This is a genomic window from Janthinobacterium sp. LM6, from assembly GCF_002002885.1.
In the GTDB taxonomy this organism is placed as follows: Bacteria; Pseudomonadota; Gammaproteobacteria; order Burkholderiales; family Burkholderiaceae_D; genus Janthinobacterium; species Janthinobacterium kumbetense.
Genome location: NZ_CP019510.1, coordinates 5,209,138 through 5,320,758, shown reverse-complemented (window position 1 = coordinate 5,320,758; position 111,621 = coordinate 5,209,138). Strand labels below are relative to the sequence as shown.

The 111,621-nt window shown below is 63.6% G+C and carries 106 protein-coding genes, 2 tRNA genes and 1 pseudogene (2 of these 109 cut by a window edge); 51 read left to right on the top strand and 58 right to left on the bottom strand.

The genetic code is table 11. The features are described 5' to 3' along the window. Positions 1-86, top strand: partial view of a nitroreductase gene (locus BZG29_RS23355; RefSeq protein WP_077407972.1) — the final stretch only. Its footprint begins 634 nt before the window's first position; only the last 86 of its 720 coding nucleotides appear in the window; its start codon lies off the left edge, out of view; the stop codon is at positions 84-86. A 177-nt stretch (positions 87-263) separates the two neighbouring features. Then, complete coding sequence (gene pbpG / locus BZG29_RS23350; RefSeq protein WP_077407970.1) at positions 264-1,337, top strand: D-alanyl-D-alanine endopeptidase; 1,074 nt, start codon at positions 264-266, stop codon at positions 1,335-1,337. 153 nt (positions 1,338-1,490) lie between these two features. Here the strand turns inward: pbpG and BZG29_RS23345 are convergent, their stop codons facing one another. Continuing rightward, positions 1,491-2,270 (bottom strand): IclR family transcriptional regulator, encoded by a 780-nt coding sequence (locus BZG29_RS23345; RefSeq protein ID WP_034747499.1) that lies wholly within the window; start codon positions 2,268-2,270, stop codon positions 1,491-1,493. Positions 2,271-2,421: 151 nt separating this feature from the next. Here BZG29_RS23345 and BZG29_RS23340 point away from each other — a divergent pair, with 151 nt between their 5' ends. The 8 genes from BZG29_RS23340 to BZG29_RS23305 all read left to right on the top strand — a co-directional run bounded on the left by BZG29_RS23340 (position 2,422) and on the right by BZG29_RS23305 (position 9,438). After that, positions 2,422-2,805 carry a diacylglycerol kinase gene (locus BZG29_RS23340; protein ID WP_077407968.1) on the top strand — a complete coding sequence of 128 codons (384 nt, stop codon included), beginning with the start codon at positions 2,422-2,424 and terminating at the stop codon, positions 2,803-2,805. Positions 2,806-3,065: 260 nt separating this feature from the next. Further along, on the top strand, positions 3,066-4,070 hold the full coding sequence (locus tag BZG29_RS23335; RefSeq protein WP_077407966.1) for a sulfate ABC transporter substrate-binding protein: 1,005 nt from the start codon (positions 3,066-3,068) through the stop codon (positions 4,068-4,070). Between the two features lie 53 nt (positions 4,071-4,123). Beyond that, positions 4,124-4,690: an alpha/beta hydrolase gene (locus tag BZG29_RS23330; RefSeq protein ID WP_077409257.1), complete on the top strand. Its 567-nt coding sequence runs from the start codon at positions 4,124-4,126 to the stop codon at positions 4,688-4,690. Between the two features lie 45 nt (positions 4,691-4,735). Continuing rightward, a complete protein-coding gene (locus BZG29_RS23325) occupies positions 4,736-5,374 on the top strand; it encodes a peroxiredoxin (protein ID WP_034785187.1) in 639 nt (212 codons plus the stop codon). 314 nt (positions 5,375-5,688) lie between these two features. Continuing rightward, positions 5,689-6,498 (top strand): sulfate ABC transporter permease subunit CysT, encoded by an 810-nt coding sequence (cysT, locus tag BZG29_RS23320; RefSeq protein ID WP_099408869.1) that lies wholly within the window; start codon positions 5,689-5,691, stop codon positions 6,496-6,498. After that, complete coding sequence (cysW, locus tag BZG29_RS23315; protein ID WP_077409256.1) at positions 6,495-7,421, top strand: sulfate ABC transporter permease subunit CysW; 927 nt, start codon at positions 6,495-6,497, stop codon at positions 7,419-7,421. The genes cysT and cysW overlap by 4 nt, the downstream gene beginning before the upstream one ends. A gap of 1 nt (position 7,422) precedes the next feature. After that, positions 7,423-8,493 carry a sulfate ABC transporter ATP-binding protein gene (locus BZG29_RS23310; protein WP_035821525.1) on the top strand — a complete coding sequence of 357 codons (1,071 nt, stop codon included), beginning with the start codon at positions 7,423-7,425 and terminating at the stop codon, positions 8,491-8,493. Between the two features lie 12 nt (positions 8,494-8,505). Beyond that, positions 8,506-9,438, top strand: coding sequence for a CysB family HTH-type transcriptional regulator (locus tag BZG29_RS23305; RefSeq protein WP_034785189.1), 933 nt, complete (start codon positions 8,506-8,508; stop codon positions 9,436-9,438). Here BZG29_RS23305 and BZG29_RS23300 read toward each other — a convergent pair. Then, the gene (locus BZG29_RS23300) at positions 9,435-9,788 is read right to left on the bottom strand and encodes an MmcQ/YjbR family DNA-binding protein (protein ID WP_077407964.1); all 354 of its coding nucleotides are present in this window, start codon (positions 9,786-9,788) and stop codon (positions 9,435-9,437) included. The two genes, BZG29_RS23305 and BZG29_RS23300, sit on opposite strands and share 4 nt — an antisense overlap. Next, positions 9,785-10,396: a DUF2185 domain-containing protein gene (locus tag BZG29_RS28600; RefSeq protein WP_077407962.1), complete on the bottom strand. Its 612-nt coding sequence runs from the start codon at positions 10,394-10,396 to the stop codon at positions 9,785-9,787. Before BZG29_RS28600 ends, BZG29_RS23300 begins: the two co-directional genes overlap by 4 nt. 354 nt (positions 10,397-10,750) lie before the next feature. On the opposite strand from BZG29_RS28600, the gene BZG29_RS28595 reads away from it, so the two are divergent. Continuing rightward, positions 10,751-11,308: a PEP-CTERM sorting domain-containing protein gene (locus BZG29_RS28595; RefSeq protein WP_077407959.1), complete on the top strand. Its 558-nt coding sequence runs from the start codon at positions 10,751-10,753 to the stop codon at positions 11,306-11,308. 92 nt (positions 11,309-11,400) lie between these two features. On the opposite strand, the gene BZG29_RS23285 is transcribed toward BZG29_RS28595, so the two are convergent. From BZG29_RS23285 to BZG29_RS23275, 3 genes are all read right to left on the bottom strand, one after another. Beyond that, complete coding sequence (locus BZG29_RS23285; RefSeq protein ID WP_077407957.1) at positions 11,401-13,818, bottom strand: TonB-dependent receptor; 2,418 nt, start codon at positions 13,816-13,818, stop codon at positions 11,401-11,403. 296 nt (positions 13,819-14,114) lie between these two features. Beyond that, a complete protein-coding gene (locus tag BZG29_RS23280; protein ID WP_077409255.1) occupies positions 14,115-15,161 on the bottom strand; it encodes an aldo/keto reductase in 1,047 nt (348 codons plus the stop codon). Then, the gene (locus tag BZG29_RS23275) at positions 15,161-16,210 is read right to left on the bottom strand and encodes a quinone-dependent dihydroorotate dehydrogenase (protein ID WP_077407955.1); all 1,050 of its coding nucleotides are present in this window, start codon (positions 16,208-16,210) and stop codon (positions 15,161-15,163) included. Before BZG29_RS23275 ends, BZG29_RS23280 begins: the two co-directional genes overlap by 1 nt. Positions 16,211-16,413: 203 nt before the next feature. Between BZG29_RS23275 and BZG29_RS23270 the strand changes: the two genes are divergently transcribed. Then, the gene (locus BZG29_RS23270) at positions 16,414-19,725 is read left to right on the top strand and encodes a S41 family peptidase (protein WP_077407953.1); all 3,312 of its coding nucleotides are present in this window, start codon (positions 16,414-16,416) and stop codon (positions 19,723-19,725) included. A gap of 75 nt (positions 19,726-19,800) precedes the next feature. Here the strand turns inward: BZG29_RS23270 and BZG29_RS23265 are convergent, their stop codons facing one another. From BZG29_RS23265 to BZG29_RS23255, 3 genes are read right to left on the bottom strand one after another with little or no spacing between them, the layout of a single operon-like run. Continuing rightward, entirely contained in the window at positions 19,801-20,523 is a 723-nt protein-coding gene (locus tag BZG29_RS23265) for an arginyltransferase (protein WP_077407950.1), read from the bottom strand. A gap of 60 nt (positions 20,524-20,583) precedes the next feature. Next, positions 20,584-21,300 (bottom strand): leucyl/phenylalanyl-tRNA--protein transferase, encoded by a 717-nt coding sequence (aat, locus tag BZG29_RS23260; RefSeq protein ID WP_077407948.1) that lies wholly within the window; start codon positions 21,298-21,300, stop codon positions 20,584-20,586. 42 nt (positions 21,301-21,342) lie between these two features. Continuing rightward, positions 21,343-21,921 (bottom strand): NUDIX hydrolase, encoded by a 579-nt coding sequence (locus BZG29_RS23255; RefSeq protein ID WP_034747557.1) that lies wholly within the window; start codon positions 21,919-21,921, stop codon positions 21,343-21,345. Between the two features lie 224 nt (positions 21,922-22,145). Here BZG29_RS23255 and BZG29_RS23250 point away from each other — a divergent pair. After that, positions 22,146-22,222: transfer RNA gene (locus BZG29_RS23250), tRNA-Met, on the top strand. A 162-nt stretch (positions 22,223-22,384) separates the two neighbouring features. Continuing rightward, a tRNA-Met gene (locus BZG29_RS23245) sits at positions 22,385-22,461 on the top strand. Positions 22,462-22,520: 59 nt separating this feature from the next. Here BZG29_RS23245 and BZG29_RS23240 read toward each other — a convergent pair. After that, the gene (locus BZG29_RS23240; RefSeq protein WP_077407946.1) at positions 22,521-23,309 is read right to left on the bottom strand and encodes a helix-turn-helix transcriptional regulator; all 789 of its coding nucleotides are present in this window, start codon (positions 23,307-23,309) and stop codon (positions 22,521-22,523) included. Between the two features lie 110 nt (positions 23,310-23,419). Here BZG29_RS23240 and BZG29_RS23235 point away from each other — a divergent pair, with 110 nt between their 5' ends. After that, the gene (locus tag BZG29_RS23235) at positions 23,420-24,616 is read left to right on the top strand and encodes an MFS transporter (RefSeq protein ID WP_077407944.1); all 1,197 of its coding nucleotides are present in this window, start codon (positions 23,420-23,422) and stop codon (positions 24,614-24,616) included. On the opposite strand, the gene BZG29_RS23230 is transcribed toward BZG29_RS23235, so the two are convergent. Further along, positions 24,613-26,919 (bottom strand): xanthine dehydrogenase family protein molybdopterin-binding subunit, encoded by a 2,307-nt coding sequence (locus tag BZG29_RS23230; protein ID WP_077407942.1) that lies wholly within the window; start codon positions 26,917-26,919, stop codon positions 24,613-24,615. The genes BZG29_RS23235 and BZG29_RS23230 overlap by 4 nt on opposite strands. Beyond that, positions 26,916-27,392 carry a (2Fe-2S)-binding protein gene (locus BZG29_RS23225; protein WP_077407940.1) on the bottom strand — a complete coding sequence of 159 codons (477 nt, stop codon included), beginning with the start codon at positions 27,390-27,392 and terminating at the stop codon, positions 26,916-26,918. The genes BZG29_RS23230 and BZG29_RS23225 overlap by 4 nt, the downstream gene beginning before the upstream one ends. A gap of 152 nt (positions 27,393-27,544) precedes the next feature. On the opposite strand from BZG29_RS23225, the gene mug reads away from it, so the two are divergent. After that, entirely contained in the window at positions 27,545-28,066 is a 522-nt protein-coding gene (gene mug, locus BZG29_RS23220; protein ID WP_077407938.1) for a G/U mismatch-specific DNA glycosylase, read from the top strand. Between the two features lie 43 nt (positions 28,067-28,109). Here the strand turns inward: mug and BZG29_RS23215 are convergent, their stop codons facing one another. The 5 genes from BZG29_RS23215 to BZG29_RS23195 all read right to left on the bottom strand — a co-directional run bounded on the left by BZG29_RS23215 (position 28,110) and on the right by BZG29_RS23195 (position 31,857). Continuing rightward, positions 28,110-28,895, bottom strand: coding sequence for an anti-sigma factor (locus tag BZG29_RS23215; RefSeq protein WP_077407936.1), 786 nt, complete (start codon positions 28,893-28,895; stop codon positions 28,110-28,112). Beyond that, positions 28,892-29,413 carry an RNA polymerase sigma factor gene (locus BZG29_RS23210; protein ID WP_077407934.1) on the bottom strand — a complete coding sequence of 174 codons (522 nt, stop codon included), beginning with the start codon at positions 29,411-29,413 and terminating at the stop codon, positions 28,892-28,894. Before BZG29_RS23210 ends, BZG29_RS23215 begins: the two co-directional genes overlap by 4 nt. A 21-nt stretch (positions 29,414-29,434) precedes the next feature. Continuing rightward, positions 29,435-29,806 carry a hypothetical protein gene (locus tag BZG29_RS23205; protein ID WP_077407932.1) on the bottom strand — a complete coding sequence of 124 codons (372 nt, stop codon included), beginning with the start codon at positions 29,804-29,806 and terminating at the stop codon, positions 29,435-29,437. 57 nt (positions 29,807-29,863) lie between these two features. After that, positions 29,864-30,781: a DNA-3-methyladenine glycosylase 2 gene (locus tag BZG29_RS23200; RefSeq protein WP_077407930.1), complete on the bottom strand. Its 918-nt coding sequence runs from the start codon at positions 30,779-30,781 to the stop codon at positions 29,864-29,866. A gap of 68 nt (positions 30,782-30,849) precedes the next feature. Continuing rightward, entirely contained in the window at positions 30,850-31,857 is a 1,008-nt protein-coding gene (locus tag BZG29_RS23195; RefSeq protein ID WP_077407928.1) for an XdhC family protein, read from the bottom strand. A gap of 100 nt (positions 31,858-31,957) precedes the next feature. Here BZG29_RS23195 and BZG29_RS28260 point away from each other — a divergent pair, with 100 nt between their 5' ends. Next, positions 31,958-32,098, top strand: coding sequence for a hypothetical protein (locus BZG29_RS28260; RefSeq protein ID WP_162835767.1), 141 nt, complete (start codon positions 31,958-31,960; stop codon positions 32,096-32,098). Positions 32,099-32,127: 29 nt separating this feature from the next. Here BZG29_RS28260 and BZG29_RS23190 read toward each other — a convergent pair whose 3' ends face one another. The 14 genes from BZG29_RS23190 to BZG29_RS23125 all read right to left on the bottom strand — a co-directional run bounded on the left by BZG29_RS23190 (position 32,128) and on the right by BZG29_RS23125 (position 49,165). After that, a complete protein-coding gene (locus BZG29_RS23190; RefSeq protein ID WP_077407926.1) occupies positions 32,128-33,231 on the bottom strand; it encodes a M48 family metallopeptidase in 1,104 nt (367 codons plus the stop codon). A gap of 10 nt (positions 33,232-33,241) precedes the next feature. Then, positions 33,242-33,691 (bottom strand): dUTP diphosphatase, encoded by a 450-nt coding sequence (gene dut, locus BZG29_RS23185; RefSeq protein ID WP_070312166.1) that lies wholly within the window; start codon positions 33,689-33,691, stop codon positions 33,242-33,244. Between the two features lie 19 nt (positions 33,692-33,710). Then, a complete protein-coding gene (gene coaBC / locus BZG29_RS23180) occupies positions 33,711-34,931 on the bottom strand; it encodes a bifunctional phosphopantothenoylcysteine decarboxylase/phosphopantothenate--cysteine ligase CoaBC (protein WP_077407924.1) in 1,221 nt (406 codons plus the stop codon). 17 nt (positions 34,932-34,948) lie between these two features. Beyond that, positions 34,949-35,452 carry a signal peptidase II gene (gene lspA, locus BZG29_RS23175; RefSeq protein WP_077407922.1) on the bottom strand — a complete coding sequence of 168 codons (504 nt, stop codon included), beginning with the start codon at positions 35,450-35,452 and terminating at the stop codon, positions 34,949-34,951. A 196-nt stretch (positions 35,453-35,648) separates the two neighbouring features. Then, the gene (ileS, locus tag BZG29_RS23170; protein ID WP_077407921.1) at positions 35,649-38,549 is read right to left on the bottom strand and encodes an isoleucine--tRNA ligase; all 2,901 of its coding nucleotides are present in this window, start codon (positions 38,547-38,549) and stop codon (positions 35,649-35,651) included. Between the two features lie 67 nt (positions 38,550-38,616). Continuing rightward, a complete protein-coding gene (locus tag BZG29_RS23165) occupies positions 38,617-39,588 on the bottom strand; it encodes a bifunctional riboflavin kinase/FAD synthetase (RefSeq protein ID WP_077407919.1) in 972 nt (323 codons plus the stop codon). Positions 39,589-39,830: 242 nt separating this feature from the next. Continuing rightward, positions 39,831-41,042: a hypothetical protein gene (locus BZG29_RS23160; RefSeq protein ID WP_077407917.1), complete on the bottom strand. Its 1,212-nt coding sequence runs from the start codon at positions 41,040-41,042 to the stop codon at positions 39,831-39,833. A gap of 78 nt (positions 41,043-41,120) precedes the next feature. Then, a complete protein-coding gene (locus BZG29_RS23155) occupies positions 41,121-41,552 on the bottom strand; it encodes a biopolymer transporter ExbD (RefSeq protein ID WP_170840419.1) in 432 nt (143 codons plus the stop codon). Positions 41,553-41,656: 104 nt separating this feature from the next. Further along, positions 41,657-42,085: a biopolymer transporter ExbD gene (locus tag BZG29_RS23150; protein ID WP_077407915.1), complete on the bottom strand. Its 429-nt coding sequence runs from the start codon at positions 42,083-42,085 to the stop codon at positions 41,657-41,659. Positions 42,086-42,088: 3 nt separating this feature from the next. Then, on the bottom strand, positions 42,089-43,018 hold the full coding sequence (locus BZG29_RS23145) for a MotA/TolQ/ExbB proton channel family protein (RefSeq protein ID WP_230539716.1): 930 nt from the start codon (positions 43,016-43,018) through the stop codon (positions 42,089-42,091). 86 nt (positions 43,019-43,104) lie between these two features. Then, the gene (locus tag BZG29_RS23140) at positions 43,105-43,761 is read right to left on the bottom strand and encodes an energy transducer TonB (RefSeq protein WP_077407913.1); all 657 of its coding nucleotides are present in this window, start codon (positions 43,759-43,761) and stop codon (positions 43,105-43,107) included. 539 nt (positions 43,762-44,300) lie between these two features. Further along, positions 44,301-45,902: a SpoVR family protein gene (locus BZG29_RS23135; RefSeq protein WP_077409254.1), complete on the bottom strand. Its 1,602-nt coding sequence runs from the start codon at positions 45,900-45,902 to the stop codon at positions 44,301-44,303. Beyond that, complete coding sequence (locus BZG29_RS23130) at positions 45,902-47,170, bottom strand: YeaH/YhbH family protein (protein WP_077407911.1); 1,269 nt, start codon at positions 47,168-47,170, stop codon at positions 45,902-45,904. Before BZG29_RS23130 ends, BZG29_RS23135 begins: the two co-directional genes overlap by 1 nt. Positions 47,171-47,242: 72 nt before the next feature. Further along, positions 47,243-49,165: a PrkA family serine protein kinase gene (locus BZG29_RS23125; RefSeq protein ID WP_034785249.1), complete on the bottom strand. Its 1,923-nt coding sequence runs from the start codon at positions 49,163-49,165 to the stop codon at positions 47,243-47,245. Between the two features lie 578 nt (positions 49,166-49,743). On the opposite strand from BZG29_RS23125, the gene BZG29_RS23120 reads away from it, so the two are divergent. Next, positions 49,744-50,775 (top strand): adenosine deaminase, encoded by a 1,032-nt coding sequence (locus BZG29_RS23120; protein ID WP_077407909.1) that lies wholly within the window; start codon positions 49,744-49,746, stop codon positions 50,773-50,775. A gap of 23 nt (positions 50,776-50,798) precedes the next feature. Further along, positions 50,799-53,330, top strand: a complete 2,532-nt coding sequence (locus BZG29_RS23115) for an FtsX-like permease family protein (protein ID WP_077407906.1) — start codon at positions 50,799-50,801, stop codon at positions 53,328-53,330. Positions 53,331-53,333: 3 nt separating this feature from the next. On the opposite strand, the gene BZG29_RS23110 is transcribed toward BZG29_RS23115, so the two are convergent. Next, positions 53,334-54,341: a response regulator gene (locus tag BZG29_RS23110; protein WP_077407904.1), complete on the bottom strand. Its 1,008-nt coding sequence runs from the start codon at positions 54,339-54,341 to the stop codon at positions 53,334-53,336. A gap of 3 nt (positions 54,342-54,344) precedes the next feature. Next, the gene (locus BZG29_RS23105; protein ID WP_253192683.1) at positions 54,345-55,571 is read right to left on the bottom strand and encodes a HAMP domain-containing sensor histidine kinase; all 1,227 of its coding nucleotides are present in this window, start codon (positions 55,569-55,571) and stop codon (positions 54,345-54,347) included. 224 nt (positions 55,572-55,795) lie between these two features. On the opposite strand from BZG29_RS23105, the gene cqsA reads away from it, so the two are divergent. Continuing rightward, positions 55,796-57,043 carry an alpha-hydroxyketone-type quorum-sensing autoinducer synthase gene (gene cqsA / locus BZG29_RS23100; protein WP_077407900.1) on the top strand — a complete coding sequence of 416 codons (1,248 nt, stop codon included), beginning with the start codon at positions 55,796-55,798 and terminating at the stop codon, positions 57,041-57,043. Between the two features lie 4 nt (positions 57,044-57,047). On the opposite strand, the gene BZG29_RS23095 is transcribed toward cqsA, so the two are convergent. From BZG29_RS23095 to BZG29_RS23085, 3 genes are read right to left on the bottom strand one after another with little or no spacing between them, the layout of a single operon-like run. Next, positions 57,048-57,497 carry a MarR family transcriptional regulator gene (locus tag BZG29_RS23095; protein ID WP_077409253.1) on the bottom strand — a complete coding sequence of 150 codons (450 nt, stop codon included), beginning with the start codon at positions 57,495-57,497 and terminating at the stop codon, positions 57,048-57,050. A gap of 57 nt (positions 57,498-57,554) precedes the next feature. Then, positions 57,555-57,902 (bottom strand): GIY-YIG nuclease family protein, encoded by a 348-nt coding sequence (locus BZG29_RS23090; protein ID WP_150131032.1) that lies wholly within the window; start codon positions 57,900-57,902, stop codon positions 57,555-57,557. Positions 57,903-57,914: 12 nt separating this feature from the next. Then, positions 57,915-59,183: an MFS transporter gene (locus tag BZG29_RS23085; protein WP_077407896.1), complete on the bottom strand. Its 1,269-nt coding sequence runs from the start codon at positions 59,181-59,183 to the stop codon at positions 57,915-57,917. Between the two features lie 132 nt (positions 59,184-59,315). On the opposite strand from BZG29_RS23085, the gene BZG29_RS23080 reads away from it, so the two are divergent. Continuing rightward, on the top strand, positions 59,316-59,711 hold the full coding sequence (locus BZG29_RS23080) for a group II truncated hemoglobin (RefSeq protein WP_034785429.1): 396 nt from the start codon (positions 59,316-59,318) through the stop codon (positions 59,709-59,711). A 5-nt stretch (positions 59,712-59,716) separates the two neighbouring features. Further along, positions 59,717-61,102, top strand: coding sequence for a DNA recombination protein RmuC (gene rmuC / locus BZG29_RS23075; RefSeq protein ID WP_077407894.1), 1,386 nt, complete (start codon positions 59,717-59,719; stop codon positions 61,100-61,102). A 12-nt stretch (positions 61,103-61,114) separates the two neighbouring features. Here the strand turns inward: rmuC and BZG29_RS23070 are convergent, their stop codons facing one another. The 6 genes from BZG29_RS23070 to BZG29_RS23045 all read right to left on the bottom strand — a co-directional run bounded on the left by BZG29_RS23070 (position 61,115) and on the right by BZG29_RS23045 (position 70,770). Continuing rightward, complete coding sequence (locus BZG29_RS23070; protein WP_171985092.1) at positions 61,115-62,014, bottom strand: MHFG family PEP-CTERM protein; 900 nt, start codon at positions 62,012-62,014, stop codon at positions 61,115-61,117. A 289-nt stretch (positions 62,015-62,303) separates the two neighbouring features. Further along, positions 62,304-63,092: a hypothetical protein gene (locus tag BZG29_RS23065; protein WP_150131030.1), complete on the bottom strand. Its 789-nt coding sequence runs from the start codon at positions 63,090-63,092 to the stop codon at positions 62,304-62,306. Then, entirely contained in the window at positions 63,092-64,951 is a 1,860-nt protein-coding gene (glp, locus tag BZG29_RS23060) for a gephyrin-like molybdotransferase Glp (RefSeq protein WP_253192682.1), read from the bottom strand. Before glp ends, BZG29_RS23065 begins: the two co-directional genes overlap by 1 nt. Before the next feature lie 62 nt (positions 64,952-65,013). Next, a complete protein-coding gene (gene moaA, locus BZG29_RS23055) occupies positions 65,014-66,135 on the bottom strand; it encodes a GTP 3',8-cyclase MoaA (protein WP_077407886.1) in 1,122 nt (373 codons plus the stop codon). Positions 66,136-66,164: 29 nt separating this feature from the next. Further along, the gene (gene chrA, locus BZG29_RS23050) at positions 66,165-67,502 is read right to left on the bottom strand and encodes a chromate efflux transporter (protein ID WP_077407883.1); all 1,338 of its coding nucleotides are present in this window, start codon (positions 67,500-67,502) and stop codon (positions 66,165-66,167) included. Between the two features lie 88 nt (positions 67,503-67,590). Continuing rightward, entirely contained in the window at positions 67,591-70,770 is a 3,180-nt protein-coding gene (locus BZG29_RS23045; RefSeq protein ID WP_077407881.1) for an Rne/Rng family ribonuclease, read from the bottom strand. A 686-nt stretch (positions 70,771-71,456) separates the two neighbouring features. Here BZG29_RS23045 and BZG29_RS23035 point away from each other — a divergent pair. The 4 genes from BZG29_RS23035 to BZG29_RS23020 all read left to right on the top strand — a co-directional run bounded on the left by BZG29_RS23035 (position 71,457) and on the right by BZG29_RS23020 (position 74,615). Then, entirely contained in the window at positions 71,457-72,452 is a 996-nt protein-coding gene (locus BZG29_RS23035) for an RluA family pseudouridine synthase (protein WP_077407877.1), read from the top strand. Positions 72,453-72,540: 88 nt separating this feature from the next. Next, positions 72,541-73,200, top strand: a complete 660-nt coding sequence (locus tag BZG29_RS23030) for an HAD-IIIA family hydrolase (RefSeq protein WP_035821424.1) — start codon at positions 72,541-72,543, stop codon at positions 73,198-73,200. Further along, complete coding sequence (locus tag BZG29_RS23025) at positions 73,197-73,574, top strand: Rieske 2Fe-2S domain-containing protein (protein WP_099666844.1); 378 nt, start codon at positions 73,197-73,199, stop codon at positions 73,572-73,574. Before BZG29_RS23030 ends, BZG29_RS23025 begins: the two co-directional genes overlap by 4 nt. 39 nt (positions 73,575-73,613) lie before the next feature. Beyond that, a complete protein-coding gene (locus tag BZG29_RS23020) occupies positions 73,614-74,615 on the top strand; it encodes a S49 family peptidase (RefSeq protein ID WP_077407873.1) in 1,002 nt (333 codons plus the stop codon). Between the two features lie 374 nt (positions 74,616-74,989). Here BZG29_RS23020 and BZG29_RS23015 read toward each other — a convergent pair whose 3' ends face one another. Further along, the gene (locus BZG29_RS23015; RefSeq protein ID WP_077407871.1) at positions 74,990-75,367 is read right to left on the bottom strand and encodes a hypothetical protein; all 378 of its coding nucleotides are present in this window, start codon (positions 75,365-75,367) and stop codon (positions 74,990-74,992) included. A gap of 256 nt (positions 75,368-75,623) precedes the next feature. Here BZG29_RS23015 and BZG29_RS23010 point away from each other — a divergent pair, with 256 nt between their 5' ends. The 11 genes from BZG29_RS23010 to BZG29_RS22960 all read left to right on the top strand — a co-directional run bounded on the left by BZG29_RS23010 (position 75,624) and on the right by BZG29_RS22960 (position 87,048). Then, a complete protein-coding gene (locus BZG29_RS23010) occupies positions 75,624-76,334 on the top strand; it encodes a 16S rRNA pseudouridine(516) synthase (RefSeq protein ID WP_077409252.1) in 711 nt (236 codons plus the stop codon). A gap of 86 nt (positions 76,335-76,420) precedes the next feature. After that, on the top strand, positions 76,421-77,419 hold the full coding sequence (locus BZG29_RS23005) for a fumarylacetoacetate hydrolase family protein (protein ID WP_077407869.1): 999 nt from the start codon (positions 76,421-76,423) through the stop codon (positions 77,417-77,419). A 139-nt stretch (positions 77,420-77,558) separates the two neighbouring features. Then, on the top strand, positions 77,559-78,752 hold the full coding sequence (gene flhB / locus BZG29_RS23000) for a flagellar biosynthesis protein FlhB (RefSeq protein ID WP_077407867.1): 1,194 nt from the start codon (positions 77,559-77,561) through the stop codon (positions 78,750-78,752). Continuing rightward, entirely contained in the window at positions 78,749-80,845 is a 2,097-nt protein-coding gene (gene flhA, locus BZG29_RS22995) for a flagellar biosynthesis protein FlhA (protein ID WP_077407865.1), read from the top strand. Before flhB ends, flhA begins: the two co-directional genes overlap by 4 nt. A 359-nt stretch (positions 80,846-81,204) precedes the next feature. After that, the gene (flhF, locus tag BZG29_RS22990) at positions 81,205-82,533 is read left to right on the top strand and encodes a flagellar biosynthesis protein FlhF (RefSeq protein ID WP_077407863.1); all 1,329 of its coding nucleotides are present in this window, start codon (positions 81,205-81,207) and stop codon (positions 82,531-82,533) included. After that, positions 82,526-83,389: an antiactivator of flagellar biosynthesis FleN protein gene (locus BZG29_RS22985; protein WP_077407861.1), complete on the top strand. Its 864-nt coding sequence runs from the start codon at positions 82,526-82,528 to the stop codon at positions 83,387-83,389. Before flhF ends, BZG29_RS22985 begins: the two co-directional genes overlap by 8 nt. 45 nt (positions 83,390-83,434) lie before the next feature. Then, positions 83,435-84,166: an RNA polymerase sigma factor FliA gene (locus BZG29_RS22980; RefSeq protein WP_077407859.1), complete on the top strand. Its 732-nt coding sequence runs from the start codon at positions 83,435-83,437 to the stop codon at positions 84,164-84,166. Further along, positions 84,148-84,894 carry a flagellar motor protein gene (locus tag BZG29_RS22975; protein WP_077407857.1) on the top strand — a complete coding sequence of 249 codons (747 nt, stop codon included), beginning with the start codon at positions 84,148-84,150 and terminating at the stop codon, positions 84,892-84,894. Before BZG29_RS22980 ends, BZG29_RS22975 begins: the two co-directional genes overlap by 19 nt. Positions 84,895-84,910: 16 nt before the next feature. Beyond that, a complete protein-coding gene (motD, locus tag BZG29_RS22970; RefSeq protein ID WP_077409251.1) occupies positions 84,911-85,693 on the top strand; it encodes a flagellar motor protein MotD in 783 nt (260 codons plus the stop codon). Positions 85,694-85,757: 64 nt separating this feature from the next. Then, positions 85,758-86,120 carry a translation initiation factor Sui1 gene (locus BZG29_RS22965; protein WP_077407855.1) on the top strand — a complete coding sequence of 121 codons (363 nt, stop codon included), beginning with the start codon at positions 85,758-85,760 and terminating at the stop codon, positions 86,118-86,120. Between the two features lie 43 nt (positions 86,121-86,163). Beyond that, positions 86,164-87,048 carry a hypothetical protein gene (locus BZG29_RS22960; protein WP_077407853.1) on the top strand — a complete coding sequence of 295 codons (885 nt, stop codon included), beginning with the start codon at positions 86,164-86,166 and terminating at the stop codon, positions 87,046-87,048. A gap of 51 nt (positions 87,049-87,099) precedes the next feature. Here the strand turns inward: BZG29_RS22960 and BZG29_RS22955 are convergent, their stop codons facing one another. From BZG29_RS22955 to flgA, 3 genes are all read right to left on the bottom strand, one after another. Next, on the bottom strand, positions 87,100-87,567 hold the full coding sequence (locus BZG29_RS22955) for a flagella synthesis protein FlgN (RefSeq protein ID WP_077407851.1): 468 nt from the start codon (positions 87,565-87,567) through the stop codon (positions 87,100-87,102). Positions 87,568-87,575: 8 nt separating this feature from the next. Continuing rightward, positions 87,576-87,884, bottom strand: coding sequence for a flagellar biosynthesis anti-sigma factor FlgM (flgM, locus tag BZG29_RS22950; RefSeq protein ID WP_034787161.1), 309 nt, complete (start codon positions 87,882-87,884; stop codon positions 87,576-87,578). A gap of 111 nt (positions 87,885-87,995) precedes the next feature. Beyond that, entirely contained in the window at positions 87,996-88,691 is a 696-nt protein-coding gene (flgA, locus tag BZG29_RS22945) for a flagellar basal body P-ring formation chaperone FlgA (protein ID WP_077407849.1), read from the bottom strand. Between the two features lie 191 nt (positions 88,692-88,882). Here flgA and flgB point away from each other — a divergent pair, with 191 nt between their 5' ends. The 13 genes from flgB to BZG29_RS22880 all read left to right on the top strand — a co-directional run bounded on the left by flgB (position 88,883) and on the right by BZG29_RS22880 (position 101,766). Further along, complete coding sequence (gene flgB, locus BZG29_RS22940) at positions 88,883-89,335, top strand: flagellar basal body rod protein FlgB (RefSeq protein ID WP_077407847.1); 453 nt, start codon at positions 88,883-88,885, stop codon at positions 89,333-89,335. Between the two features lie 2 nt (positions 89,336-89,337). Then, entirely contained in the window at positions 89,338-89,739 is a 402-nt protein-coding gene (gene flgC / locus BZG29_RS22935; RefSeq protein ID WP_071075845.1) for a flagellar basal body rod protein FlgC, read from the top strand. A gap of 15 nt (positions 89,740-89,754) precedes the next feature. Next, positions 89,755-90,450, top strand: a complete 696-nt coding sequence (locus BZG29_RS22930) for a flagellar hook assembly protein FlgD (protein ID WP_077407845.1) — start codon at positions 89,755-89,757, stop codon at positions 90,448-90,450. 53 nt (positions 90,451-90,503) lie between these two features. Continuing rightward, positions 90,504-92,051 (top strand): flagellar hook protein FlgE, encoded by a 1,548-nt coding sequence (locus tag BZG29_RS22925; RefSeq protein WP_077407843.1) that lies wholly within the window; start codon positions 90,504-90,506, stop codon positions 92,049-92,051. Positions 92,052-92,146: 95 nt separating this feature from the next. Beyond that, a complete protein-coding gene (locus BZG29_RS22920; protein WP_077407841.1) occupies positions 92,147-92,890 on the top strand; it encodes a flagellar basal body rod protein FlgF in 744 nt (247 codons plus the stop codon). 72 nt (positions 92,891-92,962) lie between these two features. Continuing rightward, positions 92,963-93,745, top strand: coding sequence for a flagellar basal-body rod protein FlgG (gene flgG / locus BZG29_RS22915; RefSeq protein ID WP_034754070.1), 783 nt, complete (start codon positions 92,963-92,965; stop codon positions 93,743-93,745). Positions 93,746-93,795: 50 nt separating this feature from the next. Then, positions 93,796-94,446, top strand: coding sequence for a flagellar basal body L-ring protein FlgH (locus BZG29_RS22910; RefSeq protein ID WP_077407839.1), 651 nt, complete (start codon positions 93,796-93,798; stop codon positions 94,444-94,446). Between the two features lie 2 nt (positions 94,447-94,448). Beyond that, entirely contained in the window at positions 94,449-95,564 is a 1,116-nt protein-coding gene (locus BZG29_RS22905) for a flagellar basal body P-ring protein FlgI (RefSeq protein ID WP_077407837.1), read from the top strand. A 10-nt stretch (positions 95,565-95,574) separates the two neighbouring features. Further along, a complete protein-coding gene (flgJ, locus tag BZG29_RS22900; protein ID WP_077407835.1) occupies positions 95,575-96,501 on the top strand; it encodes a flagellar assembly peptidoglycan hydrolase FlgJ in 927 nt (308 codons plus the stop codon). Positions 96,502-96,589: 88 nt separating this feature from the next. Beyond that, complete coding sequence (gene flgK, locus BZG29_RS22895; RefSeq protein WP_077407833.1) at positions 96,590-98,557, top strand: flagellar hook-associated protein FlgK; 1,968 nt, start codon at positions 96,590-96,592, stop codon at positions 98,555-98,557. A gap of 51 nt (positions 98,558-98,608) precedes the next feature. Next, a complete protein-coding gene (flgL, locus tag BZG29_RS22890; RefSeq protein ID WP_171985091.1) occupies positions 98,609-99,850 on the top strand; it encodes a flagellar hook-associated protein FlgL in 1,242 nt (413 codons plus the stop codon). 164 nt (positions 99,851-100,014) lie between these two features. Beyond that, positions 100,015-100,458, top strand: a complete 444-nt coding sequence (locus tag BZG29_RS22885) for a MarR family transcriptional regulator (RefSeq protein WP_077409249.1) — start codon at positions 100,015-100,017, stop codon at positions 100,456-100,458. Positions 100,459-100,506: 48 nt separating this feature from the next. Next, complete coding sequence (locus tag BZG29_RS22880; protein WP_077407831.1) at positions 100,507-101,766, top strand: MFS transporter; 1,260 nt, start codon at positions 100,507-100,509, stop codon at positions 101,764-101,766. Between the two features lie 9 nt (positions 101,767-101,775). Here the strand turns inward: BZG29_RS22880 and BZG29_RS22875 are convergent, their stop codons facing one another. Beyond that, positions 101,776-102,672 carry a LysR family transcriptional regulator ArgP gene (locus BZG29_RS22875; RefSeq protein WP_077407829.1) on the bottom strand — a complete coding sequence of 299 codons (897 nt, stop codon included), beginning with the start codon at positions 102,670-102,672 and terminating at the stop codon, positions 101,776-101,778. Between the two features lie 73 nt (positions 102,673-102,745). Between BZG29_RS22875 and BZG29_RS22870 the strand changes: the two are divergent. Next, a pseudogene (locus tag BZG29_RS22870) lies at positions 102,746-103,400 on the top strand (LysE/ArgO family amino acid transporter). On the opposite strand, the gene fliR reads toward BZG29_RS22870, so the two are convergent. The 11 genes from fliR to BZG29_RS22815 all read right to left on the bottom strand — a co-directional run. Continuing rightward, positions 103,401-104,267 (bottom strand): flagellar biosynthetic protein FliR, encoded by an 867-nt coding sequence (fliR, locus tag BZG29_RS22865; RefSeq protein WP_077407827.1) that lies wholly within the window; start codon positions 104,265-104,267, stop codon positions 103,401-103,403. A 22-nt stretch (positions 104,268-104,289) separates the two neighbouring features. Further along, positions 104,290-104,559: a flagellar biosynthesis protein FliQ gene (fliQ, locus tag BZG29_RS22860; protein WP_035821365.1), complete on the bottom strand. Its 270-nt coding sequence runs from the start codon at positions 104,557-104,559 to the stop codon at positions 104,290-104,292. 10 nt (positions 104,560-104,569) lie between these two features. Next, positions 104,570-105,253 carry a flagellar type III secretion system pore protein FliP gene (gene fliP / locus BZG29_RS22855; protein WP_253192912.1) on the bottom strand — a complete coding sequence of 228 codons (684 nt, stop codon included), beginning with the start codon at positions 105,251-105,253 and terminating at the stop codon, positions 104,570-104,572. 82 nt (positions 105,254-105,335) lie between these two features. Continuing rightward, on the bottom strand, positions 105,336-105,935 hold the full coding sequence (gene fliO / locus BZG29_RS22850) for a flagellar biosynthetic protein FliO (protein ID WP_077407823.1): 600 nt from the start codon (positions 105,933-105,935) through the stop codon (positions 105,336-105,338). After that, positions 105,932-106,366, bottom strand: coding sequence for a flagellar motor switch protein FliN (gene fliN / locus BZG29_RS22845; RefSeq protein WP_034754038.1), 435 nt, complete (start codon positions 106,364-106,366; stop codon positions 105,932-105,934). Before fliN ends, fliO begins: the two co-directional genes overlap by 4 nt. Before the next feature lie 48 nt (positions 106,367-106,414). Continuing rightward, a complete protein-coding gene (gene fliM, locus BZG29_RS22840) occupies positions 106,415-107,401 on the bottom strand; it encodes a flagellar motor switch protein FliM (protein ID WP_034754035.1) in 987 nt (328 codons plus the stop codon). A gap of 6 nt (positions 107,402-107,407) precedes the next feature. After that, a complete protein-coding gene (gene fliL, locus BZG29_RS22835; RefSeq protein ID WP_035821361.1) occupies positions 107,408-107,920 on the bottom strand; it encodes a flagellar basal body-associated protein FliL in 513 nt (170 codons plus the stop codon). A 186-nt stretch (positions 107,921-108,106) separates the two neighbouring features. Next, positions 108,107-109,405, bottom strand: a complete 1,299-nt coding sequence (locus tag BZG29_RS22830) for a flagellar hook-length control protein FliK (RefSeq protein WP_077407819.1) — start codon at positions 109,403-109,405, stop codon at positions 108,107-108,109. A gap of 19 nt (positions 109,406-109,424) precedes the next feature. Continuing rightward, complete coding sequence (fliJ, locus tag BZG29_RS22825) at positions 109,425-109,865, bottom strand: flagellar export protein FliJ (RefSeq protein WP_077407817.1); 441 nt, start codon at positions 109,863-109,865, stop codon at positions 109,425-109,427. A gap of 32 nt (positions 109,866-109,897) precedes the next feature. Then, complete coding sequence (fliI, locus tag BZG29_RS22820; RefSeq protein WP_233516143.1) at positions 109,898-111,214, bottom strand: flagellar protein export ATPase FliI; 1,317 nt, start codon at positions 111,212-111,214, stop codon at positions 109,898-109,900. Between the two features lie 89 nt (positions 111,215-111,303). Then, positions 111,304-111,621, bottom strand: partial view of a flagellar assembly protein FliH gene (locus BZG29_RS22815; RefSeq protein ID WP_077407813.1) — the 3' portion only. The gene runs 384 nt beyond the window's last position; 318 of the gene's 702 nt are visible here — the last part of the coding sequence; its start codon lies beyond the right edge, outside the window — the gene reads right to left on this strand; it ends in the stop codon at positions 111,304-111,306.

Sequence of the window (111,621 nt, the reverse complement as noted above, 5' to 3'; positions counted from 1 at the left end):
GCTATGCCGACCCGGACAAGGTCGAGAACCGCCTGAACACGGAGCGCGAGCCGCTGGCCGGCTTTGTTAAATTCATGGACAAATAGACATTACTGGTGACGGGCGGAGAAAAACAGCCGGCTAAGGATGAGTTTGTTTGCTGATCACCAACGTTTTGTATTTCATTGCTGCAATAAATACTGTCCTAACTGTTAAATAGGCTTGCGATTGCTCTGCATTTCGCTACACTGCAATAAGGCAACAGCTTCACGGGGAATTATCGAATGGCTAAGTTTAAACTTGCGCTGGGTATCCTGGCTTCCCTGCTGTTTGCACTGGCGCCGGCTGCGGCCGTGCACGCCAAGGAAGCGAACGGCAAATCCTCAGCCTCGAAGAAACACAACACCAAGAAAATCAAAGTCGTGCTGCGCAAGGGCGCGACGGCCGCGCCGCGCGAAAAGACCGTGCGCCGGGTCGTCATGGTGCGCGGCAAACGCAAGGTCATCTATCAAAAAGTCAGCAGCGTGGCCGTGCCCATGGCCGCCCCGATGCCCACCATGGGCGACCTGGCCGGCCTGAACCTGACACGCGATCCGCTCGACCTGAAGTCCAGCGTGGCGCTGGTGCTGGACCAGGCGAATGCGGAAGTGTTGTTTGAAAAGAATTCCAATGTTGCCTTGCCCATCGCCTCCATCACCAAGATGATGACGGGCCTGGTGGTGGTCGAAGCGCGCCAGGACATGGATGAAGTGCTGACGATCACGGACGAGGACGTCGACCGCGCCAAGTTCAGCAGCTCGCGCCTGAAAGTGGGCTCGCAATTGACGCGCGCCAATATGCTGCACATCGCCCTGATGAGCTCGGAAAACCGCGCCGCCTCGGCACTGGGCCGCAATTATCCGGGCGGTTTGCCGGCGTTTGTCGACGCCATGAACAGCAAGGCGCGCCAGCTGGGCATGATGGATACGCATTACGTCGATTCCAGCGGCTTGTCGAAAATGAACGTGGCCAGCGCGCGCGACCTGGGCAAGCTGGCCATGGCCGCTTTCCGCCATCCGCTGCTGCGCGAATACTCGACGGACCCGAAAGCCATCGTCGAAGCCAGCGGCCAGCCCATGCAGTTTGGCAATACGAATCACCTGGTGGCCAATCCGGGCTGGGAAATCGGCTTGCAAAAGACGGGCTTCATCAATGAGGCGGGACGGTGTCTGATGATGCAGGCCGTCATCGAAGGACGGGCCGTGATCATGGTCTTCCTCGATTCCAAGGGGAAACAGTCGCGTACGGCCGATGCGGGACGCATGCGCAAGTGGCTGGAAGCACTCAAGCCTGCCAACATGAGCTTGCCCGGCGGTTAATGCAGAGGGTTATCGTTACGACGCCTGACAAAACCGTAGCGAGCGGTAGTGATTTGTGGCTAAGAAGCGCCCCCGTACTCTGTACGGGGGCGCCGAGCCGGTGAGCATCGCAGGCCGCAAAGCGCGCCGCGTAGTAGGTTTGGTCAGGCGTTCTCAGTCTTGGGGAATGAATCCCAGGGTCACGGAAATCTGGTTCGCCGTTTCCACCAGGTCCACCAGCCACTCATCCTGCAGGCGGTCGGCCGGGGCCGAGATCGACAGGCCGGCGATCAGCTTGCCTGTATCGTCGCGGATGCCGGCGGCCATGCAGCGCACGCCCAGCTCCAGCTCTTCATTGTCGCGCGCATAGCCGCGTTCGCGCACCAGGCTCAGCTCGCGCTCGAGTTTTTGCAGATCCGTGATGGAATTCTTGTTGTGCCCGGCCAGGCCCGTGCGCGTGGCGTAGGCGCGGATGGCTTTCGGCTCGTCCACGGAGAGGAACAGCTTGCCCGTCGAGGTCAGGTGCAGCGGACCGCGGCCGCCGATGGCGCGCACCACCTGCATGCCCGAGCGCTCGGAAAAGGCGCGGTCGATGTAGACGATCTCGTCGCCCTGGCGCACGGACAGGTTGATGGTTTGCTGGGTTTTCTTGTGCAGCTGGCGCATGAAGTCCAGCGCCGCTTCGCGCACGCTGAGGCGGCTTTTCACCACATTGCCCAGTTCCAGCAGGCGCATGCCCAGCCGGTACGTGCCCGGTTCGATGCGGTCGACGAAGCGCGTCAGCACCATGTCGTTGAGGATGCGGTGCGCCGTCGAGGGGTGCAAGCCGGAAACCTTGGATAATTCCTTCAGGCTGACCGGGTCGGAATATTTGGCCAGGGCATCGAGCAGGGCGACCATGCGTTCGATCACCTGGATCGTCGTCTTCGGGGCAGCGACCGGTTCAATTTTCATGATGGATTTGGTGCAATGCAGTATTCATGCTTCTTTATACCATGATGTGAAAAAATAGTGAAATGTTCCGAGATATTCAGCGAATAAATGGTCACACTGCTATGTCGCCCCCATAATGTGCCCACTGCACTTGCTTTACATATGGAAAACTATGCAACCTGTAAACGAATTCAAAAGTAAAAGCGGCTTGAAACGGATTTTTTCCGCTTTTTTCTACTCGCTCGATGGCTTGAAAGCGGCCTGGCGCCATGAACACGCGTTCCGCCAGGAACTCGGTTTGTTCGTCGTCGGCACCGTGATCGCCTTGTTGCTGCGCATCTCCGCCTTTGAAAAACTGGTGCTGATCGGCGTGCTGCTGCTGGTGCTGATCGTCGAACTGATCAATTCCGCAATCGAAGCCGTGGTCGACCGCATCTCGCTGGACCGCCATCCGCTGTCGAAAAACGCCAAGGATTTCGGCAGCGCGGCCGTGCTGCTGACCTGCATCCTGGCCTTCGCTACCTGGGCTGTTGTCCTGTTCAACCGTTTTTATTGAACACCTGTCAAAACCTACTGCGCGTCGGTATAGGCAGCCTGTGATGCTCACTGTGCGCTCGCACAGTTGCGCTTCTCGACCGCCTCTCCCTTCCGCTCGCTACGGTTTTGTCAGGTGTCCTTGGTCTTAACCGCTAAATCCCCGTTGCGCGCCGTCCATATGCGAAAAATGTATATCAAACGGCGAAACGCTTCGTTCTCTTTGCGGCCATAGCGCCGTAATCTGGTGGCTCTGAAAGTTCAACCACACGGGGATCTTAGATGCTGTCGAAAAAAATCATCACTGCCGCCGCCATCAGCGCGTTTGCCCTTCTGCAAACGGCGCAGGCTGCCGATATCACCCTGCTCAACGTGTCATACGACCCGACGCGCGAGCTGTACCAGGATGTGAATACGGCGTTTGCCAAGGAGTGGAAAGGCAAGACGGGCGACAACGTCAAGATCAAGCAATCGCACGGCGGTTCCGGCAAGCAGGCGCGCGCCGTCATCGACGGCCTGGAAGCGGACGTGGTGACGTTGGCCCTGGCCTACGACATCGACGCGCTGGCCGAGCACAAGCTGCTGGCCGCCGACTGGCAAAAGCGTTTGGCGCACAACAGCTCGCCTTACACCTCGACTATCGTGTTCCTGGTGCGCAAGGGCAACCCGAAAGGCATCAAGGATTGGAACGACCTGATCAAGCCGGGCGTGTCCGTCATCACGCCGAACCCGAAAACCTCGGGCGGCGCCCGCTGGAACCATCTGGCCGCGTGGGGATACGCGCTGCGCCAGCCGGGCGGCAGCGAAGCGAAGGCCAAGGATTTCCTCGGCAAACTGTATAAAAACGTGCCCGTGCTCGATTCCGGCGCGCGCGGCGCCACCACCACATTCGTCGAACGGGGCATCGGCGACGTGCTGATCGCCTGGGAAAACGAGGCTTACCTGGCCGTCAAGGAACTGGGTCCGACCAAGTTCGACATCATCACGCCATCCGTCAGCATCCTGGCCGAGCCGCCCGTCGCCGTCGTCGACAAGTTTGCCGACAAGCACGGTACGCGCAAGGTAGCCGAGGCTTACCTGAACTACCTGTACACGGACGAAGCGCAAGACATCATCGCCAAGAACTACTACCGTCCGGCAACGGACAAGGCGGCGAAGAAATACGCGTCCCAATTTGCCAAGGTCAACCTGTTCACCATCGAGCAAGTGGCGGGCGGCTGGACGGCGGCACAGAAGGCGCACTTTGCCGACGGCGGCATCTTCGACCAGATCTATCAGCCGAAGTAATCTTCACCGGCAGGCGGCAACGCTTGCCGGAATCGATCACGCAAGGACACATCATGGCGCTGCGCAGCTTTTCCGATTACCGGGTACTGATCGTGCCGGGCTTGCATAACAGCGGTCCCGAGCATTGGCAGAGCCGCTGGCAGCGCCTGTATCCGCAATTCGAGCGGGTCGAGCAGGATGACTGGAACGCTCCCGACCTGGCCGCCTGGTCGGCGCGCCTGGACCAGGTACGGCGGCAGGATGCGCGCCCGACCCTGATCGTCGCCCACAGCTTCGGCTGCCTGACGACGGCGCACAGCCTGGCCCGCGACCCGCAGGGCGTGGCCGGCGTGCTGCTGGTGGGGCCGGCCGATCCCGACAAGTTTGGCGTGGCCAAGGCCTTGCCGCAAAAGCGGCTGCCTTGCCCCGGCATCCTGATCGCCAGCCAGACGGACCCGTGGATGACGGCCGAACACGCGGCGCAGTGGGCACGGCGCTGGAATTGCAAGTATATTGATGGCGGTGCGCTGGGCCATATCAACGCCGAGTCGCGCCTTGGTGACTGGGTCTACGGCCAGGCGCAACTGCAAACACTGTTTGATCTGGCGCAAAGCGACAAACGCCACCGTCAGGCAGCCTGATTCGACGCACATCCCATTGCCACACAACCTCTCAAGGAGATCACGATGACTTTACGCCTGGGCGATGTCGCCCCTGATTTTGAACAAGACAGCTCGATCGGCCCCCTCAAGTTCCACGAGTGGGCGGGCAATTCCTGGGTGGTGCTGTTTTCCCACCCGGCCGACTTTACCCCCGTGTGCACGACGGAACTGGGCCTGACGGCCAAGCTCAAGCCGGAATTCGACAAGCGCAACGTGAAGGCCATCGCCCTGTCCGTGGACGCTGCCGAGTCGCACAAGAGCTGGATCAAGGATATCGAAGAGACGCAAAACACGGTGGTGGGCTTCCCCATCATTGCCGACGTCGACAAGAAAGTGTCGGTGCTGTACGACATGATCCACCCGGAACAGTCCGTCACGGCCACCGTGCGCTCCGTCTTCATCGTCGACCCGAACAAGAAAGTCCGGCTGATCCTCACGTATCCGCTGAGCACGGGCCGCAACTTCAATGAAATCCTGCGCGTCATCGATGCCCTGCAGTTGACGGATGGCTACACGGTCGCCACGCCCGGCAACTGGAAAGATGGCGACGACGTCATCATTCCGCTGACCGTGCAAGACCCGGACGTGATCAAGCAGAAATATCCGAAGGGCTTTACGGCCGCCAAGCCGTACTTGCGCCTCACGCCGCAGCCGAACAAATAAGAGCATCGTAAGAACGGGGTCAGACCCTATGGGTCTGACCCCAGCCGTCAAGGTGTTGGGTTAAGTGTGTGCCCACCCCAACCCTACCCCAAGAGCCGGGGTCGGACCCGCAGGGTCCGACCCCTTTTTTTCGCCCATAGATTCTGCTGGCAAGTATGCAAAATCCATCTAAGCAAATGAGAAATGGTTAGTTCTTTTTATAACGAATGCATGTGATTATTGCACTCTATAACTCAAAAATGTAATAAGAAGGAGTTTCTATGTCTGCAGCATCAGCAGCACCGCTCAAGGCGCGCGGAGCGCCGTTTCGGGTCATGCCGGGGTTTAAGCTGTCACTGGGCTTCACGCTCTTTTACCTGGCCTTGATCGTTCTCATTCCGCTGTCGTCGGTGTTCCTGAAGACTTTCACCATGACATGGGACGCCTTCTTCAGCGCCGTCACGTCCGACCGGGTGATGGCGTCGTACCGCCTGACGTTTGGCGCTTCCCTGATCGCCGCCCTGTTGAACGTGGTGTTCGGCGGCATCCTGGCCTGGGTGCTGGTGCGCTATAAATTCCCCGGCAAGCGCATCATCGACGCGCTGGTCGACTTGCCGTTCGCCTTGCCGACGGCCGTGGCCGGCATCACCCTGACGGCTTTGTATTCGTCGAACGGCTGGTTCGGCCAGTTCATCGAAGGCGTGCTCGGCATCAAGGTGGCGTTCACGCCGCTGGGCGTCGTGGTGGCGCTGACCTTCATCGGCTTGCCCTTCGTCGTGCGCACCGTGCAGCCGGTGCTGGAAGACGCGGAAAAGGAACTGGAAGAAGCGGCCGCCAGCCTGGGTGCCAATTCATTGCAAACGTTTATCCGCGTCATCTTCCCCACGATCTTGCCTTCCTTGCTGACGGGCTTTGCGCTGGCCTTCGCCCGCGCCACGGGCGAGTACGGTTCCGTGATCTTTATCGCCGGCAACATGCCGATGGTGTCGGAAATCACGCCGCTGTTCATTATTACCAAATTGGAACAATACGATTACGCAGGCGCCACGGCCATCGCCGTGGTGATGCTGGTGGTGTCTTTCCTGCTGTTGTTGACGATTAACCTGCTGCAAGCATGGACGCGCGGAAAGGCGAAGAAATCATGAGTACGAATACGACTACCGTCGCTGGCGTGGACAATGCACGCCCGGCAGTGCGCCGCTTCGAGCCGAATGTCGGCCCCGTCGTGCTGGAACCGTTGTGGGTGCGCACGGTCCTGATCACCGTCGCCTTGCTGTTCCTGACGGCTTTCCTGATCGTGCCCCTGGTGGCCGTGTTCGCGGAAGCGTTCAAGAAGGGTTGGGAAGCGTATATCGCCGCCATCATCGATCCGGACGCGATTTCCGCCATTAAATTGACCCTGATCACGGCCGCCATCGCCGTGCCGCTGAACCTGGTGTTCGGCGTGGCCGCTTCCTGGTGCATCGCCAAGTTCGAATTCCGCGGCAAGAGCATCTTGCTGACCCTGATCGACTTGCCGTTTTCCGTCTCGCCCGTGATTTCCGGCCTGATCTATGTGCTGATGTTTGGCGCCCAGGGCTGGTTCGGCCCGTGGCTGCAGGCGCACGACATCAAGATTTTGTTCGCCGTGCCCGGCATCGTGCTGGCCACCATCTTCATCACTTTCCCGTTCGTGGCGCGTGAATTGATCCCGCTGATGCAGTCGCAGGGCAGCGAAGAGGAAGAGGCCGCCATCGTGCTGGGCGCCTCGGGCTGGAATACCTTCCGCCGCGTGACTTTGCCAAATATCAAGTGGGGTCTGCTGTATGGCGTGATCCTGTGTAACGCCCGCGCCATGGGCGAGTTCGGCGCCGTGTCCGTCGTGTCTGGCCATATCCGCGGCGAAACCAACACCATGCCGCTGCAGGTGGAGATTCTGTACAACGAGTACAACTTCGCCGCCGCGTTTGCCGTCGCCTCCCTGCTGGCCCTGCTGGCGCTGGTGACACTGGCCTTGAAAGCTTTCATTGAGTGGCGTTTGAACGAGAGCAACGCCGACGATTCCGCCTTACGTTCCACGGAGCACTGATATGACCATCGCAGTTAAAAACATCAATAAACGCTTCGGCGATTTCGTCGCCCTCGACAATATCTCGCTGGACTTTCCCGCCGGCGAATTGACGGCCCTGCTGGGCCCGTCGGGTTGCGGTAAAACAACCTTGCTGCGCATTATTGCTGGCCTGGAACATCCTGACAGCGGCCAGGTGCTGCTGGACGCGGAAGACGCGTCGAACCGCCACGTGCGCGAGCGGCAAGTGGGGTTCGTGTTTCAACACTATGCGCTGTTCAAGCACATGACCGTGTTCGAGAACGTGGCGTTTGGCTTGCGCGTGAAGTCGCGCAGCGAGCGCCCGTCGGAAGACCAGATCCGTCGTAAAGTGAAAGATTTGCTGGAGCTGGTGCAGCTCGATTGGCTGGCCGACCGCTATCCGCCGCAGCTGTCGGGCGGACAACGCCAGCGCATCGCCCTGGCGCGCGCGCTGGCCGTCGAGCCGCGCGTGCTGCTGCTCGACGAACCGTTCGGCGCCCTGGATGCCAAGGTGCGCAAGGAATTGCGCCGCTGGCTGCGCCGCCTGCATGATGACTTGCACGTCACCAGTATTTTCGTCACGCATGACCAGGAAGAGGCGCTGGAAGTGGCCGACCAGGTGGTACTGATGAACAAGGGTACGGTCGAGCAACTGGGTTCCCCAGAGCAAGTCTACAACCACCCGGCGTCGCCGTTCGTCTACGGTTTCCTCGGCAACGTCAACCTGTTCCACGGCCGCGTGCACGACGGCGTGATGGCCACGGGCGACGCCAGTTTCGAGGTGCCCGATTACGCGGGCGTGAGCGACAGCAAGGGCACGGCCTATGTGCGTCCGCACGACCTGGAAATCGACCGCTACACGCAGGGTGCGGAAGGCATCGTCGTGAAACTGAGCCGCGCGCATGCCATCGGCCCGCTGGCCCAGCTGGACTTGCAGCGCGTCGATAACAGCGAACTGATCGAAGCGGTGATGTCGAACGAGCGTTTTACCCATCTGCAGCTGAAGGAAGGCGAGACATTAGTTGTCCGTCCGAAACGCCTCCATGTATTTGTTGAACCCACCCGAACTTGATACAGGATAGCCATGAACTTTCAACAATTGCGATCGATCCGCGAAGCGGCCCGCCGCGGCTATAACCTGACGGAAGTGGCGAACGCCCTGTTCACGTCGCAACCGGGCGTGAGCCGGCAAATCCGCGAACTCGAAGACGAGCTGGGCGTGGTGATTTTCGAGCGCAACGGCAAGCGTTTGACGGGCTTGACGGAGCCGGGCAAGGGCATTTTGAAGATCGTCGACCGCCTGCTGATCGAGGCGGAAAACCTGCAGCAGGCCAGCCTCGAATACAGCGGCCAGACCAGCGGAACCTTGTCCGTGGCGGCCACGCACACGCAGGCGCGCTATGCGTTGCCGAAAGTGGTGCAAAGCTTCCGCGCCGCTTTCCCCGAGGTGCGTATTGCGCTACAACAAAGCGCGCCGGAACACATCGCGGAATGGGTGCTGTCCGGCAAGACCGATATCGGCATCGCCACGGAAGGCTTGAGCCAGTTCCCCGACCTGGTGTCGTTCCCGTGCTACCGCTGGAGCCATTTGATCGTCGTGCCCGACGGCCATCCGCTGCTCGAGCACTCGCCCATCCGCCTGGAAGACCTGGCGAAATATCCGCTGATTACCTACGACAAGGGTTTCACGGGACGCGGCCATATCGACGATGCGTTCGCCAAGGCAGGCGTGGCGACCGATATCATCCTGACGGCCATGGATTCCGACGTCATCAAGCAATACGTGGCGCTGGGCCTGGGCGTGGGCATCGTCGCCTCGATGGCCTTCGACCATGGCCGCGACAAGGGGCTGCGGGCCGTGGAAGCGTCGCATCTGTTCGCCACCAACACGACGCGCCTGGCCGTGCGGCGCGGCGCCTACCTGCGCGCCTATGCCTACGAGTTCATCCTGCAGCTGGCGCCGGACTTGACGCGCGAGGACATCGACCGCGCCATGGCGGGCGAGGACGCTCTTTAATCCAGTGCGGCCCGTTGCGCGCGGGTCAGGCTGGCCACCGAGCGCGCGTAGCTATCCTGTACCAGTTCCGCCAGGTACTCGGCCGGGAAGCGCGCCACGTCGATGATGGTCACCCAGTGAAAGCGGCCCATGTAACGGGCCGGTTTCACGCCGGGCATGTCCGTCAGTTCGACAAACCGTTCCGCGCTGACGCGCATGCTGAAGCGCCATTGCTCGGGCATGCTGGTCTTGAAATACGCAAATTTCTTCCCGCTCACTTCATACACGAGGATGTTCGACGGCGCACCGCACAGCACGGCTTGCGCGCCGGGCAGGGCCGCGCAAAAGTCTTTCAGTTCATCAATTGTCATTCGTCAACCGCCATGAATTGTTGCGTGTTATGGTCGAAGGCAAACGCCGACCCGGCAGGTGCGTCGAGCAGCGCAATGAACCGGTCGTCCACGCCGAGCACGGCGCCCAGCGACACGAGGGCCACGTTGGCGCTGTCGTTGATGTAGTCGTCGCTTTCGTCGTTGGCCGTGAAGCGCCAGCCGCTGTCGTCGGCGTTATCCGGTTCCTCGCGGTACAGATAGCCGACGGGCGCGCCGTCTTCCAGCACTTTTTTCGTCACGAAGCACAGGCCCGCATAGCGGTTGACGAGGTTATCGTCATCGTCGTGCTGGGTATTGATGATGTGGCGCGCCTCGAAAGCGACGGGGTCCTGGGCGCGCAAATCGGCGATGTAGCCGGGCATGTTGTCGAGCTTGCCCGTAAAGTGGCCATTTGGCTCGACCGTGTCGACCAGCACCCACATGCGCTCGGCACCCGGCGCCTGCGGATCGTCGCTGTGGAAGGCGAAGATCAGCTTGACTACCTCGCCGGGGCGCACCTGGGCGATGGCCTCGGGCGGCGATTTGTAGAAGGTGTAGGGATGGCGCGCCGCCAGTTCGGCGGCGTCGGCCAGGTGCCAGCTGGGCATGGTGGTCCGTTATCAAGAAGAGTAGCACCCATGGTAGCCGATTGCGTGCCAGGATGACCACGCCTACCTTCCGGCTTGCCGTTGCCGCAGGGCTACACCGCTATCTGGCATGTGCTGATCTACAACAATCCTGTTGCCAGGAGCGGCGCCCGGACATGGCAGGGAGGGCGGCATGCCCCGCGATAGCCGGCACCGGCCATAAATTGATGAGGCCAATTGAAAATGCCAATGGTAAAAATTGTTTCTTTTATTGTATTTCGATTTCCTGAATGATATCTTTTGCTCTGCGATGCGGAAAATGACAGAAAAATAATTAAGATTGTTGTTATTGAAATATTTATATTAGGGGAATATATGAACACGACCAAACGTGCGTTGCTGGGGCTTTGCCTGACCGCTGCGGCTTGCCTGGCGCCATTGGCCCAGGCGGCGAGCTGGGTGGAAATCACCGATCCTGCCATGACGGGCTTCTCGGTGGGCGGCAAGACCGTCACCTATGGCAGCGTGGCAGCGGACTCGGTCTGGGTCTATGACGGCGCCAACCCGCCCGGCGCGCAAAGCGCGGCCGCCATCCAGAGTTTGGTCAGCAGCACGTTTGGCCTGCCGTCCAGCGGTGCCGGCTCCTTGGTCTTTGCCGCCCAGGGCGACTTGGCCAGCAGCAACTCTGGTTCGTTCACCGTCAACGCCAGCTTTGACTACCTGGCCGTGCATTATGGCCGTGGCGAACTGTTGTTCCACTGGGACACGCCGCTGGCCGCCAATACGGTTTTCACCATTGCCAACCTGCCGCGTGGCCTGAGCAATTTCCGCGCGTTCAATTCGGTTTCGGCAGTGCCTGAGCCAGCGACCTACGGCATGCTGATGCTGGGCCTTGGCCTGGTCGGATTTGTCGCGCGCCGCCGCCGCGCCTGAGCCTGCAGCGCCTGCGGGCGCAGGCGCTGACGCATGAAAAAAAAGCCTGGAAACGCGATGCGTTCCAGGCTTTTTGCATGGCAGAGCGCCATTTACCAGCTATAGCCGGCCTTGGCGTAGTAATAGCGGCCGTTGAAGCCGTTCGGCGCGAAGCCGCTGTACGGCTGGGTGCCGCCATTGTTGAGGTTGCCCACGCTGGTGATCTGGTCAGGATAGCGGTTGGTGACGTTGTCGATGCCTGCCACCAGGCGCCAGTTCTTGCCCAGTTTCACGGAACCGGACACGTCCAGCACCCATTGCGGATCGTAGTGCTGGTCTTGCAGGGCATTGTTTTGCGGCACGATGAAACTGCCGTAGCGCGTTACGACGCCGTGCGCATTCCAGAGGCCGAAGCTGTAGTCGGCGGCCAGGCTGAACTTGTCCTTCGGCGAGCCGACAGTGGCGCGCTGGATGGTCTGGCGGTCGATCAGTTTCAGGTTGTTGGCCGTCAGGATGGCCGGATTGTCCGCCAGTTTCTGTACCGAGGTCTTGTTGTGGTTGTAGGCCACGGTCAAGTCCAGGCGGTCCTTCTCCTGCAAGTCGATGCGGTAGGTGCTGACGATGTCCACGCCTTCCGTGCGCGTATCGACGGCGTTGGTGAAATAGCGTCCTGCGCCCACCGGCGTGCCCTGCGCGGCGAGGGTTTTTTTCAACGCATCGCTCAGGAGCAGGTTGGCAGAGAACAGGATGCGGTCATCGATGTCGATGCGGTAGGCGTCCACCGTCGTCGTGAAGTTGCGCGTGGGCTGGAATTGCAGGCCCAGGCTGTAGTTGCGGGCTTTCTCCGCCTTCAGGTCCTGTGCACCGAGGGCGCGTGCCTGCGGCGTGTTGACGGCAAAGGTGCCCGTTTCGATGGCCGTATTCGTGCCATTGATGACCTGGAAGTTGGTGGTGGTGATGGTGTAGTACTGCTGCGCCAGCGATGGAGCGCGGAAGCCGCTCGACACGGTGCCGCGCAGGGACAGGGCGTCCGTGAAGGCATAGCGGGCCGAACCCTTGGCCGAGGTGGTGCTGCCGAAATCGCTGTAGCGCTCATGGCGCAGGGCCACGCCGCCGGACAGTTTTTTCGTCGCTTCCGCTTCCAGGTTGACGTAGATCGATTCATTGTGGCGGCTGTGGCTACCCGCGTTTTCGGGACGGAAGCCGGCAAAACCCTGCGACCCGGTACCGGTATACGATGCTTGCTCGCCAGCGCCGATCGTGTATTTTTCATGGCGCGCTTCGGCGCCCACGGCCACCGTCAGCGGCCCCGTAAAGTAAGGGACGGGGAATTCGCGCGCCGCGTCGAGATTCAGGACGGTCTGCTCATTTTTCAGCGAGCCCACATAGAAGTGCGTGGGGCTGGCGGCAGCCAGGTCGAAATTGACGGTATTGTCGAGATCCAGCTTGAACTTGTTGCTGCCGTAATTCAGGCTGGCATCCCAGCGCCAGCCGGCCGCCTCGCCGCGCAAGCCTGTCACCAGCGACTGGTCGGTCAGGGTGCTGTTCTGGATCGGCAGGAAGCCTTCGGGGAAGATCGACGAGCGCGTGACGTATTGTCCATTTTTGTCCTTTACCAGGCCTGCGCGCCAGGTGGCGCCGGCCGAGGTGTCGCGCTGGCCGTAGCCGCCGAAGGCATACCAGTCGAGGTTGTCGCCGAGATGGTATTCGCTGTTGATGAAGACGGTAGCCGGCTTGCTCTCGGCATCGCCGTAGCGCAGGTTGACCTGGCCATAGCGCGGTTCCAGCGGGTTGCTGAAATCGCGGCCGGCGCGGTTGGTGGGGCCGCGATCGGCCACTTCCGCCGAGACGCGCACCCAGCCGTCCTCGCCCAGGGCGAAGCCGGCCGAACCCTTGATGGATTTTTGCTTGCCGTCGCGTTCCTGCGTCTGGCCATAGCCCACTTCGATGTCGCCGCCGGCCGCGCCTTTTTTCAGGATGATGTTGATCACGCCGGCAATCGCGTCCGAGCCGTACTGGGCCGCCGCGCCATCGCGCAGCACTTCCACGTGGTCGATGGCGGCCAAGGGGATGGCGTTCAGGTCGACAGGCGCCGAGCCGCGGCCCAGGGTGCCGTTGACGTTGACGACGGCCGACGTGTAGCGGCGCTTGCCGTTCACCAGCACCAGGGTCTGGTCGGGCGACAGGCCGCGCAGCTGGGCAGGGCGCACGGCATCGCTGCCATCGGCACCCGTCGGACGGGGGAAGTTCATCGATGGCAGCAGGCGCGCCAGCACGGTGGCCAGTTCGGCCGAGCCCGTGCTTTGCAGGTCGCGCGACGTGAGGATGTCGATCGGCGATTCGGAATCGATGGTGCGGCGGTTCTTGGCGAAGGTGCCGGTGACGACCACCGATTGCAACTCGCCTTCGGCCGGCAGCTCTTGCTGCGCTTGCGCCTGCATGGGCAGGCTGAAACAGGCGATCAGGCTGGCGGCGATAACGGTTTTCACGGGCAGGGCGGGAAGCTGGGAGCGGGCGTTGCTTGAACTCATCGACGATATCTCTTCGGTTGGTGGTTACGCGGACCATGGCGGTCCGACGATGAAATCAGATTAACAGTGGGCACGTGGCGTGCTTACGAATCGTTCTGTCTATCGATATGCAATAAATATCTGAAACACGTCAACATGGCGCGAGTAGCGCATATGGCCTCGTTTCCAGCATACGGCCGGGCAAGGCAAGGCCGCAATGCTGCACAGCAGTAAATTGGCAGCTGTTGTATAAATACGACTATCTGCGAGGAGAGGGGGGAACCTGGCGGCGGCATGCGCCGCCAGACGCAGGGCGTTTACTGCCCCGGATTGGGCACGCTGGCGTGGATGGCGTCGACGGCCGCCACCAGTTCCGGCGACAGGGTGATTTGATGGGCGTCGATATTTTGCTGCAACTGCTCCACGCTGGTGGCGCCGATGATGGTCGAGGCCACGAACCAGCGCGTGTAGCACCAGGCCAGCGCCAGTTGCGCCGGCGTCAAGCCGTGCGCGCGGGCCAGCACCGCATACTGGCCGGCGGCCGCGATGGTAGCGGGGCGCACGTAACGGGGGCTCCAGCCGGCCGGAAAGCGTGTCAGGCGGCCCTTGGCCTGCGGATCGTCGAGGTATTTCGCCGTCAGCTGGCCGAACGCCAGCGGGCTGTAGGCCAGCAAGCTGACATTTTCCCGGTGGCAGGTTTCGTCGAGCAAACTCGTCTCGAAATGGCGCGCCGTCAGGTTGTACAGGTTCTGGATGGAGGCGATGCGCGGCAAGCCCTTCAGTTCCGCCTGCTTGATGTATTCGCACACGCCCCACGACGATTCGTTCGACACGCCGATGTGGCCGATCTTGCCTTCCTCGACCAGCTTGCCCAGCACGGCCAGCGTGTCTTCGATGGCGACGCAGGCGTGCTCCTTGCGCGGGTTGTACACGCTGGCGCCGAAGATGGGCAGGTTGCGGCTGGGCCAGTGCAATTGATACAGGTCAATGTGCTCCGTCTGCAAGCGGCGCAGGCTGTCTTCGACGGCGGCGCGGATGTTGGCCGCGTCGTGGTCCGTCTTGCCCTTGCGTATCCAGTGCATGCGCGAATTCGGCCCTGCCACCTTGCTGGCCAGCACGATGTCGCCGCGCTTGCCGCTTTTCTTCAGCCAGCTGCCGATGTAGCGCTCCGTGCTGCCCTGCGTTTGCGCGCTGGCCATCACCGGGTACATCTCGGCCGTGTCGATGAAGTTGATGCCCCGTTCCAGCGCGTAATCGAGCTGGCTGTGCGCTTCGGCTTCCGAATTCTGCTCGCCGAAGGTCATCGTGCCCAGGCAGATCCGGCTCACTTCCAGGCCGCTGGAACCGAGTCTGACCTTGTCTATCATGCTGGCTGCTTGCCGTGCAGCGCGCGGGCGCAATCCTTGATCAAGGCCGGACCGGCGTAAATCAGGCCGCTGTACAGCTGCACCAGTTGTGCGCCTGCCTCGAACTTGGCTACGGCATCCAGGCCCTGCATGATGCCGCCCACGCCGATGATGGGCAGCGCGTCGCCCAGTTCCGCCTTCAGCAGGCGGATGACATTGTTCGACAGCTCGAACACAGGCGCGCCCGACAGGCCGCCCGCTTCCGCGCCGTGCGGCATGCCTTCGACGGCGCTGCGCGACAGGGTCGTGTTGGTGGCGATGACGCCGTCGATCTGGTGGCGCGTGAGCGACTCGGCGATGCTTTTCACCTGTTCGCCATCCATGTCCGGCGCGATCTTCAGGGCCAGCGGCACGTAGCGCTTGTGCTTGTCGGCCAGGCGCGCCTGCGCTTCCTTGAGCTGCGACAGCAGGGCGTCGAGTTCCGACGCGCCCTGCAGCTGGCGCAAATTCTTGGTGTTCGGCGACGAGATGTTCACCGTCACATAGCTGGCGTAGGGGTAGACTTTTTCCAGGCACAGCAGGTAGTCGTCGGCCGCCCGCTCGATCGGCGTGTCGGCGTTCTTGCCGATGTTCAGGCCCAGCACGCCGGCGCGCTCCTGGTAAAACTTCGACGCCTGCACGTTGGCGACAAACGCGTCCACGCCGCCATTGTTAAAGCCCATGCGGTTGATGATGCCCTGCGCCTGCGGCAGGCGGAACATGCGCGGTTTCGGATTGCCCGCCTGTGCGCGCGGCGTGACGGTACCCACTTCGATGGAGCCAAAACCCAGGTCGGCCAGCACGTCGATGTAGGCGCCATCCTTGTCCAGGCCGGCGGCCAGGCCGACCGGGTTCGGGAAGGTGATGCCCATCACCGTGCGCGGGTCCGCCGCCGGTTTGCCGGCCAGCTTCGTCAGGCCCAGCGCGCTGGCGCGTTTCAGGGCGGGCAGGGTGAAATGGTGGGCCGCTTCGGCATCCATCGAAAACAGCAGGGGGCGGGCGAGGGAGTACAGGAATTTTTCAGACATGGGGCGCTTTGAGTAGGTATGCGGGCTGCCGGGAAGGGCTGGCGGCGCGCGAAATAAGTGGCGTATTTTACCGTGTTCCGCGCGGCTGCCGGGTGTATAGTTCTTGTTGGTCTAATGCAATATTGAATCCTTGATAATTCGCATTCGGCCGTGGACCTTCCTGTTTTTTCTTTGTTCTGTTGACTTCATAAGCGAGACATCGATTGAAAAAGACACGCATCCTGACCGCCATCGCGGCCGCCAGCGCACTGCTGCTGAGCCACCCGGCCCTGGCCCTGCCCAATACGCAAGACACCCGCATGCTGAGCGAACCGGCCGTCTCCAGCCGCCACATCGCCTTCATCTATGCGGGCGACGTATGGCTATCGAACCTCGATGGCGGCGGCGCGCGGCGCCTGACGTCCGACCTGGGCGACAAATCGAACCCCGTGTTTTCGCCCGACGGCAGCCTGATCGCGTACAGCGCCAACATCGACGGCAATGTCGACGTGTATGTGATCGCGGCCGCCGGCGGCGTGCCGCGCCGTCTGACCTTCCACCCGGGTGTTGATCTGGCGCAATCGTTCACCCCCGATGGCCAGTCCGTGATGTTTACCTCGCCCCGCGCCGCCTTCAACAACCGTTTCCAGAAGCTGTTCACGGTGCCGGTGGCGGGCGGCGTGGAAACCCAGCTGGAAATCCCCAACGCCTCGCGTGCCACGTATTCGCCCGATGGCCAGCGCATCGCCTACAACCCGCTGGCGCCCGCTTTTAAACAGTGGAAGCGCTACCGGGGCGGCACCAATTCCTGGCTGTGGCTGTTTTCGTCCAGCGACAAATCGATTGAAAAGATCCCCCAGCCGACCACGCGCTCGAACGACGTCGACCCGATGTGGATCAAGGATACCGTGTACTTCCGCTCGGACCGCAACGGCGAATTCAACCTGTTTGCCTACGACGTCAAGACGAAAGCCGTGCGCCAGTTGACGCAGCACAAGGATTTCCCCGTGCTGAACGCGTCGGCCGCGAACGGCACCATCGTCTACGAGCAGGCCGGTTATCTGCACTCGTTTGACATCGCCAGCGGCCAGGCACAAAAACTGACCATCGGCGTGGCCAGCGACCTGGGGCAGACGCGCCCGCGCTGGGTCAAGAACGCGAAATACATCCGCGATGCGTCGATTTCGCCGTCGGGCGCGCGCATCGCCTTCGAATACCGGGGCGAGATCGTCACCATCCCCGCCGACAAGGGCGACGTGCGCAACCTGACGCAGACGGCCGGCGCCCACGAGCGCACGCCGATCTGGTCGCCAGATGGCCGCTCGGTCGCGTATTTTTCCGACGAATCGGGCGAATACGAGCTGCATGTGCGGGCGCAGGACGGCAAGGGCGCCGTGCGCAAGTTCAAGCTGAATGGCAGCGGCTTCTATGACAATGCCGTCTGGTCGCCCGACAGCAAAAAGATCGCGTTTGCCGACAATGGCTGGAGCATGTATGTGATCGACGTCGGCAACGGCAAGGTGCAAAAGATCGCCACGGAGCCGATGTATGGCGTCGACAAGAGCATGCGCGCCGCGTGGGCGCCCGATTCGCGCTGGCTGGCCTACACGCTCAATTCGCCCACCTACACGCGCAGCGCCTACATCTATTCCGTCGAGCAGAACAAGTCGATGCCCGTGACCGACGGCCTGTCCGACGTGGCCCAGCCCGTGTTCGACAAGAGCGGCAAATACCTGTACTTCTTCGCCTCGACGAATGCCGGTCCCAGCAACAACTGGTTCTCGCAGCAGAACGAAGACAACCTGGTGACGCGCACCGTGTGGATGGCCGTGCTGCGGCGCGACTTGCCGTCGCCCCTGATCAAGGAAAGCGACGAGGAAAAGGCCGCCAGCGCGGAGAGTAAAAAAGACATGGCGAAGGCGGAGCCGGAAGCGAAAAACGAACCGAAGATCGATCCGAAGACGGGCCGCGACGACCCGAAAGTGACGGTGGCCCCCGTGGCGCCGATCAGCATCGATTTCGACGGCATCGCCACGCGCATCGTCGACTTGCCGCTGCCGGCCGCGCAGTTTTCCAGCCTGACGGCCGGCGCGGCCGGGCAGATCTTTTTGCTGCGCGAAAGCGACGGCAAGAAGGCCGTGCAGCGCTTCGACCTGAAGGAGCGCAAGGCGGAAACCGTGGTGGCGGAAGCGGACGACTTCGAAGTGTCGGCCGACGGCAAGAAGCTGCTGTACCGCCAGAAGGACAACTGGGCCATGGGGTCCGCCACGGGCAAGCTGCTGGCGCCGGGCGAGGGCAAGATCAAGGTCGACGCCATCGAAGTGAAGGCCGATCCGCGCGCCGAATGGACGCAGATTTTCAACGAGGTGTGGCGCATCAACCGCGATTACTTTTATGACCCGGGCATGCATAGCGTGGACTGGAAGGCCATGCGCGACAAGTACGCCGTGTTCCTGCCCGAGCTGTCCAGCCGCGCGGACCTGAACCGCCTGATTCAATGGATGTGCAGCGAGCTGGCCGTGGGCCACCACCGGGGCGGCGGCGGCGACGATTTTATCGAGGCGAAGAAGGTGCCGGGGGGCTTGCTGGGCGCCGATTATGAAGTGCGCGACGGCCATTACCGCTTCAAGAAGGTGTATGGCGGCTTGAACTGGAATCCGGCCCTGCGCGCGCCGCTGACGGAGCCGGGCCTGAACGTCAAGGCGGGCGAATACCTGCTGGCCGTCGACAGCCGCCCTTTGCTGCCGCCGACCAACCTGTATAGCGCCTTCGAGAACACGGCCGGCAAGGCCATCGACCTGACCGTGGGGCCATCGGCCGACGGCAAGGGCGCGCGCACGATTACCGTGGTGCCCGTCCCGACCGAGGATGCCTTGCGCAACCGCGACTGGATCGAAGGCAATATGCGCAAGGTCAATGCGGCCACCAATGGCAAGGTGGCGTACGTGTACGTGCCGAATACGGCGGGGCTGGGCCATACCTACTTCAAGCGCTACTTCTTCCCGCAGGCGGACAGGCAGGCCATCATCGTCGACGAGCGTTTCAACGGCGGCGGCAGCGTGGCCGATTACTACATCGAGATCCTGCAGAAGAAGGAAATCGCCTGGTGGACCATGCGCTACGGCGCCGACATGAAGACGCCGTCCGCATCGATCCAGGGGCCGCGCGCCATGCTGATCGACGAGACGGCCGGTTCGGGCGGCGACCTGCTGCCGTGGATGTTCCGCAAGAACAACATGGGCCCGCTGATCGGCAAGGCGACGTGGGGCGGCCTGGTGGGCGTACTGGGCTTCCCCGTGCTGATGGATGGCGGCTTCATCACGGCGCCGAACCTGGCGTTCTGGACGCGCGAAAACGGCTGGGGCGTGGAAAATGAAGGCGTGCCGCCCGATATCGACGTCGAGCAAACGCCGGCCGACGTCATCGCCGGGCGCGATCCGCAGCTGGAAAAGGCGATCGAGGTGATCCAGGCCGAACTGGCGAAGAATCCGCCCGTGCAGCCCAAGCGTCCTGCGTTTCCGGACAAGAGCAAATAAAAACGGAAAGCCCATTGAAAAGACTGGGGTCGGACCCTCAGGGGCCGACCCCGGCCCTTCGCCGTCGGGTTTGATTTACATCACCACCCACTGCCCCTTGATGCGTGCTTCCAGCGGCTTGAAGTTGATCTTATACGCCATCTTCGGGCTTTGCTTTATCCAGTAGCCCAGGTAGATGTAGGGCAGGCCCAGTTCGCGCGCCTGGGCGATTTGCCACAGCACGTTGTAGGTGCCGTACGAGGCGCCCGGCACGTCAGGGTCGAAAAAGGTGTAGACGGACGACAGGCCGTCGGCCAGCACGTCGATGATGCTGACCATGCGCAGGATGCCCTCGGCATCGCGAAACTCCACCAGGCGCGTATTGACCCGGCTTTGCAGCAGGAATTGCGCATACTGGTCGCGGCTGTCCTGGTCCATGCCGCCGCCCGCGTGGCGCGTGCTCTGGTAGCGCAGGTACAGCTCGTAGTGCTCGTCGAGGAAGGACAGGGTGGCCACGCCCGCCTGCAGGTCGGCGTGGCGGCTCCAGGCGCGGCGCTGGTTGCGGTTCGGGGTGAACTCGCCCGTCACGACGCGCACGGGAATGCAGGCCTGGCAGCCGTCGCAATACGGACGGTAAGTAAAAATGCCGCTGCGGCGAAAGCCGTTGCGCACCAGTTCCGAATACACGTCGCTGTTGATCAGGTGCGAGGGAGTGGCCACCTGCGAGCGGGCCTGGCGGTCGTCCAGGTAGCTGCACGGGTAGGGCGCCGTCGTGTAGAACTGCAGGGTGGCAAACGGTAGTTCGTTCAGGTGCGTCATGCTGATCCTGTCTGGTCTGTCCGCGGCAATGGAAGTCTGCGTGGAGATATCATAGCTTTTTTATGCCGGCGGTGCAGCCTGCCAATCCGTGATTTGCGCTGCTTCAATGGCGCTGCGCACATGGGCCAGGAAGCGCGCGCGCGAAATGGGCGCCGCGCCCAGCGACGCCAGGTGCCTTGTTTCTTGCTGGCAGTCAATCATGGTCACGCCGCGCGCCTGCAAGAAGCGCACGAGCTGCGCCAGCGCGATCTTCGAGCCATCCGTCACGCGCGCGAACATCGATTCGCCGTAGAACATGCGCCCGATCGACACGCCATACGCGCCGCCCACCAGTTCCCCGTCCAGCCACAGTTCCGACGAGTGCGCGTAGCCCAGCTTGTGCAAGCCCGTGTAGCCGGCGATGATTTCGTCGGAAATCCACGTGCCCGGGCCATCCTTGCGCGGCGCCGCGCAGGCGCGCATGACGGCGTCGAAATCGCTGTCGAAACGCAGCTGCCAGCGCCCGTCCGTGGCGGCGCTGCGCTCGACCTTGCGGATCGCCTTGGCCAGGCTGTCGGAGACCTTGAAATCGTCCGTCATCAGCACCATGCGCGGATCGGTGCTCCACCACAAAATAGGCTGGCCTTCGGAAAACCAGGGGAAGATGCCGCGCCGGTAGGCGTCGAGCAGGCGCGCGGGCGACAGGTCGGCGCCGGCCGCCAGCAGGCCGGGCGCCTCGTCGGTCAGGGCGCGCGAGACGTCGGGGAACGGGGTGTGGATGTCGAGCCAGGGAATCATGCGGCGTCAAAGGTGGCAGTTGGTGGAGGCTTATTCGGGAGCTTATTCTGCATCCGCGCGCGCCATCGGGCGCGTGATGTCGCCCGTATGCACGCCGTAGCTGCCGCCTTCGCGGATTTTCACGCGGTCGGCAAAGAACAGTTCCAGGGTGGCGCGGATGGTGGGGAAGGCCAGGTCATCCCAGGGAATCTGCGCTTCCGTAAACAGCTGCACGTCCAGGCTTTCGATGCCCGGCGCGAAGTCGAGGTCGCGCAGGCGGGCCAGGTAGAACAGGTGCACCTGGTGCACGCGCTGCACGTTCAGCAGCGAAAACAGGGGCCCCAGTTCGATATTCGCGCCCGCTTCCTCCACCGTTTCGCGCTCGGCCGCATCCGACGTCGTTTCATCGTTTTCCATGAAGCCGGCCGGCAGGGTCCAGTAGCCCAGGCGCGGCTCGATGGCCCGCTTGCACAGCAAGACCTGCAACTGGCCATCCTCTTCCCAGACGGGAATCGAGCCGACCACCATTTTCGGGTTCTGGTAATGGATGGCGTCGCAGTTGGCGCACACATAGCGCGGACGGTTGTCGCCTTCCGGGATGGACAGGCTGACAGGATGGGCGCATTCGGAGCAGAATTTCATGGGCGGGCTTAGGAAAAGAATGATGTCTAGTGTAACGCTTACTGTACACCGCTTACTGTACACCGATTGCGTGCGGCGTGGCGTGACGGGCGGACACAATGCCAACCGGCAATTGGCCAAGCTGCTTGACGTACTTTTGAACGCATTTTTAATAAAATGGCTCTATTGCGGTCTAATTTGAGATAGCTATTGCCTAAGCCACCTGTTTGCCCTTATAATTCTTGTGCGGGGTGGAGCAGTCTGGCAGCTCGTCGGGCTCATAACCCGAAGGTCACAGGTTCAAATCCTGTCCCCGCAACCAATACCGGAAAGCCGCTGATTCTTGCAAAAGATCGGCGGCTTTTTTCATTTCCGCCTGGCGCACCCATCATTTGCCCATCGGCAATCGCCGCGAGGCGGGGCGCGCATGCAATTGTCAAATCTTGCCCTTTACGCCTCGCAACAATCTGGTATATAATTCTGCTGCGGGGTGGAGCAGTCTGGCAGCTCGTCGGGCTCATAACCCGAAGGTCACAGGTTCAAATCCTGTCCCCGCAACCAATTCGAAGCCGCTGATTCCTCGCAAGAGGGTCAGCGGTTTTTTCGTTGTGCGGTAGTGTTTACTCTGGCACCTGGCGCGCATACACCACCAGCCGCAGGTGGCGGTCCGCATCGATGGTCAGCGAGGTGTGCTCATACGCGATGCCTTCGCCGCCGACGTCCAGGCAGCGCACGCCGGCACATGGCGCATGCACGTCGTGGCGGCGCCACCACAGCTTGAATTCGGGCGAGACTTTTTCCAGTTCGTCGACCAGCGCGTGAATGTCCGCTTCCTGCGTGGCGCGCGCATAGTCGCGGCGAAAGCTCGACAGCATCAGCGGCGCCTGCTCTTCCCAGCCGATGAAGCGTGAGCGCAGCAGCGGGTCGGTAAACAAGAGCCACAGCAGATTGCGCCGCGCCGGCACATGCGCGCCGAAGCCGAACAGGGCATCCGCGCCCGCATTGAACGCCAGCACGTCCCAGCGCAGGTTGAGCACATACGCGGGATGCGCCAGCTCGTGCATCAGGTGGCGCACCGGCGGCGGCACCACGCAAAACGTCTTGCCCTCTTCGGCCGGCGGACGCGCATGCGCGAGCAGGAACAGGTGGCGGCGTTCGCCCGCGTCCAGTTTCAGCACTTCGGCCAGCTTGTCGAGAAAGGCGCTGGAGACGCCGATGTCGCGCCCCTGCTCCAGCCAGGTGTACCAGGTCAGTCCCACGCCGGCCAGCGCCGCCACTTCTTCGCGGCGCAAGCCCGGCGTCCTGCGCCGCCCGCCGCCGGGTAAACCCACGTCTTCCGGCGACAGGCGTGCGCGGCGCGCCTGCAGGTAGGCGGCCAGTTCGTGGCGGGTGCGGGCCAAAGTACGCATGGTGCTGCCTTTCCGGTAAGCCTGTTGCCATTAGTAATAGCATAAACAGTTAAATTGTAATTGTTTATATTGTATTCCAGAATGCCGGCTTTCTTCCTGAAGGCTTGCCCATGTCCGACTATTCTTCTCACGCCAGTACTGGCACTTCCGCCGCCGTGCTGCCCGCCACCGTCTACCTGATCGCCGTGGGTGCGTTCGCGCTGGGCATGGCGTCGTATGTAACGGCAGGCCTGATGCCGATGATCGCCGGCGCGTTTTCCGTTTCCCTGGCGATGGCGGCGCAACTGGTGACGGCGTTTACGCTGGCCTATGGCCTCGGCTCGCCGCTGATGGTGGCCTTGCTGCCGGCGCGCGCGCAGCGCTCCGGCCTTTTGCTCGCCCTGGGCGTGTTCGTGCTGGCGAACGGGGCCAGCGCGCTGGCGCCCGGTTTCAGCGGTTTGCTGGCATGGCGCGCCATCGCCGGCATCGGTGCGGGCGTGTACCTGGCGCTGGGCATCGCGGCGGCGGCCGGCGTGTCGGCGCCGCAGCAGCGGGGCAAGGCCATCGGCGCGATCATGGGCGGCATGGCGGGCGGCACGGTGCTGGGCGTGCCCTTGAGTTTGCTGCTGGCGCAGCAGCTGGGCTGGGCCGCGGCCCTGTGGCTGGTGGCGCTTCTCGGTGCGCTGGCGCTGGCGGGCTTGCTGTGGAAGCTGCCCGCGCTGCCTGCCGCACCGGCTATTTCACTGCGCCGCAAGCTGGCCTTGCTGGCCGACGGGCAGGTGCTGGTCATTTTGCTCGTGTCGCTGCTGGCAGCCATCGCCAGCCTGGGCATGTACACCTTCATCGCGCCGCTGCTGGCGTGGTCCGCGCATGGCGCGCCGGTGTCCGCCACGCCCTTCCTGTGGGCCTGGGGCGTGGGCGGCATCGCGGGCAGCGTATTGGTGGGACCATGGGCGGACAAGGTGGCGGCGCCGAAACTGACCTGCTTCATCTTGTTGCTGCTGGCGCTGGCCTTGGGCGCGCTGCCGCTGGCGGCCGGCTGGTCGGCCTGGCTGATGCTGGCGCCTATCGTGCTGTGGGGCGCGGCTGGCTGGGCCTTGCAAGTGCCGCAAAACCAGCAACTGCTGGCCGTGCGTGCGCGCGAGGGCGACGGCAACCTGGCCATCGCCCTCAACGAATCGGCGCTGTACCTGGGCAGCGCCGTCGGCGCCGCCACCGGCGGGCTGCTGCTCCTGCTCGACTGGCCCATGTGGCTGCTGGCGTCCGGCGCCGCCCTGGTCGCCGCCGCCGCGCTGCTGCTGCAGTTGCCCGCCGCGCGGCGCTCCTAGGCTTTTTTCGCCAGCTGCATGCCCACGGGCAGGGCGCGGATGCGCTTGCCCGTGGCGGCGAAGATGGCGTTGCACAGGGCGGGCGCGATGGGCGGCGTGGCCGGCTCGCCCACGCCGCCCAGCTCCATGTCCAGGGTGCCCGGCACCAGGTGCGTGTGGATCACGCGCGGCGCGTCGGCGGCGCGCAGCACGGCGTAGTCGTGGAAATTGCTTTGCTCGACCCGGCCATTCTTAAAGCTGATCTCGCCGCTCATGGCCAGCGACAGGCCCATGATGCAGGCGCCTTCGATCTGCGAGCGCACGCGGTCCGGGTTGATCTGCGGGCCGCAATCCATGGCGATGTCGACCCGCGGCACGATGACTTCGCCGGCCGCATTGATCTCCACTTCGATCACGGCCGCCACATAGGTAACGAAACTGTAGGACACGGCCAGGCCCAGGCCCCGCCCCTTGGGCAGCTTGCGGCCCCAGCCCGCCTTGGCCGTCGCCAGCTCGATCACGTGGCGCATGCGTTTGACATCGACTGGATACTTCGCCGGATCCTCGCCATAGTTCCAGCCATCGGACAGGTCGGCCGGGTTGATCTTGCGCGCGGGGCCCAGCAGCGCCAGCAGGTAGTCGCGGTGGTCCTTCTTTGCCGCGTGGGCCAGTTCGGCCGTGAACGACTGGATGGCGAACGCGTGCGGGATGTTCGACACGGAACGGAACCAGCCGATGCGCGTGTGGGCCGGCACTTCCGGCACCTCGACGCGGATGTTCGCAATGGCGAACGGCACGTTGATGGCCGACATGCCCAGCTCGAACGGCGCCTGCCTGTTCGCGCCGGCGGCAAAGGTCGAGGTGATGGTGGGGGCGGCCGTGCGGTGCAGCCAGGCCGTCGGCATGCCCTTCGTATCGAGCGACGCTTCCAGCCGTTCGACGGACACCGTGTGCAGGTAGTCGTGCTGCAGGTCGTCGTCGCGCGTCCACGTCAGCTTGACGGGCGCGCCATCCATGGCTTTCGACAGCAGCGCCGCCTCGACGGCGAAATCGGGTTTCGATTTGCGCCCGAAGCCGCCTCCGAGCAGGGTCACGTGGACGGTCACGTCGTCATACGCCAGGCCCAGGGCCTTGGCCACGTTGCTGCGCGTCGCCTGCGGCGCCTGCACGCAGGCCCACACTTCGGCCTTGCCGTTGGCGATGCGCACGGTGGCGGCGGGCGGCTCCATGGTGGCGTGGGCCAGGTGGGGCAGATAGTACTCGGCACTGAATTTGCGCGCGGCGGGAGCGGCGGCCAGGGTCGCCACCGTCTTGCCCTGGTCGCGCGCCGGGCTGGCCGGCTGGCGCACGGCCGCTTCCAGCGTCTTGCGGAAGGCTTTCGAATCGTAGGCGCCGTTCGGGCCGTCGTCCCATTCCAGCACCAGCGCTTCGCGGCCCTTGATGGCAGCCCAGGTGTTGCTGGCGATGACGGCCACGCCGCCCAGGGGATTGAACATGGCCGGCGGCGGGCTGCCCGCCAGTTCGACGATGCGCAGCACGCCCGGCACCTTCAGGGCCGCCGTCTTGTCCACGCTTTTCAGCTTGCCGCCGAAGACGGGCGGACGGGCGATGACGGCGTACGCCATGCCGTCGAGGCGCGTGTCGATGCCGAAGTGGGTATTGCCCGTGACGATGTCGTGCAAGTCGATGCCGCGCGTGCTGCTTTGGCCTATATAACGCAGCTCGCCCGCCGTTTTCAGGCTGATGCGCGCGCGCGGCGGCACGGGCAATATGGCCGCTTCTTCGGCCAGCGCGCCGAAGGACAGCGAGCGCCCGCTGGCCGCATGCACGATCGCATGGTTGACGGCTTTCACTTCCGTCACGGGCACGTCCCAGCGCACGGCGGCGGCCGTTTCCAGCATCAGGCGCGCCGTGGCGCCCACGTGGCGCATGGCGCGGAACGAGTGGCGCATGCTGCGCGAACCGTCCGTATCCTGGCTGCCGTAGCGCGCTTCGTCGGCGGGCGCCTGCTGCACGCGTACCTGCGCCCAGTCGGCGCCCAGTTCGTCGGCCGCCACCATGGGCAGGCTGGTGCGGATGCCCTGGCCCATTTCGGAGCGGTGCGCCACGATGGTGACGATGCCATCGGCGCCGATCGACAGGAAGACCAGGGTGTCGTCGACCACGCCGCCAGCCATCTTGTCGCCGCCGTATTTGACGGCATCGGCCGCCATCACGAGGCCGGAAGGGCCGGCTACCAGGGTCAAGCCGGCCAGCGCACCGGCGGCCTTGAGCCAGTTGCGCCGCGCGGGCGAATGTGCGGCGGCAGTGTCATGGATGCTCATTTGGCCGCTCCTTTTGCGTGGATGCTGCTTGCGGCCTGCTTGATGGCCGCGTGGATGCGCGTGTAGGTGCCGCAGCGGCAGATATTGCCGCTCATCGCTTCGCGGATTTGCTGGTCGTTCGGTCTTGGCGTCTTGTGCAGCAGGGCCGTGGCCGACATGATTTGCCCGGCCTGACAGTAACCGCATTGTGGCACGCCGTGTTCCTGCCAGGCTTGTTGCAGCGCAAGGCCGACCTTGTCTTCGCCCACCGCTTCGATGGTGGTGATCTTCTTGCCGGCGGCGGCCGACACGGGCGTCACGCAGGAGCGGATGGCTTCGCCATCGAGGTGCACGGTGCAGGCGCCGCACAGGGCCATGCCGCAGCCGAATTTGGTGCCGGTCATGCCCAGTTCGTCGCGCAAGGCCCACAACAGGGGCGTGTCTTCAGGCAGTGCAAGGTCGTGCTGCTTGCCATTGATGGTCAGGGTCGTCATGTGTATTCCTCGGAGTGGGGATGGTGCGGGACAGCGCGACGGCCATCCGCCAAACGGATTAGCTCATCAGTAGGGGATGGTAGCACCAGCCGCCCTGCGCTGCAGGAGATGGCGCCGGTGGCATACTGCGGCTTCTGATATCGGAGTTTTCCATGACATACCTCACAACGGCGCCGGGCTTGCCCGACATCCTCGCTCCCGGCTTGCAGGTGGTTTTTTGCGGCCTCAATCCCGGCGTGGATGCGGCGGCCGCCGGCCACCATTTTCTCGGCCGCGGCAACCGCTTCTGGCCGGTGCTGCACCTGGCCGGCTTCACGCCGCACCTGGTGGCGCCGCAGGACGATGCCAGCGTGCTCGGTTTCGGGCTGGGCTTGACGGCGGCCGTCGGGCGCCCGACCAGCCGCGCGGACCAGGTGGGGACGGACGAATTTGCGCAAGCGGCGGCGGGCCTGCGGCACAAGCTGGCATGGGCGCAGCCGCAGTGGATCGCCTTCCTGGGCAAGGCCGCCTACGCGGCGATGACGGGAAAACGCCAGCTGGCGTGGGGCGAACAGCCGGAGCGCTTCGGCGGCGCGCGCGTGTGGATCTTGCCCAATCCGAGTGGCCTCAATCGCGGCTATTCGAAGGAACGGCTGGTCGACGCGTATGCGGAACTCAAGCGCGCGCTGGGCTGATGCCGGGCTGGCGTTCAGCGCACTTGCGCATGGATGGAGGGGCTTAGCGCGCCTGCTCCAGCTGCGCGTACACGGCGCCGGCGATCTTGCCCAGTTCCTGTTTGGGCAGGTTCGCCGAGAGGGCATAACCGAGCTGGCCGTCGATCCAGTAAAACACGCTCAGTTCCTTCTCCTGCGTGTAGCGGAAGGCCGTTTCCTGCCTGCCGGCCCGTTCCTTGGCCACGTACAGGGTCAGGCGCTTGCCGCCGCCATCCTCGTACATGAATTGCGCCACGGGGCCGTCGCCATCGCCGGGCAGCAGGCGCCCGCCGATCAGTTGGTAGCCCAGCGGCGATAGCGCGGGCGGCTGCAGTTGCGTGCCCAGGCGTTTCGACAGCCATTGCACCAGGTGCGCCTCCTGTTCCGCGCCCACCTCGACGGGATGGCGCACTTCGGGCGTGTAGACGGCATGGGCGATGGCGGCGCTGCGCGCCAGGGTCAGGGGGCTGGCGCTGGCGCTCGTGCCGTCGCCGCCGCGCAGCAGCCAGCCGCCCGCGCCGCCCGCGATGAGCAGCACGATGGCTGCTGCCGCCTGCATGGCGGGGCGGCGCCAGGCGCCGTTCGCCGCCGCTGGCGATGCCGCCTGCCGCAGGGCCGGCGGCACGGCTTCGTCCAGCACGGGATCGAACAGGGCGCGCAATTGCCGGTTCTGTTCGCGCCACGCATCCACCCTGGCGGCATCCTCGGGATGCGCGCGCAGGTGGGCATCGATGGCCGCGCGCTGCTCCTCGGGCAGGACGCCGTCGGCCAGGGCGTGCAATTGCGCTTCGCTGATGGCTTGCGTTGTCATTTCACGACTTTCAGGGTGGGGGCGCCATGGCTGCCGGCGGGGCGGCCATCGAGCAGTTCGCGCAGCCGCTCGCGCCCGCGCGACAAGCGCGACATGACGGTGCCGACGGGGATGCCCAGCGTAGACGCTACCTGCTCGTACGGCATCTGTTCCAGCGCGACGAGCAGGATGACTTCGCGCTGCCCCAGCGGCAAGCGGGCCAGCGCCGCATCCATTTCGCCGATGGCGATGGCCTGTCCCGGCGCCCGTTCCGGCGCGGGCAGCACGGCGTCGTCGTCGAGCTCCTGCAGCGCCAGGCCGGGGCGGCGCAACTGATCCACGTGCAGGTTATGCATGATGGAAAACAGCCAGGGCCGCATTTCGCCGCCGCGCTGCCACTGGTCGAACTTGCGCCAGGCCCGCTCCACGGTGTCCTGCACCAGGTCGTCCGCGTGCGCGGCGCCTGCCAGCGCGCGCGCATAGCGGCGCAGGCCGGGCAGGCAGGCTTGCAGCTGGCGGCTGTCCTCTTGCGTGGTCATCGTGGCGGCGGGCAGGGCTGCTTACGGCTTGACGACGTGCCACACGTTCTTGAAATTGTCGCCGGCCGCGTCGCCCGGCTTCTTGTCTTCCTTGTACAGGTACAGGGGCTTGCCCTTGTAGGTCAGCTGCATGGCGCCGTTGTCTTCGCGCTTGATGCTGCCGTAGGGGGCGGCGGGCGCCGCTTCGGTGGCGATGACGGCGGGCCAGGCGGCCAGGCAGCCGCCGCTGCAGGCGCTCTTGCCGCTGTCGGCGACATCCTTGTCGAACACGTACACGGTCATGCCGCCGGCGTTGACCAGCATGCCGTTGGCGGGCATGACGTCGGCGGCGAAGGCCAGCGGGGCGGACAAGGCGGTGCAAAGGGCGGTGGCGGCAAAAGTAGTAAAGCGCATGATGGTCTCCTTGAGGTTTTGGGGGCTTGCAAGGGATAGACGCCTGCCGCCCGCCGTTTATTCCCCGGTCGGCAAAATATTTTTTGCCGGCGCGTGCAGGCTGGCCCACAGGTGGGCGGCCGCCATGGTGCGGTGCGGCGCGTACTGGCGCAGCCATTGTTCCGTGCGCGCCATGTCCGGTTTCGTTTCCTCTCCGAGCAGCTTTTGCAGGGCGGCGCGGATGGCCACGTCGCCGTGCAGCGAGCAGTCGGCATAGCCGTAGCCGCGCAGCAGCGCGTAGTTGACGGTCCACGGGCCGATGCCCTTCACGGCCAGCAGCGCCTGCGATATGGCCGCCACGTCGCCGGAAGGGGGCAGCTCCAGCGACAACTCGCCGTCGTCGACGAGGCGCGCCAGGCGCAGCAAGGTTTCCGCCTTGGCGCGCGAGAATTTGCGGCTCGTCAAATCCTCGATTTCCAGCCTGGCCACATCGCGCGCCTCCGGGTAGCACCACAAGCCGCTGGCGTGCCGGCGTCCCGCCTGCACGATGAAGGTACGGCGCAGGGCGATGGCGAACGGCAGGTTGATTTGCTGGCCGATGATGGCCCAGGTCAGCGCCTCGAAGGGGCTGGCCGATTGCACGATGCGCAAGCCCGGATTGACGCCGATCAAAGGCGCCAGCAGCGGGTCGGCGGCGGCCAGTTGCGCGAACGGCTGCGGATCGATGCGCAGGCCGAGGATGTTGAGCAGGGCGCCGTGCAGCGCCGTTTGCACAGCGTCACTGGCGCCGCCGTCGATCTCGGCGCGGCAAATGGCCGCAGCGTCCGTGAAGGCCACGTCCAGCACGACAGGGACGCCGGCAAGCAGGATGCCCTTGCGCAGTCCCGTAGCGGTGACTTGTTCGGCCACGGCTTCCCCGTCGCGGCTGTGGAAGGCGATGACGTCGTCGCGGCGGTAGCCGGCGGGCAGGGGGAGGGTCCAGTGCAGCAGGGTCATGGTGGCCAAAATCAGGGAAGGTAGCAGGGGCGCGCCGCTGGCGCATCTTGTTTCTTGCTTTTCAGGCGTCAGCGCACGCAGAGGTCCGGGTTGGGCGGCGTCAAGGCGGCCGCGTGCTGGATCTGCAGGGCATCGGGCACGCCATTCTTGACGGCCGTCAGTTCGGCCAGGATGGAGATGGCGATTTCGGCCGGCGTCTTGCTGCCGATGTACAGGCCGATGGGGCCGTGCAGCCGCGCCAGCTGCTCCGCGCTGACGTCGAACTGCAGCAGCCGCTCGCGGCGCTTGGCGTTGTTGGCGCGCGAGCCGATGGCGCCGACATAAAAAGCGGGGGATTTGAGCGCTTCCATCAGGGCCAGGTCGTCGAGCTTGGGGTCGTGCGTGAGGGCGACGACGGCGCTGCGGCTGTCGAGCTTGAGTTCCAGCACGAGATCGTCGGGCATGGCGTGCAGCAGGGGCACGCCGGGCACGTTCCAGCCGCCCCGGTATTCCTCGCGCGGGTCGCAGACGATGACGTGGTAATCCATGGCCGTGGCGATTTGCGCCACGAAGCGCGACAGCTGGCTGGCGCCGATGATCAGCAGGCGCCAGCGCGGGCCATGCTGCGTGGTGAGCGCCCCGTCTTCCAGGGCCAGCACGGCGCCCGGCGCGGCGCGCCGCAGGGTGACGGCGCCGGTAGCCAGATCGAGGCGGCGCTCGACCAGTTCATGCGCTTCCAGGCGCGCCAGCAGTTCGGCCACGCGGCTGCCCGCGTGCAGCGGTTCGATCGCCAGTTCGATGGTGCCGCCGCAGGGCAGGCCGAAGCGGTGCGCCTCGTCGGCGCTGATGCCGTAGCTGACGATTTCCGGCTGCGTGCGCACGATGCCGTGCACGCGCACCCTGTCGATCAAATCATCTTCGATGCAGCCGCCGGAAACGGAACCGACCACCGTGCCATCGTCGCAGATGGCCAGCGTGGCGCCCACGGGGCGGGGGCTGGAGCCCCAGGTCTTGATGACGGTGACGAGTTCGCAGCGGCGGCCGGCGGCGAGCCAGGCGGCGCTGGTCTTCAGAACTTCAAGGTCGATGCTGTCCATGGCGCGCGCGAGTTACATGCCGCATGTTTGCGGCAAAGTATGGAAAAGTATTCAAGATTGTGGATATACTACCTGTTCCACCACCCTGCGGAGAATTTTCATGTCAAATGAAGTCAAGACGCAAGAAGAGGGTATTCCCAAGTTCGGCAAGCTGCTCATTGTCCTGTTTCTGGCCGTGGTGTTCTGCGGCGCCCTGACCTGGATCATGGGCACCTACTTCCCGAACTTCCCCGGCGCCTGAGCAAACCTGCTGCATCAGGCGCCGTTGGCTTAAGGCTTGAGCGGTTTCTTCGCCGCCTGCTTGGCGCGCACGTCGATGACGGCGCGGTTGACGGCGGCCATGCGCGAGTTGGTGCCCGGGTGCAGGGCCGTGTAGCCGTTGGCGACCGTCGCCGGCACTTGCGTGGCCAGGCGTTGCCAGAAGCGGGCCGCGTTGTCGACGTTGTAGCCGGCGCGCGCCAGCAGGTAGATGGCCAGGGTATCGGCCTGCACGTCGAGTTCCTGCGGCATTGCCTTGATGCCGGCGGCGCCCGTTAGCATCGATACGTCGGGCTGTACGGCGCCCAGGCTGTCGATGATGCTGCCGGCCGTCCCTGCCGTGCGCTGGCTGCGCGCGTGGTCGAGGATGTTGTGCGCCATTTCGCGGGCGATGACGAAGGCGATGCCTTCGTCGTTTTGCGCCGCATTGACCATGCCGCGCGTGAGCATGATGCGCGCGCCGTCCGAGTAGGCGTTGATATTGTCCGCATTGCCCAGGGCGACGCGGAAGGCGCAGGCGCGCGTGACGGGAATTTTCAGGTCCTGCTGCTGGCCGTCGCGGGCGATGGTCATGTTCAGGCTTGCGCTTTTCGAGGCCAGCGGGCCGACGATGGCGCCAAACGGGCCTTCCGCCTTCGGGCCGGCCGGCAGCGGCTTGCCTTCGGCGGCCAGCAAGCCGTCGCCCTTGCGCAAGCCGGCGCGCGCGGCGCCGCTGCCCGGCAAGACGCCGGAGACTTGCATCTGTTCGCCGTAGCCGAGGGCCGCCTGCGCCGCGTCGGCATAGATGCCGGGGTAGGAATACTTGTTCTGCGCCGTGAAGCCCAGCAAGTTGCGCGCATACGTCTTGCACAGGTCCGCATTGTTGATCAGCAGGGGCGCCGAGACTTTCGACAGGCGGTCCTGCAGCGCCACCATCTTCACCAGTTCCTCCTGCGCCGCCTTTTGCTGCGCCGTCGGCGCGGGCGCATCGGGCGCCGGCACGACGTTGAACGGGCCGCTGACATGCGTCGTTGGCGTGGTGCAGGCGGAGAGCAGGGCTACGCAGGCGAGCAACAGTGGCGAGGCCAGATGGCGCAGCGAAGTTTTGGCTGGGGCGATGTGGCGGAAACCTGGCATAAGACGATCCTTAATGTTTGCCGGTGCTGCCGAAACCGCCAACACCGCGTTCGCTGTCGCCGAATTCCTCGACGACGTTAAAGCCCACTTGCAGCACCGGCACGATAATCAGCTGCGCCAGGCGTTCCATGGGGTTGAGCGTGAAAGCGCTCTGGCCCCGGTTCCAGGTCGATACCATCAGCTGGCCCTGGTAATCGGAGTCGATCAAGCCTACCAGATTCCCCAGGACGATGCCGTTTTTGTGGCCCATGCCGCTGCGCGGCAGGATCATGGCCGCATACGAGGGGTCGCCGATGTGGATGGCCAGGCCCGTGGGAATGAGCACGGTCTGGCCGGCTTCGATGGTGATCGCCTCGTTGATGCAGGCGCGCAGGTCCAGCCCCGCGCTGCCCGGGGTGGCGTAGGCCGGCAGCAGTTCTTGCATGCGGGCGTCGAGGATCTTGATGTCGATATTTTTCATTAATTTAAAACGTAAAGGGTTATTTGAGCAGCGAATTCTTGGCCAGGCGCTTCGAGATTTCCGAAATCAGCTGGCGCGCCAGGTTCAGTTTCGAGGCGCGCGGCAGTACGGTATGGCCTTCCTCGTCGAACAGGATGATGGTGTTGTCGTCCTGGCCGAACGTGTTCTGGCCGATATTGCCGACCAGCAATGGAATGCCTTTTTTCTCGCGCTTGGTCGAGCCGAATTCCACCAGGTTCTCCGATTCGGCGGCAAAGCCGACGCAGTACGGATAGCCGGCCAGGTTGGTGCGCGCCGCCACAGTGGCCAGGATGTCGGGATTTTGCGCGAACTGCAGTTCGGGCACGGAGCCGTCGGCCTGCTTTTTCATCTTTTGTTCGCTGGCGTTGGCCACGCGCCAGTCGGCCACGGCGGCCACGGCGACGAAGACATGCTGGCCGTCGACGTGGGCCAGCACCGCATCGTGCATCTGCTGCGCGCTTTGCACATCGATGCGGCGCACGCCGAAGGGCGCGTCCAGGGCCGTGGGGCCGGAAATGAGCAGCACCTCGGCGCCCGCTTCGCGCGCCGCGCGCGCCACCGCATAGCCCATCTTGCCCGAGGATAGATTGGTGATGCCGCGCACGGGGTCGATGGCTTCAAAAGTAGGACCGGCCGTGACCAGCACGCGCTTGCCCGCCAATACCTTCGGCTGGAAGGCGGCGATCAGCTCCGTCAAGAGCTGTTCCGGTTCCAGCATGCGGCCCAGGCCAACTTCACCGCACGCTTGTTCGCCGGCGGCCGGGCCGAACAGCTTGATGCCGTCGTCGCGCAGCTGCTGCACATTGCGTTGCGTGGCGGGGTTCTGCCACATTTCCACGTTCATGGCCGGCGCCACCAGCAGGGGCAGGTGGGCCGGGCGGGCCAGGCACAGGGTCGACAGCAGGTCGTCGCAGACGCCGTGCGCCAGCTTGCGCAGAAAATCGGCCGAGCACGGCGCAATCAGGATGGCGTCAGCGTGGCGCGTCAAATCGATATGCGCCATGTTGTTGGCTATGCGCGCATCCCACTGGCTCGTGTGCACGGGGTGGCCGGACAGGGCCTGCATCGTGACGGCCGTGATGAAGCGGCTGGCCGCATCCGTCATCACCACCTGCACCGAGGCGCCTGCCTTTGTCAGCGCGCGGCACAGTTCCGCCGCCTTGTAGCAGGCGACACCGCCCGAAAGTCCCAGGACGATTTTTTTGCCGGACAATTCCATGCCGTTCTCCTGCGTGTTTATTTGTTTACCCGGCGCAGTTCATCGATGATGAACAGGGCCGCGCCGATGCAGATGGCGCTGTCGGCGATATTGAAAGCGGGGAAATGGCCCCAGCTTTTCCAGTGGAAGTCGAGGAAATCGACCACGTGGCCGTACATCAGGCGGTCGATGGCGTTGCCCAGCGCGCCGCCGAGGATCAGCGACAGGGCCCAGCAGAACATGCGCTGGCCGGCGTGCTTTTTCAGCAGGTAGATGATGTAGATGGCGGCCGCCAGGGCGATGCCGGTGAAGAAATAGCGCTGCCAGCCGCCCTGGTCGGACAGGAAGCTGAACGCGGCGCCCTTGTTATACGCGAGCACCAGGTTGAAATACGAGGTGATGACCATTTCCTGCGCATAGCGGAAGGTCTTCAGGATCGTGATCTTGGTGATCTGGTCGAACAGGATGACGATGGCGGCAATGCCCAGCCACAGCGTCAGCGGCGATTGCGGTTTCGATGAAAAACGGTTTTTAGTGGCCATATTTTTCCAGGGAAGATAAAGCCGCCGCCTGGCAGCAGGCGGCGGTTGGACTCATAGCATACAACGACGGGCAAAATCGTAGCGAGCGGCAGCGAGGCTCGGCGCCCCCGTTGGCCCGAGACGCGCAGCTGTACTTTAGTACAGCGAGCATCGCAGGCCGCAAATCGCGACGCGCAGTAGATTTTGACGACGTTGTTTAGGCGAAGCGGCGTTTCTCGCCCTTGCCAAACAGGTTGCTGACGCAGCGGCCGCACAGGGTGGCATGCGCGGCGTCTGTGCCCACGTCGCTGCGGTAGTGCCAGCAGCGCTCGCACTTCGGCGCCGTCGACGCGGCCACGACCACTTCCTCGGCCGCTTCGTCGGCCACTTCGGCCACGCTGGCCTGCGAGGTGATGAAGACGAACTTCAAGTCTTCGCCCAGGGTCGTCAACAGCTTGTACTTCATCGGCGCGGCCTTGATCGTCAGCTCCGCCTGCAGCGAGGAACCGATGGCGCCCGAGGTACGCAAGTCTTCCAGCTGCTTGGTCACATCCGTGCGCACGGCGCGCAGGGCCGTGTATTTCTCCAGCAGGTCGGCCGCATCCGCCACTGCCGGCAGCTGCCACCAGGTTTGCGTGAAGATGGTTTCATCGCTGGCGGCATACGCTTCGCTGCCGGCGAAGACGGCCCACGCTTCTTCGGCCGTGAACGACAGGGCCGGGGCCATCAGGCGCAGCAGGCTTTGCGTGATGTGCCACAGGGCCGTCTGCGCCGAACGGCGCGCGTGCGACGTCAGGCCGGAGGTGTACAGGCGGTCCTTCAGGATGTCCAGGTAGAAGCCGCCCAGGTCTTCCGAGCAGTACGTCTGCAGCTTCGAGACCACCGGGTGGAACTCGTAGCGCGCATAGTTGTTTTCGATCTGCGTTTGCAGCGATGCCATGTTGGCCAGCGCATAGCGGTCGATTTCGAACATTTCGGCCACCGGCACGGCGTCCGTGGCCGGATTGAAGTCCGAGGTGTTCGCCAGCAGGAAGCGCAGGGTGTTGCGGATGCGGCGGTACGATTCCGTCACGCGTTTGAGGATCTCGTCGGAGATCGACAGCTCGCCCGTGTAGTCGGTCGAGGCGATCCACAGGCGCAGGATGTCCGCGCCCAGGGTGTCCGAGATCTTTTGCGGCGCCAGCGTGTTCCCCAGCGACTTGGACATCTTCTTGCCTTCGCCGTCGACCGTGAAGCCGTGCGTCAGCAGGGCTTTATATGGCGGACGGCCGTTCAGCATCGACGACACGAGCAGCGACGAGTGGAACCAGCCGCGATGCTGGTCCGAGCCTTCCAGGTACAGGTCGGCCGGGAACTGCAGCTGCGTCGAGTGCGAACCGTGGGCTTGCGGGCCGCCCAGCACCGTCTGGTGCGTGGCGCCGGAATCGAACCACACGTCCAGCGTATCCTTGTTCTTGGCGTAGATGGCCGCTTCGTCGCCGATCAGGTCCTTCAAATCCAGCGCCTGCCATGCCTCGATGCCGCCTTTTTCGATCAGCTTGGCCACTTGCTCCAGCAATTCCGGCGTGCGCGGATGCAGGTCGCCCGTTTCCTTGTGCACGATGAAGGCCATCGGCACGCCCCACTGGCGTTGGCGCGACAGGGTCCAGTCAGGACGGTTGGCGATCATGCCGTGCAGGCGCGCCTGGCCCCAGTCCGGGAAGAACTCGGTGTCGGCGATGCCTTGCAAGGCCGTTTCGCGCAGGGTCGCGCCGCCGTCTTTCGGTGTCACGTCCATGCCGGCAAACCACTGCGACGTGGCGCGGTAGATGATCGGCGTCTTATGACGCCAACAATGCATGTAACTGTGGTCGAACATCTTGACTTCGAACAAGGCTCCCGCTTCTTTCAGGGCATTGCAGATCGGTTTCGACGCTTCCCAGATGGTCATGCCGCCAAACAGGGGCAGGGTGGAGGCGAACTTGCCGTCGCCCATGACGGGCTTGATGATGTCGTCGTCCTTCATGCCGTGCGCCTTGCACGAGATGAAGTCGTCCAGGCCGTAGGCTGGCGCCGAGTGCACCACGCCCGTGCCGCTTTCCGTGGTCACGTATTCGGCCAGGTACAAGGGCGACAGGCGGTCGTAGAAAGCGTCGGCCGCATGCAACGGGTGGCGGAAGCTGATGCCGGCCAGGGCCGCGCCGTCGCAGGTGGCGATGGTCGTGCCATCGAGCTTGAAGCGCGCCAGGCTGGCGACGACTAGGTCTTGCGCCAGGATCAGCAGCAGCGGCTGTCCATCGCGCTCGGCTTTCACCAGCGCGTATTTGACTTCCGGGTGCACGTTCAGCGCCTGGTTCGACGGGATGGTCCACGGCGTGGTGGTCCAGATGACGATGAAACCGTTATCGGTCGGCAGTGCAGGCAGGCCGAAGGCGGCCGCCAGTTTTTCCGGCTCGGCGAACTTGAATCCGACGTCGATGGCGGGATCGCGTTTTTCCGCGTATTCCACTTCCGCCTCGGCCAGCGCCGACTGGCAGTCGAAGCACCAGTTGACGGGCTTCAGGCCGCGGTACACATAGCCTTTTTCCAGCAGCTTGCCCAGCGCGCGCAATTCGTCCGCTTCATTGCCATGCGCCATGGTCAGATACGGGTTGTCCCACTCGCCCAGCACGCCCAGGCGGATAAAGTCTTTCTTCTGGCGCTCGACCTGCACGTTGGCATAGGCGCGGGCCTTTTCCAGCACTTCGGCCGTCGGCAGGTTCTTGCCGTGCAGTTTTTCGATCTGGATCTCGATCGGCATGCCGTGGCAATCCCAGCCCGGCACGTACGGCGCGTCGAAGCCGGCCAGCGAGCGCGACTTGACGACCATGTCTTTCAGGATCTTGTTGACGGCGTGGCCCAGGTGGATGTCGCCATTCGCGTACGGCGGGCCGTCATGCAGGATGAATTTCGGACGGCCGGCGGCAGCCTTGCGCACGCGCTCGTAGATCTTCTTGTCTTGCCATTGCTGTACCCATTGCGGCTCGCGCTTGGCCATGTCGCCGCGCATCGGGAACGGGGTTTCCGTCATGTTGACCGGGTATTTGCTTTCTGGCTTCTTGTTCTGTTTGGGCGTGGCTGGCTTGTTTTGATCGGACATAATCTTCTTTAATGATATTGAATGGTTTGCGGCGGCGGGTGCCGCCAGGCGGCGGAGTTGGCCGGCGTCAAATTCGGTCGGTGGCGGTAATGGCGCCGCTGCGCTGCTCAAAATAGGCGCGCGCCTGGTTCGAGTCGCGCTCGATGGCGGCCGTCAGGGTGGGCAAATCGTCGTACTTTTCTTCGTCGCGCAGCTTTTCCAGGAATTCCACGCGCACCAGCTTGCCGTAGCAGGATTGATTGAAATCAAACAGATGCACTTCCAGCAAGACGCGGCCGCTGTCGTCGACGGTGGGGCGCACGCCGAGGCTGGCCACGGCCGGCAGCGGCTGCGGCGCCAGGCCGTGTACTTGCACGATGAAGACGCCGGACAGGGCGGGACGGTGCGCCACGCGCAGGTTCAGGGTGGGGAAACCGAGGGTGCGGCCCAGTTTCTGGCCGTGGATGACATGGCCGGAAATGGCGTACGGATGGCCCAGCAGCTGCGTCGCCAGCGGGAAATCCCCGGCGGCCAGCGCCAGGCGCACGGCGGACGAGGAGATGCGCGTGCTGCCGTTCATCACGGTAGGCAATGTTTCTACATGGAAACCATATTTGCGGCCCGCTTCCTGCAGCATGGCCACGTCGCCGGCGCGCCGCGCGCCATAGCAAAAGTCGTCGCCGACCATCAGCCATTTCACGTGCAAGCCGTCGACGAGGACTTTTTCCGTGAATTCCTGCGGCGTCAAGGCGGCGAACTGGGCGCTGAAATGCTCGACGACGACACGGTCGATGCCGGCGTCATCCAGCGATTGCAGCTTGTCGCGCAAGTTGGCGATGCGCTGCGGGGCCTTGGACAGGTCGCCCGCGCGCTGCGCGAAGAATTCGCGCGGGTGCGGTTCGAACGTCATCACGGCCGCTTCAATGCCGAGTTCGGTCGCCGCGCCGCGTACGCGCGCCAGCAACGCTTGATGGCCGATGTGGACACCGTCAAAATTGCCGATGGTCAGAGCGCAAGGCGCTCGTGCCTGGGCATTGGGAAGTCCGCGGAATACCTTCATAGGAATCTGATGAAAAACTGTGCCAAAAGGGGGATTATACGGACTGTTTCGGGGATGCACACCCGGCAGGGCGGACGCAGGGCGAATTTCACTGCTGAAATGATAAAAAGCGTTGCCGGCGGGTGTGCTGGCAACGCTTTTCGGGAACTAACGGCTTGACAACATGTTCAGGGCTAGGCGCCGCGTCGAAGACAGTACGAATGTACGGCGAGACGCGGCAACAACGCCCTGGACGTGTTGTCTTATTTATTCATTAAGGTCCAGTAACGGGCCAGGTCCGCAGCGCCATCCGTGCCCTTGACGGCTTTGAGTGCCGTCGTGGCGTTGGACTTCTTGCCGGCGTGGATGTAGGCGATGCCCAGGTGCAGCTTGGCTTCTTCTGCATACTTGGCGGTGCCCAGCTTCACGGCATCGTTCATCAAGCCCAGACCCTTTTCGGCCTGGCCATCGTAGACCAGGGCGAAGCCCAGCTTGCTCAAGCTGTCGGCATCCTTGTTCTTGGCGTATTCCGCTTCCGACTTGGCCGCGTTGGCTTTCAGGTCAGCCTGGGTTTTCAGGGCCAGGTCTTTCAGGCGCTGGTGACGTGGCGCATCGGCGCCGGTACCCAGCACGCCTTTTTTGTAGCCTTGCTCGATGATGGTCAAAGCTTCGCCAGGATTGCCTGCTTGCAGGGCCAGTTGGCTGATTTCCATGTATTCGGAAGGCTTGCTGAACAGGCCGTTGGCCAGGCGCAGGCGCTGGACATCGAGGCCCAGGCGTTGCGAGAAGCCAGGTTTGCCCGACACGCGGTTCAGCAGGTCGGCCCAGTAGCTGGTTTTCGGATAGCTCGATGCCAGTTTTTCCAGGGTGGCAACGTAGCCGCCCTTGTCGTTTTGCTTCAACTGGATGTTGGCCAGCATTTGCAGGCTCGCTTCCGAGTTGCCGCCGCGCGCTTGCAGTTCTTTTGCCGCTTCGGCGTAGTTGCCGCTGACGTAGTAGGTCTGGATCAGCAGTTCGCGCATCTGTGGATCTTCGCGGTCTTTCAGCGAGCGTTTGATCCAGGTGATGGTGTTTGGCCAATCCTTGGCGCGGTAGTACATGCCTGCCAGCGCTTGCGTGAATTTGGGGGCTTCGGCGGCGCTCAGGCGGCCGGAATTGATGACGGCTTCAAAAGCCTTGATGGCGGTGCCGTTGTCGCCAGCGGCGGCGGCAGCCGAGGCGCGCACGCGTTCGATCTGGTAGCTTTCAAAGGCGGTCTTGCCGCCGACGCTGTCAGCTTCGCGCAGCTTGGCCAGTGCTTCCTTGTTCTTGCCGCTGCCAGCGAGTTTTTGCGCTTCTTGCAATGGCTTGCCCACTTCGGCACGCACGGTGTCCGCGGCATATGCCAGCGAGCCCAGGCCGATTACGGGAGTTGCTGCGGTAAAACCGATAGCGGCCATGACGAGGCCGAGATGAGCGAGACGAAACTTGGACATGAGAAAGTCTTTCAGTAAAAAGCGAATAGGCAGGAAGTCCTGCCTATTCGGATGTAAAGATAACCTGATTGCTGCAGCTTACTGGAATTGCTCGTTGCCGACCAGACCGATTTTGGTCACGCCCAGACGCTGCGCCGACGCCATCACACCGGCGACGACTTTGTATTCCACCAGCTTGTTAGGACGCAGATGCACTTCTGGCTGATCTGCTTGCGCAGCAACGTTGCTCAGCTTGGCTTCCAGCGTATTACGATCAGGTACGACCTGATTGTCCCACAAGATAGTGCCATCAAAATCGACATCGATCGTGACGACCACTGGTTCGGTTGTCGGTGGCGGCGGGGTGCCGACCGGCATGTTCAGGTTCACCGAGTGGTTTTGCTTAGGAATCGTGATGATCAACATGATAATCAGCACCAGCATCACGTCGATGAGGGGCGTCATGTTCAGTTCCATCATTGGTTCCGGATCCGCGCCTGCTGCGCTTCCCGAACCGACATTCATACTCATAGTGTTTCCTTTAAGAAGTCCAACGAAGCACCGGGCGAAACTGCCGCCCGGCAAGCTTCCTTCAGTGGCGCCCCATGTTGCCGGGACGCCGCTGTCAGTCGCTATCAGCCCTTGTCAGGTGGTTCGGTGATGAAGCCGACCTTCTGGATCCCGGCACGTTGGGTCGTGTAAATAACCCGGCCGATCGATTCGTAGCGTGTTTCTTGGTCGCCACGAACGTGTACTTCCGGCTGCGGTACTTTCACTGCTTCAACTTTAAGATAATCGAACAATTCGTTCGTGTCTCTCAGTCTGGTCTGGCCCAGGTAAATCTCGCCATCCTTGTTAACAACGATGTTAACGTTTTGCGGCTTGGTTTGAAGGGCTTGGTTGGCCTCGATCGGCAGATCGATTTTCTGCAGCTTGAGGACAACTGGACTGGTGATCAAGAAAATGATCAGCAAAACCAACATGATGTCGACGAGCGGCGTCGTGTTGATTTCTGACATTACTTGATCTTGATCTCCGCTGTCGGAGCCGACGGACATCGACATGACTTATCCGATCTTTTTAGCGCCGGCAGCACGGCCAGCTTCGCTGGTGGACATTACGCCGGAAACCAGAACCGAGTGAACGTCGGCGCTGAACGAGCGGATGTCTTCCATTGCGGTTTTGTTACGACGAACCAACCAGTTGTAACCCAGAACGGCAGGAACAGCGACCAGCAGACCGAAAGCGGTCATGATCAGTGCCTCACCAACTGGACCTGCAACTTTGTCGATCGATGCGTTACCGGTCATGCCGATAGCGGTCAGTGCGTTGTAGATACCCCAAACGGTACCGAACAGACCGATAAACGGTGCGGTCGAACCAACGGTTGCCAGGAACGACAGGCCATCTTGCAGACGCGATTGGACTTTGTCCGAAGCGCGCTGGATCGACATCGTCACCCAGGTCGACAGATCGATTTGTTCCAGCAGGGCGCCGTCATGGTGAGCGGTTGCCTTGGTGCCCGATTCAGCGATGAAGCGGAATGGCGAACCTTCTTCCAGGGTTGCCGAACCAGCAGCGATCGAAGGAGCTTTCCAGAATTTGGCAGCGGCTTCTTTAGCTTGCTTGAAGATCTTCATTTGATCGATCAGCTTGGTGATGATGATGTACCAGGTACCGATCGACATGATGACCATGATGATCAGGGTGGCGCGTGGCACGAAGCCGCCGTCCCACACTGCTTGCAGGCCGAACGGGTTGTGCACTTCTTCGGTTTTGGCTGGAGCGGCTGCATCAGCGGCTGGAGCTGCTGCGTCTGCTGCTGGAGCGGCGGCATCTGCAGCAACTGGTGCTGGTGCAGCGTCTGCCGCAGGAGCCGAAGCGGCAGCCGATGCTGGCGCGTCAGCGAATGCCGGAGCTGCTACCAGAGCGGTAGTAGCGGTAACGGACAACAGAACCGCGGCAAAAAATGCGGACAAACGGGTATTCTTAAACATGCTTCCTCCAAAATTAAAAATAACAGATCGCTGAACGTAATGACAACGAAATCATAGTGTGAGACAGGGGATAACTGTCTCGGGTTTTAATCCAGCGACCAAACGTATTGCATTTGCTGCCAGCCTTGTTCCGGCTTGCCGTCAACTGTTGCCGGCTTAAATGTACAGCGGCTGATACCTTGCACCGCGGCTTTGTCCAGGTCCCTGAAGCCGCTGGACTTCACGATCTTCGAATCAGCGACCTTGCCGTCTACACCGATCAGGAACGACAGTGTCACCACACCGGTTTCCTCGTTACGCTGCGACGACTTTGGATAAGCCGGTTTTTCGCAGACGCTGAAGTCAACCACGGCCGGTGTACGCACCGATTTGGCTGGTCCAGGAGTTGGCGCAGGCTGTGCAGGCGGCGTTGGCGGTGCCAATACATTCGATGCTGGCTTCACGGCAGTCGCATTTGCAATCACGTTCTGCTGTGGTGGCGGCTGCTGCACGTTCACCTCGACTGGCGGAATGAATGGCGGCGGTGGCGCCTTCATTTCTGGCGGCGGTGGTGGCGGTGGAAGATCCTTCGGTGGAGGCGGTTTGACTTCCTCGATAATCTTGGTTTCAACCGGTTCCATCATTTTGGTGACCAACCGCTTGCCCAAGCCCGTCACGATCCCGTAAGCCGCGAGAACGTGCAGCAGGACAACGATAGTGATGCCTGTGTAGTTCTTGGGACTTTTCTCGTTCGAAAAATTCATGCCTGCTTTCTCCAAATACCATCTCTTGTCTTGCAACTGAACCCCAAAATGACGACACAAAGCTCCAGCCGTATCCGGGACGTCGCCGAATTATACATACGAATTCTTTATTTTACACAGATTTTTAACGCCTAAAACCGGTTAAATTTTTGGCGCTTTTGCGCCCTGAAAACGTACTTGCTTATGTCATCTTTGCACGCTTTCGGACATAAAAAAAGGCGGTCTTATCGGTTTTTTACAGCCGTTTTGGGCGACCGCTGCTAAGTTCTCCGATGTGTCGATCTGGCGGAATTATATTTCGTGATATCCAATATGGAAACTGCTAAATTTGGAGAAAAATCTTTCTTTTTGGAAATGTTTTGGCTCGGAACCAGACCACTTAGCCCGTCGCGCGCACCAAACGGGTGCGGAATGCACTTCACCCAGGTCAAAAAAGGCGCTCCTGACAGCCGTTTCGACGCCGCCAGGCCATACGGAATTCCTATATAGGCATAGGAAGCGCTTATATTCTTGCTATTGATTATTATCAACAAATCATTTCATGGCTTGGTGACGGGGTCATCGCGCCGGTTGCGCTTCTCGCGCCGGCAATTCAAGGTGCCCAGCACCGCCCCCTGCGGGTCGACCGTATCGAGGTGCACATCGAAGCCCCACAGCCGTGCCACGTGCTTGAGCACCTCGGCCGCCTGCTGGTTCAGCGGACGGCGCTGGAATTGCGTGTGGCGCAGGGTCAGGGCGCGGTCGTCGCGCGTGTTGACGGACCAGACCTGGATGTTCGGCTCGCGGTTGCCCAGGTTGTACTGTTCCGCCAGTTGCTGGCGCACGTAGCGGTAGCCGGCATCGTCGTGGATGGCGGAAATGGCCAGTTTTTCATTCTTGTCGTCGTCGAGCACGGCAAAGAAATGGAATTCGCGGATCAGCCGCGGCGACAGGTACTGGGCGATGAAGCTTTCATCCTTGAAATTGCGCATGGCGAAGTCCAGGCTCTTGCGCCAGTCGCTGCCGGCCATGTCGGGGAACCAGGCGCGGTCTTCGTCGGTCGGGTGCTCGCAGATGCGGCGGATGTCGCTCATCATGGCAAAACCCAGCGCATACGGATTGATACCGCTGTAATACGGGCTGTCGATGGGCGGCTGGTAGACCACGTTGGTATGGCTTTTGAGAAACTCCATCATGAAGCCGTCGCCCACCACGCCCTCGTCATACAGCTGGTTCAATATCGTGTAGTGCCAGAAGGTGGCCCAGCCTTCGTTCATGACCTGGGTTTGCCGCTGCGGATAGAAATACTGGGAAATCTTGCGCACGATGCGCACCATCTCGCGCTGCCACGGTTCCAGCAGCGGCGCATACTTCTCTATAAAGTACAGCAGGTTTTCCTCGGGTTCGGGCGGAAAGCGGGGCGCGGCCTTGCGCTGGTCGTCCTCTTCCTCGTCATCCTCGCGCCGGGGCAGGGTGCGCCACAGCTGGTTGATCTGCGACTGCACATAGGCTTCGCGCTCTTTCTGGCGCGCATATTCCTTCGCCATCGACAGTTTCGCCGGGCGCTTGTAGCGGTCCACGCCATAGTTCTGGATGGCGTGGCACGAGTCGAGCAGCAATTCCACGGCATCGACGCCGTGGCGCTGTTCGCATTCGGCGATGTAATTCTTGGCAAACACCATATAGTCGATGATGGCGTCCGCATCCGTCCAGGCGCGGAACAGGTAATTGCCCTTGAAGAAGGAGTTGTGGCCGTAGGCCGCATGCGCGATCACCAGCGACTGCATGGTCAGGCTGTTTTCCTCCATTAAATAGGCGATGCACGGATTCGAGTTGATGACGATCTCGTAGGCCAGGCCCATCTGGCCTCGTTTATAACTTTTCTCGGTGGACAGGAAATGCTTGCCGAACGACCAGTGGTTGTACGAGACGGGCATGCCGACGGAGGTGTAGGCATCCATCATCTGTTCGGCCGTAATGATTTCCAGCTGGTTCGGATAGGTGTCGAGGCCGAACTGCTTCGCCACACGGCGGATTTCCTCGTGGATTTGCTCGATCAGTTCAAACGTCCATTCCGATTGCTCGGGCAGGGCGTTCGGGTGGCGCAGGCGCACGAACGGTTCGCCCGGGGTGTTGCTGGCGCGGTCAAAGGCTGCACTCATCATTTCACCTGTTTCTTGAACAGTTCGCGGAAGACCGGATAGATATCGGCCGGCGTGACGATCTTTTGCATGGCGAAATGGGCGTGATGGTCGAGCACGCCCGCATATTGCTCCCACAGGTTTTGCTGCGGGCCGTCCGTGATCTCGACATAGGTGTAGTACTGCACCTTGGGCATGATGGTGTTGATCAGCAATTGCCGGCACAGCACGGAATCGTTGTCCCAGTTGTCGCCGTCGGACGCCTGCGCCACATAGCTGTTCCATTGCCCGGCGCCATAGCGTTCGTCGATGATGGTGTTGAGCAAGTGCAGCGCGGACGAGACGACGGTGCCGCCCGACTCGCGCGAATTGAAGAATTCATGCTCGTCGACTTCGGCCGCCGCCGTATGGTGACGGATGAAGACGACCTCGATCTTGTCGTAGGCGCGCTTGAGGAACAGATATAACAGGATGAAGAAGCGCTTGGCCGTGTCCTTGCGCGATTCGTCCATGGAACCGGACACGTCCATGATGCAGAACATGACGGCTTGCGTCATCGGCTTGGGTACCTTGATGCGGTTGCTGTAGCGCAAGTCGAACGGGTCGATGAAGGGGATGGCCAGCAGGCGCGTGTGCAGGTGGTGGATCAAACGGCGCAGTTCCGTGACGAGCGGGTCGCTGTCGGGCGCGCCTTCGTGCAGCAGTTCGGCCAGGTCTTCCTCGGCCTGCGCCAGCTGCTTGCGGGCGCCGCCGCCGACGGCGATGCGTCGTCCCAGCGCGCCGCGCAGGGAACGCAGCACGTGGATGTTCGATGGCGTGCCCGACATATTGTAGCCGGCGCGCTGGTTCTTGAATTCCGTCGTGGCCGTCAGCTGGGTTTTCACCATGTGCGGCAATTCCAGGTCCTCGAAGAAGTAATTCATGAATTCTTCGCGCGACAATTCGAAGATGAAGTCGTCTTCCGTCGTCTCGTCGCTGTTGCCCGCCTTGCCGCGCCCGGCGCCACCGCCGCCTTTCGGCCGCGCGATCTGGTCGCCTTTCAGGTATTCCTTGTTGCCGGGATTGACCACTTCCCATACGCCGCCATGCGCGTGGCCGAACGACGGTTCGCCCACGTCCTTGACGGGGATGCTGACCTTCTCGCCATTCTCGACGTCCGTGATCGAGCGCCCCTTGATGGCGCGCCCCACGGCATCCTTGATCTGGCCCTTGTAACGCCGCAGGAAACGCTCGCGGTTGACGGCGGATTTATTCTTGCTTTGCAAGCGCCTGTCGATGAGATATGTCAAAGGGTGCCTCCTTGCTTCTCGTCTTGCGCGCCCCGCCAGCCCTCGGGCGGGAGCGCGCCTCCGCTGTCCGCGCTAGGATGACTTGCGCACGCGCAAGTACCATTCGCACAACAGGCGTACCTGCTTGGCCGTATAGCCTTTTTCCACCATGCGGGCCACGAAGTCGGCGTGCTTGTTGGCATCGTCGGCGCTGGCCTTGGCATTGAAGGAAATCACGGGCAGCAATTCCTCCGTATTCGAAAACATTTTCTTTTCAATCACGGTGCGGAACTTTTCATAACTGGTCCAGGCGGGATTCTTGCCGCCGTTCGAGGCCCGCGCGCGCAAGCCGAAGTTCACGATTTCATTGCGGAAATCCTTCGGATTGGAAATACCCGCCGGCTTCTCGATCTTCTCGAGTTCATTGTTCAGCGATTCGCGGTCGAAGCTTTCGCCCGTGTCCGGATCGCGGTATTCCTGGTCCTGTATCCAGAAATCGGCAAACGTCACGTAGCGGTCGAAGATGTTCTGCCCATATTCCGAATAGCTTTCCAGGTAAGCCGTCTGGATCTCCTTGCCGATGAATTCCACGTAGCGCTGCGCCAGGTGCTCTTTTATATAGGAGAAGTAGCGCTGTTCCAGTTCCGGCGCGAACTGCTCGCGCTCGACCTGCTGCTCCAGTACATATAATAAGTGCACGGGATTGGCGGCCACTTCGGAATTGTCAAAGTTGAACACTTTAGACAGGATCTTGAAGGCAAAGCGGGTCGACAGGCCGTTCATGCCTTCGTCCACGCCCGCGTAATCGACGTATTCGTGCATGGACTTGGCTTTCGGGTCCGTGTCCTTGAGGTTTTCGCCATCGTAGACGAGCATCTTCGAGAAGATGCTGGAGTTTTCCGGGTCTTTCAGGCGCGACAGGATGGCGAACTGCGCCATCATGCGCAGGGTGCCGGGCGCGCACGGGGCCTTGACCAGCGAGGAATTGGCCACCAGCTTGTCGTAGATCTTGATTTCGTCGGATACGCGCAGGCAATACGGCACCTTGACTATATAGATACGGTCAAGAAACGCCTCGTTGTTGCGGTTGTTTTTAAACGTCTTCCATTCCGACTCGTTCGAGTGGGCCAGGATGATGCCGTCGAACGGAATCGCGCCGAAGCCTTCCGTGCCCTTGTAATTGCCTTCCTGCGTAGCCGTCAGCAGCGGATGCAGGACCTTGATGGGCGCCTTGAACATTTCCACGAATTCCATCAAGCCCTGGTTGGCCAGGCACAGGCCGCCCGAATAGCTGTAGGCGTCCGGATCGTCCTGCGCATAGTCTTCCAGCTTGCGGATGTCGACCTTGCCCACCAGCGAGGAAATATCCTGGTTGTTCTCGTCGCCCGGCTCCGTTTTCGAGATGGCGATCTGTTTCAGCACGGACGGATAGCGCTTGACGACGCGGAACTGGTTGATATCGCCATTGTATTCATGCAGGCGTTTCACGGCCCACGGGCTGGGGATGTTGCGCAGGTAGCGGCGCGGGATGCCGTAATCCTCTTCCAGGATGGTGCCGTCCTCTTCTTCGTTGAACAGGCCCAGCGGGGACTCGTTGACGGGCGAGCCTTTCAGGCAATAGAAGGGCACGTGTTCCATCAGCGACTTGAGTTTTTCCGCGATGGACGACTTGCCGCCGCCGACGGGCCCCAGCAGATACAGGATCTGCTTGCGCTCTTCCAGGCCTTGCGCCGCGTGGCGGAAATACGAGACGACTTGCTCGATCACCTCCTCGGTGCCGTAGAACTCGCGGAAGGCGGGATAGATCTTGATGATCTTGTTGGCGAAGATGCGCGACAAGCGCGTGTCGTTGCGCGTGTCGACCAGCTGCGGCTCGCCGATGGCGGCCAGCATGCGTTCGGGCGCGCTGGCGTACGTCAGCTTGTCCTTCTTGCACAGGGCCAGATATTCGGTGAGCGACATTTCCTCTTCGCGGGTGCGCTCGTAGCGTGCTGCATAGTTATCAAAAATGGTCATGTCAATGTCCTTTAATGTAAACCCGTACTGCCAGTCACCATGGCCGCCCGCCTGGCACTCGCCTGGGCTTGCCGCTTGAACTTTTCCTGTACCCCGTATCGATTTTTATTGTTGTTTCAAGCCCGGCTGTCTTTGCGAGTCCGGATTGCCCGGACCAAAAAACTGGCGCTTGATGCCGTGTGCTGACGTGGCCAGCCGGCTTTTTTTCACTGTTGATAGCGCTTGCTGCACCTACCATTACCCCATGAAATTTATTATTGCTCTAAAGGATCAGGAAGTCAAAAGATATGTCGGCATATCCTTAATACTTGTTTGTAAATTGTTGATTTAATTGGATAAATCATCAAATTTTCCATCGCCTTCAATGAACCTTTGTATACCTTTTAAATCATCATACGACAATTCGCCAGCGCGTGCCGGAGCCGGCCATGGCGTTGCCGCAGCCTGCGCCATGGCGGCCTGGCGCCGGTGAGGCCGGCCATCTTGCGCTAAGATGCCTGCATGTCTGATGGCCCTGCGCGCCGCGCGTGCGCGTGCGTGAGCCAGCATTTTTTATCGTCGCCCTATAAGGAACACCCATGATGAACCCCCATTTGCGCGCGATCGTCCGCGGCATGCCGAAGGCCGAACTGCATATCCATATCGAAGGCTCGCTGGAGCCAGAACTGATTTTCGCACTGGCAGAGCGCAATGGCGTGCCTCTGGGCTATGAATCGGTGGAACACTTGCGCAGCGCCTATGCTTTTACGGATTTACAGTCTTTTCTCGACATTTATTACGCTGGCGCAAGCGTGCTCTTGAAAGAGCAGGATTTCTATGACATGACGCAAGCCTACCTGCGCCGGGCCGAAGCCGATAATGTGCTGCACACGGAAATCTTCTTCGACCCGCAAACGCACACGGCGCGCGGCGTGCCCATCGCCGACGTGATCAACGGCATCCACCGCGCCTGCCAGGACAGTCCCGTCAGCGCGGCCCTGATCCTGTGCTTCCTGCGCCATTTGAGCGAGAAAGAGGCGTTCGAGACGCTGGAAGACGCCTTGCCGCACCGCGACAAATTCATCGGCATCGGCCTCGATTCCTCGGAAGTGGGCAACCCGCCCGAGAAATTCTCGCGCGTGTTTGCCCGTTGCCGCGAGCTGGGCCTGCACCTGGTGGCCCACGCGGGCGAGGAAGGTCCGCCGGCCTACATCCGCACGGCGCTCGACGACTTAAAAGTCGAACGCATCGACCATGGCGTACGCTGCCTGGAAGACGCGGACCTGACGGCCCGCCTGGCGCGCGAACAGATCGCCCTGACGGTCTGCCCGCTGTCGAACACCAAGCTGCGCGTGTTCGACCAGATGCATGACCATAACCTGGTGCAATTGCTCGACGCGGGCCTGCTCGTGACTGTCAATTCCGACGATCCCGCGTATTTCGGCGGCTACATGAACGACAATTTCGACGCCGTCTTCGACGCGCTGCCGCTGGGCCTGTCCCACGCGCAACGCCTGGCGCGCAACGGTTTCATCGCCGCCTTCCTGCCGCAGGCGCAGAAAGACGCCTTCCTCGCTACCGTCGATGCGTATTTCGCCCGGCACGCCGCCGCCCATGGCGTAACGCAATAAATCTACCTGAAGACCCGCCGCCCATGTTCCGCCTCTCCCTGAAAATGACCGGCCGCGACTGGCGCGCCGGGCAACTGCGTTTCCTGCTCGTCGCGCTGATCGTCGCCGTGGCGGCCCTGTCGGCCGTCGGCTTCTTCGTCGACCGCCTGCGCGCGGGCTTGAACCGCGACGCGCACCAGTTGCTGGGGGCCGACCTGGTCATCAGCGCCGACCAGCCCGTCAATGCGGCCTGGCGCGCGGAGGCGCAGAAGCGCGGCTTCATCCTGGCCGACACGGTGACGTTTCCCAGCATGGCGCAGGCGGGCGAGGGCGAGCAATCGCTGTCGCAACTGGCGTCCATCAAGGCCGTCTCGCCCGGCTACCCGCAGCGGGGCAAGCTGAAAATCACGACCAGGCTCAGCGAGGCGCAGGATGCCGTCGGCCGGCCAACGGACCAGGTGCCGGCGCCCGGCACCCTGTGGGTCGACGCGGCCATCCTGTCCAGCCTGAACGCGAAGCTGGGCGACACGCTGACCCTGGGCGACAAGGCGTTTACCGTCACGCAACTGATCGCCAGCGAGCCGGACCGCGGCGCATCGTTTTTGAACTTCGCCCCCCGCGTGATGCTGCCCTTGAGCGACCTGGCCGCCACGGCGCTGGTGCAGAACGGTTCGCGCGTGTCGTACCGCTTGCTGCTGTCGGCGCCGCCCGCCAAGGCGGGCGAGCTTGCGCAATATCAAGCCTGGCTGGAAAGCCAGATCAAGACGCAGGCAATAAAAGGCGTGCGCATCGAGTCGCTGGAATCGGGCAGCCCGCAGATGCAATCGACGCTGGACCGCGCCGACCGCTTTCTTTCCCTCGTCGGCTTGCTGTCGGCCATGCTGGCGGCCGTCGCCGTGGCCATGGCGGCGCGCCGCTTCATGCTGCGCCACCTCGATGCCTGCGCCATGCTGCGCTGCCTGGGCCTGACGCAAAACCAGGTCACTGCCATGTACGTGATCGAATTTTTATTGGTGGGCCTGGCCGGCAGCGTGGTCGGCGTGGCCGTCGGCTTCGGCGGCCACCTGGTGCTGCTGGAACTGTTGGGCAAGCTGGTGCAGAGCGACTTGCCGCCCGTGTCCCTGCTGCCCGCCCTGCAGGGCGTGGCCACCGGCATGCTGCTCTTGCTGGGCTTTGCCCTGCCGCCGATTTTGCAGTTGCGCAATGTTCCCCACAACCGCGTGATCCGCCGCGAGCAGGAGCCGCCGCAGGCGCTGGCCGTGGCCACCTACGGCCTGGGCATCGCCGCCTTCGTCGTGCTGCTCCTGTGGCAGGCGGGCGACGTGAAACTGGCCTTGCTGACGGCGGCCGGCTTCCTCGGCGGCTTCGCCCTGTTTGCCCTGGCCGGCTGGCTGGGCATCCGCTCGCTGAAAACCCTGCGCGGCGCCTTCAATCACCAGGGCTGGCGCTTTGCCGTCACGTCCCTGCAGCGCCGCCCGGGCGCCACCGTCATCCAGGTGGTGTCGCTGGCCCTGGGCCTGATGGCCTTGCTGCTGCTGACGGTGGTGCGCGGCGACTTGATGGTGGCCTGGCGCAATGCCACGCCGCCGGACGCGCCGAACCGCTTCATGATCAATATCCTGCCGGAACAGAAAGACCCGATCGCCGCGCGCCTGGCGCAAGCCGGCGTGGCCAACGCACCGCTGTATCCGATGATACGCGGGCGCCTGGTGGCCGTGAACGGCAACGCCATCACGGAAACCACCTACGAGGACGACCGCGCCAAGGGTCTGGCCGACCGCGAATTCAACCTGTCGACGATGGCGACCATGCAGGAAGAAAACAAGCTGGTGGCGGGCAAGTGGTTCAGCGACGTGCCGGGCGCGCCGGCTGAAGCGTCGGTGGAAGAGGGCATCGCCAAGACCCTGAAGCTGAAGCTGGGCGACAAGCTGCGCTTCGACATCGCCGGCCAGCCCGTGGAGGCATCGATTACCAGCTTGCGCAAGCTGGAATGGGGCTCGATGCGCGTCAATTTCTTTGTCATCATCAATCCGGCCGCCATGGCCGATACGCCGCAGACGTGGATCACGGCGTTCCACCTGCCGCCCGCGCAGGCGGACCTGGGCAACGCCCTGCTGCGCGACTACCCGAACCTGACGGTGGTCGACGTGGGCGGCGTGCTCAAGCAAATCCAGGGCGTGCTGGACCAGGTGGTGACGGCCGTCGAATTCCTGTTTGCCTTTACCCTGGCCTCGGGCTTGCTGGTGCTGTACGCGGCCTTGATGGGTTCGCAGGACGAGCGCACGCGCGAAGCGGGCCTGCTGCGCGCGCTGGGCGCCACGCGGCGCCAGCTGGCGCAGGCGCAGCTGATCGAGTTTTCCCTCGTCGGCGCGCTGGCCGGCCTGCTGGCGGCCTCGGGCGCGGCGGCCATGGGCTGGGCGCTGGCCACGTACCAGTTCAAGTTCGCCTGGAGCTTCGCGCCCGGCGTGTGGGCCTTTGGTTTGCTGGCCGGCGCCCTGTGCGCGATCGCCGGCGGCTGGCTGGGCTTGCGCAATGTGCTGAAACATCCGCCGCTGCAAACTTTGCGGGAAAGCTAAGTACTAGGCGCCCACGCTGTCGTCCGCCTGCGCGCGTAAAAATTGCGCGTAGGACATGACCGGCTGCCCCAACTGGTGCGGCGGCACGTCGAACAGGGCCCAGAAGTAGGTTTCGCGCCCCAGGCAGATGGTCGGCGCGGCGCAGTAGCGGAACCAGTTTTCGCCGATGTGCGCCGCATACATGCCGTCGCTGTCGGCATCGGAAAAGTACGGGATCACGCGCATTTCCAGCAAGGCCAGCAGCAGGGACTCGGGCGCGTCGCTGTCGCGCGCCATTTCGTACTGCGTGTGCAGGCTGCGTTCCGTCTCGATGATCATCAGGCGGGCCTGGCCGTCGTGCGTGAAAAACAGGATGCCGCAGGGATTCGGAAAAATATAGAACTCGACAAAGCCATGGCGCCGGCACAGCTCGTGCACGACGGCGGCCATGGCTTCGTCTTGCAGGAAACTATAGTCGTGCAGCAATAGCAAGTCGCGCACGGTGTCCGACTGCTGCAGGAAGAATTCGCGTTGCAGGGAAACGATTTCCTGTTCCAGGATGTCGAGCGCATCGTCGTCGCTCTTCTTGATGTAGCGGTCGATCAAGCCCCGGTTGAAGGCCGTCACGGCCACTTTTTCATCGGCCGCGCCCGTAAATAAAATCTTCTTGCACGGCAAGTCCCGCACGGCCTGGCAGAATTCCAGGCCATTCATCTGCGGCATCGAATAATCGACCACTAGCACGGAGGGCACGGCAAAGCGCTGCGCCTGGCCGCTGATGCGCCAGATGCGTTCGAGGTCGAGCGCCACGTTGCGCTGGTCGCGCGGCAGGTTTTGCGTGTCGAAATTGACGTGCAGCGGCGTCTCGCCCGGCTGCGTGCTGTGGCGCAGCCAGTGCAGCGCGCTGCTGGTGTCATGAAAGGTCAGGCGCGCCAGCGCGGGATCGAGCTGGAACGCCAGGCTTTTCAGGAAGGAATCGCTGTCATCGATCAATACGGTCAGGGTCGGATGGGAGTAGACGGGCAGTTGCATGCATCACCTTGCGGGGGAAGAGGGTTGTAAGCGGGCAGGCAGGGGCTGGGGAAATTCCAGGATGAAAATCGCATACGCATGCTCGCGCGACACGCAGCGGATGCGCGCCTGCCAGGCCGTGATGATCTGCCGGCACAGGGCCAGGCCGATGCCGCTGCCGTTATGCACGGGATACGAATAAAAACGCTCGAAGATCAGCGGCAGGCGGTTCTTCGCGATGCCGCAGCCCGTGTCGATGAACAGCAGCCTGGGCACGGGGCGGGCGCCGTCGATGATGATGCGCACGCGGCCCTTGCCGGCCCGCTGGATGGCTTTCAGCGCGTTTCTCAGCAGGTTCAGCAGGATCACCACGCACAGTTCGTCCTGGCCGGCGAACTGGAAGTCGGCGCGCACGTCCACCTTGACGCGGCTGCGCTGGCTGTTGCCGGTGAATGGATAGCGGTTCAGCACGGAGTTCACCATCGCCAGCATCGATAGCGCCTGGCTGGGCTGCAGGTTGCGGTTCACGGCGCTGGCGCTCATCAGGAACAAATCGATCATGTGCTGCATGTGGCGCACTTCGAACTGGATGCGCGACAGGGCTTCCTGCAGCGGCGGCAAGTCGTGCGTCTGGCCGGCCAGCTGCGGCAGCAGCCGGCGCATGCCCCGCACGTTGGCTTCCACGCTCGTCAGCGGCGTGCGCAGCTCGTGCGCCACGGAACCGAGCCCGGCGGACAGGCCGGCCAGCCGTTCCAGTTCCAGCACCTTGCTGCCCACTTTCACCACGGACAGCGCGGCTATGGTGAACCAGTGCACGGGCAGTTGCTGCAGCACTTCACGCTGCAGCAGGAAGCCGCCTTCTCCCTGCAGGATGACGGCGAGGCAGGCGGTGCTGGTGCCGATCAGGTAGGCGCGGCAAGCCAGTTTCGTTTCGAAATGAAACAGCACGACCAGGCCGATCAGCAGCGATTCGCTCCAGATGGACGACGCGTGATTCATCAGAAACATGAAGGTAAAGAAGAAAGGCAGGATGTAGCTGAGCGCGAACAGCAGGTAGCGCGACAGCCAGCGGGCCGAGAAGTGGCGCGCAAACAGGCCGACCGCGCAGATGCCCACGCCCGTCAGGCGCAAGGTCAGGTTTTCATAGGCTTGCGGAAAAAAGTAATGCCACAGCAGGTAGTACAGCGGCATCGCCACCGTGCCCACGGCGGCCAGCATGGCGACCCTGCTGGCCAGGTTTTCATGGGGCATGCGTTCATGCAGCAGCGAATGGAGCAGGCGCCTGCGCCAGTGTGTCCATCGTCCTTGCAATTGCTGCGTCATGACTCTGCCTTGATTCTCTTCAGAACATTATCATCGCGTAAATTTTCCTGGTTGAACGGTTATCTCATCGGACATTGATATACGTCAATGGATGGGTTCGCGAGACGGTCAAGGCTTTAAGCCGCAGCAAACCTTTCCCTAGGAGAAAACTCATGACCATCGCTACCAGCTTGCACGCCCCATCCTTCGTCCGCGCCGAACACTGCTTGCCAGACTACATCGTGCGGCGCATGGATGCGCATCACGTCACGCGCATTGAAAAACTGCTGGGCGGCCAGCATCCCCATGCCTGGCAACCGACACCTGCCCATGCCATTTTCCTGGCCGGCAATGACTACCTGTCCATCGCCGCCGAGCCGGCGCTGGTGGCGGCCCAGGTGGCGTCCCTGCAGGCGAATGCGGGCGGCATGCTGATGTCGGCCGTGTACTTGCAGGAAGGCAGCGAACAGCACAGGCTGGAAAGCCGGCTGGCCCGCTTCATGGGCAGCGAGGATGGCATCCTGGCGCAGTCCGGCATGGCGGCCAACGTCGGGCTGATCCAGTGCATCGCCAGCCCCGGCATTCCCGTCTACCTCGATATGCAGGCCCACGCCTCGCTGTGGGAAGGCGTGCTGTCGGCGCAGGCCCAGGCCGTGCCCTTCCTGCACAACGACATGACGCACTTGCGGCGGCAAGTGGAAAAGCATGGCCGCGGCGTGATCGTCGTCGACGCCTTGTACAGCACCAACGGCAGCCTGGCGCCGCTGCTGGAACTGCTCGATATCGCCGAGCGCAGCGACTGCGTGGTGGTGGTCGACGAGTCGCATTCGCTGGGCACGCACGGCCCGCAGGGCGCGGGCCTGGTGGAAGCGTGGGGCCTGGGCCACCGCGTGCATTTCCGCACGGCGTCGCTGGCCAAGGCCTTTGCGGGCCGGGCCGGTTTCATCAGCTGTTCCAGCCGCTTCAAGGGATATTTCTTGTCCGAATCACGCCCCGCCATCTTCAGTTCCTGTTTGCTGGCGCATGAGCTGGCGTGGCTGGGCGCGGCGCTCGATTTCATCATGGCCGCCGATGGGCGGCGCGCCACCCTGCAGCGGCATACGCTGCAGGTGCGCGAAGGCTTGCGCGAGCTCGGCTACAACGTCAGCGATGGCACGGAGCAGATCGTGGCGCTGGAGGCGGGCGGCGAACCGGCCACCCTGGTTCTGCGCCAGGCGCTGGAACGGCAAGGCATTTACGGCGCCATGTTTTGCGCCCCGGCAACGGCGAAGAACCGTGCCCTCGTGCGCCTGACCCTCAATGCGGGGCTCGACGCGGCGGCCATCGAGCGGGTGCTGGCGGGCTGCGCCGCTATTCGCGCCGAAGCGGGCGTGGAACACTGGCCATCGACGCGGCGCCTGCGCAAGCTGGCGCTGGTGTAGGGCGTCAGCCGGCCAGCCGGCCCAGGAGGGCCGAAAGCGCTCCCAGCTGGTCGGCCGACGCATCCTGCAGCAATTCGCGCCCCACCGCCTGCGCGGTGGCGCTGGCATGTCCCAGCAATTCCTGGCCGGCGGCAGTCAGCACGGCATAGCCGACGCGCGCGTCGCGCGCATCGGCCTGGCGCGCCACCAGGCCGATCTTTTCCAGTGGCATCAGGGAGCGCGTGACGCCGGACGCCGTCAGCGCCAGGCGTTCGGCCAGGTCGATGCGGCGCAGGCGCGCACCGGGCGCGCGCTGCAGCTGGTACAGCAATTGATAGTCGCTGAAGCTCAGGCCATGCAAATTGCCCAGGGCGCTGTCGAAGCGGCGCACGATGAGCGCCTGGGCGCGTGCCAGGCGCAGGAAAAAGTCCAGCGCGCCATCGGCGTCCGGCGACGGGAGAATGTGATCGTTCATGGCTTCCATTTTATCCATTGCGAAATGCTTGAGTGCGCAAGTGTAAAGCAATGCCGCTCAATACAGCGGCTGGCCTTGCTCCAGCCACTGTGCGCGGTGCAAGTCCAGCAGGGCGCCCAGTTCGGCGTCCGCATCGAAGGCGGGGTCGTCGGGGAGCTTGAGCGTATCGATGACGGCGCAGGAAAACGCCGCCGCGCCATCGCGCCGCCAGTCCGCCTGCAGCAGGGCGTTGCGGTGCTTGCCCAGGTTCAGCTCGAAGCGGTGCCGGTTCAGCATGCCGGGCGCGTTGCGGCTGCTGTCGAGCAAGGTGCGCCCGCTGGGCAAGTGCCGCAAGGCGATGATGCCCAGCGGCGGCGGCTGTTGCCGGTAGTGCGCTTTCAATGTTGCCTGTCGTGTCTTGTCCATGTTTTACTGTTCCTATGTCGTTTGCTTAATCGTTTCCGGTCCGGCGATGCGCGGGATGCCGGTAAATAATGCCGCCGCCACGGCGGCCGCCAGCAGCAGGGCGCCGCCGCCGCAGAACAGCTCGCCAACGCTCAGGTGGCGCAGCAGCGCACCCGTGGCCGCCGCCGACAGCGGCGCCAGTCCCAGGAAGATGCCCATGAACAGGGCCATCGCCCGGCCCAGCATGGCGGGCGCCACGCGCCGCTGTATCCACGTAAAGATGGCCACCTGCAAGTAGCCGCCCAGCAACCCTGTCATGGCCAGCAGGGCCGCGCCTTGCCAGGCCGAGCTGATTTGTCCCAGCGCCATCAGCAGCAGGCCCACGACCGCATCGACGAGCAGCAAGGTGGCGCCGAAATGGCGGCGCAGCCAGGCGCCGCCCAGGCTGGACGCCAGCATGCCGGCCAGGGTGCCGGCGCCATGCGCGCCCATCAGCAAACCCAGCGCCGGGGCGCCCTGCAGGCGCTCGCCGGCCAGTACAGGCAAGGCCACTTGCAGCGGCCCCATGACGAAGAACGCCACCACCGCCCAGTACGCATAGCAGCTGCGCAGGGGCAGGTCGCGCCACACCATGGCCAGGCCCGCCGTCATGTCGCGCCACATGCCCTGCGCCGCCGCCGCGGCCAGCGGCCGCAGCTTGACTTGGCGCAAGGTCCAGGCGGAAAACACAAACGTCAGCGCATCGATGGCAAAGGCGGCGGCCAGCGCCGCCATGGAGGTGTGCTGCGCGCCATCGCGGGCGCCGAGCACGAGCGCCGCCAGCAGGGGGCCGGCCAGCAGGGACAGCTGGCGCGCGCCCATCTGCAAGCCATTGGCGTTTTGCAGCGATCGCGGCGGCACGGCTTGCGGCAGGATGGCCGTGCCGGCGGGGATGGCGAAGGCGGAAGCGATGCCCAGCGCCAGCGCGGCCGCATACGCGAGCGCCACGCTGGCCTGGTCCAGCAGCAGCAACCCCGCCAGCGCCAGCAGGATGACGGCATTTGCGTATTTGCTCAGCAGCATCACGCGCCGGGGTGAATAGCGGTCGGCGATGGTGCCGCCCAGCAAAATCAGCACGGCGCGCGGGGCGCCCATCAGGGCCACGGCGATGCCGAGGCTGAGGCTATCGCCCGTCAGGCTCAGCACCAGCCAGGGCAGGGCCAGCATGCTGAACTGGTCGCCCAGCATGGAGACGAGGCCGCCGCCCAGCAGCCAGCGGAAGTTGGTATTGCGTAGCAAAGGGGATTCTGCGGTGGTGGGCATGGTTGAGCTGTCCGTGTTTAAAGATTGCATGGTAGTTGATAAAAGCTTGAGTAGTCAAGTATATTGCTTTTTATGCCGGCAGCGGCAGCCGGCGCCGCGTGGGCCGCCGGCGCTTGCGCTATCATGGCGGCCATGACTGATACCACTGCCCCCACCCTGTACGAGACCATCGGCGGCGCCCCCGTGCTGCGCGAAATGGTCGACCGTTTTTATGACTTGATGGAACTCGAAGCCGAGTTCGCCGGCATCCGCGTCATGCATCCGCCCTCGACGGACGGTTCGCGCGACAAGCTGTATTTCTTCCTGACGGGCTGGATGGGCGGCCCGGACTTGTATATCGAGAAATTCGGCCACCCGCGCCTGCGCGCGCGTCACTTGCCCTACGCCATCGGCACCAGCGAGCGCGACCAGTGGCTGCGCGCCATGGCCTGGGCCATGGAAGACACGGGCATCGAAGAGTCCCTGCGCGTGCGCCTGATGGAATCGTTCTATCAGACGGCCGACTGGATGCGCAACAAACCTGACTGACACCCATGAGCCCAATCGAGTTTTACAGCCTGCTGGGCGCCGCCATCGTCGCCATCGTCCTGTTGCTATTGATCTTGCTGCGCCCCCGTGGCGCGGCCGGCGATGGCGCCACCACCCTGGCCCTGGTGCAGCAGCACCAGCAACAAAGCCTGGAGCGCATCGACCGGGTCGAGCGCGAAGTGCGGCTGCAACTGCAGGCGTCGGCGCAAGCGACGCGGCAAGACCTGGCCGCCAGCCTGGCGCAATTCCAGGCGGCGACCCTGCAGCAGCTCGACAGCCTGCGCACGCAGATGCAGGCGCAGGGAAAAGTCGGGCGCGAGGAACAGGCGCAAAGCCTGGCGCGCTTTGCCGACAGCACCAACCAGACCCTGGCGCAGCTGACGGAATCGAATGCGCAGCGCATGCTGGAAGTGCGCGCCACCCTGGAAAGCAAGATCCGCGACTTGCAGGCCGACAATGGCGCGCGCCTGGAAGAGATGCGCAAGACGGTCGACGAGAAACTGCACGCCACGCTGGAGACGCGCCTGACTGCCTCGTTCCAGCAAGTGTCGGAGCGGCTGGAAAAAGTCCACCAGGGCCTCGGCGAAATGCAGCAGCTGGCGCTGGGCGTGGGCGACCTGAAGCGGGTGCTCACCAACGTCAAGACGCGGGGAACATGGGGCGAAGTGCAGCTGGAAATGCTGCTGGAGCAGGTACTCACTGTCGACCAGTACGCGAAGAACGTGGAAACCGTGGCCGGCAGCGGCGCGCGCGTGGAATTCGCCCTGAAACTGCCGGGCCTGTCCGATGGCGGGCCGCCCGTATGGATGCCGATCGACGCGAAGTTCCCCAAGGAACAGTACGAGCGCCTGGTCGAAGCGGCAGAGCGGGCCGATGCCGACGGCGTGGCCCTGGCCGGACGCGAGCTGGAACGGGCCGTGCGGGGCGAAGCGAAAACCATCGCGGACAAATACCTGGCGCCGCCGCTGACCACCGACTTTGCCATCCTCTTCCTGCCCACGGAAGGCCTGTATGCGGAAGTGTTGCGCCGCCCTGGCCTGGCCGACGAATTGCAGCGCGTGCACCGGGTCAGCATCGCGGGGCCATCCACTTTGACGGCCTTGCTCAACAGCCTGCAAATGGGTTTCCGCACCCTGGCGCTGGAAAAGCGCTCGTCGGAAGTGTGGCAGGTGCTGGGCGCCGTGAAGACGGAATTCGGCAAGTTCGGCGACGTGCTGTCGCAAACCCGGCTGACCCTGGAAAAGGCGGCGAAGAATATCGAAAGCGCGGAAGTGCGCAGCCGGCAAATGGCGCGCAAATTGAAATCCGTGGAAGCCTTGCCGGGCGAGGCGGCCGCCTTGCTGCTGGGTAAGGCGGACGCGGGGCTGTCCGCCGAAGCGGACGGCGAATAGCGCCGCCGGCGTTCAGGCCGCCGCCGCAGGCCGGCGGCGCAGCGTGGCGCAGACCAGCAGCGCCAGTCCCGCCAGCAGCATGGCCCACGTTTGCGGTTCCGGCACGGCGGGCAGGACGGACAGGCCGGTGGGCGGCAGCGACGGCAGCATGACGGTGGGGGTGAACGGCTCGACGATGATGCTGCTGCCGCGCGGTGGCTGGCCACCGCCTATGCCCGACGGCAGCATCGTGTCGCGGCTGCCGCGCACAACATCGAAGCCCGGCAGGGGCAGGCCGGCCACCACGGCCGGCGGCGCCGCGCCCGTGAGCGAACCGCCATGCGCGGCGACGGGATGCTCGATGACGGGCACGCCCGTTGCCGCCGGTGCGGCCGCTGCCGGCGTTGCACCGCCCGGCGCGGCGCCAACCGGGGCCGCGCCAGCGCCGCGCGGCCCGGCCGCCGCCTGCGTGATGCGGCTGACATTGCGGCACACGGTGGGCACGAGAATGCAGGCGCCCTGCACACAGTACACGAGTCCCCTTTCCTGCATCTGCTCGCTCCAGCCTGCCCGCGTGACATTGCGGCAAACGCGGCCCGGGCCGAAATGCATGTCGCTGATGCGCGCATCGTAATTGCCCTTGCCGCGGATGGCGTCGCGGCTGATCACGACGATTTCATCATACTGGCGCGCGCGCATGCGCGCCTTCAATTGCTCGCGCACCTGCGGCGCGATGTCCGGGTACCTGTCCACGGCGGCCACGACATCGCCCATGAACGGGTCGGCGCCGGGGCGGTTCCAGCTGCAGTTGTCCAGTACGTCGGCCCGAGGGGCTCCTTTGGCATGGGCGGGCGGCGGCGCGAGGGTCAATATGCCAAGCAGGCAAGCCGCTCCCAGCATGCTGGCGCCCGCGTTCCAAGAGCGGTGTCTCATTATTAGTTTCCTCATGAAAACAATATCAAAATTGAACTTTTCGTATAAGTTTGGATGTTATCACCGAAGAAACTTAAATATCAACAAATAAATAAAATAATTACAATTAGTGTTGTGTTTATTTATATGATATTTAAAGAAATAATTAACATTTTTATCTCAATAGTCGAGCAGTTTCCTGGAGGAAAATTGATTGCGAAGGAGCAATGCAAACGGCCCGCGCAAGGCGGGCCGGTCGGGAGGGGGAGCTTGGAGATGCGCCGCCAGCGGGCGGCGCGGCAAGGGATGTTTAGATGCGGCCCGGGCAGGCTTGCGTATCGAGGGCGGGATAGCCGATGGCGGGCAGCTTGTGCAGCCAGGTGCGCATCAAGGTGCGCGCGCCTTGCGCATCGTACTGCCGCCCTTGCTGCAAGTCGGCGGCAAGCGTGTCCAGCTCCGCGCAGATCGATTGCTTGCCGGCCTGGGCCGCCAGCAGGGAGGCCAGCAGTTCCGGCAGCACGGACGCTGCCGGCGCCGCCTGGCGCGTGGCGCGGTAGTGCTGCCAGTAGCGTTCGGCGGCATCGCCATCAAAGCTGGGGACGAAACCGAACGTAGCGTCGTCGTGGTGCAAGCGGTACACGGTGGGAAAGTAATGCGGACCCGTCAGCTCGCCTGGAAACAGGTCGCGCCGCAGGACGTCGATGGCCAGCGATCCGTCGCGCTCCACGCGCACGGCACTGGGCGAGTCGAACTGGTCCACGCTCACCATGGCGGGTGAGTTGCCTTGCATGAAAATGATCTTTTGCGTGTAATGGCGCCCGCCCAGGTGGCCGCACAGGGCGACGAAGCGGTCGTCGAGGACGGTGACGGCCGCGATGGCGCCGCAGCCCGGCTGCAAGGGCGTGTTTTCCTGCCACACGAGCGCCTGGTCGCCGGTGCGCACGAGGCGGATGCGGCCCACGCTGGCGCCATGCAAGTCGCCCGGCGCCGTTTCGATGCGCTCGTCGAAGCGCACGCTGTAGCCATTGGCGAGCACTTCGGCAGCCTGCGCGGCACCCATGCACGGCAGCAAGGCCAGTGCCAGAAGTAGATGTTTCATCAGGTCAATCCATGGAACAGCACGATATCGACCAGGTCGCCGGCCGCCACGTGGCCTTGCGCCTCGTGCAACACGATCATGCAATTGGCTTGCGTCATCGAGCGCAGGATGCCCGAGCCTTGCGCGCCCGTCACGCGCACGTGCTGGCGCCCGTCCGCACCGCGCTCGACGATGCCGCGCTGGTATTCCGTGCGGCCCCGTTTCTTGCGGATCGCCGCTTGCGCCGCCACTTGCAGCAGCGGCAGGGCGGACGTGTCCGCGTCGGCGCCCATCAGGCGCAGCAGGGTCGGGCGGGCGAGGAAATAAAACGCCGCCATCACGGCCACCGGGTTGCCGGGCAGGCCCAGCAGCAAGGCCGATTCGCCCTCGCTGGCAATCCGCCCGAAGGCCATGGGGCGGCCCGGGCGCATGTTGATCTGCCAGAAGGCCACGTCACCGAGGCGCGCCAGGATGTCGCGCGTAAAATCGGCCGCGCCGCTGGAGACGCCGCCCGAGGTGACGATGACGTCGGCCGAGGCGCAGGCGCCGCGCAGGGCCGCTTCCAGCGCTTGCGGATTGTCCTTGACGATGCCCATGTCGAGCACCTCGCAGCCGAGGCGCGTCAGCATGCCCAGCAGGGTGTAGCGGTTGCTGTCGTAGATGCAGCCCGCGTCGAGCGGCTGGCCGAGCGAGCGCAATTCGTCGCCGGTGGAAAAGAAGGCCACGCGCAGGCGGCGGCGCACGGGCACCGTGGCGATGCCCAGCGAGGCCAGCAAACCCAGCTCGGCCGGTCCGAGTATCTTGCCTTGCAGCAAGGCCGGTTTGCCTTGCATCAAGTCTTCGCCCTTGAAGCGGCGGTTGTCGCCGGCGCGGATGCAGTCCGGCGCCAGCGTGATGCTGGTTTCATTGACGTGCAGCACCAGTTCCTGCGGCACCACGCTGTCGCAGCCGTCGGGCATGACGGCGCCCGTCATGATGCGCGCGCATTGGCCGCGCTGCACGGCCACCGTGCCGGGGCGGCCCGCCAGGATGGTGTCGACCACGGCCAGGGTTACGGGGGTGTCGCTGCCAAGGTCAGCGCCAAGGTCGGCCCCGTGAAGCGCGTAGCCATCCATGGCGGAATTGTCGTGCGCGGGCACGCTGATGGGCGAGATGATGTCGGCCGCCAGGATGCGTTCGAACGCTTGCGGCAGCGGCAGTTCCTCGATGTCGGCCACGGGCGCGACGGTGTCGGCCAGGATGGCTTGCGCCATCGGCACGGACAGGCCCTGCGCCTGCAGGGCGGCCAGCTCGTCCGGGGTATTGATGTTGCCGAATGCACTATTGTTTTCGAAGAGCACTTCGGCCAGTTTCAAGGGGCCGTGCCAGGTGCGCATGCGGCGTTCGCCGCCGCGCAGATAGGCGTCGAGCTGGGGCAGGGCGGAGGTTTTTACCAGGCAAAAGACGGGGTGCGGGCGGCGCACGGCCGCTCCCGTCGCCGCATCGATCTCTTCGGTGACGGCGATGGCCAGGTCGGCATTGTCTTGCGTCAAACCGGCGGCCAGGCGCGCCGCCAGGTCGGGCGGCAGCAGGGGCGAGTCGCACGGCACGGTGAGCAGATAGGGCGTGCCGGCGTGCCGCATGCCGCTGTGTAAGCCGGCCAGCGGACCCAGCTGGCCTGGCAGCACGTCGGGCCAGACGGGCAGGCCGAAGCGCGCGTAGTCGCCCGCATCCGCGTGGACGCTGAGGGCCAGCTGGCCCACTTGCGGCGCCAGGCGCTGGGCCACGTGGCGCGCCAGGGGCTGGCCATGCAGGGGCAGCATGCCCTTGTCGCGCTGGCCCATGCGCGTGCCGAGGCCGCCGGCCAGGATCAGGCCGGTAATGTCGTGTTTGTTGATCATGTCAGGTAGAAAAATGGGTGCATGCGCCATGGTAGCAGCGGCGGGCCTGCGCCGCGCCCGATTCAGCCGCCGATGTACGACATTTCCACTTTCTTTTTACCGTGCTCAAGCGCGCCGCCCGTCAAATCCGTCTGGCTGGTGCGCAATTGCGAATAGCGGTCGCCGCGGCCGCGCCACAGTTGCGCCACGGCCGAGGAGATTTCCGCATCGCTGCGGCCGCCGCGCAGCAGGCTGCGCAAGTCGTGGCCGCTGCTGGCGAACAGACACGTGTACAGCTTGCCCTCGGTCGAGAGGCGGGCGCGGCTGCAGTCGGCGCAGAACGCTTGCGTGACGCTGGAAATGAGGCCGATCTCGCCGCTGCCATCGGCATAGCGCCAGCGCGCCGCCGTCTCGCCCGCGTAGTTCGGGTCGATGGGCAGCAAGGGCATGTGCGCGGCGATGCACCGCACGACCTCGGCGGACGGGATGACTTCCTGCAAGTTCCAGCCGTTCGAGGCGCCCACGTCCATGTATTCGATGAAGCGCAGGATGTAGGGGGTGCCCTTGAAGTGGCGCGCCATGGGCACGATTTCCTGCTCATTCATACCGGCCTTGACGACCATATTGATCTTGATCGGGCCCAGGCCCGCCGCGTGCGCCGCATCGATGCCTTGCAGCACGTCGGCGACGGCGAAATCGACGTCGTTCATGCGCTTGAAGGTGGCGTCGTCGAGCGAGTCGAGCGAGACGGTGACGCGGTTCAGGCCCGCATCCTTGAGCGCTTGCGCCTTTCTGGCGAGCAAGGAACCATTGGTCGTCAGGGTCAGGTCCAGCGGCTGGCCCGACGGCGTGCGCAGTTCGGCCAGCATGGCGATGAGCTTTTCGATATTCTTGCGCAGCAGCGGTTCGCCGCCCGTCAGGCGGATCTTTTCCACCCCGTGCGCGACGAACAGGCGCGCGATGCGCGTGATTTCCTCGAACGACAGCAAATCCGTGTGCGGCAGGTACACGTGGTTCTTGTCGAATACATCCTTGGGCATGCAATACACGCAACGGAAATTGCAGCGGTCGGTAATCGAGATGCGCAGGTCATGCAGGGGCCGGCCCAGGCTGTCGGCCACGCTGCCGCTGGGGCTTTCCAGCCGCGCGGGGATCGCCGGTGCCCCATTGCGGGCTTCGGCGAGGTAGATAATCTTGTCAGCCATGAAAGGTGATACCACTTACGTTGAGTCGTTCAAGGCAGATACGATAGCACGAGGCCGAAGATGGCACAGGCGAGCAGCAATTTGATGGTGCCCACTTGAAACTTGAGCAGCGCCACGCCGGCCGCCAGCGCGATGGCAATCGCCAGCCAGTCCCAGTGGGGCAGCGGGTTTTCTTGCCAGAAGACATGGCGGCCAAAGAACAGGGCCAGGCTGGCGATGACGCCCACCACGGCAGCCGAGATAGCCGTCAGGGGCGCGCTCAGGCGCAGATTGCCGCGCGACGCTTCCACCAGCGGCGCGCCGGCCAGGATGAAGATGAACGAGGGCAGGAAGGTAAACCAGCTGGCGACGAGCGCGCCGCACACGCCCGCCAGCCACAGGTTGTCGCCCAGCACGGCGTGGCTCCAGCCGCCGACAAAACCGATGAAGGCGACGATCATGATCAGGGGACCGGGCGTCGTTTCGCCCAGGGCCAGTCCATCCATCATTTGCGCGCTGGTGATCCAGTGGTAGTGCTCGGCGGCGCCCTGCACCAGGTAGGGCAGCACGGCATACGCGCCGCCGAACGTCAGCAGGGCTGCCTTGCTGAAAAACACGCCCATCTGCGCCAGCGGCTGGTCCGCGCCGCCCGCCAGCGCCAGGCCCAGCCAGGCGAGGAAAGCCAGGGCCAGGCCCACGGCGGCCGTGCCAAGCAGGCGCGGCCAGCTAAAGCGCGCGTGCTTCGGCGTGGGCGTGTCGTCATCGATCAGGGCGGCGCCGTAGCGGGCCGCGCCGCCATGTTGCGTGCCGCCGGCCTGGAAATGGGCCGGCAGCCAGCGCCCGCCTGCCATGCCCAGCAGGGCGGCAGCGAGCACGATCAAGGGAAATGGCAGCCGTAGCGCGGCGATGGCGACAAATGCGCCCGCCGCGATGGCGATCAGGGCGGGGCTGCGCAGGGTGCGCCGGCCCAGGCGCCAGGCGGCCGCCAGCACGATGGCGACGACGGCCGGCTTGACGCCGTACAGGACGCCGGCGATGGCGGCCACGTTGCCATACGCCATGTACAGCCAGGACAGGACGATCAGCAGCAGCAGCGAAGGCAGCAAAAACAGCAGGCCCGCCACCAGGGCGCCGCGCGTGCGGTGCATCAGCCAGCCGATGTAGATGGCCAGCTGGGTCGCTTCCGGCCCCGGCAGCAGCATGCAGTAATTGAGGGCGTGCAGGAAACGCTGTTCGGAAATCCAGCGCCGCTTTTCCACCAGTTCCGCATGCATCATGGCGATTTGCCCGGCCGGGCCGCCAAAGCTGACGCAACCGAGTTTGAGCCAGTACCAGAAGGCGCTGCGCAGGCTGACGGGGGCGGGAAGTTGGTTGGCGTTGTCGTGCATGGCGGCTGGCTGGCAAGGGTGGGGACGTAAAAAAGGGGAAGCCTGAGCTTCCCCTTTCATCATCGGCGGCTGGGCGAACCCGGCACGCTTATGGACGTTGCGTGTTGACCTGGATCAACGGCTCATCCGACTGCGGCGGCAATGGCTTGCGTTCGCGCGGCTTGCGGACCGGAGCGACTGCCTTGGCGGCCGCTTCCTGCGCCAGGCGCAGTTTTTCCGGATCGGTGGCAGCCAGGGTCAGGCCGGCCGAGCCGAGCACCGCGTTCAAGTCCAGCGGCGCGGCCACTGGTGCTGGAGCGGGAGCGACGACAGGCGCTGGGGCAGGAGCAGGAGCAGGAGCAGCGACAGGGGCTGGCGCCGGTGCGGCAGCCACGGCAGCGGCTTCCACGACGGCTGGTGCTGCCTCAGCTGCTGGTGCTGGTGCTTCCTCGATCACGGCGATGGCTTCCACCAGCGGGGCGGCTTCCACCACCGGTGCGGCTTCCACGACGGCAACAGGCACGGCTTCGACGATGATTTCCGCTGGAGCTGGAACTGGAGCTGGAACTGCTGCTTCAGGCGTGGCTTTCTCGGCAAAGCTGTACTCGGCAGCAGGTACTGGTTCGGCAGCGGCTGGTTCAGCTTGCGCTGCAGCAACGACGGCCTCGACAGGGGCTGGCGGCACGATCGCTTCAGCAGCTGGCGCGGCTTCAGCGGCAGGAGCGGCTTCTTCGGCCTTGGCCACTTCCAGCACTTCGACTACCTCGACCACTTCCACGGCGGCAGCTTCCACCGGCGCAGCGACGGCGACGACAGCGGCGGCAGCCACAACGGCGACTGGTGCGCCATCAGCGGCAGCTTCCGGCGCCGGAGCAACCGTAAAGCTGATCACTGGCGCATCCTGGCCTTCGTTTTCGCCGTTTGCCGATTCGATCAGCTCGCCCGTTTCGCGGTCGCGGCGGTTGCGGTTGCGGCCGCCACGACGACGGCGGCGGCGCGGTTCTTCGCCTTCCACGTCGTTTTCCGTCTCTTCGCCTTCAGGACCGGCATTCGCCGGTGCTTTCAGCAGGTTGGCCGGTGCGGCGTCGGATTCAGGGCCGTTGGACGGCACGACGACGTTCACTGCGCTGGCGGTGGCGCCAACCAGTGCCAGCTCTTCAGCTTTCACTTCAGCAACAACAGCCTTGTCGGCGCGCGGTTCGCGGCCTTCGCGTGGCTGGCGTGGCGGACGCTCGGCGCGTTCCGGACGCTCGGCGCGCTCAGGACGTTCCGCGCGTTCAGGACGTTCGCCCCGTTCGCGTGGCGCTGCCGTTGCATCGCCGCCTTCGCGCGCTTCACGCGGTTCGCGTGGCGGACGCGGCGGACGTGGCGGACGGGCTGCTTTTTCCAGTGCTTCCGCTTCTTTCGCGGCATCGTCCAGGGCTGGGCGGCCCTGGCCTGGTTCGCGCTCTTCGCGGCCAGGCTTGCCGTTGCGGCCACGGCCACGCGGGCCACGGCTGTTGCGGTCGCCGCGGTCGGCGCCGGCCGGCTTGGCCGGGGCGACAGGGGCGGGCGCCGGTGCCACCGGTGCCGGGGCGCCGGTGAAGAAGCTGATGATCTTGGCGATCAGGCCTTGCGGCGCGGCAGGCGCGGCCACCGGAGCCGGTTTCGCTTCGACGGGCTTGCGCTCGACCAGCGGTGCCGGCTGGTCAGGGGTGATCGTCTTGACGACGGCTTCCTGGCGCGGCTTGGCTTCTTCCTTCTGGCGCTTGCTGTAAGCCATGTCGGTTTCAGCGCTTTCAGCCAGGTTGTAGCTGGCCTGGCTGTCTTCCAGACGCGGATCGTCGTGCTTGATGCGTTCCAGCTTGTAGTGCGGCGTTTCCAGATGCTTGTTCGGGATCAGGATCACGGCGATGCGGTGGCGGTTCTCGATTTTGAGTACTTCGCCGCGCTTTTCGTTCAGCAGGAAGGCGCCCACGTCCACGGGCACTTGCACGTGGATGGTGGCCGAGTTTTCCTTCATCGCTTCTTCCTGGATGATGCGCAGCACCTGCAGGGCGGACGATTCCGTGTCGCGGATGTGGCCGGTGCCGGAGCAGCGCGGGCACGTCACGTGCGAGCCTTCGGACAGCGAAGGGCGCAGGCGCTGGCGCGACAGTTCCATCAGGCCGAAGCGGGAAATCTTGCCCATTTGTACACGGGCACGGTCATGGTGCAGCGCATCTTTCAGGCGCTGTTCCACTTCGCGCTGATTCTTTGCCACTTCCATGTCGATGAAGTCGATGACGATCAGGCCGCCCAGGTCGCGCAAGCGCAGCTGGCGGGCCACTTCTTCGGCCGCTTCGCAGTTGGTGTTGAAGGCGGTCGTCTCGATGTCCGAGCCGCGCGTGGCGCGGGCCGAGTTGACGTCAACGGAGACCAGCGCTTCGGTATGGTCGATCACGATGGCGCCGCCCGATGGCAACGGCACGGTGCGGCTGTACGCCGTTTCGATCTGGTGTTCGATCTGGAAGCGCGAGAACAGCGGCACGTCGTCGCTGTAGCGTTTTACGCGGTGCACCATGTCGGGCATCACGTGGCTCATGAACTGGTGCGCCTGGTCGTAGATCTCGTCGGTGTCGATCAGGATCTCGCCGATGTCGGGCTGGAAGTAGTCGCGGATGGCGCGGATGACGAGCGACGATTCCTGGTAGATCAGGAAAGCGCCGTTGGCCGACTTGCCGGCGCCTTCGATGGCGCGCCACAGTTGCATCAGGTAATTCAAGTCCCACTGCAGTTCATCGACGTTGCGGCCGATGCCGGCGGTGCGGGCAATGACGGACATGCCAGCTGGCAAGTCCAGTTTATCCATGGTTTCGCGCAATTCCTGGCGCTCTTCACCTTCCACGCGGCGCGATACGCCACCGCCACGCGGGTTGTTCGGCATCAATACCAGGTAACGGCCGGCCAGCGAGACGAACGAGGTCAGGGCGGCGCCCTTGTTGCCGCGCTCTTCTTTTTCCACCTGGACCATGATTTCCTGGCCTTCGCGCAGCGCTTCCTTGACGGAAGCGTTACGCACGTCGACGCCTTCGCGGAAATACGTGCGGGCAACTTCCTTGAAAGGCAGGAAGCCGTGGCGGTCTTCGCCATAGCTGACGAAGCACGCTTCGAGCGATGGCTCGATGCGCGTGATCACGCCCTTGTAGATGTTGGATTTGCGCTGTTCGCGCCCGGCTGTCTCGATATCGATGTCGATCAGTTTTTGTCCGTCGACAATCGCTACGCGCAGTTCTTCTTGCTGCGTGGCATTAAACAACATGCGTTTCATTTTTATAACTCCGCGACCCGTAGGCCATCTCAAAGCCGCTTCCGGGGAAGCGGCGAAGTACAGGGATATATGCGAGAACGGGAGTGCTGGCGGGGGAAATGCCTAGGCGTGCGGAGCAACAACGCGTACGAGGTATACGTTACGGCCGCAACAGGCGCGGTGAGGTCGATCGTCATGCCGAGTGCACAGGACACCTGCAACTCATCTGAAGCAGCCCGGATGTCGGGGGCAGAGAATGCAAGTGGTCAGCAAATTCAGAGCCAAATCGTAAGCCGGCTCATTACAGGGATCGCGATGGCGAGGCTTGGCCTCAGCCTATTCATCGACAACCCTCAGTATTGTGGCCGCATACGGGGTTTGGCGAAAACGGCAAGCGTTATCAACTTCATCAACCCGCGAGCCCGACTCGATAAGTCGCGCTAACGGGTACTTATCCTTATAATCCAATACACTCACTTCAGCATCTCCACGCGTTATCCGATTACAACTACGGTGCAACCTTGATTCGCGCAGGGATGGTGCATATACATTTTTTTCCACCGAATTTGCAATTTGGCGAGGCCGGTGGAGACGCCCCTGTGTAAAATGTGCTTTTATTCTTACACTCGCAGCAGCCAGGGCCGCAGCAAAAACAATTATATATTCAAAATGAAGGACTTAGAGAGATTTCTGGGAAGACATAGTAAATGAAGAGTCAAAATGATGTTGTTCCCCCTTCAACACCCCCGGTTCAGCCGCAAGCCCAATTCGTAACGATCGCCGAGGAAGAAGCAGGCCAGCGCATCGACAACTACTTATTAAGAGTGTGCAAGGGAGTGCCTAAAAGCCACATCTACCGGATCTTGCGATCGGGAGAAGTGCGGGTTAATAAAGGCCGTATCGATCAGCTGTACCGTCTCGCCGCCGGCGACGTGGTGCGCATTCCACCCGTGCGCGTGGCCGAAAAGGCCGCCACGGGCGCGCCGGCCGCCGAATTCAAGATTATCTTCGAAGATGCGCAGCTGCTCGTCATCGACAAGCCGGCCGGCGTGGCCGTGCATGGCGGCTCGGGCGTGTCGTTCGGCGTGATCGAGCAATTGCGCGCTTCGCGCCCCGACGCCAAGTTTCTGGAACTGGTGCACCGCCTGGACCGCGACACGTCCGGCTTGTTGTTGCTGGCAAAGAAACGTTCCGCGTTGACGAATCTGCATGAACAGATGCGCGACGGCGTCACGGACAAGCGTTACCTGGTGCTGGTGGCGGGCGACTGGAAGAATGCGCGCCAGCATATCAAGTTGCCGTTGCACAAATATACAACGGCCGAAGGCGAGCGCCGGGTGGCCGTGCAGGCCGATGGCCTGGCGTCGCACACGGTGTTTTCACTGTTGCATAAATATCACAACTTCGCCTTGCTGGAAGCGGAATTGAAGACGGGACGCACGCACCAGATCCGCGTGCACCTGTCGTCGTCCGGTTTCCCCATCGCCGGCGACGATAAATATGGCGACTTTGCCCTCAACCGTGCCCTGTTGAAAGCCGACAGCACGCGCGGCGCCCTGAAACGCATGTTCCTGCACGCGCACCAGATCACGTTCACGCATCCGGAAACGGGCAAGACGATGACCCTGAATGCGCCGCTGGCTGCCGAATGCGAGCGTTTCTTGGTAAGCTTGGGCAAACCATTGGCCGTTGCCGCACGCTAAATATCCACCGTGCGCGCGACACTACCCACAAGGTAGTCAGTCGCCAGCATTCATTCTCAAGGAGCCGGCGGCTATGCCGTCGGGAAACATGGCAAGAAAGCAATTTGATCTGATCGTCTTCGATTGGGACGGTACCCTGATAGACAGTACCTCGACCATTGTCAAGTGCATCCAGGCGTCGGCCAAAGACCTGGGCTTGCCAATTCCCACCGAGTTGCTCGCTTCGCACGTGATCGGCCTGGGCTTGCAGGAAGCCATGCAGCTGGTGATGCCCGACGTGGAGCCGAAATACCATGCGCGCATGGCGGAACGCTACCGTTATCACTACCTGTCGCGCGACCATGAGCTGGCCTTGTTTCCTGGCGTCTACGAGATGCTGCAGGAACTGTCGCAGCAAGCGTATTTCCTCGCCGTCGCCACGGGCAAGAGCCGCGTCGGCCTGAACCGCTCCTTGAATGCCGTCAAGCTGCTGTCCCTGTTCGATGCGACGCGTTGCGCCGATGAAACCTTTTCCAAGCCCCATCCGGCCATGCTGCAGGAACTGACGCGCGAACTGGGGCAGGATATGCGCCGTACCGTGATGATCGGCGACACCAGTCATGATTTGTTGATGGCAAGCAATGCAGGCGCGGCCGGTATTGCCGTAGAGTATGGAGCGCATCCGGTGGCACAGTTGCAAGCTTGTAATCCCCTGTATTCGGCCGCCACGGTGGCCGAGCTGCATCAATGGCTGAGCGAGCACGCATGATGAACGATGTTGTCGACGTTTTCATTTGCGCCGCCGACGCCGTGGCCGATGGCGGCAAGGGCGTGCGCTTTCCCGTCTCGGCGGGCGGAGAAACCACCACGGGCTTTGTCGTGCGCCATGGCGGCAAGGCGTATGGCTACCTGAACCGCTGCGCCCACGTGCCGATCGAACTGGACTGGGCGGAGGGCGAGTTTTTCGAGTCCAGCGGCTTGTACCTGATGTGTTCGACGCATGGCGCCATCTATGTGCCGGAAAGCGGCTACTGTGCAGGCGGCCCCTGCAAGGGCGGGCGCTTGCGCCCGATCGCCGTGGCCGAACGCGACGGCCAGCTGTACTGGCAACCCGACGAGTATGTCCAGCCGCTGCCGGCCTGAGGCCGGCGCAGGCCTTCTGTAATTTACGCAAAGTGAACCATGAGCGATAACACGAATGACAAGCTGGACAGTAGCGCGCCAGCCGCCGGCCACGCCGCCCCTGCGGGACACTGGGAGCGCGAGGTGCTGGAAAAGCTGGTATTTGCCACTTTGCAAGAGCAACGCGCGCACCGCCGCTGGAGCATCTTTTTCAAGGTCTTCGGCTTGCTGATCGTGCTGTTCGCCCTGTGGGTGTTTTATGACTACAACACGGCCGACGACAGCGAAACCCTGGGCCGCCACACGGCCCTGATCGACATCAGCGGCGCCATCGAGTCCGAAGGCAGCGGCTCGGCCGCCGTCGTCATTCCCGCGCTGGACAAGGCGTTTTCCGATAGCGGCTCCGTGGCCGTGGTGCTGCATATTAATAGTCCGGGCGGCAGTCCCGTGCAGGCCGGCATGATCGTCGACGAGATGCAGCGCTTGCGCAAGGGCTATCCGGACAAGCCTTTATATGTGGTGGTCGATGAAATGTGCGCTTCGGGCGGCTATTACATCGCCGCCGCCGCCGACCGCATCTACGTCAACAAGGCCAGCGTGGTCGGTTCCATCGGCGTGCTGATGGATGGCTTCGGCTTCACGGGCGTGATGGAAAAGGTCGGCGTCGAGCGCCGCCTGCTGACGGCGGGCGAGAACAAGGGCTTCATGGACCCGTTCAGCCCCCTGACGGAAAAACACAAGGCGTATGCGCAAGGCATGCTCAATGAAATCCACCAGCAATTCATCGACGTGGTGCGCGCGGGACGGGGCAAGCGCCTGAAGGAAACGGCCGATACCTTCTCCGGCCTGTACTGGACGGGCGCGAAAGCCGTGGAAATGGGCCTGGCCGACGATTTCGGCACGGTCGACAGCGTGGCGCGCGACGTCGTCAAGGCGGAAGACATCGTCGACTACACGCAGCATGAAGGCTTGCCGGAACGGGTGCTGAAGAAGTTTGGCGCCGCCATGGGCGCGGGCGCCATGAAGGCGGCCGTGCAGCAGTCGCAACCGGCGTTGCGTTGAGGACATCACTCTTGGCAGGCAGGCAAGCCAGTCGAGAATGATTTTCAATAAGGTGGTAAATCGGCTTGAAAATGGGGCTGCTTGGGCTATAGTGAAAGCGTAGTTCTTTTCAAGGAGGGGCGATATATCAACTATGTTGTCAGTACTAACTTGATTGGCAGGTCTTGGAACTACTCGCCGCATCGCAGATGTGGTTTTGAGTGAATTTACATTCCTCACTAAAGTCCCGATGGGGCTTGGGAACGGCGGCGCAATGCCGCCGTTTCCTTTTGTGCGTCGTTCATGCTCGATGGTCCGGTGTCGCCGGATGGGGTTGGGCGTGCTGGCAAGGCAGGCATGCGAGGGCGTGGCATGGCTGGTCGGATGGGCCGCGCTCAGACGGCGCAGCCGTTGCAGTGCGCGGGCAGGGGAACGGCGCTGGTTTCCCGGGCTGCCGTTGCGCCGGCGCCAACGTTGATGCCGATGTCGGACGGTATGTCCGCCAGGGCGGGCGCGGTCACGTTGTCGGCCTGCGCATCCGCGTGCGCAAAACCGCCCAGTTCCAGCCAGCACATGAAATGGCATTGCGCCTCGGCATGCCAGCGCGTCTGGCTTGCCGGCGATGGCGGCGCGTCCGCATCCTGCGGCGCAGGGGCGGTGCTCCAGCGCGCCACGCCGAGTCTGACCTTATGCATGGCCGCCTGTTCTGCGGCGATGTGCAGGCGCATGTCGGCGATGCTGCCTTGTAAGGCGATGGTATCGGTATGTTCCATACGATGTCCTTGTCAGTCGTTGCCTGGTTATTATTCCTAAAGCTCGTTAGGCGGATTCCTAACGAAGTTTCAGTCTATCAACGCGATATTCCGAGCGCTTGATATTTCTCAAAGGAATCAACCATTTCTCGCCAAATCTCACCTTGTTCTTTTTGGTATTTCTGCGTGCGCCATGGTTTCGTGCCGCCTGGGCCGCCGCGCGGACGCCAGGCGCCGCCGCTTCACGCTGCCAGCCGCTTCTGGTAAAGTCACGCCCATGAGTAAATTATCCCTAGACCGCATCCTGCAATCGCAGGGTTTTGGCACCCGTAAATATTGTCGTTCCCTCATCGAGGATGGCGATGTCGTCATCGATGGCGTCACCCAGACCAATTACCGGACCACCGTCGAGACCGAAGGCCTGGTGCTGCACGTGTTCGAAGAGGAGTGGGTGTACCGCGCGCACCTGTACCTGGCGCTGAACAAGCCCGCCAACTTCGAATGCTCGCGCAAGCCCAGCCATCATCCTGGCGTGCTGACCCTGTTGCCGGAACAATTCACCTGGCGCGAAGTCCAGCCCGTCGGCCGGCTCGACCACGATACGACCGGCATGCTGCTGATGTCCGACGATGGCCCGTTTATCCATGCACAATCGTCGCCGAAGCGCCACGTTCCGAAGATTTACCAGGCCACCACGCAAGAGCCCGTGACGGATGAGCTGGTAGCCCTGCTGCTGGCTGGCGTGCAATTGCACGACGAGCCGGCCCCGCTGGCGGCCCTCGTCTGCGTCAAGCGCGGAGAATTCCAGCTGGAAATCGTGCTGGAACAGGGCAAGTACCACCAGGTCAAGCGCATGCTGGCCGCCGCCGGCAACCATTGCAGCGCGCTGCACCGTTCCGCCATCGGCAGCCTGACCCTGGAATCGCTGGGCATCGCCGAAGGCGAGTGGTGTTATCTGACCCCCGAGCAGATCGCCCTCCTGGCATAACTCCCCCTGAGCGCCGAAGCCGGGTTTTCCCGGCTTTTTGGCGTCTTTAGCCTCCTATTGCCCGCATTTGACGAAGTTTTCCGTACATGAAATTAGCTACACTGAAGGATGGCACGCGCGACGGCCAGCTGGCTGTCGTCTCGCGCGACCTGAAAACGGCCCATCTGGCCGATGGCATCGCCTCGACCCTGCAAAAGGCGCTCGACGACTGGAGTTTTATCGCGCCCCAGCTCGATTTGCTGTACCAGACCATCAATAGCGGCCGCGGCCATCGCGCTTTCGAGTTCGATCCCGCCAACTGCATGGCGCCTTTGCCGCGCAGCAGCTTGCGCGTGGCTGGCGCATCCTACCTGCAGCAGATCGAGCGGGCCTGCAAGGCGGCGGGAACCGAGGCGCCCGCCACTCTGCGCGATGCACCGCGCCTGTACCAGGGCGCCAGCGACGATTTCCTCGGCGCCCAGGACGAGATCGTGCTGGCGCACGAGCAGTGGGGCATCGACTACGAGGCGGGCATCGCCGCCATCACGGATGACGTGGCCATGGGATCGACGCCCGACCAGGCGCACCTGAACATCAAGCTGTTGATGCTGGTCAACGACATCACCTTGCGCAACCTGGCGCCGGACGAGCAGGCCGGCGGCTACGGCTTCCTGCAATCGAAGCCGGCCATGGCGTGCTCTCCTGTCGCCATCACGCCCGACGAGCTGGGGGATGCCTGGCGCGGCGGCAAGGTGCATTACGCGCTGCGCTGCAGCCTGAACGGCAAGTTGACGGGCCAGCCCCACGCGGGCGCCGACATGGCGTTCAATTATCCGCAATTGCTCGCCCATCTGTGCCAGACGCGCAACGCGCGCGCCGGCAGCGTGGTCAGTGCGGGCGGGGTCGCCAACAAGGAAGTCAAGAAGGGATTTTCCAGCATCGTTGAGCGACGTAACCAGGAGATGATTACCGATGGCGTCGCCAGTACGCCGTATTTGCTGTTCGGCGATGTCGTGCGCCTGGAAATGCTGGGCGATGACGGCAAGTCCCTGTTTGGCGCGATTGAACAAACGGTAAAACAGGCCGAAGCGCGCAAGTCCCGCTAAGGTTTCTGGATAGCAAAGGAAAAGCAGGGGATTCGCCCCCCTTTTCCCTTGATGGTGTTGTGATGATTGAACCGATAATGCTCCATGCCCAGTCCGTATTGCGCCTAGCCAGGCTGCAGGACTTCACCGGAGTTGATTGATGTCGGAAGACAGCGACGCAGAAAAGACCGAAGCCGCGTCACCGAAGCGCCTCGAGCAGGCGCGTGAGGAAGGCGACGTTCCGCGATCGCGTGAAGTGGCAACGTTCACTGTGTTGATGGCGTCCGGCTGCTGCCTGTGGTTTGCCGGCGACGCCATCGTGCGGCGCTTGACGGCCGTCATGGTGTCCGGGCTGACGCTGGACCGCGAGCAGATACTCAATCCCGACGCGATGATGTTGCGCATCGGCTACGACGTGGGTTCGGTCTTGCTCACTTGCCTGCCGTACGCGCTGGCCATCATGCTCGTCGCCCTGGCCTCGCCCGTGCTGGTGGGGGGCTGGCTGTTCAGTTCCAAGGCGTTCACCCCCAATTTTGGCAAGCTCAACCCGATTCGCGGCCTGGGCAACATGTTTTCGAAGAATGCGCTGGTGGAATTGCTCAAGGCCATCGCCAAGACCCTCGTCGTCGGCGTCGTCGCCTGGATGGTGATGCAGCATCAAAAGGACGCCGTGCTGGGCTTGTCGGTGGAATCCCTGCGCGCCGGTTCGGCCCATCTGATCAGCCTCTTGATCACGGCCTTCCTGCTGATCGTCGGCGCGCTGGGCCTGATCGCCGCCATCGACGGCCCGTACCAGATGTGGCATTACGCCAACAAGATGAAAATGTCCCTGCAGGAAGTCAAGCAAGAGGCGAAGGAATCGGACGGCAATCCGCAGATCAAGGCGAAGATCCGCCAGATGCAGCATGAAATGTCGCGCCGCCGCATGATGGCCGACGTGCCGACGGCCGACGTGGTGGTGACCAACCCGACCCACTATGCGGTGGCGCTGAAGTACGGCGAAAATTCGCGCGGCGCGCCGCAGGTGGTGGCCAAGGGCATCGACGAGGTGGCGGCGAAGATCCGCGAACTGGCCGGCGAGCACAAGGTCGCCATCCTGGAAGCGCCGGCCCTGGCGCGCGCGCTGTACAAGCATACGGACATCGGCGACGAGATTCCCGAGGCGCTGTACGGCGCCGTGGCCGAAGTGCTGGCCTACGTGTTCCAGCTGCGCAGCTATGGCAAGGGCCAGGGCGAGCGTCCCGACAAGCCGAAGAAACTCGACGTGCCGCCCGAGCTCGACCCGCAGAATCCCGCCTCACAGACACCGCCCGCAGCCGGCGCGGCAGACAAGAATAAAGGAAGTACACCATGAACGGCCTGAGAATGCCAGCCTGGCTCAGCGGAATGGGTGGCAACGCCAGCAAGGGCATTGCCGCGCCTGTCATCATCATCATGCTGCTGGCGATGATGGTGCTGCCGTTGCCGGCCTTCATCCTCGATATCTTCTTCAGTTTTAATATCGCGCTGTCCATCATCGTGCTGCTGACGGCGCTGTACACGGTCAAGCCGCTCGACTTCATGGCGTTCCCGACCATCCTGCTCGTCTCGACCATGCTGCGCCTGTCGCTGAACGTGGCGTCCACGCGCGTGGTGCTGACGGAAGGCCATACGGGCGCCGACGCGGCCGGTAAAGTGATTGAAGCGTTCGGTCACTTCTTGATCGGCGGCAACTACACGGTCGGTATCGTCGTGTTTATCATTTTGACGATCATCAACTTTACCGTCGTGACCAAGGGTGCGGGCCGTATCGCCGAGGTGGGCGCCCGTTTCGCGCTGGACGCCATGCCCGGTAAACAGATGGCCATCGATGCCGACCTGAACGCCGGCCTGATCGGCGAAGACGAAGCGCGCCGCCGCCGCACGGAAGTGGCGCAGGAAGCGGAATTCTACGGCGCCATGGACGGCGCCAGCAAATACGTGCGCGGCGACGCCATCGCCGGCATCATGGTCACCGTCATCAACATCGTCGGCGGCTTGCTGGTGGGCCTGCTGCAGCACGACATGGGCTTTGCCGATGCGCTGAAAAACTACACCTTGCTGGCCATCGGTGACGGCCTGGTGGCGCAGATTCCTTCGCTGATCATTTCCACGGCGGCCGGTATCGTCGTCTCGCGCGTGGCCAGCGAACAGGACATCGGCACCCAGCTGGTGGGGCAATTGTTTGCGAAACCGCAAGTGCTGTACATTACCGCCGGCATCATCGGCGGCATGGGCCTGATCCCCGGCATGCCGAACATGGTCTTCATCCTGCTGGCCTCGTTGCTGGCCGGTTCCGCCTATCTGATCAGCAAGAAGCGTACGCAGGAAAAAGCGGCGGCCGAAAAGCCGGCCGAAGTGCCGCAAGCGACCGTGGCGCCCGAGCAGGAAGAAGCCAGCTGGCAAGACATCATGCCCGTCGACACCTTGGGCCTGGAAGTGGGCTACCGTTTGATCCCCCTGGTCGACAAGACGCAGGGCGGCGAGTTGCTCAAACGCATCAAGGGCATCCGCAAGAAATTTGCCCAGGAAGTGGGTTTCCTGGCGCCGCCCGTGCATATCCGCGACAACCTGGAATTGAAACCGTCCGCCTACCGCATCACCCTCAAGGGCGTGGAAGTGGGCGTGGGCGAAGCGTTCAACGGCCAGTTCCTGGCGATTAATCCCGGCATGGCCAGCGGCACCTTGCCCGGCCTGGCCACGAACGACCCCGCCTTCGGCCTGCCCGCCACCTGGATCGACGCCAGCCTGCGCGACCAGGCCCAATCGATGGGCTACACGGTGGTCGACGCGGGCACGGTGGTGGCCACGCACCTGAATCACCTGATCACTTCGCACGCTTCCGAGCTGCTGGGCCGCGCGGAAGTGCAATCGCTGCTCGACCACCTGGGCAAGGAGTCGCCGCGCCTGGTGGAAGACCTGGTGCCGAAGATGCTGTCCTTGTCGACCTTGCAAAAGGTGCTGCAGAACCTGCTGGCCGAGGGCGTGCACATCCGCGACATGCGCACCATCATCGAAACCCTGGCCGAGCATACGGTCAGCACGCAAGACCCGAACGACCTGACGGCGCTGGTGCGCGTGGCCCTGGGCCGCGCCATCGTGCAGCAATTGTTCCCCGGCTCGGCCGAACTGTCCGTGATGACCCTCGACAGCCGCCTGGAGCGTTTGCTGATGCAAGCGATGGGCAATGGCGGCGACGGCGCCGGCATCGAACCGGGCCTGGCCGACACCATCGCGCACCAGGCGGGCCTGGCGGCCCAACAGCAGGAAGCGCTGGGACTGACGCCGGTGCTGCTGGTGCCGGCGCCGCTGCGCGCCTTGCTGTCGCGCTTCCTGCGCCGCGCCTTGCCGCAGCTCAAAGTGCTGTCGCATGCGGAAGTGCCGGAAACCAAGACCATCCGCGTCACGGCGCTGGTGGGGGCGCAGTAGTCGACAGTATTAGTACCGGGGTCAGACCCTCAACACCGCCAACATGAAGGTCATCGCCAACGTGCGAGGGGGACTCGGCGTCCCCGTCTGACCCCAGATGTCGTTAGCGTTGGTGGGGGTCTGACCCCAGCCTCTCAGCCCTTGCTTTTGGTCAAATAAACATCAATTTCCTGCTGGCAAACTGAATAACGGGTACTTTCCCGTCCTGTTCCTTCGATCATTTCCTGTAAGCATCGCTAATAATGGAAACTGTCCGGGTGATCTGTGTCCATGTGGAAGACAGCACTCAAGCAACAGGAGTCGACGATGGTCACACAGTTCAGCCAATATTGCGCCACCCCCGCCCTGGGAGGCCGGTCATGAATGTGAAGAAATTTACGGGCGCCTCGTCGCGCGATGCGCTGCGCAAGGTGCGCGAAGCGCTGGGCCCCGATGCCGTGATCCTGTCGAACCGCCAGGCCGATGGCGTGGTGGAAATCCTCGCGCTGGCCAATGACGACGCCGCTTCGCTGGCGTCGCCGCCGGCCGCCTCCGAAATGGCCCAGCCCCGTCCCCAGTTGCAGACCCAGTTCGCCACGCCGCAGCGTGCGGCCGCCCCGGCCCAGCGCCCGGCCGCGCCGCGCCCTGCCGCGCCGCGCCAGGCTGCCTCCGAGCCAGTGGACATGGCCCGCATGCAGCAGATGATGGCCAGCGCGCTGGCGCACGTCAAGGAAAACGCCGCCGCCGAAATGAGCGGCATGATGAATGAAATCCGCGCCATGCGCGGCATGATGGAAACCCAGCTGGCGGAAATCTCGTGGGGTTCGACGCAGCAGCGCGAGCCGCAAAAAGCCGTCGTGCTGCGCGAAATGCTGGCCGCCGGCTTCTCGGCCAGCCTGGCGCGCTACCTGATCGACAAGCTGCCGGCCGGCCTCGATGGCGCGCAAAGCATGCGCTGGATCAAGACGGTCCTGAGTCGTAACCTGAATACTGTGGCCAATGAAGACGCCATGCTGGAGCAGGGCGGCGTGTTTGCCCTGGTGGGCCCGACCGGCGTCGGCAAGACCACCAGCACGGCCAAGCTGGCGGCCCGCTGCGTGATGCGCCATGGCCCCGAAAAACTGGCCCTGATCACCACGGATGCCTACCGTATCGGCGCGCACGAACAGCTGCGCATCTACGGCAAGATCCTCGGCGTGATGGTGCATTCGGTGAAGGACGAGGCGGACTTGCGCATCGCCCTGAAAGAATTGAAAAACAAGCACACGGTGCTGATCGATACGGTGGGCGTGAGCCAGCGCGACCAGATGGTGACGGAACAGGTGGCCATGCTGTCGGGCGCCGGCGCCGACGTGAAGCGCCTGCTGTGCCTGAACTCCACGGCCACGCAGGAAACCTTGAACGAAGTGGTGCGCGCGTATCAGGGCAGCGGCCTGGCCGGCTGCATCATGACCAAGCTCGATGAAGCGGCCTCGATCGGCAATGTGCTCGACGTGGTGATCCGCCAGAAGCTGAACCTGTTTTATGTGTCGAACGGCCAGCGCGTGCCGGAAGACCTGTACCTGGCCGACCGCGGCTACCTGATCGACCGTGCCTTCAAGCTCAAGCGCGATGCGGCGGCGACGCAGTTTTCCGACGCCGAACTGCCGCTGCTGATGGCGCAGGCGGCCGCCCGCAACAATGAAGCGCGCGGGGTGCACCTTGGCTAATTTCGATTTCGACCAGGCCGAAGGCTTGCGCCGCATGCTGGCCGGCCCGCAGCCGCGCGTCATGACGTTCCTCTCGGCCACGCCGCAGGACGACAAGGGCGCCATGCTGGTCAACCTGGGCGCGTCGCTCGTCTACGGCGGCAATGACGTGCTGCTGCTCGACGCCAGCGGCGGCAGCGATGGCGTGGCATCGCGCCTGGGACTGGCGCACGGCGCCAGCCTGCGCGACGTGGCGCGCCAGCAGTGCGGCTTGAACCAGGTCATCCACCAGGTGCCGCAAGGCTTCGGCGTGGCCAGCCTGGGCGCGCGCAACCATTTGATGGACAGCATGGACTATGCGGGCGAGGATGAGCTGCGCCGCCTGGGCAAGACGTTCGACGTGCTGGCGCGCCAGAGCGGCATCGTGCTGGTCGACGGCGTCGTGGCGGACGAGGGCGATTGCTTCCCCGTGCCGCTGATGGCGTCGTCGGATATCGTCGTGCAAGTCTCGACCAGCGCCACCTCGATCAAGGCGGCGTACTGCCTGATCAAGCGCCTGAGCCAGGAACTGGGACGCCGTCCGTTCGGCATTCTCGTCACCGGCGCTTCCGAATCCGAAGCAAAAGTGGTATACGATAATATGGCGCAGGCGGCGAGCCGCTACCTGGCCGTGAAGCTGACCTCGATGGGTTCCGTGCCTGCCGACGAGTATCTGCACCGCGCGGCGCGGCTGGGCCGCAGCGTGGTCGATGCGTTTCCGCTGGCGGGAGCGTCGGTGGCGTTTCGCGGACTGGCCGAGCGGCTGGCCCGTTCGGCGGCGCCGGTGCTCGGCGGCACCTTGTACCAGACGGGGAGCCCGCACCAGTTCAGCGCCTGAATCGAACCGCAGCACCAGATAAGATGAGAAAACAATAAGCAGCCTATGTACACGGTCAAAGGGAAATCGAACAAGGACTATTTGCTGACGGAGCACATTCCGCTGGTGAAGCGTCTGGCGCACCATATGAAGGCGAAATTGCCGCCTTCGGTCGAGGTCGATGACCTGATCCAGGCCGGCATGATCGGCCTGCTCGATGCCATTACCCGCTATGAAGAGACGCATGGCGCGCAGTTCGAGACGTATGCCGTGCTGCGCATCCGCGGCGCCATGCTCGACGAATTGCGCACCAGCGACTGGTTGCCGCGCAGCATGCGCCAGAACATGCGCAAGATCGAAGAGGCGATGAGCACCCTGCAGCAGCGCCTCGGCCATCCGCCGACGGAGTCGGAAGTGGCGAAACTGCTGAAAATGTCGCTGGCCGACTACCAGGAAATGCTGGGCGACGGCGGCGGCCACCAGCTCGTGTACTACGAAGACTTTCATGACCCGGACGGCAATGACAGCTTCCTCGACCGCCACTGCGTGGACGAGGACAGCGACCCCTTGCGTTCGCTGCTCGATACCGATTTCCGGCAATCCGTGATCGATGCCATCGACGCGCTGCCGCCACGCGAGAAAATACTCATGGGCCTGTATTACGAAGAAGAGCTGAACCTGAAGGAGATCGGCGCGGTGATGGGCGTATCCGAATCGCGCGTCTCGCAGCTGCATACCCAGGCCGTCGCGCGCCTGCGCGCAACCTTGAGGGAGCTGGCGTGGACTGGTCCAGCGTAATCGGGCTGGCGCTGGCGCTGGCCGGCCTGCTGGTCGGCCAGGCACTGGAAGGCGGCAAGATGGCCTCCCTGCTGCAGCCGGCCGCCTTTGCCATCGTCATCGTCGGCACCTTCGGCGCCGTGCTGCTGCAGACGCGGTTGCGCACCTTCGTGCGCGGCCTGGAAATGCTGCGCTGGGTCTTCCTGCCGCCATCGGACACGCGCGCCGCGCTGGCGCGCGACATCGGGCAATGGAGCCTGACGGCGCGCCGCGACGGCCCGCTGGCGCTCGAGCGCCTGATGGAAAACACGGCTGACCGCTTCAACGCCAAGGGTTTGCGCATGATCGTCGACGGCATTGCGCCCGACAAGCTGCGCCAGCTGCTCGACGTGGAAATCTCCGCCTACGAAATGGCCGAGCGCCAGGCCGTCAAGGTGTGGGAATCGGCGGCCGGCTATTCGCCCACCATCGGCATCCTGGGCGCCGTGCTGGGCTTGATCCACGTGATGGAAAACCTCACCGACCCGAGCAAGCTGGGCAGCGGCATCGCCGTGGCCTTCGTCTCGACGATCTACGGCGTGGGCCTGGCCAACCTGCTGTTCCTGCCGGTGGCCAATAAACTCAAGGCCATCGTTTCGCGCCGCGTGGTGCAATATGAAATCACGGCCGCCGTGCTGTACGACATCGCCACGGGCGACCATACGCGCATCATCGAAGAGCGCGTCTCCAGCCTGCTTCACGAGCACTGAGCGAGCATTGACCATGATGCGGCGCGCGCGCAGGAAGTATGACGAGGAACCGGACAACCAGGACCGCTGGCTGATCTCGTACGCCGACTTCATCACCCTGCTGTTCGCCTTTTTCGTCGTCATGTATGCGATTTCGCAAGTCAACGAAGGCAAATACCGCGTCTTCCAGAACGCCATCGGCCAGGCCTTCAGCCTGGAAAAGGGCGCGCCGCCCATCATCATGGAAGCGCCGCAGGCGATCCCGCTGCCGAACCCCGCCCTGAAACGCCGCACGGAAGCCATCCGCCGCGAGCGCGAACACATGACGCGCCTGGCGCAGGACCTCACATCCACCCTGGCGCCGCTGGTGAAGGAAGGCAAGGTGCGGGTCACGCAGACGAGCCGCGGCGTGAGCGTGGAAATCAATGCCAGCGTGCTGTTCGACCCGGGCGCGGCGGGCTTGACGGCGGAGTCGGACCAGGCCTTGCGCGCCGTGGCCGTGCTGCTCAAGGACGACACGCACGACGTGCAGGTGGAAGGGCATACGGACGTGCAGCCGATCAGCAATTCGACCTTTGCCTCGAACTGGGAATTGTCGGCCGCGCGCGCCAGCGCCGTGGTGCGCCTGTTCATCGCCAGCGGCGTCAAGGCGTCGCGCCTGACGGCCGTCGGCCACGCCGACAATATCCCCGTGGCGCCGAACGCCACGCCGGAAGGGCGCGCGCGCAACCGCCGGGTCGCCGTGACGATTTTGTCGGGCATCCCCGAAACGGTGACGGAAGTACCGACGGCGCCCGTGGCGCCTGCGCCGGCCAATTGACGCTCGTCAACTGCGGGCTGCCGCTTGGTACAATCGCGCTTTCTTCCTCTTTTATCGTTTCCTCATGAAAAGCAGCTCCCTGGGCGGTCTCGTCTATTCCACTGAAACGGGCCGCATGTGTCCCGCCTGCCGCCAGCCGCTGGCGCAGTGCGCGTGCAAGGCGCAAGCGAAGGCCGGGCCTGCGGGCGATGGCGTGGTGCGCGTCTCGCGCCAGACCAAGGGCCGCGGCGGCAAGAGCGTCACCGTGGTGAAAGGCTTGCCGCTGGACGCCATCGCGCTGGCCCTGCTGGGCAAGCAGCTGCGCACGCAGTGCGGCTCGGGCGGCACCGTCAAGGATGGCGTGATCGAAGTGCAGGGCGACCATGTGGACGCCATCCTGGCCGCGCTGGTCAAGCTGGGCCACCAGCCGAAAAAGGCCGGCGGCTGAGCGTGCGGAGGCGTGCGGCCCGCCGCCGCGCGCCTGTGGTAACGTGCGCTTCCCATCCACGCGCATCCTCACCATGAACGTCAAATTCACCGGCTTGGCCATCGCCGCCGCCATCGCGGCAGCGCTGGCGCTCGCATACTGGCCCGCTCCCGAGAGCGCCGCGCCGGACGCCGCCGCCTCCGCCGCTGGCGCGCCTGCGGGACGCAGCCTGGAATCGTATCTGAATATCGATGCCAGCCCGGTCGCCGATGCCGCGCCGATGCCCGTCACCCTGGCGCAGCAGCTCGCGCGCCTGGCGGCCAGCGGCAAGCCGGAAGACGCGTATGCGGCGTATAACTTGCTCGACGATTGCATCGTCTTCCAGCAGGAAGGGCGCTTGCCGGGGCTGGAATTCGAACTGGGGCGCGAGATGGCGGCGGAGGAAAAAGCCGCCCAGCAGCAGCTGTGCGCGGGCCTGACGCAGCGTCAGCGCGAGGACCGCCTCGGCTACCTGGCGACTGCGGCCAGGGCGGGCGTGCCCGGAGCGGCGACCATCTTCCTGTCGGAAGGGCCGTTCGGCGACCGCAGTGCGCTGCGCAACCGTCCCGACGATCCGCTGGTGCAGGCGTGGAAGCGGCAAGCGATCGCCCAGCTGACGGCGCAGGCGGACGAGGCGGAACTGAGCAGCGTGGCTACCCTGATGATGGCCTACCTGCGCGATGGCGAGGTGGTGCGCAAGGACGCGCCGCAAGCGTATGGCTACCTGCTGGCGCTGCGCCAGGTCTACGACGACATCCTCGCGCCCGGCGTCACCAACCCGTACCAGGATGAATACTGGCACTGGCTGCAGGCGGAGCTGACGCCGGAGCAGCAGGCGGCCGCCAGCGCCAGGGCGCAGGCCATCGTGGCGAAATACCGCCAGCATGCGGGGCGTGCCGCGCACGGTTGAAGGGCAAGGCGGCGGCGCCTTGCCGGCGGATTGCTGTTAACTTAGGGGGAATCAGCCGATGACGACGCGCCGGCTGGCCGTGTTCGTCGTCGCCTGGCCACTGGGACCGTAGAAATTGCCGCTTTGGGCCGGGGGGCGCATGGCGTTCAGGGCGCCTTGCGTATGTACCATGTGCTTGTTGACGAGCAGGCTGTTCAGGCGGTTTTGCTCCTTGGCCTCGCGCGTCGTCTCGAGCAGGGCTTTCCACAGGGGCGCCGCGTCGGCTTCATTGGCGCCGACCAGCCAGTCTTCCATGCCCGCTTCGGCCGCCGTGAAACCGGCTGCCGCCAGCGCCTGGTGGCGTTGCGCCGCCAGCTGGCTCAATTGTCCTACCAGTGCCGTCTTGCGCGCCGTGAGCTCCGTGATTGCATCGATGTCAGCCGCAACCAGATGCCGCTGTTCTTCTTTCATCAATGCCAGCAATGTGGTCATGAGCTGTTGCTCGTCGCGCAGGCTGGAAAACGGAGTCACTGATTGCATGAGGGAACCTATCTATTTCGTGAGTGCAGCAAGTCCTTGACTGTGTCGAGGAGACCGTCCGCCACTTTTTCTGAGTTGACCTGGAACTGGCCGTCGGCGATCGCGAGCTTGATGCGTTCGACTTTTTTCGTGTCGAACACGGCGCCGCTGCCGGCAGTTGCACTGGCCGCTAATGCCTGTCCTTGCGGCGACAGGCGTACATTGTCCGACGTCGTCGGTGTTGCCTGGGCTTTCTCGGCATTCCGGGCGCCGGAGGTACTCGCGGGCGCCACCGGCAGGCCGGGATTGCTTTTAATGGTGTTATCGGTAATTTTCACAGCGTGATCCTCGTCTGGTCGAAGTCAAAAAACTCCGGGATATGTGTCATTATCGGCACCTTCTGCCGAAACTTTAGTGCGCCAGACCACAATATCGCTGTCCATCCGTGTTTAAAACGCCACCTCCACCAGGCCGCCAGCCCGCGCCACGCCGCTGATCTGCTGGCCGCTCTGCGTGCGTACCTGCACCGTCTGGCCATCGCCCGCGCTGCCGATGGCGCGTCCTTCTGATGCCACCTGGAAACCGTTGCCACTCGAAACGACGCGCACCAGCTGGCCCTGCATGACCACCGGCTTGCGGCGCAGGGTGTCGAGGCGCATCGGCGTGCCTGGCGGCAAGGAAATATTCGTGCTGGCGCCCACCACCTGGGCCATGTCGGTGGCGATGCCTGCAGGCAATGCGGCCAGGTCGCCCTGCATCGTCACCAGCTGGCTGGCGTCGATGGCTTGCCCTTGCGCCAGCGGCACGGCGCTGGCCACGTAGTCGCCGACGACGGCCACGTTCGCCTGCAGATAAATGGTCCAGCTGGAGGGCGCCGTGCAGCGCACGCCGACGGTGGTCTTGCCCCAGGCGCGCGCGCCCGGCGCCATGAACGCCTGCGGCGCGGGGCAGGCAGCCAGGTTCAGGCGCGGATCGACGGCGCCGACGGTGACCGTCACCTTGCCGGGCAAGCCGTTGCTTTGCACTTGCAGGAATTGTTCCACGCTGTTGCGCAGCGCTTCCGGCGTTTGCCGGCCGGCGTTTTGCGCCTGCGCCAGCAGTGGCAGGGCGGCAAAAGCAAAGAGGAAAGCGAGCGGTGTTTTCATGGTGATAGGCCTCTGGAATAGTGCCATGATAGTGCGCGCGGCCCCGTTCGAAGCGCCGATTAAGGGGTAAAAGTACGGTCTGATCCGGCGATGGTGTTGCTGGTGGGCGCCGTACTATGTTTCCTGTCATCACTAATCCGCCATCCTTCCGCCATCTCGGGCGCCAGTGGCAGATCTTTCCGGAGCCTGACATGATAGGGAAACTCGACGATTACATGCGCTTCAACGAGACGGCGCTGAGCCTGCGCTCGACGCGCCAGGAATTGCTCGCCTCGAATATCGCCAATGCCGACACGCCCAACTACAAGGCGCGCGACGTCGATTTCGCCGCCGCGCTGAAGGGGGCGATGGCGCGCAAGGATGGCGTGCCGCCGGCCCTGAAGGGCACGGCGCCGCAGCATATGCCGGGCAAGGGCGTGGCGGCCGCGGCGGGTGGCAGCGCAGGCGGCAAGGTCGAGACCCTGGCCGACGGCACGCCGCTGCTGTACCGCGCGCCGGCCCAGGGCGCCGTCGACGGCAATACGGTCGACATGGACCTGGAACGCAACGCCTTTGCCGACAATGCCATCCGCTACGAGGCGGCCGTGACGTTCCTCAACTCGCAGATCAAGGGCATGCTGACGGCCATCCAGGGAGGACAATAATCATGTCGCTATTTAATATCTTCAATGTTTCCGGTTCGGCCATGAGCGCCCAGGCGCAGCGCCTGAACACGGTGGCCAGCAACCTGGCCAATGCCGACAGCGCCACCAGCGCCACGGGCGAAGCCTACCGCGCCAAGCAGGTGGTGTTCGAAGCCGTGCCCATGGCCAACGGCGCCACGGCCGTCAAGGTGCAGAAGGTGATCGAGGATCCGTCGCCGATGAAGCTGGTGTACGACCCGAAGAACCCGCTGGCCGACGAGAAGGGCTACGTCACCATGCCCAACGTGAATACGGTCGACGAGATGGTCAACATGCTGTCCGCTTCGCGCTCGTACCAGACCAACGTGGAAACCATGAACGCGGCCAAGTCGCTGCTCCTGAAAACCCTTACCCTCGGCCAGTAAGGCTGACTGATCATTATGGCAACCATCGATACCACGACCTCCGTCACCACCGACCTGATGGCGACGATGAATCCGAAGAAGACGACGGCCGCTGCCGGCAGCGTCGAAGCGGAAACGAACAAATTCCTCACCCTGCTGGTGACCCAGCTGAAAAATCAGGATCCGATGAATCCGCTGGACAATGCACAGCTGACCAGCCAGCTGGCGCAGCTGTCCACGGTGACGGGCGTCAACAAGCTCAATACCACCGTGGAAAGCTTGAAAGCCAGCTACCAGCAAGCCGAATCGATGCAGGCGGCCAACATCATCGGCCACGGCGTGTTGACGGCAGGCAAGGACATCAACCTGAGCAAGAGCGCCGCGCTGCTGGGCGTGGACCTGGCCACGGCCGCCGACAAGGTCAAGGTCATCATCTACAAGGATGGCAAGGAAGTCCATTCCATCGACCTGGGCGCCCAGCCGGCGGGCACCTTGCCGCTGGGCTGGAACGGTTCCACCGCCGACCTCGACAAGGATGGCAAGCCGGTCGTGCTGGCCGACGGCGCCTACACCTTCGCCGTGGAAGCGACGCGCGGCGGCACCAAGCTCAAGGATGCGACGGCGCTGATGTTCGGCTCGGTCGCCAGCGTGTCGACGGGCGCCAATGGCGTGAAATTGAATGTGCCGGGCGTGGGCAGCATCACCATGGCCGACGTAAAACAGATTCTGTAAGCCGCTTCCCCTTAGCGTGACCCTCACCCCCTAATTTCTACCAGGAGAACACAATGTCTTTCCAACAAGGCCTGAGCGGCTTGAATGGCGCCGCCAAATCGCTGGACGTCATCGGTAACAACATCGCCAACTCGTCCACCGTCGGTTTCAAGCAGTCGCAGGCCCAGTTCGCTGACATTTATGCCAACTCGCTGTATGGCGTGGGCGGCAACCAGGCGGGGATCGGCGTGTCGGTCTCGCAAATCGCCCAGCAATTCAACCAGGGCAACCTGGAAACGTCGTCGAATCCCCTCGATATCGCCATCAATGGCGGCGGCTTCTTCCGTACCAGCGTCAACGGCGCCGTCCAGTACTCGCGCAATGGCCAGTTCCAGGTCGACAAGAGCGGTTTCATCGTCAACGCCCAGCTGGCGCAACTGACCGGCTATGCTGCCGACGCCAACGGCAAGATCGTTGCCGGCGCCGTCGTGCCCCTGCAGATCGACCAGTCGGACATGAAACCCCAGGCGACGACCAAGGTCGACACGCAAGTCAACCTCAATTCGAATACGGCCATGCCGACCACGGTGCCGTTCAAGCTCACGGATGACACCACGTACAGCAAACAGTTTCCCGTCGAAGTCTTCGATTCGCTGGGCAATTCCCACATCATGTCGAATTTCTATGTCAAGACGGGCACCAACACCTGGGACGTCTACTCGGCCGTTGACGGCACGGAAGTGACCAGCATGAAGGTCGCGGCCGCCCTGCAGACCGACCCTGCCTCGCTGGCCGCGCGCGCCGCCTACCAGGCCGCCGCCACGGCCGTGCCGCTGGTGCCGGCCAATGTGACGACGGCCGCCGTCGCCTATGGCAATGCGGTCGGCGCCGCCGTGTCGGCTGCCGCCGCCGCCGCGGGCGCCACGCCGGCGCAACTGGCCGCCATCGCCGCCACCTACGGCAGTGCCGTGCCGAATGGCATCAACTCGAGCCGCACGCCCGACCAGATCGACGCCGCCATCCGCGCCGTGACCGTGGTGCCCGCCGTCAAGACCGGTTCGCTGGTCTTCAATACGGTTGGCAGCCTGGACCGGGCCGCCATGCTGGCCCTGACGCCGCCGCAAACCTTGCCCGTCACCGTCAACCTGCCGATCTTCCCGGCCACGGGCGCCAATCCGACCCTCTCGGTCCAGGTCGATTTCAGCAAATCGACCCAGCTGGGCACCGCCACGGCGGAAAAGAAAACGGAAGCGGACGGCTACAAGGCAGGCCAGCTGAGCCAATTCATCGTCGGTGACGACGGCGTCATCCAGGGCCAGTACAACAATGGCAAGACGCGCGCCCTGGGGCAAGTGGTGTTGAGCAACTTTACCAACCCGAACGGCCTGGAGCCGCTGGGCAACAACGCCTGGGTGGAAAGCTCGGCCTCGGGCAAGCCCATCACGGGCGAGCCGAAGACTGGCACCCTGGGCAACTTGCGCGCCTCGGCCGTGGAAGTGTCGAACGTGGACCTGACGGCGGAACTGGTCAACATGATCACGGCCCAGCGCGCCTACCAGGCGAATGCGCAGACCATCAAGACGCAGGATTCTGTTTTACAGACTCTGGTGAACTTGCGTTAACGGATTGAACCCCTAACGGCGAAAGGCTGGGGTCGGACCCTCAGGGTCCGACCCCGGTTTCTACCTTGGGTTTCAGGCAACAGGAGAAATAAAACATGGACCGTCTCATCTACACCGCCGGCTCGGGCGCCAAGCACATCCTCGACAAGCAGGCGACCACGGCGAACAACCTGGCGAACGCCACCAGCACGGGTTTCCGTGCCCAGCTCGACTCGTTCCGCGCCGTGCCCGTGGTGGCCGACGGCATGATGCCGACGCGCACCTTCGTCGTCGATTCGACGGTCGGTTCCGATTTCACGCAGGGACCCATGCAGCACACGGGCCGCGCGCTCGACGTGGCCGTGGAAAACGGCGGCTGGATCGCGGTGCAGTCGGCCGACGGTTCCGAAGCCTACACGCGCAACGGCGCCCTGAAACTCAATGAAAACGGCATGCTGCAAACGCAGGGCGGGCTGATGGTGCAGGGCGATACGGGGCCCATGGCGATTCCGCCCGGCGTGACGGTGGCCATCGCCAGCGACGGCACGGTGGGCACGATTTCCACCGACGTGCCGCCGGGCCCGTCGACGGTGCTGGGACGCATCAAGCTGGTCAACCCGCCCGAGCAGCAACTGGTGCGCGGCGACGACGGCCTGTTCCGGCTGAAGGATGGCACGGTGGCGCAGGCCGACCAGGCCGTCAAGCTGACCACCGGCGCTCTGGAAGGCAGCAATGTCAGTCCCGTCGATTCGATGGTCAGCATGATCGCCCTGGCGCGCCAGTTCGAAACGCAAATGAGCTTGTTGAAGAATGCCGAGAATAACGCGGCGAAAGCCACCCAGATCCTCGCTTTGAATTGATGGGGGCCACCGCATAATGGTCGCATAGAAATAGTCTACAGGGCTGGTTAGCGCTGTTATTGGAGAAATATCATGATTCGTTCCCTTTGGATTGCCAAGACCGGCCTGGAAGCGCAGCAAACGCAGATGGACGTGATCGCCAATAACCTGGCCAACGTCAGCACCACCGGCTTCAAGAAGTCGCGCGCCGTGTTCGAGGACTTGCTGTATCAAAATGTGCGCCAGCCGGGCGCGCAATCGTCGCAGCAAACCCAGCTGCCATCGGGCTTGCAGATCGGCACGGGCGTGCGCACCGTGGCTACCGAACGCATCCATACCCAGGGCAATCCCCAGGCATCGGGCAATTCGCGCGACGTGATGGTCAACGGCACCGGCTTTTTCCAGGTGCTGATGCCGGACGGCGCCACCGCCTATACGCGCGACGGCTCGTTCCAGACGGATGCCAACGGCCAGCTCGTCACCTCGGAAGGCTTCGTCATCCAGCCCGCCATCACCGTGCCGACGAATGCGCTGAGCCTGACCGTGGCGCGCGACGGCACCGTTTCCGTCACCTTGCCCGACACTGTTGCGCCATCGCAAATCGGCTCGCTGCAGCTGACCACTTTCGTCAATCCCGCCGGCCTGGAATCGAAGGGCGAAAACCTGTACATGGAAACGGGCGCCTCCGGCGTGGCGCAAACCAACACCCCGGGCACCAACGGCGCCGGCGTGCTGATGCAGGGCTATATCGAGACGTCGAACGTCAACGTGGCCGAGGAAATGGTCAACATGATCCAGACGCAGCGCGCCTACGAGATCAACAGCAAGGCCATCACCACATCCGATCAAATGCTGCAGAAATTGTCGCAACTTTAATTTTCATAGTCGTCATGCCATCCGCCGCCGGATGGCAGCGGAGGTTCGCCATGCAATACCCCATCATCGCTTTGTTGTCCGCAGTCCTGCTGTCCGGCTGCGCCATCACGCCTACGTCCATCGTGCAATATCCCACCACCACGCGCGCGCCGATGCCGGAACCCGTGGTCGTCAACAACGGTTCCATCTACCAGCCGTCGACCTACCGTCCCGCCTTCGAAGACCGCCGCGCGCGCCACGTGGGCGACACCATGACGATCGCCATCACCGAGCGCACGAATGCCGTCAAGGCGGGCGCCAGCTCCGGCAACAAGTCCGGCAGCGTGGGCTTCAGCACGCCGGGCTTCGCCCAGGGCCGTTTCGGCGGCACCGTGGCGGCGAATGGCGCGACGAAATTTGCCGATGGCGACAACCAGTCCGCCAGCAACACGTTTTCCGGCACCATTGGCGTGACGGTGATCGAGGTATTGCCAAACGGAAACTTGATCGTCGCCGGCGAAAAACAGATCGCCATGAACAAGGGCACGGAATTCATCCGCTTCTCGGGCATGGTCAATCCGGACACCATCGGCACGGGCAACGTCGTGCCCTCGACCCAGGTGGCCGAAGCGCGCGTCGAATACCGCACCAACAGCCAGATCGACCGCGCCGAAATGGCGTCGATGGCCTCGCGCTTCTTCCTCAGCCTGTTGCCGTTCTGATCATGGCAACGTCGACCTTTTCCCGCTTTGCCGCCATTTTCGGCCTGGCCATCTCCCTGCTGGCGCCCGTGGCGCAAGCCGAGCGCATCAAGGATCTGGCCAGCATCGCCGGCGTGCGCCAGAATCAGCTGATGGGCTATGGCCTCGTCGTCGGCCTCGACGGCAGCGGCGACCAGACCACGCAAACCCCGTTCACCATCCAGAGCGTGGCGGCGATGCTGCAGCAGCAAGGCATCAACTTGCCGCAAGGCACCAGTTTGCAGCTGAAAAACGTGGCCGCCGTGATGGTGACGACGGCCTTGCCCGCGTTTGCCCAGCCGGGCCAGTTGCTCGACGTGACGGTGTCGTCGATGGGCAATGCGAAAAGCTTGCGCGGCGGCACTTTATTGATGACGCCCCTGAAGGGCGCCGACGGCCAGGTGTACGGCATGGCGCAAGGCAACGTGCTGGTGGGCGGCGTGGGCGCGCAGGCTGCCGGCAGTTCCGTCGTCATCAATCACTTGAGCGTGGGCCGCATCTCGGGCGGCGCGACCGTCGAGCGCACCGTGCCTTCGGCGCTGGGCGCCAACAACACCATCCGCCTGGAATTGAACGCCACCGATTTCGCCACCGCCAGCCGCGTGGTCGACGCCATCAACAGCCGCTACGGCGCCGGCACGGCCGCCGCGCTCGACGGCCGCGTGATCCAGGTGCAGTCGCCGAGCGGCAGCGACCAGCGCGTGTCCTTTTTGGGCCAGCTGGAAAGCATCGAAGTCAACCCGGCCCGCCTGGCGGCCAAGGTCATCATGAATGCGCGCACCGGTTCCGTCGTGATGAACCAGTCCGTGACCCTGGAAACGTGCGCCATTTCGCACGGCAACCTGTCCGTCACCATCAATGTCGAGCCGCAAGTGAGCCAGCCGGCCCCCTTGTCGGGCGGGCGCACGGTGGTCACGCAGACGGCGCAGATCGATATCAAGAAGGAACCGGGCAAGGTCATGCTGGTCAAGGGCGGCGCCTCGCTGTCCGACGTGGTCAAGGCCCTCAACGCCATCGGCGCTTCGCCGCAAGACTTGCTGGCCATCCTGCAGGCGATGAAGGCGGCCGGTTCGCTGCGCGCCGAACTTGAAATCATTTGATGGACACGCCATGATCAGCCAAACCGACCTCAGCAATACCGCCGCCTATGACGTGAAAGGCATGGATGGCCTGCGCCAGTCCGCCAAGGCGAAGGATCCCGCCGCCCTGAAAGAGGCGGCCACGCAATTTGAAGCCATGTTCATCAACATGATGATGAAAAGCATGCGCGAAGCCACGCCGCAGGACGGCATCATGGACAGCCAGCAAAGCAAGATGTATACCTCGATGCTGGACCAGCAGACGAGCCAGAACCTGGCCAAGCGGGGCACGGGCCTGGCTGACGTGCTGATCCGCCAATTGTCGTCGTCGAACCAGGCGCTGGCCGCCGACGGCGCCGAAACGCCGTCGCCCCGGTCATCCAGCATGGCGCAGGCGCTGGCCGCCTTCCGCCAGCAGCAGGGCGCCCTCGCCGAGGGGGCCGGCAGCGCCGCCGCCAGCGGCAAGACCCTGAGCGACAAGGCCAACGCCACGCAGGCGCCGCACGTGCGCGCCTTCCAGGAAAAGCTGGGCGTGCATGCGGAAGAAGCCAGCCGCGCCACGGGCATCCCGGCCAAGTTCATGCTGGGCCAGGCGGCGCTGGAAACGGGCTGGGGCAAGCGCGAAATCATCAGCCGCGACGGCAGCAGCAGCCACAACCTGTTCGGCATCAAGGCATCGAGCGACTGGAAGGGCAAGGTCACGGAAGCTGTTACCACGGAATATGTAAATGGCAAGGCGCAGCGCAAGGTGGAAAAATTCCGCGCCTATGACAGCTATGCCGACAGCTTCAAGGATTATGCGCAGTTGATTACCAACAACAAGCGCTACGAAAAAGTCCTGGCCAGCGCGGGCGACGCCAGCACCTTCGCCCAGGGCTTGCAGAAAGCCGGCTATGCGACGGACCCGAATTACGCTGCCAAATTGACAAAAATCATTAAAAATTCTCTGGTCGGCTGACGCCCCGCCTTGCCCCCGTGCAAGCCGCGCGCTTCAAGTTTTCGCCGCGGCTGCCGTAAATACTATTGACGGTAACCAATAAGACACCATGACTTCGAATCTACTCAGCATCGGTAAGAGCGGTTTGCTTGCAGCGCAGGTGGGCCTGTCGACGACCGGGCATAACATCACCAATGCCAACGTGGACGGTTACAACCGCCAGGTGGTGCTGCAGCAGACGGCGCAGTTCAACAATGCCGGTTATGGCTTTGTTGGCAATGGTACCGAGGTATCGCAAGTCAAGCGCCAGTACGACGGTTTCATGGCGGCCCAGGTAAATGGCGCGCAGTCGGCCACCAGTTCGCTCGACGCGTATTACACGCAGATCAGCCAGATCGACAATATGCTGGCCGACCCCACGGCCGGGCTGTCGCCGGCGATGGCCGATTTCTTCAAGGGCGTGCAGGATTTCAGCTCGAATCCCTCGTCCGTGTCGTCGCGCCAGGCATTGCTGTCGAGCGCAAACTCGCTGACGGCCCGCTTCCAGGGCCTCAGCGCGCGCCTGACGGAGATCGGCGACGGCGTCAATTCGCAGATCACCTCGAACGTCAAGGTGATCAATTCATACGCCAAGCAGATCGCGGAACTGAATACCTCGATTACCAATCTGACCGTGAATGAAAGCAATCAGCCCAACGATTTGCTGGACCAGCGCGACCAGCTGATCACTGAGCTGAACAAATACGTCAAGGCAACGGTTCAGCCTGGCGCGGGCAACTCGATTACCGTCTCGATCGGCTCGGGCCAGCCGCTGGTGGTGGGCGACAAGAACTTCGAGCTGGCCGTCACGCCGTCGCCGACGGACCCGAACCGCCTGGACGTGGGCTATGTGACGGGCACCAGCGTCACCAAGCTGTCGGAAAGTTCCTTGAGCGGCGGCGCGCTGGGCGGCTTGCTGGAATTCCGCAGCGGCAGCCTGGACCGTATCCAGAATTCGCTGGGCAAGGTCGCCATCGCACTGGCTTCCACCTTCAATGAACAGCACAAGCTGGGCCAGGACTTGAATGGCGACATGGGGGGCGACTTCTTCAAGCTGCCCGATCCCGTCATCGGCGCCGATTACCGCAATAACGCGACCAGCACGACCGTTCTGTCGGCCAAGGTCAGCGATCCGACCAAGCTGACGGCCAGCGATTATGCCGTCAAGTATGACGGCGCCAATTATGTGGTGACGCGCCAGAGCGACGGCGCGAAAACGACCATCAACCCGTATCCGCAAACGGTGCCGCAAACCATCGACGGCGTGGATTTCTCGATCTCGGGCGCGGCTGCCGAAGGCGACAACTTCATGGTCAGGCCGACGGCCCACGGCGCTTCCGACCTGGCCGTGGCGATTACCGACCGCAACAAGCTGGCTGCCGGCGCGCCGATCGCCACGGGCGCGCCCGTCAGCAACACGGGCAGCGGCAAGCTGGGCGCAGGTAGCGTCGACAAGGCATATTTGACGCCGGGCAATGCCTTGACGGGCACCGTCACCTTGACGTACGACAAGGCGACCACTTCGCTGTCGGGTTTCCCCGCGGGCCAGGCCGTGACGGTGAAAGGCTTGAACGGCGCCACCACCACGTATCCGGCCGGCACGGCGAACATCCCGTACACGGAAGGCGACAGCTTCAGCTTTGGCGGCATCAACGTCAACATGACGGGGGCGCCCGCGCAGGGCGATAAATTCACCATCGGGCCGAACTCGGGCGGCGTGGGCGACAACCGCAATGCCTCCCTACTGGCGGGCTTGCAGACGAAAAACATTCTCGACGGCGGCAAGGCCACGTTCCAGGGTTCGTACGCGGAAACCGTCAGCTATGTCGGCAACAAGACGCGCGAAGTACAGGTCAGCGGCCTGGCCAGTCTTGCGTTGTTGCAACAAACCAGCACGCAGCAGCAAGCCGTCTCCGGCGTCAACCTCGATGAAGAGGCGGCCAATCTGCTGCGCTATCAGCAAGCCTACCAGGCTTGCGGCAAGGTCATGCAGATCGCCAGCACCCTGTTCGACGTGGTCATCGGCCTCGGACGTTAATTATTCAAGCGGCGGCGCCTGGCGTCCGCCGCCATCAGGAAGGGCAGCATCATGCGCATCAGTACCAAAATGATCTATGACGCGGGCAGCACGCAGCTGAACAACCTGCAGGGCGCGTTGAACCGTACCCAGATGCAGCTGTCGGCGAACCGCCGCAACCTGACGCCGGCCGACGACCCGATCGCCTCGGCGCGCGCGCTGGAAGTGACGCAGTCGCAAACGATCAACACGCAATTCGTGACGAACCGCTCGAACGCCAAGAATTTCCTCTCGCAGGAAGAGCTGGCCCTGGCCAGCACCACTTCGCTGATCGCCGACGTGCAGGATCTGGTGCTCAAGGCCGGCAATCCGGCCTTGAAGGATGTCGACCGCCAGAGCCTGGCCACGGAGCTGCAGGGCCGTTTGACCGATCTGTTGGGCATCGCCAACACGTCCGACAACGCGGGCGGCTACCTGTTTGCCGGCTACAAGTCGACGACGCAACCGTTCAGCCAGACGCCGGGCGGCGCCACCTACGTGGGCGACCAGGGCCAGCGCGAGCTGCAAGTGGGCTCGGCCCGCTACCTGGCCACCAGCGATTCGGGCGCGACCGTGTTTGAGAATAATTTGACGGGCAACGGCAAGTTCACCACGGCGGCCGATCCGGGCAACTTCACGCGCGGCGGCGCCGGCATCATTTCCGGCGGCACCGTCACCGATCCCACCAAGTTGACGGGGCATAAGTACTCGATCGATTTCCAGGTGACGGGCACGGGCACCGCTGCCGTCACGACCTATACCGTGACGGACGTAACCCTGGGCCAGACCATCCCGAATCCCGCCGTGCCCGTGCCCTACAAGTCTGGCGACGCCATCAACTTTGACGGCCAGCAAGTCAATGTCGCGGGCAAGCCGGCCGACCTGGACAAGTTCACCCTGGAGCCCAGCGGCAAGGAATCGATCTTTAGCACCATCACCAAGCTGATCGGTGTGCTGGGCCAGCCGGCCTCGGGCGACGCGGGGCAGGCGCGCCTGACGGCCGGCCTGAACGCGGCGCACGATATCCTCGACACGGCTTACGACAACGTGCTGTCGGTGCGCGCGGAAGTCGGTTCGCGCCTGAAGGAACTCGACACGCTCGACAGCGCCGGCGACGACCTCGACCTGCAGTATGCGAGCACCCTGTCGGGCTTGCAGGACCTGGATATGGTGAAGGCGATTTCCCTGTTCAGCCAGCAACAGATCACCCTGCAGGCGGCGCAGAAGTCGTTTACCTCGATCTCGGGCCTGTCGCTGTTCAATTACATCAGCTAAGCGATCCGCATCGGATGGCCGGCAAGCCGGGGCTGGGAGCAGATCTCCCGCCCCGGCTTTTTTGCGTCCGCAAGATGGCTATCTTGATAAAATATGCAGGCAAACTGTGCAGTCTACCTGCATATCTGTTATAGTGGAGGCTGTTGATCCACTACATGACTGCCATGACCGTCCCGCAAGAAGACCACGAACAAGTTCTGCAACTGGCCGGCGAATTGCGCATCCTGGTCGGCAAGCTGCGCCGCCGCCTGCGCGAAGAGGCGCACCTGGGCGATGTCAGCATGTCGCAGGCATCTGTGCTCAGCCGTCTTGAACGCGACGGCCCGGCCACGGCCAGCAGCCTGGCGCGTGCCGAAGGCATGCGGCCCCAGTCGATGGCCGCCACCGTGCTGGCGCTGACCGAGGCGCGGATGGTGACGGGCTCGCCCGATCCGCTCGACGGCCGGCAAACGCTATTGACCCTGACGGACAGTTGCCGCGCCTGGATCGCAGCCAGCCGCGCCGCGCGCGAAGACTGGCTGGCACGCACCATTGAAACCCGGCTCACGCCGGACGAAGTCACCGAACTGAACCATGCGGTGGCATTACTCAAACGTTTGGCGGAGTGATCCGCTGAATTTTCCACCACGACCCCGGCAAGGAGCCCGCACGCCCAGATGAACAACACATTCCGTTCGCTACGCAATCCCAATTACCGTATCTGGGCCGGCGGCGCCCTCGTGTCGAATATCGGCACCTGGATGCAGCGCACGGCGCAGGATTGGCTGGTGCTGAGCGAATTGACGCAGCACAATGCCAGCGCCGTCGGCATCGTCATGGCCTTGCAATTCGGCCCGCAACTGCTGTTGCTGCCCCTGACGGGCATGGCGGCCGACTTGCTCGACCGCAGGAAATTGCTGCTGTGCACGCAGGCGGCCATGGGTTTGCTGGCGCTGTGCCTGGGTTTGCTGTGCATCAGCGGCCTCGTGCAACTGTGGCACGTGTATGTGTTTGCTTTCCTGCTGGGCTGCGTGACGGCCTTCGATGCGCCCGTGCGCCAGACTTTTGTGGCCGAAATCGTCGGCGAGGAAGACTTGACCAATGCCGTGGCGCTCAATTCCACCTCGTTCAATGCGGCGCGCATGCTGGGCCCGGCCGTGGCCGGCTTGCTGATCAGCAGCGTCGGCAGCGGCTGGGTCTTCATCATCAACGCCGTCTCGTTTGCCGCCGTGATCGGTTCGCTGTTGCTGCTGCGCGTGGAATTGCTGCGCCGCGCGCCGCGCCTGAAGGCCACGCGGGCCAGCCTGGGCGAGGGTTTCCGCTACGTGCGCCAGCGGCCCGACCTGATGGCCATTTTGCTGATGCTGTTCCTGATCGGCACTTTCGGCCTGAACTTCCCGATTTTCCTGTCGACCATGTCCGTGACGGCCTTCCATGCGGGCGCCGGCCAGTATGGCGTGCTCAGTTCCGTGATGGCTTGCGGCTCCGTGGCCGGCGCCCTGCTGGCGGCGGGGCGGGGCCAGCCGACGCTGGCCTTGCTGCTGGGGGCGGCGGCGCTGTTCGGCCTGGCGTGCGCGCTGGCCGCCGTGATGCCCAATTACTGGCTGTTCGGCATGATGCTGGTAGTCATCGGCATCGCCGCGCAAACGTTTACCACCAGCGTCAACAGCAGCGTGCAGCTGTCGACGGCGCCCGCCATGCGGGGCCGGGTCATGGCCATCGTGCTGGCCATCTCGGCCGGCGGCACGCCGCTTGGCGCGCCCATCGTGGGTTGGGTAGCCGACACCTTCGGCCCGCGCTGGGCGCTGGGCATCGCCGCGCTGTCGGGCCTGGCGGCGGCGCTGGTCGGCGTGCGCTACCTGGTCAAGCATCACCAGCTGCGCTTGAACGTCGACTTGCGGCGCCGGCGCTTTGCGCTCAGCAGCGACCAGCCCTGAGGCTGGCAATCAGGGCGGCAGCAGGTCCGTGCGGGCGGCGGCCAGGATGGCGCCGCTCAAGCCGTCGAGCAGGCCGGACGCGGCGCGCGCCGTATGCCAGTGCAGCGGCACATCGAGGGGCGTAGCGGGCAGCAGTTCGACCAGGCTGCCATTGTCGAGACATGGCTGGATCAGCGCCTGCGGGTGCAAGCCCCAGCCCATGCCCGCCAGGGCGGCCGTGACGAAGGCGTGCGATGAGGGCAGGGCATGGCGCGGCAATTCCACGTGCCGGTGGCACAGGCGCCGCACCCAGCGCGCCTGCAGCTCGTCCTTGGTATTGAAGACGAGGCTGGGCGCCAGCGCCAGGCTGGCGGCGCCCACGCCGTGGGCAAAATACCGCTGCAGGAAGGCGGGACTGGCGGCCGCCAGGTAGCGCATGGCGCCCAGCGGGCGGCTGTTGCAGCCCGATGCGGGCCGGGCCGTGGCGCTGACGGCCGCCAGCACGGCGCCGCTGCGCAGCCATTCGGCCGTATGGTCCTGGTCGTCGACGGCCACTTGCAGCAGCACTGGGTATTCGGCCGCAAAGGCGGCGATGGCGGGCGCCAGCCAGGTGGCCAGGCTGTCGGCATTCACGGCGATGGGCACGCTGGCGCGCGACTGCCCCTGCACTGCCAGCGCCGGCAAGGTCCCCTGCAAATCCTGTTCCAGCAGCTGCACCTGGTCCACGTGCTGGCACAGGCGCCGGCCCGTTTCCGTGGCGCGGCAGGGCTGGTCGCGTATCACCAGCGCGCAGCCGACGCGCTCTTCCAGCAGGCGGATGCGCTGCGAGATGGCCGATGGCGTCACGTGCAAGGTGCGCGCCGCGCGCTCGAAACTGCCTTCGCGGATGACGGCGGCCAGGGCAGCGAGGGCGGCATAATCGAGCATGAATGAAGTTTTCCTTAACTAGCTATAGAAAAGGTAGTTTGCCTTCATTCCTTTCGGCTGGCAAGATCGCCGCATGACACTCTCGAGCGCCACCACACCACTGGTTTTTTCCGTCTTTTTCCAGGGCTTGACCCTGGGCCTGGGACTCATCGTCGCCATCGGCTCGCAAAATGCCTTTGTCTTGCGGCAAGGCTTGCGCCGCGAACATGTGGGTGCCATCGTGCTGTTTTGCGCCCTGGCCGATGCGGCGCTGATCGGCGCCGGGGTGCTGGGCATGGCCCATGCGTTGGGGCAGCGCCCCTTGCTGGCCAGCGCGCTGGCGCTGGGCGGCGCCGCCTTCCTGGCCGTCTACGGTTGGCAAGCCCTGCGGCGCGCCCGCCGGCCGCAGCAGTTGCGCGCCGCCGAGGGGCGCGCCGGACTGGGCCTGACGGCCATCCTGGCCCAGGCGGCGGCCTTTAACTTTGCTCAACCCGCACGTGTATCTGGATACGGTATTGCTGGTGGGAAGTATTGGCGCCCAGCAGCCGGGCGCGCTGCGCGGCTGGTTTATCGCTGGCGCGGGCGCGGCCAGCCTGCTGTGGTTTGCATCGCTGGGATATGGCGCGCGCTGGCTGGCGCCGTGGTTTGCGCGGCCCCGGGCCTGGCAAGTGCTCGATGGCTTGATCGGCGTCACCATGTTCGTGTTGTCCGCGCTGTTGCTGCGCCACGCGCTGGGCTGGCAGCCCTGATCAGCGCGCGGGCGGCAGCGGTGCCGGTGCAGGCGTTGCCGGGCGCAGGGGATTCGGCGGCGCGGGCGGCGGCGGCCGGTCGCGCGTGGCAAAGCCGCGCGGCAGCAGGCGCGCCGTTTCTATGCCGCGCAGGAACATGTTCTGGAAGGGCGTGGCCAGGTAGGGCAGGACCATGCTGATTACCAGCAAGCCCACGCCCAGGGTGACGGGAAAACCGATACCGAAGATGTTCAGTTGCGGCGCGGCCCGCGTCAAGATGCCCAGGGCTACGTTGGTCAGCAGCAGGGCGGCGATGATGGGCAGAGAAATTTGCAGGCCGGAACGGAAAATTTCCCCGCCCCACGCTGCCAATTGCTGGAAGCCGCCGCCGCTGATGGGACTCGATGAAATCGGCAGGCTGACAAAGCTTTCTGCCAGCGCCGCCAGCAAGACCAGGTGGCCATTGACGGTCAAAAACATCAAGGTGGCCAGCATGACGAGGAACTGGCTGATGGCGGAAGATCTGCCCTTGGTTTGCGGGTCGAAGAATGAGGCGAAGCCCAGGCCCATGGTGAGACTGCTGATTTCGCCGGCCATTTCGATGGCGGAAAACACGATGCGGATGGAAAAGCCCATGGCCAGGCCCACCAGCATCTCCTGCGTGAGGATCAATAAACCGGGCAAGGACATCGGGTTGACGGCAGGCAAGGCCGGCACGGTGGGGGCGATGATCATGGCCAGCAGGGCGCCCAGGCTCACCTTCACGGTGGCCGGCACGGCCGCGTTGCCGAACAGGGGGGCGGCCGCAATCAGGCCGAGGATGCGGCTAAGCGGCCACAGCAGTGCTGCGATCCAGGTATTGAGTTCGATGCTGGACAGAGTCAGCATGGGAGGATCAGCAAGCGCTGCACTAGCCAACCAGGTTCGGGATGCCGGTAAACACCTGACGCATGTAGTCGAGCATGACGGACAGCATCCACGGGCCGGCCACGACGAGGGCGACGAAAATGCCGACCAGCTTCGGAATGAAGGACAGGGTCGCCTCGTTGATCTGCGTTGCCGCCTGGAAAATACTCACGATCAAGCCGATGATGAGGGCGACGAGCAGCATGGGCGCGGCCACCATGAGGGTGATTTCCATCGCATGGCGGCCCAGGGTCATGACGCTTTCGGGTGTCATCTTATTTCCCCTAGTAAAAACTCTGTGACAGCGAACCCAGCAGCAACTGCCAGCCATCGACGAGCACGAACAGCATCAGCTTGAACGGCAGCGAGATGGTCGCCGGCGACATCATCATCATCCCCATCGACATCAGCACGCTGGCGACCACCATGTCGATGATCAGGAACGGGATGAAGATGGCAAAGCCGATCTGGAACGCCGTCTTCAGTTCGCTGGTGACGAAGGCGGGCACGAGGATGCGCAGCGGCACGTCTTCCGGGCCTTGCAGGGCCGGCGAGCGCGACATCTTGGCGAACAGGGCCAGGTCGGCCTGGCGCGTCTGCTTGAGCATGAAGGTTTTCAGGGGATCGACGCCCTTGTCCATCGCCTGCTGCATGCTGATCTTGTTTTCCTGATACGGTTGATACGCATCCGTATAAATCTTGTCGAACACGGGTCCCATGACGAACAGGGTCAAAAACAGGGCAAGGCCCACCAGCACCTGGTTCGGCGGCGCCGATTGCGTGCCGATAGCCTGTCGCAGCAGCGACAGCACGATGATGATGCGCGTAAAGCAGGTCATCATCAGCAAGGCCGCCGGCAGGAAGGTGAGCGACGTCATCAGGATGAGCGTCTGCACCGGCAACGAGTAATTCTGGCCGCCGCCCGGCGCCGGCGTGCTGTTGAAGGCCGGGATGCCCGGCTGGGCCATGGCCCACAGCGGCAAGGCCAGGGCGGCTGCCGCCAGCAGCCAGGTCAGGGGAGTCTTCAAGGTGGACCACGCCATCTGCTGCTTATTTCCCATTGCGTTTTTCGATGGTCTGTTTCAGCCACTCGGAAAAATTGGCGGCCGCAGGGCCGTTTTGCGCCGTGGCCAGTTGCGGCAATTCGCCTTCCTGGCGCGGCATGGTGGCCAGCGCGTTGATCCTGCCGGGCGAGGCGCCGACGACGATCCACTGGTCGGCCACTTCGACGAGGACGATGCGTTCGCGTCCGCCCAGGTTGAGCGAGCTGACGACGCGCATCTTGCTGTTGCCGCCCATGACCTTGGGGCCATAGCGCTTCATGAACCAGGCCAGGCCGATCAGGAGGGCCAGCACGAAGACGAGTGCGAAGATGGTTTGCAGCAAGCTGCCGGCCGAACTGGTCGGCGCCATCGTCATCGGTGCGCCGGGCGGCATGGCGGGCAGGGCGGCGGCAGGCGCGGAGGCCGGCACCGCTGCTGCAGCTGAGGCGGCCGGCGCCGCGGCGGCTGGCGGTGTCTCGCTTGCCAGCGCGACGGAAGCGCTGGCGGCGCTGGCCGCCGGCGCCGGGGCGGTTGCCGGTTCGGCGTGCGCAATGCTGCATGCCGCCAGGAGCGGCAGCACGGTGGAAATCAACAGGCCAGGCTTCATTTATTCAATTTTCGGATGCGTTCGGAAGGCGTGATGATGTCCGTCAGGCGGATGCCGAACTTGTCATTCACCACCACCACTTCGCCCTGGGCGATCAGGCAGCCGTTCACCAGCACGTCCATCGGTTCGCCGGCCAGGCCGTCGAGCTCGACCACGGAACCCTGCGCCAGTTGCAGCAGGTTCTTGATGGCGATCTTGGTGCGGCCCAGTTCGACCGTCAGCTGCACGGGGATATCGAGGATGAAATCGATATCGTTGTGCGTTTCCGACTTCGATGCCTGCTTGGAAAAGTCCTTGAACACGGCGGCGCTGGCCGCGCTGGCCGTATTGGCGGCCTGGTTCTGCAGCGCTTCGGCTTCCGCCTTGGCCTGCTCGGCAATGGCCGCGCCCCAATCGTCTTCCGCGCTTTGGTCGTCTTGGTTGTCAGACATGTGTTTCTCCTGTTGTACAGATGCGGGCCGCAGCGGCCCGGGTATTTTTTAATGATTGTTCATGTTGTCGGCGTTAGCCAGCAACTTTTCAACCTTCAGCGCATATTGTCCGTTCAACACGCCGTACGTGCAATCCATCACGGGCACGCCGTCGACGGTGGCGGCGATCAGTTCGGGAATATTCAGCGGGATGATGTCGCCCACCTTCATGTTCAGGATTTCATCGAAGGACACGCGCGCCGTGCCCAGCGACGCCACCAGCTCGACTTCGGCGATCTGGATCTGCTGCGTCATCAGGCGTATCCAGCGCTTGTCCACTTCCAGCGCCTCGCCCTGCAGGCTCGAGGTCAGCGAATCGCGGATCGGCTCGATCATCGAATACGGCATGCAAAAGTGGATTTGTCCGGAAACGGAGCCCAATTCCACCGTAAACGTGGACGCCACCACCACTTCGTTCGGCGTGGCGATGTTGGCGAACTGCGTGTTCATTTCTGAACGGATATATTCGAACTCGACGGGGAAGACCGGCTCCCACGACTTGGTGTAGGCTTCGAAGACGATGTCGAGGATGCGCAGGATGATGCGCTGCTCCGTCTGCGTAAAGTCGCGCCCTTCGACGCGCGTATGGAAACGTCCGTCGCCGCCGAACAGATTGTCGACCAGCAAGAACACGAGGCCCGGATCGAAGACCATCAAGGCCGTGCCGCGCAGCGGCTTCATGTGCACCAAATTCAGGTTGGTCGGCACCACCAGGTTACGGATGAACTCGCTGTATTTCGATACGCGCACGGAACCGACCGACACTTCGGCGCTGCGGCGCAGGAAGTTGAACAGGCCCACGCGCAGCAGCCGGGCGAAACGCTCGTTGATAATTTCCAACGTTGGCATCCGGCCGCGCACGATGCGCTCCTGGGTTGCCAGGTTGTAGGTACGAACTCCCGTGACATCTTCCGGCGCCTGCGCGTCGTCCTGGTCTCCGTTGACGCCCTTCAGAAGGGCATCGACTTCTTCCTGGGAGAGGAAATTATCGGCCATGGCTGCTTATTGAATGATGAATGCGGTAAATAATACGTCCGTCACGTCCTGCTCCGGCCCTTTGTCCTCGAACGGCTGGTTCACCTGATTGATGATTTCGGCCGCCAGTTGCTGCTTGCCTTCCACGGTATTGAGTTCGGACGCCTTCTTGCCGGACAGCAGCAGCAATAAACGGCTGCGCACTTTCGGCATGTTGATCTTGATCAAGTCCATTTCTTCCGGGCTGCTGGCCTGCAAGGTAAACGCGATTTGCAGGTATTGCTCGCCATTTTCCGGCTGCAAATTGACGGTGAAGGCATCGATGGGCACGAAGACGGGCGGACCTGCCTTGGAAGCGGCATGTTTTTTCTTGCTGGGCGCCGATTCTTCTTTATCGGCCTTGCCATGCAGGAAGTACCAGGCGGCACCGCCACCGATACCGCCAGCCACCAGCACCGAGGCCAGCACGATGATCAGAAGCTTCTTTTTCGAGGCGCCGGCGGGAGCCAGGCCTGCATCTGCTTTCGGATCTGCTTTCATTTTTGGATTTGCTTTCAATGGTACTCGAGTGCATGGAAGTGGATCACGACGCCATTATGTCATTATCGGCAAATTCTGCGCAGAAGGATGCAGTGAAAAGAGGGCGGAAGCGCCCTCAACTCGCTGTTTTTAGACGAAAAGTTACGCCTTGGGGCGCGCCGGTGGCTGGCGGACGACGAATTGTCCTCAGGCAAAGGTATCCACGGCACTCAGGCTGGGCCGGCTGCGTCCGCCCGCCGCCGGCGCGATGGCGATCTCGCCACCCGCTGCGCCGCCGCCCTGGCCATTGCCGCGGCGCTCGCCCGAGGCGGCGCGTTCACCATTGTTTTGCTGTTCCGGCGTGCCGGCCGAGACGGTGGCGTTGCCAAAGGCGATGCCCGCTTCGCTCATCATCTCGCGCAGGCGCGGCATGGCCGCTTCCAGCGCCTGGCGTACTTCCGGCTGGGCCGACATGAAGGCGGCATCGGCCTGGTCATTGGTGACCGTCAGTACCACTTGCACGGGGCCCAGGTCGGGCGGATTCAAGGTCAGGGTGGCGCTCTGGTCGCCGCCGGCCGCCATCCACACGACTTTCTGCCCCAGCTGCTGATCCCAGGCCGGCGTGCCGACCCGGCCCGTCAGCTTGTCGGCCGGCACGGCCACGGCGGCAGCGGCCTGCTGCAGCGCGCCCGGCTGCAACTGGGCCGCCAGGCGGCTCAGGTCGGCAGGTGTTTCCTTGAGAATCGGTTCGGCCACGGCGGCGCCCGCCTTGGCAGTGGCTGCCAACTGGGCGTCGATGGCCAGCTTGCCAGGTTCGGCCTTGCCGGTTGGCAAGCTGGCGCCTGGCTGGCTGCTGCCGGCGACCGCCTTGCCCTGGGCCTGGCCCAGGCTGTCGGCAAAGTCGCCGCCGTCCGTTTGCGCGGTGGCGGCAGCCTTGCCGCTGCCCTGGCCGGCTGCCAGCAAGGGGCCTGTGGCCAAGTTCTTGCCGTCGGCCTTGACGCTGGCGCGCGCGGGCAGTTCCGGCACGGCTTTGGCGGCTGCCGCCGGCGGCTGGATGGCCAGCTGGATGCTGCCTACCAGGGCCAGCATCTCGGCGGCCGGATCGGCCGGCGGTGCGACTGTCGCGGCGGGGGCGGCAGGCACGCTGGCCTCGGACTGGGTGCCGGCGTTGTCGGCGGTGGCGGGCTGGGCCGCCTCGCTGGACTGCGCTGGCGGCTGCTCGCTGCTGGCAGCCTGTTCGCTTTGCACCGGCTTCGTTTCGCCGGCGGGCGCCTGGGGCGCGGGTGACGGCGTGGCGGCAGGGCTGGCGGGGCGGGCCGCCGGCGCAGGCGCTTGCATTTGCGCCTGCACCATATTGCGGTTGGCCTGGCGTTGCTCGATCTGGCGGTTCAGGGTGCGCTGGAAGTCGCCCGCCGTGCCGCTGGTGGACGGCTGGCTGCGGTTGGCGGCGCCCGGCGTGGCGTTCGGCGAGATAATCTGGGAAATCGGTGTTGGCTGGGTTTGCATGATGCTGCCTCAGTGTTGCTTAGCGTTTGTAATAGGCTTGTCGCGCCGCGTGCTCATCCATTGCTTTCTGGTCGCGCTTGTTTTCCAGCTTCAGCGCCTGTTCCTGCGCCCGGTTGTTCAGGGTGGTGTACGACATGCGCTTGCGTTCGGCCAGCTGCCAGCGCATCTTTTCATTGTCGCTGCGCGCTTGCGCATGCTCGACCACTTGCTGCTGGCCCAGGATGGCGCTGTCGAGCTTGACCATGAAGGCCTGGAAGTTGCGGTAGGCCATGGGCGTGATGCCGCTGCTCATGCTTGTCTCGAAGCGCTTGGCGTAGTCGTCGCGGTAGCCGGACAGCATGTCGAGCTTCTGGCGGCAATCGTCGAGCGCTTTCAGGGCCGCGCCCAGGCGCTTGGCGCAGTCATCCGTTTCGCGCTGGGCAAGGTCGATCAGGGTTGCAAGTTGGGAAGGAGAGGCCATGGCTGATTATATTCCCGCTGTGCAAGCCCTAATCAGTCGAATAGAGCGGTAAGTTGCCCCAAGCTCTCGTCCATGCTGACCCGCTCCGTGATTTGCTGCTGCAAAAACGCTTCGATCTTTTCATGCAGGGCGATGGCCTGGTCCAGCACGGGGTCCGTGCCGGCGCTGTAGGCGCCCACGCTGATCAGGTCGCGGCTGCGCTCATAGCGCGAATACAGCTGTTTCAGCTTGCGCGCCTGCTGCTGGTGTTCATGCGTGGTGATCGAGTGGGCGGCGCGCGAAATCGATTGCTCGATGTCGATGGCGGGATAGTGGCCCGCTTCGGCCAGGCGGCGGTTCAGCACGATATGGCCGTCGAGAATCGCGCGTGCCGAGTCGGCGATCGGGTCCTGCTGGTCGTCGCCCTCGGTCAGCACGGTGTAGAAGGCCGTGATCGAGCCGCCGCCTTCCTCGCCATTGCCGGCCCGCTCCACCAGCACGGGCAGCTTGGCGAAGACGGATGGCGGATAGCCCTTGGTGGCGGGCGGTTCGCCGATGGCCAGGGCGATTTCGCGCTGCGCCATGGCGTAGCGGGTCAGTGAATCCATGATCAGCAGCACGTTTTGGCCCTGGTCGCGGAAGTGTTCGGCAATCGCCGTCGCATATGCGGCCCCTTGCAGGCGCATCAGCGGCGGCGTGTCGGCCGGCGCGGCCACGACGACGGAGCGGGCCAGGCCTTCGGGTCCCAGGATTTGCTCGATGAATTCCTTGACTTCGCGTCCCCGTTCGCCGATCAGGCCGACGACGATCACGTCCGCTTCCGTGTAGCGGGCCATCATGCCCAGCAGCACGCTTTTACCCACGCCGGAACCGGCGAACAGGCCCATGCGCTGGCCACGGCCCACGGTCAGCATGGCATTGATCGAGCGCACGCCCACGTCGAGCGTGTCGACGATGGGCGCGCGGCCCAGGGGATTGGCGGGGCGCACGTTGATGGGGGCGCTGTCGGTCGTGTGCAGCGGGCCCAGCTGGTCGAGCGGGCGGCCTGCGCCGTCGAGCACGCGGCCCAGCAGTTGCGGCCCCACGGGCAGGTGGCGCGCGCGGTCGCTGGGGCGGCGGCGCGGGTGGGCCACGCTGCCGGGGCGGGGGATGGCCGGTTCGACGGAAAACACGCGCGTGCCGGGCACGATGCCCTCGACGTCGCTTTGCGGCATCAAAAACAGGCGTTCGCCTTCGAAGCCGACCACTTCCGCCTCGACCCGGCCGCCATTCGGCAGCGGCACGGTGCAGGCGGCGCCGACGGCCAGGCGCAGGCCCACGGCTTCCATCACCAGGCCGGCCACGCGCGTGACGCGTCCTGAAATCTGCATTGGTTCCACAAAGCCGACCACGGCCGTACAGTCGCTCAGGTAGGCGCGCCAGCGCGCCGCATGGGCAGCAGGGCCTTTGACGGGCTCGCTCACGGCGCCAGCCAGTCCAGGTCTTTGCCCAGCGCATGCGTCAGGCGGTGCCAGCGGGTGGACGTCTGCGCATCGATCTGGTTGCTGGCCGTGTCGATCTTGCAACCGCCACGTTCCACGGACGGGTCTTCGATGACGCGCCAGCCGCCCTTGTCGAGCTCATCGCCGATACCGTCGCGCACGACTTGCGCATCGTCCGGGTTGAGCATCAGCAAGGCTGGTTGTTGTAGCACAGGCAAGTATTCGATGGCTTCGCGCACCATCGGCAGCATCAGCTCGGGGCGCACGGGCAGGGCCGTCTTCAGCATGCCCTTGGC

What these genes read in the sequence shown, in the direction of transcription:
- pbpG (WP_077407970.1), top strand. Translation starts at nt 264, where the DNA reads ATGGCTAAGTTTAAACTTGCGCTGGGTATCCTGGCTTCCCTGCTGTTT.
- BZG29_RS23345 (WP_034747499.1), bottom strand. Translation starts at nt 2,270, where the DNA reads ATGAAAATTGAACCGGTCGCTGCCCCGAAGACGACGATCCAGGTGATC.
- BZG29_RS23340 (WP_077407968.1), top strand. Translation starts at nt 2,422, where the DNA reads ATGCAACCTGTAAACGAATTCAAAAGTAAAAGCGGCTTGAAACGGATT.
- BZG29_RS23335 (WP_077407966.1), top strand. Translation starts at nt 3,066, where the DNA reads ATGCTGTCGAAAAAAATCATCACTGCCGCCGCCATCAGCGCGTTTGCC.
- BZG29_RS23330 (WP_077409257.1), top strand. Translation starts at nt 4,124, where the DNA reads ATGGCGCTGCGCAGCTTTTCCGATTACCGGGTACTGATCGTGCCGGGC.
- BZG29_RS23325 (WP_034785187.1), top strand. Translation starts at nt 4,736, where the DNA reads ATGACTTTACGCCTGGGCGATGTCGCCCCTGATTTTGAACAAGACAGC.
- cysT (WP_099408869.1), top strand. Translation starts at nt 5,689, where the DNA reads ATGCCGGGGTTTAAGCTGTCACTGGGCTTCACGCTCTTTTACCTGGCC.
- cysW (WP_077409256.1), top strand. Translation starts at nt 6,495, where the DNA reads ATGAGTACGAATACGACTACCGTCGCTGGCGTGGACAATGCACGCCCG.
- BZG29_RS23310 (WP_035821525.1), top strand. Translation starts at nt 7,423, where the DNA reads ATGACCATCGCAGTTAAAAACATCAATAAACGCTTCGGCGATTTCGTC.
- BZG29_RS23305 (WP_034785189.1), top strand. Translation starts at nt 8,506, where the DNA reads ATGAACTTTCAACAATTGCGATCGATCCGCGAAGCGGCCCGCCGCGGC.
- BZG29_RS23300 (WP_077407964.1), bottom strand. Translation starts at nt 9,788, where the DNA reads ATGACAATTGATGAACTGAAAGACTTTTGCGCGGCCCTGCCCGGCGCG.
- BZG29_RS28600 (WP_077407962.1), bottom strand. Translation starts at nt 10,396, where the DNA reads ATGCCCAGCTGGCACCTGGCCGACGCCGCCGAACTGGCGGCGCGCCAT.
- BZG29_RS28595 (WP_077407959.1), top strand. Translation starts at nt 10,751, where the DNA reads ATGAACACGACCAAACGTGCGTTGCTGGGGCTTTGCCTGACCGCTGCG.
- BZG29_RS23285 (WP_077407957.1), bottom strand. Translation starts at nt 13,818, where the DNA reads ATGAGTTCAAGCAACGCCCGCTCCCAGCTTCCCGCCCTGCCCGTGAAA.
- BZG29_RS23275 (WP_077407955.1), bottom strand. Translation starts at nt 16,210, where the DNA reads ATGTCTGAAAAATTCCTGTACTCCCTCGCCCGCCCCCTGCTGTTTTCG.
- BZG29_RS23265 (WP_077407950.1), bottom strand. Translation starts at nt 20,523, where the DNA reads ATGACGCACCTGAACGAACTACCGTTTGCCACCCTGCAGTTCTACACG.
- aat (WP_077407948.1), bottom strand. Translation starts at nt 21,300, where the DNA reads ATGATTCCCTGGCTCGACATCCACACCCCGTTCCCCGACGTCTCGCGC.
- BZG29_RS23255 (WP_034747557.1), bottom strand. Translation starts at nt 21,921, where the DNA reads ATGAAATTCTGCTCCGAATGCGCCCATCCTGTCAGCCTGTCCATCCCG.
- BZG29_RS23240 (WP_077407946.1), bottom strand. Translation starts at nt 23,309, where the DNA reads ATGCGTACTTTGGCCCGCACCCGCCACGAACTGGCCGCCTACCTGCAG.
- BZG29_RS23235 (WP_077407944.1), top strand. Translation starts at nt 23,420, where the DNA reads ATGTCCGACTATTCTTCTCACGCCAGTACTGGCACTTCCGCCGCCGTG.
- BZG29_RS23230 (WP_077407942.1), bottom strand. Translation starts at nt 26,919, where the DNA reads ATGAGCATCCATGACACTGCCGCCGCACATTCGCCCGCGCGGCGCAAC.
- BZG29_RS23225 (WP_077407940.1), bottom strand. Translation starts at nt 27,392, where the DNA reads ATGACGACCCTGACCATCAATGGCAAGCAGCACGACCTTGCACTGCCT.
- mug (WP_077407938.1), top strand. Translation starts at nt 27,545, where the DNA reads ATGACATACCTCACAACGGCGCCGGGCTTGCCCGACATCCTCGCTCCC.
- BZG29_RS23215 (WP_077407936.1), bottom strand. Translation starts at nt 28,895, where the DNA reads ATGACAACGCAAGCCATCAGCGAAGCGCAATTGCACGCCCTGGCCGAC.
- BZG29_RS23210 (WP_077407934.1), bottom strand. Translation starts at nt 29,413, where the DNA reads ATGACCACGCAAGAGGACAGCCGCCAGCTGCAAGCCTGCCTGCCCGGC.
- BZG29_RS23205 (WP_077407932.1), bottom strand. Translation starts at nt 29,806, where the DNA reads ATGCGCTTTACTACTTTTGCCGCCACCGCCCTTTGCACCGCCTTGTCC.
- BZG29_RS23200 (WP_077407930.1), bottom strand. Translation starts at nt 30,781, where the DNA reads ATGACCCTGCTGCACTGGACCCTCCCCCTGCCCGCCGGCTACCGCCGC.
- BZG29_RS23195 (WP_077407928.1), bottom strand. Translation starts at nt 31,857, where the DNA reads ATGGACAGCATCGACCTTGAAGTTCTGAAGACCAGCGCCGCCTGGCTC.
- BZG29_RS28260 (WP_162835767.1), top strand. Translation starts at nt 31,958, where the DNA reads ATGTCAAATGAAGTCAAGACGCAAGAAGAGGGTATTCCCAAGTTCGGC.
- BZG29_RS23190 (WP_077407926.1), bottom strand. Translation starts at nt 33,231, where the DNA reads ATGCCAGGTTTCCGCCACATCGCCCCAGCCAAAACTTCGCTGCGCCAT.
- dut (WP_070312166.1), bottom strand. Translation starts at nt 33,691, where the DNA reads ATGAAAAATATCGACATCAAGATCCTCGACGCCCGCATGCAAGAACTG.
- coaBC (WP_077407924.1), bottom strand. Translation starts at nt 34,931, where the DNA reads ATGGAATTGTCCGGCAAAAAAATCGTCCTGGGACTTTCGGGCGGTGTC.
- lspA (WP_077407922.1), bottom strand. Translation starts at nt 35,452, where the DNA reads ATGGCCACTAAAAACCGTTTTTCATCGAAACCGCAATCGCCGCTGACG.
- ileS (WP_077407921.1), bottom strand. Translation starts at nt 38,549, where the DNA reads ATGTCCGATCAAAACAAGCCAGCCACGCCCAAACAGAACAAGAAGCCA.
- BZG29_RS23165 (WP_077407919.1), bottom strand. Translation starts at nt 39,588, where the DNA reads ATGAAGGTATTCCGCGGACTTCCCAATGCCCAGGCACGAGCGCCTTGC.
- BZG29_RS23160 (WP_077407917.1), bottom strand. Translation starts at nt 41,042, where the DNA reads ATGTCCAAGTTTCGTCTCGCTCATCTCGGCCTCGTCATGGCCGCTATC.
- BZG29_RS23155 (WP_170840419.1), bottom strand. Translation starts at nt 41,552, where the DNA reads ATGAGTATGAATGTCGGTTCGGGAAGCGCAGCAGGCGCGGATCCGGAA.
- BZG29_RS23150 (WP_077407915.1), bottom strand. Translation starts at nt 42,085, where the DNA reads ATGTCGATGTCCGTCGGCTCCGACAGCGGAGATCAAGATCAAGTAATG.
- BZG29_RS23145 (WP_230539716.1), bottom strand. Translation starts at nt 43,018, where the DNA reads ATGTTTAAGAATACCCGTTTGTCCGCATTTTTTGCCGCGGTTCTGTTG.
- BZG29_RS23140 (WP_077407913.1), bottom strand. Translation starts at nt 43,761, where the DNA reads ATGAATTTTTCGAACGAGAAAAGTCCCAAGAACTACACAGGCATCACT.
- BZG29_RS23135 (WP_077409254.1), bottom strand. Translation starts at nt 45,902, where the DNA reads ATGAGTGCAGCCTTTGACCGCGCCAGCAACACCCCGGGCGAACCGTTC.
- BZG29_RS23125 (WP_034785249.1), bottom strand. Translation starts at nt 49,165, where the DNA reads ATGACCATTTTTGATAACTATGCAGCACGCTACGAGCGCACCCGCGAA.
- BZG29_RS23120 (WP_077407909.1), top strand. Translation starts at nt 49,744, where the DNA reads ATGATGAACCCCCATTTGCGCGCGATCGTCCGCGGCATGCCGAAGGCC.
- BZG29_RS23115 (WP_077407906.1), top strand. Translation starts at nt 50,799, where the DNA reads ATGTTCCGCCTCTCCCTGAAAATGACCGGCCGCGACTGGCGCGCCGGG.
- BZG29_RS23110 (WP_077407904.1), bottom strand. Translation starts at nt 54,341, where the DNA reads ATGCAACTGCCCGTCTACTCCCATCCGACCCTGACCGTATTGATCGAT.
- BZG29_RS23105 (WP_253192683.1), bottom strand. Translation starts at nt 55,571, where the DNA reads ATGCCCCATGAAAACCTGGCCAGCAGGGTCGCCATGCTGGCCGCCGTG.
- cqsA (WP_077407900.1), top strand. Translation starts at nt 55,796, where the DNA reads ATGACCATCGCTACCAGCTTGCACGCCCCATCCTTCGTCCGCGCCGAA.
- BZG29_RS23095 (WP_077409253.1), bottom strand. Translation starts at nt 57,497, where the DNA reads ATGAACGATCACATTCTCCCGTCGCCGGACGCCGATGGCGCGCTGGAC.
- BZG29_RS23090 (WP_150131032.1), bottom strand. Translation starts at nt 57,902, where the DNA reads ATGGACAAGACACGACAGGCAACATTGAAAGCGCACTACCGGCAACAG.
- BZG29_RS23085 (WP_077407896.1), bottom strand. Translation starts at nt 59,183, where the DNA reads ATGCCCACCACCGCAGAATCCCCTTTGCTACGCAATACCAACTTCCGC.
- BZG29_RS23080 (WP_034785429.1), top strand. Translation starts at nt 59,316, where the DNA reads ATGACTGATACCACTGCCCCCACCCTGTACGAGACCATCGGCGGCGCC.
- rmuC (WP_077407894.1), top strand. Translation starts at nt 59,717, where the DNA reads ATGAGCCCAATCGAGTTTTACAGCCTGCTGGGCGCCGCCATCGTCGCC.
- BZG29_RS23070 (WP_171985092.1), bottom strand. Translation starts at nt 62,014, where the DNA reads ATGAGACACCGCTCTTGGAACGCGGGCGCCAGCATGCTGGGAGCGGCT.
- BZG29_RS23065 (WP_150131030.1), bottom strand. Translation starts at nt 63,092, where the DNA reads ATGAAACATCTACTTCTGGCACTGGCCTTGCTGCCGTGCATGGGTGCC.
- glp (WP_253192682.1), bottom strand. Translation starts at nt 64,951, where the DNA reads ATGATCAACAAACACGACATTACCGGCCTGATCCTGGCCGGCGGCCTC.
- moaA (WP_077407886.1), bottom strand. Translation starts at nt 66,135, where the DNA reads ATGGCTGACAAGATTATCTACCTCGCCGAAGCCCGCAATGGGGCACCG.
- chrA (WP_077407883.1), bottom strand. Translation starts at nt 67,502, where the DNA reads ATGCACGACAACGCCAACCAACTTCCCGCCCCCGTCAGCCTGCGCAGC.
- BZG29_RS23045 (WP_077407881.1), bottom strand. Translation starts at nt 70,770, where the DNA reads ATGAAACGCATGTTGTTTAATGCCACGCAGCAAGAAGAACTGCGCGTA.
- BZG29_RS23035 (WP_077407877.1), top strand. Translation starts at nt 71,457, where the DNA reads ATGAAGAGTCAAAATGATGTTGTTCCCCCTTCAACACCCCCGGTTCAG.
- BZG29_RS23030 (WP_035821424.1), top strand. Translation starts at nt 72,541, where the DNA reads ATGGCAAGAAAGCAATTTGATCTGATCGTCTTCGATTGGGACGGTACC.
- BZG29_RS23025 (WP_099666844.1), top strand. Translation starts at nt 73,197, where the DNA reads ATGATGAACGATGTTGTCGACGTTTTCATTTGCGCCGCCGACGCCGTG.
- BZG29_RS23020 (WP_077407873.1), top strand. Translation starts at nt 73,614, where the DNA reads ATGAGCGATAACACGAATGACAAGCTGGACAGTAGCGCGCCAGCCGCC.
- BZG29_RS23015 (WP_077407871.1), bottom strand. Translation starts at nt 75,367, where the DNA reads ATGGAACATACCGATACCATCGCCTTACAAGGCAGCATCGCCGACATG.
- BZG29_RS23010 (WP_077409252.1), top strand. Translation starts at nt 75,624, where the DNA reads ATGAGTAAATTATCCCTAGACCGCATCCTGCAATCGCAGGGTTTTGGC.
- BZG29_RS23005 (WP_077407869.1), top strand. Translation starts at nt 76,421, where the DNA reads ATGAAATTAGCTACACTGAAGGATGGCACGCGCGACGGCCAGCTGGCT.
- flhB (WP_077407867.1), top strand. Translation starts at nt 77,559, where the DNA reads ATGTCGGAAGACAGCGACGCAGAAAAGACCGAAGCCGCGTCACCGAAG.
- flhA (WP_077407865.1), top strand. Translation starts at nt 78,749, where the DNA reads ATGAACGGCCTGAGAATGCCAGCCTGGCTCAGCGGAATGGGTGGCAAC.
- flhF (WP_077407863.1), top strand. Translation starts at nt 81,205, where the DNA reads ATGAATGTGAAGAAATTTACGGGCGCCTCGTCGCGCGATGCGCTGCGC.
- BZG29_RS22980 (WP_077407859.1), top strand. Translation starts at nt 83,435, where the DNA reads ATGTACACGGTCAAAGGGAAATCGAACAAGGACTATTTGCTGACGGAG.
- motD (WP_077409251.1), top strand. Translation starts at nt 84,911, where the DNA reads ATGCGGCGCGCGCGCAGGAAGTATGACGAGGAACCGGACAACCAGGAC.
- BZG29_RS22965 (WP_077407855.1), top strand. Translation starts at nt 85,758, where the DNA reads ATGAAAAGCAGCTCCCTGGGCGGTCTCGTCTATTCCACTGAAACGGGC.
- BZG29_RS22955 (WP_077407851.1), bottom strand. Translation starts at nt 87,567, where the DNA reads ATGCAATCAGTGACTCCGTTTTCCAGCCTGCGCGACGAGCAACAGCTC.
- flgA (WP_077407849.1), bottom strand. Translation starts at nt 88,691, where the DNA reads ATGAAAACACCGCTCGCTTTCCTCTTTGCTTTTGCCGCCCTGCCACTG.
- flgB (WP_077407847.1), top strand. Translation starts at nt 88,883, where the DNA reads ATGATAGGGAAACTCGACGATTACATGCGCTTCAACGAGACGGCGCTG.
- flgC (WP_071075845.1), top strand. Translation starts at nt 89,338, where the DNA reads ATGTCGCTATTTAATATCTTCAATGTTTCCGGTTCGGCCATGAGCGCC.
- BZG29_RS22930 (WP_077407845.1), top strand. Translation starts at nt 89,755, where the DNA reads ATGGCAACCATCGATACCACGACCTCCGTCACCACCGACCTGATGGCG.
- BZG29_RS22925 (WP_077407843.1), top strand. Translation starts at nt 90,504, where the DNA reads ATGTCTTTCCAACAAGGCCTGAGCGGCTTGAATGGCGCCGCCAAATCG.
- BZG29_RS22920 (WP_077407841.1), top strand. Translation starts at nt 92,147, where the DNA reads ATGGACCGTCTCATCTACACCGCCGGCTCGGGCGCCAAGCACATCCTC.
- flgG (WP_034754070.1), top strand. Translation starts at nt 92,963, where the DNA reads ATGATTCGTTCCCTTTGGATTGCCAAGACCGGCCTGGAAGCGCAGCAA.
- BZG29_RS22910 (WP_077407839.1), top strand. Translation starts at nt 93,796, where the DNA reads ATGCAATACCCCATCATCGCTTTGTTGTCCGCAGTCCTGCTGTCCGGC.
- BZG29_RS22905 (WP_077407837.1), top strand. Translation starts at nt 94,449, where the DNA reads ATGGCAACGTCGACCTTTTCCCGCTTTGCCGCCATTTTCGGCCTGGCC.
- flgJ (WP_077407835.1), top strand. Translation starts at nt 95,575, where the DNA reads ATGATCAGCCAAACCGACCTCAGCAATACCGCCGCCTATGACGTGAAA.
- flgK (WP_077407833.1), top strand. Translation starts at nt 96,590, where the DNA reads ATGACTTCGAATCTACTCAGCATCGGTAAGAGCGGTTTGCTTGCAGCG.
- flgL (WP_171985091.1), top strand. Translation starts at nt 98,609, where the DNA reads ATGCGCATCAGTACCAAAATGATCTATGACGCGGGCAGCACGCAGCTG.
- BZG29_RS22885 (WP_077409249.1), top strand. Translation starts at nt 100,015, where the DNA reads ATGACCGTCCCGCAAGAAGACCACGAACAAGTTCTGCAACTGGCCGGC.
- BZG29_RS22880 (WP_077407831.1), top strand. Translation starts at nt 100,507, where the DNA reads ATGAACAACACATTCCGTTCGCTACGCAATCCCAATTACCGTATCTGG.
- BZG29_RS22875 (WP_077407829.1), bottom strand. Translation starts at nt 102,672, where the DNA reads ATGCTCGATTATGCCGCCCTCGCTGCCCTGGCCGCCGTCATCCGCGAA.
- fliR (WP_077407827.1), bottom strand. Translation starts at nt 104,267, where the DNA reads ATGCTGACTCTGTCCAGCATCGAACTCAATACCTGGATCGCAGCACTG.
- fliQ (WP_035821365.1), bottom strand. Translation starts at nt 104,559, where the DNA reads ATGACACCCGAAAGCGTCATGACCCTGGGCCGCCATGCGATGGAAATC.
- fliP (WP_253192912.1), bottom strand. Translation starts at nt 105,253, where the DNA reads ATGGCCCAGCCGGGCATCCCGGCCTTCAACAGCACGCCGGCGCCGGGC.
- fliO (WP_077407823.1), bottom strand. Translation starts at nt 105,935, where the DNA reads ATGAAGCCTGGCCTGTTGATTTCCACCGTGCTGCCGCTCCTGGCGGCA.
- fliN (WP_034754038.1), bottom strand. Translation starts at nt 106,366, where the DNA reads ATGTCTGACAACCAAGACGACCAAAGCGCGGAAGACGATTGGGGCGCG.
- fliM (WP_034754035.1), bottom strand. Translation starts at nt 107,401, where the DNA reads ATGGCCGATAATTTCCTCTCCCAGGAAGAAGTCGATGCCCTTCTGAAG.
- fliL (WP_035821361.1), bottom strand. Translation starts at nt 107,920, where the DNA reads ATGAAAGCAGATCCGAAAGCAGATGCAGGCCTGGCTCCCGCCGGCGCC.
- BZG29_RS22830 (WP_077407819.1), bottom strand. Translation starts at nt 109,405, where the DNA reads ATGCAAACCCAGCCAACACCGATTTCCCAGATTATCTCGCCGAACGCC.
- fliJ (WP_077407817.1), bottom strand. Translation starts at nt 109,865, where the DNA reads ATGGCCTCTCCTTCCCAACTTGCAACCCTGATCGACCTTGCCCAGCGC.
- fliI (WP_233516143.1), bottom strand. Translation starts at nt 111,214, where the DNA reads ATGCAGATTTCAGGACGCGTCACGCGCGTGGCCGGCCTGGTGATGGAA.